The sequence below is a fragment of the Micromonospora sp. NPDC005553 genome, from assembly GCF_042871765.1.
Classification (GTDB): domain Bacteria; phylum Actinomycetota; class Actinomycetes; order Mycobacteriales; family Micromonosporaceae; genus Micromonospora.
The window spans coordinates 434681-549647 of sequence record NZ_JBIAJD010000005.1; the positions used below are offsets into that span (position 1 = coordinate 434681).

Consider the following 114967-nt stretch of genomic DNA (forward strand, 5'->3'; position numbering starts at 1 on the left):
GGGCTCGCGCCTGATCGGCCAGGCCGCGGGCGGCACGGACGTCACCGCACCGGAGGACGGTGCCTGCCTGATCCAGGAGCGCGCGCGCCTCGACCGCGTCGACGGTGATCTCGTCGGCGGGCAGCCGGTAGCCGCCCGGCACCGCGACCACGGGCAGCCCGAGGCGGCGCACCCGGGACACGAGCGCCTGGACGGCGCCGGTCGCGTCGTCGGGCGGTACGCCGTCCCAGACGGCGTCAACGAGCAGGCTCACGGAGACCGCTCGCCCCCGCGCGTCGACGAGCGCGCGGAGCACCGCCGCGAGCCGTTCACCTCGAACGGGCTTGCCGTCGACGGCGAGTGGGCCGAGGGTCGCGATGTGCACGGACCCAGCATCCCCCACGCGCGCACGGGCCCGACGAGCACCGGTCCGTCCGGCCGGTCACGGCTCCGCGACCAGCTTGACAGGCCGTCATGAGGTTAGGTTAGCCTAACCTCATGCAGAACGAGTTGGCGTCGGTCAACGGGGAGCGCAGCCTGTCCGGCGTCGACCTCCGTCTGGGCTACCACGGTGTGCCGGTGGTACACGGTGCCGCGATCAGCCTTCGTGCGGGCGCCGTCACCGCACTGGTGGGGCCCAACGGCAGCGGCAAGTCCACACTGCTGCGGGCTCTGGCCCGGCTGCACCCGATCGAGGCCGGAATCGTGCACCTCGCCGACGGCGTCACGGCCGCCAGCCTCGCGGCCCGGGAGTTCGCCCGGCGGGTCACGCTGCTCGCCCAGAGCCGGCCGGTGCCCAGCGGGGTCACCGTCCGCGACGTCGTCGGCTACGGCCGCCACCCCTACCGGGGGCGCTGGCGCACCGAGGACCCGGACGGTCCCGCCGCCATCGCACGCGCCATGGACGTCACCGGCCTGGCCGCGATGGCCGATCGACCCGTCGACGAGCTGTCCGGAGGCGAGTTGCAGCGGGTCTGGTTGGCCACCTGCCTCGCCCAGGACACCCCGGTCCTGCTCCTCGACGAACCCACCACGTTCCTCGACCTGCGCTACCAGGTGGAGATCCTCGACCTGGTACGTGACCTCGCGGACGACCACGGCGTCGCCGTCGGCGTCGTACTGCACGACCTCAACCAGGCAGCCGCCGTGGCCGACGAGGTGGTCCTGCTGCAACAGGGCCGGGTGCGTGCCACCGGCACCCCCGCGGCGGTCTTCACCGAGGACGCCCTCACCGAGACCTACGGGATCCGCATCGAGGTGACCACCGATCCGATCAGCGGACTGGTCACCACCCGCCCGGTCGGACGGCACGCGATCCGCGCCCTGGCCTGAACACCCCTCATCCCCAGCAGAGAAAGACAGTCATGACCCGTACCCGTTTCACCGCCCTCATCGCCGTCGTGGCCGCGCTGACGCTCGGCGCCTGCGGCACGACCGAGAAGACCGCCACCCCCGAGACCTCCGCCTCGGCTGCCGGCGGGCCGGTCACCCTCACCGACAGCCGGGGCAAGGAGATCACCCTCAAGGCCCCGGCGACCAAGGTCGTCGGTCTCGAGTGGGGTGAGGTCGAGATGCTGGTCAGCCTTGGCGTCATGCCGGTCGGCGTGGCCGACCCGAAGGGCTACGGCACCTGGGTCACCTCGGCGAAGCTCGACCCCGGCGTCAAGGACGTCGGCACCCGTGGCGAGCCCAGCGTCGACTCGATCGTCGCCCTCCAGCCCGACCTCATCGTGATGGAGGACGACCGGGGCGCCAACATGATCAGTCAGCTGGAGAAGTACGCCCCCGTCGTGGTCGCCAAGGGCAGTGACGCCACCGACAACCTGGGCCGGATGCGCACCGACCTCACCATGATCGCGAAGGCGGTCGGCAGGACCGCGCAGGCGGAGAAGCTGCTCGCCGACTTCGACGCGGCCATCGCCGACGGCAAGAAGAAGATCGCCGACGCGGGTGCCGCCGGCCGGCCGTTCGCCATCGCCGACGGCTGGAAGGAGGGCAGCACCGTCAGCATCCGGATGTTCGGCAAGGGCTCTCTCGTCTCCGACATCGGCACCCAGCTCGGCCTCACCAACGCCTGGACCGGCAAGGTCGACGAGGCGTGGGGCCTCGGCCAGACCGACGTCGAAGGCATGACGGTCCTCAAGGACCCGGACATGCACCTCTTCTACAACGCCTCCGACGGCGACGACGTGTTCGCCGATGGCCTCGCCGGCAACGCCATCTGGAAGTCGCTGCCCTTCGTGCAGAAGGGCAACCTGCACAAGATGCCCAACGGCATCTGGACCTTCGGCGGTCCGCTCTCCGGCAAGCAGTACATCGACGAACTCGTCAAGACGTACGCGGTGTGAGCGTGCTGAACGCGCCCCCACGCCCGGAGCCGGCCACCCGGCCGGCTCCGGGCGGGAGCCTGGCCATGCCCCGCATCGCCGTCGTCTTCGTCGCCGCGATCCTGCTGCTGCTCGTGGTCGGCGCGGTGCACCTCACCCAGGGCACCTCGAACGTCGGCGCCCTCGACCTGCTGCGGCTCGCGACCGGCGCCGACGATGAGGCGGCCCGCGTCCTGATCGCGTCCCGCCTGCCCCGGCTGCTCGCCGGGCTCGCCATCGGCGTGGCGCTCGGGTTCGCCGGGGCGGCATTGCAGTCGATCGCCCGCAACCCGCTCGCGTCCCCCGACACCCTCGCTGTCAACGCGGGCGCCCACCTGGCGATCGTCGCCGTCGCCGCGTTCGGCGTCTCACTGCCCGCGCTGCCCGCCGGCGGCCTCGCCTTCGGCGGCGGGCTGGCCGCCGCCGGCCTGGTGATGGCGATGTCCTCCGGTGGGCAGGCCGGCACCACCCGGCTGATCCTCGCCGGCTCGGCGACCGCGCTGGCGCTCGGGTCGGTGACCACCCTGCTGCTGCTTCTGTTCGAGCAGGCCACCATCGGGCTGTTCGCCTGGGGGAACGGCTCGCTGGTGCAGAGCGACCTGACCGCGCTGACCCAACTCGCCCCGGTGATCGTCGGCGCCGCCATCGTGCTCGTGCTGCTCGGGCACCGCCTCGACATCCTCGCCCTCGGCGACGACACCGCCACAGTGCTCGGCCTCGACGTGCGGCGCACCCGGCTCACCGTGATGGTGCTGGCCGTGCTGCTCTCCGCCGCGGCCGTCACCCTCACCGGCCCGGTCGGCTTCGTCGGCCTGTGCGCCCCGGTGATCGTCAGGCTGCTCGCCCCCGTGGTGCCGGGCGTGCACCGGCACCGCGTCCTGCTGCCGTTGTCCGGCATCGTCGGGGTCATCATCGTGCTCGGCTCGGACGTGCTGCTGCGGGCCGTGATGGGCGGGCAGGCCGGGGTCGACATCCCCACCGGCGTGGTCACCACACTGTTCGGCGCGGTGATCCTCATCTGGCTGGCCCGCCGGCACCGCGACGCCGGCCCCACCCGTCGTCCGCCCGGCGGGCACGCGGCCGTCCGCTCCGCCGCCTTCCACCGCGGCGTCGTCGCCGTCACCGCCGTCCTGACCGTCTGCGCAGTGGCGGTCGGCATGCTCGCCGGTGACACCTGGGTGCTGCTCGGTGACGTCGTCAACTGGGTCAACGGCAGCACCGGGCCCGCGTACACCTTCGTGCTGGACCAGCGGTGGCCGCGCGTCGCCGCGGCGGTCCTGGCCGGCGCGGCGCTCGCGGTAGCCGGCACCACAGTGCAGGCGGTCTGCCGCAATCCGCTGGCCGAACCCGGCATCCTCGGCATCACCGCCGGCGCCGGGCTCGGCGCGGTCTCCCTGCTCACCTTCGTGCCGCTGGCCGGGGTCTGGGCGGTCTCCGGCGTCGCCGGGCTCGGCGCGATGCTGGCGTTCGCCCTGGTCTACGGCCTGGCCTGGCGCGGCGGGCTGAGCTCCGACCGACTCGTGCTGATCGGCTTCGGCGCCTGGCAGGGCGGCATGGCGGTCATCACCTACCTGGTCGTGGCCTTCGACCCGTGGAACACCGGGAAGGCGTTGACCTGGCTGTCCGGCTCCACCTACGGTCGGATGCCCACCCAGGTGCTGCCGGTGGCGATCGCCCTGCTGGTGCTCACCCCGGCCGTTGTCGCCGCCCGCCGGGAGCTCGACCTGATGGCGCTGGACGACGACACCCCCCGCGTGCTGGGCGTCCGGTTGGAACGCACCCGGTTGATCGCGCTCGGCGCGGCGGCGCTGCTCACCTCCACCGCCGTCTCGGCCGTCGGGGTCATCGGCTTCGTCGGTCTGGTCGCCCCGCACGCCGCGCGGGCGCTCGTCGGCGGTCGGCACTCCCGGGTGCTCCCGGTGGCCGCCCTGCTCGGCGCGGCGTTGGTCAGCATCGCCGACACCTTCGGTCGGACGGTCATCGCGCCGGCCCAGATCCCCGCCGGCCTGGTCACCGCCATGATCGGCACCCCGTACTTCGTCTGGCTGCTGTGGCGCTCCCGCGCCGTGGCGAGCACCACCCGGTAGAGCCGCCCGAGTCGAGAGAGGCACCATGACCGAGACCCTGCCCATCGCCCCGTGGCGCGTGTTCGCCGTCACCGTCCGCGCGGTACGCCGCCTGAGCCCGTCCTTCACCCGGGTGACCTTCACCGGGGCGAACCTGGACCGCTTCGCCGACAACGGTTACGACCAGCGGATCAAGCTGGCGCTGCCGCTGCCCGGTCAGGACCGGGCGACCCTGCCGGAGGGCGCGGACTGGTACGCGACGTGGCGGGCCCTGCCCGAGCACCTGCGCAACCCGATCCGCACCTACACCGTCCGGGCGGTCCGCCCGCACCTGGCCGAGGTCGACGTCGACCTGGTGCTGCACGGCGACAGTGGCCCGGCGACGCGCTGGGCGCGGCGGGCCAGCGTCGGCGACGAGATCGCCCTGGTCGGGCCGGATGCCGGCTTCGACGGCAACCACGGCGGGGTCGAGTTTCGCCAGTCCACCGGCGGCACCGTGCTGCTGGCCGGGGACGAGACCGCCGTGCCGGCGATCAGCAGCATCTGCGAGCGGCTCCCCCTCGACGCCCGGGGCACCGTCGTGCTGGAGGTGCCCGACGCCGCCGACGTGTTGCCGCTGCTCGCACCGCCCGGCGTCGAGGTCCGCTGGCTGGCCCGGGGCGCCGACGGGTACGGCAGCCGGCTGCTGCCCGCCGTCGTCGCCGCGGCCGGGGAGCTGCTGGCCCCCGGCGCGTCGACGGCCGCCCAGCCCGTGCCGGACGTCGACGTGGACACCGAGATCCTGTGGGAGGTGCCCGAGCAGGTGGCCCCGGCACCGCTCTACGCGTGGCTGGCCGGGGAGGCCGGCGTCATCCGTAACCTGCGCCGGCACCTGGTCGCCGAGCGGGGTCTGGACCGGCGGGCGGTAGCCTTCATGGGCTACTGGCGTCTCGGACACTCCGACGCCGCCTAGCGCCGCGCCGGGCGGCCGCGAGGTGCGTCGGAGGCCGTGAGGCGCGTACCGTTTCGGGTCGGACTTGGGGCGGGCCGGCTGGAGCCGGTCCGGGATACGGGACGAGACAACGACGCATGACGGTGGACAACATTACCGAAAACGGTCAAGAGGGTATTGACCGAAGCCGGCTGGAGGCCTGCCTCAGCGTCTTCGAGGCATTGGAGGCGCTGCCCTCCGACCACCCCGACGTGGTGCAGGTGCAGCGGGCCACCGCCCGGCTCTACAAGGTGATCAAGCAGCGGCGGCGGGAGGAGCGGCGGGACGCCATCCTCGCCGCCGACCGCGCGGTGACGGAGGCCACGGCCACCGGCGCTCCGGGGCGGATCGACGACGAGACGCAGGGCATTCCGCTGGCGTCCTCCGCCGCGGGCGAGACGGCCGGCTTCCTGCACAATGCGCGCGGCTGTTACGTCTGCAAGCAGCGCTACCGCGAGGTGGACGCCTTCTACCACCAGCTCTGCCCGTCCTGCGCCGCGCTGAACCGGGAGCGCCGCGACGCCCGCACCGACCTGACCGGCCGGCGTGCGCTGCTCACCGGCGGCCGGGCCAAGATCGGCATGTACATCGCGCTGCGGCTGCTGCGGGACGGCGCGCACACGACGCTGACGACCCGGTTCCCGCACGACGCGGTCCGTCGCTTCGCCGCGATGCCCGACAGCGCGGACTGGCTGCACCGGCTGCGGATCGTCGGGATCGACCTGCGCGACCCCGCCCAGGTGATCGCCCTCGCTGACGACGTCAGCAGCCAGGGCCCTCTCGACATCCTGATCAACAACGCGGCGCAGACCGTCCGCCGGTCCCCCGGGGCGTACGCGCAGCTCATCGCCGCCGAGGCCGCGGCCCTGCCGGACGGCCCGCTGCCGGAGCTGATCACGTTCGCCAAGCCGGACGGGCAGGGCGGCCCTGTGGGCACCCTGACCGCCGGCCCACAGTCGACGGCGCTCACTCCGCACGCGCTCACCGCGCTGGCACTGACCAGCGGTTCGGCCTCGCCGGAACGGATCGCGGCGTCCACCGCCATCGACGCCGGCGGGCTCGTGCCTGACCTCGACTCGGTCAACAGCTGGGTCCAGCGGGTCCAGGAGGTGGACCCGGTCGAGCTGCTCGAAGTGCAGCTGTGCAACGTCACCGCGCCGTTCGTGCTGGTCAGCCGGTTGCGCCCAGCGATGGCCGCCGCGTCGGCCCGCCGCAAGTACGTGGTGAACGTGTCGGCGATGGAGGGTCAGTTCGGCCGCGGTTACAAGGGGCCGGGGCACCCGCACACCAACATGGCCAAGGCGGCGCTGAACATGCTGACCCGCACCAGCGCCGAGGAGATGTTGACCGACGGCATCCTGATGACCAGCGTCGACACCGGCTGGATCACCGACGAACGCCCCCACCCCACGAAGATGCGGCTGGCCGACGAGGGCTTCCACGCCCCACTGGACCTGGTCGACGGCGCGGCCCGGGTGTACGACCCGATCGTCCGCGGCGAGCAGGGCGAGGACCTGTACGGCTGTTTCCTGAAGGACTACGCGCCCTGCGCCTGGTGATCGCCGAGCGACGAGGATGATCGCCCGCACCAACAAGGAGAAGAACATGTCAGCTGACCGTGAATCGTGGCCGACGCTCGACGAGCTGCTGCGCGAGGAGAACGAGCTGGAGCTCGCGGGCCTGTCCGAGACCGACGCGTACGAGCTGGGGATGCTCGCCGTCGCCGCCGCGACCGAGCAGCGGCTGCCGGTCTCGGTGGGCGTGTGGCGGGCCGGGCGGCAGCTGTTCCACTGTGGCCTGCCGGGGTCGACGGCGGACAACGACGCGTGGCTGCGCCGCAAGGGGCGGGTGGTGATGCGCTTCGAGCACTCCTCGCTCTACATGGCCCGGCTGTGCCAGGACAAGCAGGTGACGCTGGCCGAGCGGTTCGGTCTGCCGGCCTCGCGGTACGCGGCGGCCGGGGGCGCGGTACCCCTGCGCGTGCGCGGCACCGGTGTGGTGGGCTGGGTCGGTGTCTCCGGGCTGCCGCAGTTGGACGACCACCGTTTCGTGGTCGACATCCTCCGCAAGCTCCCCCGATAGGGCGTTGCCGGCGGCCTCGCAGGCGAGGCCGCCGGGTCACTCGCTCCAGGGCCTGTTTCATAAGAACTGGCCGGCCTGCGGCAGGCCCGGACGACGACCGGCGGCGTTGCGGTTTCGTCCGGATACAACACCGGTATCCGGACGAAACCGCGCCTTGCCGGATCGCCGCCCGGACTCCGCCTCGGCTCGACCGCCCTTATGAAACAGGCCCTAGTGTGCGCGCCGGTTGGCGCGCAGGGCGCCCAGGAGCACGCCGGGGCGGGCCAGGGAGTGCGGGTGTTCGCGCATGGAGACGACGTCGTTGAACCGCCGCGCGGTCGCCACGTCGGTGACGGTCGCGGCGATGACCTGGCTGCTGGCCCAGCGGGAGAACCGGTAGCCGCGCGGGTAGGGCCCGTCGACGTGGGGCAACGCCAGGTCAGCCGAGGTGGAGAGCGACCAGGCGGCGTCCACCACGACCTTCTGGAGCGCGAGGTAGTGGCGCGCGGGCGCCCGCAGATCCGGGCCGGACCGAAGGTACGTCGACAGGCAGGCCGCGTGCAGGGCCGCCGCCGTCATGCCCTGCCCGTACACCGGGTTGAACGACGCGACGGCGTCGCCGACGCTGATCAGGCCGGCCGGGAACCGCTTGAGCGCGTGGAAGTCCCGTCGTCGACTGTCGGCATGGTGGTAGGTCTGGACGTCGCCGATCATCTCCTGGTCGGCGACCTCGCCGAACTCCGGTGGGAACTGCTCGCGCAGGCGGCGGACGAAGTCATCCGCGGTACGCCCCGGGCGGTCGTTGCCGTAACCGGCCATCATGGCCATCCACCGGCCGTCCTCGATGGCGAAGAACGCGGCCCCGGCCACGTCCGTCCCCATTCTCGGCGTGTTCAAAGCCAGGACGACAGTCGAGGCCGGGGTGACCTCCGGGCGGCGGAGCAGGGCGGTCGCGTAGTTGAGGTGCACTGTCATCCGCCGGGTGACCGGCCGGTCCCAGTCGGCCTGCTCCAGCCAGTCCGAGAGTCGGCTGGACCGCCCCATGGCGTCGACCACGAGGTCGGCGCGTTCGACACCGGGCACCCCATCGACCTCGGAGCGGACCCCGGTGACCGCGGTGCCGTCGAACACGAGGCCGGTGGCGCGGGCGGTGATCGTCTTGACGTTGGGCAACCGGAGCACCTGCTGGCGGATCAGGCCCTCCAGCAGCGGTCGACTGCCCGCCAGACTGTCGGCGTCGTCGGGGACGACTACCTTCAGACGCCCATCGAGGTAGTTGCGCCGGGCCTCGGGCGGCGCCTCGACTGCTCCGCGCGCCAGTGCGTCGTCGCGGAATCCAGGGAACAGGCGCTCCAGTTGGAAGAGGCCGCCGGGCAGCAGCGCGTGCAGCTGTGTCCCCTGGGGTACGCCGGGCCGCGCGCCGGTCACCTGCGGGTCGTCCCGGTCGATGATGACGACGGTGTCGGCGTGGTCGGACAGCACCCGGGCGGCCAGTAGACCGGCGACACTGCCGCCGACCACAACGGCCGTGCCCATCGTCGGGGTCAGCTGGTCAGGGGGTCGCGGCGCGTTCAGTTCCGCGAAGACCCGGGACGGGGAGAGGGACATGGTGCTCTCCAAGGGGGGTAACGGGGGGCGTGCCCTCCCCGGTTGCTGTCAGCGACCGTGCGCGGACAGACCGGTGGACGGTCGTTCGACGTATTGCCCGCCGATCGTCGCACAACCACCTGAACGGCAACCGGCTGTGTCCGCCAGATGACCGCCTGTTGACCGATGGGCCGGACGGGTCCGACGTTCGGACGGGTCCGGTGGCGCGTCCTCCGGCCGGCTGTCACGATCTCCGGCATGTCCGTCGCACGTCGAACTCTGCTCGGAGCCGGCCTTGCCGCCGCGACCTCCGCCCTCACCGGTTGCGGTGCCACCGGCGCGCCGGACACCGGCTCGGCCGGCCCTGGCAACGCGGCGACCGCGAAGGGCGCCACCGGCAGCCGGGTCGGATTCGGAGCAGCGGGTGACGCCGGGCCGCCGCTCAGGGCACCGGACGCACCGGTCGGCGGCAACCCGCCGGTGCGTCAGGCCCCCTACACCCAGGACGTGACCGCCCTGCTCCGGCGACACCTGCCCGCGACCCCACAGACAGTGCAACACAAGGGTTTTCCCGGTGCCGTCGCTCTCGTCGTGTTGGGCGGGAAGGTGACTGTGCACACCGCGGTCGGTGAGGCACTGCGGTACTCGGCGGGCCCGAAGCTGCTGGCGGCGAACCAGCGCGTCGCGATGCGCCGGGACTCCATCTTCGACCTCGCCTCGGTCACCAAGGTGTACACGGCCATCCTGCTGTTGCAGCAGGTCGACAAGGGCCGCGTCGACCTCGGCGCTCCGGTGCGTGACTACCTGCCCGCCTTCACCGGCGCGGGCAAGGAGCAGATCACCGTCGAGATGCTGCTCACCCACACCAGCGGTCTTCCCGTCGGCGCCACGGTCACCGGCCTGCCCGACAACGCGGCCCGCTGGAACGCCGTGCTCGGCACGCCGCTGGTGTCCGGCGCGGTGCCGGGGAAGACGTTCCGCTATTCCAGCGTCGGGCTCATGGTCGCCGGCAAGATCGTCGAGAAGGTCACCGGCCAGCGGCTCGACCAGGCGCTCAAGACCAACCTGACCGGCCCGCTCGGTCTGCGCGACACCGGCTTCAACCCGAACAGCTGGCTGTCGGCCGCCGCGAAGGCCAGCCGACTGGTCGCGACCGATGCCCGCTCGTCCCGGGGGCTGCTCCGTGGCGTCGTCCACGACGACGTCGCCAACCACCTGGGTGGCATCGCCGGTCACGCCGGCATCTTCGCCTCCGCGACCGATCTCGCGGCCATCGGTCAGTTGCTCCTCAACGAGGGCGCCCACCAGGGCAAACGGATCCTCGCCGCGGCGACGGTGCGCCGGATGCTCACCAACCACAACGCCGGCAAACCCGCCATCGACCCCGAGCGCCCCAACCGGACCTCGGCGCACGGCCTCGGCGTCGTGCTCAACCAGAGCTGGTTCATGGGCGGGCTCGCCTCGGCCCGGACCTTCGGCCACACCGGATTCGCCGGCCCCTCGCTCCTGGTCGCGCCCGACCGTAAACTCGTCCTGGCGCTGCTCACCAACCGCGCGCACCCCAACTGGAGCTGGTCGAACCCGGACCCGGTCCGCGCCGCTGTCGGCGACCTGCTCGCCACGAAGGTCAACTGACCGGAAGGTGTGGACCATCGCGCCCCACCCTGACACGATACTTGCGCTAGTAGTGCAAATACTTCGTCCGTCCTGGTGGAGGATCGATGCACACATCTCGCCGGAGCCTGCTCTCCGTGGTGGCCGGGGTCGCCCTCGCGGCCAGTCTGTCCGCCGTCGCCGTGCCACGCGCCGCCGAAGCCGCCGCCACACCGACACACCGTCCAGTGATCTTCGTGCACGGCAGCGCGGGATCAGCGGCGCAGTTCGAGACCCAGGCCAAACGGCTGGCCAGCAACGGGTACCCGATCGACGTCATCGAAGCCCACGAGTACGACTCCCCGAACATCGCGACGATCCTCCCCCAGGTTTACGCGGGACTCGACGCACGGATCTCCCGCCTGCTGGCGGCCACCGGCGCGGACCGGGTCGACCTCGTCGCGCACTCACTGGGCACCTTCGTCTCGCAGGGCTACCTCAACAGCTCGCCGGAGCGCGCCGTCCGGGTCGCGCACTACGTCAACCTGGACGGGCGCACCGCGACCTCCCCGCCGGGCGGTGTGCCCACGCTCGCCATCTGGGGCGAGGGTGACCCGGCCCGCGCCGTCGTCGGCGCGACGAACGTGCACCTGCCGGACCAGTCGCACACGCAGACCGTGTCGTCGGCGGAGTCGTTCACCGAGATCTTCGGCTTCCTCCGGGGCCACGCGCCCCACACGACGCGGATCGTGCCGCAACTCTTCGGCGCTGCCCGGGTCTCCGGCCGCGCCGTGCTCTTCCCGAGCAACGTCGGTGTCACCGGTGCGACAGTCGAGGTCTACCCGGTCAGCCCACTGACCGGCGGCCGACTGTCACACCGGCCCGCGCATCGGCTGTCGCTCGGCGTCGACGGCTCGTTCGGCCCTCTCCCGGTGCTCGCCACGGCACGCTACGAGTTCGCCATCGTGCGCCCGGGCGCCGCGACGCACCACTTCTACTTCCAGCCGTTCCTCCGCTCGGACTCGTTCCTGCGCCTGGCGACCAGCGAGCCGGGCGAGGGCCTCAGCGGCCTGGTCGAGACCAGCGACCGGCACACGGCGCTCACGATCCAACGGCAGAAGGAGTGGTGGGGCGACCAGGGCGACGCCGGCGACCACCTCTGGATCAACGGCAGGGACGTCCTGAACGCGGCGAACACACCACGCGCCAAGCGGACGATCGGCATCTTCGCCTTCGACGACGGCAGCGACGGCGTCACCGACCTGTCGGCCCCGCTGCCGGAGTTCTTCAGCCAGACCTTCATCACCGGCATGGACGTCTTCATCCCGGCGACGCCGGCACACCTCGGCCTGGTACGCATCACCGTGGGCCAACGCGGCGGCGGCCACGAGGTGATCAACGTGCCCAACTGGAGATCGAGCACCGACCGGGTGACGGTCAGCGTGGACGACTTCTGAGCGCACCTCGCGGACGGCCCGGCCACCTCAGGTCGAAACGGTGGCCGGGACCCGCACTCGTCAGACGGTCGCCGGGACCCGCTCGCGCACTCGTCGCCCGACGGCGAAGCCGACCAGCCCCAGGATCAACCCGACGACCGCCAGAACGACACCCACCCGGGCCGGCGCGAGGTAGCCGAATCCGGCGGCGATGGCGACGCTGCCCAGTGCGGCGCCCAGGCTGTTCGCGATGTTCATGGCCGACTGGTTGACCGCCGCGCCCATCAGTTGCGCTCCCGGGGCGACGGTGATCAGAAGTGCCTGCAGGACCGGACCGAGATACAGGCTGGTCGCACCGACCAGGAACGCGCCCACGAACAGGCCCACGCTCGTCGACGCCACGAGGCTGAACACGGCGATGCTCACGATCATCGCCACGAAACCGATGACCATGCTCCGCTGGAGGTCGCGGTCCGCCAACCAGCCGCCCAGGGCGTTGCCGACGGTCATCCCCAGACCCACCGCGACCAACGTCCACGGCACCGTCGCGGCGGAGAGACCGGCGACGTCGGTGGTGACCGGTGCGATGTAGGTGTTCACCGCGAAGAAGCCGGCGAATCCGACAGCGCCGGTCGCGGCGACCAACCAGACCTGCGAGGTCCGCAGCGCCCGCAGCTCGGCGGCCGGCGAGCCGTCGACCGCCGCGGCGACCTCCGGAACGACCGCCAGCACCGCCAGCAGGGTGAGCAGAAAGAAACCGGCGATGACCAGGTACGCGACCCGCCAGTCGACCGTCTGCCCGAGCCGCGTGATGAGGGGTACGCCGACCAGGTTGCTCACTGTCAGACCGCCGAGCACTGTGGCGAAACCACGGGCCTCGTTACCGGGGCCCATCAGGGTCGCCGCGAGCAGACCGGCCGCACCGAAGTACGCGCCGTGCGGCAGCGCCGCCACGAACCGGGCCACCAGCACCAGGTCGAAGGTGGGGGCGAGCGCGGACGCGACAGTGCCGACGGCGAACATCACGAGCAGCCCGAGGACGAGCTTCTTGCGGGGCAGGCGCGCGCTCAACGCGGCGATCGTCGGCGCGCCGACGACCACACCGAGCGCGTACGCGGTGATCATCCAGCCCGCCTGGGCGACGGCGTCCGACGACGACCGCGCGTACTCGTGCGGGAGCAGACCGCGGGCGATGTCGGGCAGCAGCCCCATCGCCACGAACTCGGTCAGGCCGACCGCGACGCCGCCCAGTGCCAGAGCGGCAAGCGCCGCCAGCCGTCGACCTCTACTCAACTCGATCACCGAAAAAATTTAGCAACAGCGTTGCGTAATAGGGTGGTGAGATGACTCGCGTCACTGCCGACGTCACGTTCCTCCGCGGCTACAACCAGGCTCTCGTGATGGCGGTGGGGCGCACGGCTCGCACGTTCGAGCGCGCGACGGTGGTCGAGGCCACCGGCCTGACACCGCAGGCGGTCTCCAAGGTCATCGCCCGGCTGACCGCTGACGGCCTGATCCGCCCCGCCGGCGTCCGACGTCCAGGCATCGGCAAGCCCGCTGTCGTCTACGAACTCGTCCCGGACAGCCGGTACGCGATCGGCGCCCACGTGGCCCGACGCACGCTGCGGCTCGTCCTGGTCGACCTGGCCGGCACCGTGCACCACTCGGCGGTCAGCCCGCTGCCCCGCGACTTCACCCCGGAGCAACTCCTCGACGCCCTGAGCGCCGGCATCGACACGATGGCCGGCACCGGCGACCTGCGGGGCCGGCTCACCGGGCTGGGCATCGGCATGATCGGCCCACTCGACCACGCCAACGGCCTGGTCCGGGACGCCCACGGCCTGCGGCACTGGCACGACGTACCGCTGCGCGAGATCGCCGAGAAACACCTCGGTCTCCCCGTCCACCTGGACAAGGACGTCACCGCGGGGATCACGGCGGAGGCCTGGCGGCACGGCGCGACGTTCGGCGACGCGGCCCTCATCATGGTCGAGTCGGGCATCGGCGGAGGCTTCTGGCTGGGCGGCGCGGCCCACCGGGGAGCACACACCAACGCGGGCGAGTTCGGCCACACTGTCGTCGACCTGACCGGGCCCCTCTGCGTTTGTGGCCGGCACGGGTGCCTGGAGATCGTGCACCACCGCGCCGTCGAGGCCGGCGACATCGCACACGCCGCCCGCGTGCTGGCCGTCGGCGTCGTCAACCTGCTCCAGACCCTCGACCTCGCCCACGTGGTGCTGACCGGCGCGGACCTCCTGCGGCATCCGCAGACCTATCTCGCGGCGGTCACCGAGGCCGTCGGGGTGGACGCCCGGCGCGCGGACTGGCTCAGCACCAGGGTGGCCCTGTCCAGTCTCGGCGCGGACGTGATCGCCGCGGGCGCCGCCATGCAGGTCCTCGACCGGCACTACGGCATCCCGGAGCTGGCCCATTCCGTGATCGTCGGCGGCTGAGCAGCTCGACACGCCAAGCGACGCCCTGCTGAGCTGCCACCGATCGCCCTGAGGTCAGATCGCGGCGGGTGGTGACGACCGGGCCTCGCCGTGTCGCTACGCCACCACGGCGTCGGTGCCCGTATGAGTGCATCCGCTGGCTGGGCTCTCGCTGTCCGCGATGACCTCGTCGAGCCGCTTGCGCGCCTGCCGGAGTTGGGTGATCTGCCGATCGATGCGGTCGCGTTCGGCACGGAGCAGGGCCCGCGACTGCGGTGTGTTGACCTTCGCCTCGACGCAGGGCAACAGGTCCAGGATGGTTCGGCTGGACAGGCCGGCGGCGTACAGCATCTGGATCAGATACACCCGGTCCATCGCGTCGTCGAGGTAGTGGCGCTGACCGCCACTGCTCCGTGCGGCAGTCAGGAGGCCCTGCTCCTCGTAGTAGCGCAGGGCTCGTACCGACACCCCGGTCTTCGTGGCGAGTTCCCCGATCCGCATCGACCCCTCCCTCCGAGCCGGTGGCGTCAGCCACACAGCCTTCTTCCTCACGTGAGCGTCAGGTTCACCGTAGCTCGCGCACCGATTTCTGCGCGGCGACGGTGCGGTGTCTCACTGGCAGACGCGCCACTCGCCGTCCTCCTTGACCAGCGCCACCCCCTGCGTGAACCTCGCGCCGGTGGCCGCCTGGACCGCCTCGACCTGAACGGTCCCGGTGACCCGCCCGTTGTAGTTGTTGACGTTCACGCCGGTGATCTCGTAACTGCTGATCGTCAACTGCGCGCTCTGGATCCGGGCGAAGTCCTCCTGCGGCATGGTGTCGCGCACCCGGTCGCACAGCCGCCCGTACGCGCCCGCGTAGTTGCCGGCCTGCACGTCGTCGAGGTACGCCGTCGCGGCCCCCCGGACCGGTTCGACGGTGTCCTTGACCGAGCGGTAGAGCCAGAGGGCGACGCAGGTGCCGATGACGCAGCACACCGCCAGTAGGGCGCCGACGACGATCAGGACCGTACGAAGCGTCCGGTTGGGCCTCGGGCCGGGCACCATTGTCGGCTCGTACGTCATGGCCCGGAGGGTAGGGCTGCCGCGCCAGCGGCGAGAGCCCGCCGGGCGCCCGGTGGTTCAGCCTGCGGAGGCGGACGGCCCCGGCGTCGGCACGCCACCGGCGACCGCACGGGCGGGCGGCGTCGACGCCGGGGCCGGTCGCAGATCCGCGGGTACGGGCAGCGCGCTGCCCTTGACGAACTGGCCCCAACTGGTGTTCCAGGCCGTCCAGCCGTTGCCCGACTGGAGCCGGACCTCGGTGCCGGTGAAGGTGACCAGGTCACCGACCCGGGTGACGCCCATCAACCAGTCGGCGTTGGCCGCCGAGATGTTCGTGCAGCCGTGCGAGACGTTGCGGTGTCCCTGATCCGACACCGACCAGGGTGCCCCGTGGATGAACTCGCCGCCCCAGGTGAGCCGTTGCGCGTCCTCGACGTTCACCACGTAGCCGCCGTTCGGCTCGCCGCGCGTGTCGAACGTGGTGTACTGGTGCTTCTCCATGATCACCATCTTGCCGCTGGACGTGGGGGTGCTGCGCTTGCCCAGGCTGACCGGGATCCTGCGGATCAGCTTGCCGTCCCGTAGCACGCGCATCTGCTTGGTGGCGTTGTCGACTTCGAGCGACACCTGCCGTCCGATCCGGGACGTCGCGGTGCGGTCGGCGTCACCAACGTGGCTCTTCCCGATCGGCAGACCCGTCAGGCCCGCCCGGACACTGATGGTCGTGCCGGGTCGCCAGAAGTCGGGAGCGCGGTAGTAGACCTGGCTGCCGTCGTCCACCCAGGACCAGGTGCCCGGCTGCGGCGGGCTCGTGGTGACGAACAAACGACGTTGCACGTCGGCGCGGGCGGACCTGGCGATGGGCGGATCGAAACCGATGGTCACCGGCATCGCGGTGCCGTACGTCTGCTTGTCGGCGAAGTACAGCGTGCTGCTCACCTGCGGCTTCGTCGACGCCGCCGCGGTGGTGAAGCTGCTGGTGCGGGTGGTGGTCCGCCCGGAGTCGCCGGTGGCGGTCACCGACGCGGTGTACGTGTGCTGCGGGCGCAACGGGGCGGTCGGCACCCAGGCCGAGCCGTCCTCGCGCGGCTGCGCCCCGACCGCCGTGCCCGCCTCGTCGACGATGCGCACGGCGGTGATCTTTCCACCCGTGACGAGCGGAACCACCTCGGCGCTGAGCGGCACGTTCCGGGAGAGATCGGCCGGCGTGACGGTCAGTTCGGGCGAGGGCACCACCTGCTCGGCGGGACGTACGGCGGCCTTTCGCTCGGTGGTGCACCCACCGAGGACCAGCGGTGTCGCCGCGACGGCCACCGCGACGAGCGCCATGCGCCTCCGTAAAACCATCGAACGTCCCCCGGCTTCCGTGTACTCCGTGGCGGCAATTCTCTCCGCGTGGAGGGCGCCCCGCGCTGTTTCCGGAAATCACCCAACGAAGGTGGAGAGGTTCGGCACCGCGCACGGCCCGGGTCCGTCGGTCACTCCCCCTTTCGTGATCCTCGGGGCATCGAAGCGTGATGCTGTGCTGGAAGGCTGGCGACATGCGCGGAAGACGACGTCCATGGATTCTGTTCCCGCTCCCCCTCCTCCTCCTGACCGCCTGCTCACCGGCGGAGGAACCGATTGTTGCTCTCGCCGTTCAGGACGGCCAACCGATCGGCGTACTGGTCACCTGCGACGGCCTTGACGCCAATATGCGTGCGTTCGAGAACGACCATCAGGGTGATCCGGGCAAACGGACCCTGATCAGATGGAGCATCGGCGGCCCGCCCGCCAGCGAGGTCGTGGAGGTGGCGCTGTTGGGTCAGCCGCCGGAGGGCTGGGAGGTCGCCGACGCTGTCGACCGCCCTGATTCCGACGTGGACGTCGAGTTGCTCACCGAATTTCGGGCCGGTGTCACCTACACCCTCGACGGGTCAAGCCGCCGCGAGGCCCGCTCGGTGGACTTCACCCTCGCGGACCTGCCACGGATCGGCCCGGACCAGGTGTTGGTGTCGCACGGAAGCAGGTCAACGAAGGTCGTGTCGCGGGAGACCTTCCTGCGCAAGGCACGCGACAAGTGTTGAGCGGGACGGCGGCCGGGAAAGCCGGCAGGTAAGCAGAGTGCCGCCGCTGCCGCCGATTACGGTTTTTGGAGAGAATCAGAGAATTGAGATCGAGCCGACATCACGGCGACTCCACAAAGCTGACCAGGCAATCGCTGAGCGCTATTTAAGGGAGAATTAATCGTTCCAACTGGAAGCGGGCAGGGGGTCCACTCGTATTCTTCCCTCTCGGAAGAAAGGTGCGCCCCCGTTGATAAATCTCCGTTCCACCCCTCGACACCGTCGTTCCGTCACCGCCCTGCTGCTGGTGAGCCTGGCGCTGGCCGGCGGATGCAAGGAGGCACCGGGAACCCCCGGCGCATCCGGCCCGTCCAGCGACACCGGCATCGGCTCGTCCGGCCCGGACGCGCCTATGGCCACCGCCCCGGGCGACCCGTCGGCCACGCCGAGCGCCCCGGGCACCTCGGCCACCCCGTCCGCGCCGGGCAAGCCCGGAACGCCGGCGACCAGCGCCGCCCCGCCCACCGCATCCGGCGGCTGGATCACCATCGACGCTGGCGCGCAGGCCGCCGCGACGAAGGCGTTCTTCGCGCGCAAACCCAAGCCGGTGACCGGCAACCCGGTCAAGGTGCCCGAATTCAACGTCGGCTGTACGACCAGCCACCACAACAGCGACGACCCGATCGTGCTGCCGAAGCTGGTGGGTGGCTCGCACAACCACACCTTCTGGGGCAACAAGTCGACCGACGCCAACTCGACGGCCGAATCGCTGCGGGCGTCCAAGGCGACCACCTGCAACTCGCCGGACGACCAGTCCGCCTACTGGGTGCCGACCATGTACCAGAACGGCAAGGTCGTGGACCCGAAGGAGGTGACCGTCTACTACGGTTCCCGCCTGAAGGACCCGAGCAGGACCCAGCCCTTCCCGTTCGGCCTGCGAATGATCACCGGTAACGCCAAGACCCAGGTCGACACCCCGGACAAGCAGGGCAACCACTTCTGGTGCGCCGGCATCGGCGGCGAGATCGGCCGCAGCGCCGACAAGACGTTCCCGGTCTGCGCCAAGACCGCGAACATCGTCCGGCAGATCACCTTCCCGGACTGCTGGGACGGCAAGCACCTGGACAGCCCCGACCACAAGGCGCACATGGCCAACGGGGACCACACCGGGGCGTGCCCGAAGAGCCACCCGGTGCCCGTCCCGTCGGTGTCCTTCGTGATCTCGTACCCGTTGAGCGCGAACACCGACGGCATCACCCTCGCGTCCGGCACGTCGTTCTCCATGCACGCGGACTTCTTCAACGCGTGGAAGGACGAGGCGCTCGCCGCTCGGGTGCGCAACTGCCTCGACCAGGGCGTCAAGTGCAACTCGGCCGGTAACTTCTAGAGCGATCGTTCGACCTGAGCTGGCCCACGGATCGTCGTGGGCCAGCTCAGGTCGAGACGTAACGAGGTCTCCGGTGGACGGCTCAGCCACCGGGCGGTATCGAAGACCGGATTCCTCGCCTGGTCGGAGGCCCGGCATCAGACGAGGCGCTGGATGCGGACCTTCTCGTCGCCAGACCGCAGGAGACTCATCGAAGCCAGCCGAGGAAACGTCTGTGCAGCGCACCCGCCGGCGCCCAGGTCAGGTCCTCGGACGCCCGCACCAGCTGGGCACCCAGGTAGATGGCTAGGGAGATCGGAGCGTCGTCGAATTCGGCGCGTAGCTCGCGCTGCCGCGTGCGGCAGGGCCAGGGCGCATCGCAGCCGCCGCAGCTCCAGATCGGCAGCACCGGGCCGTGCGTGGTCATGCGCGGCCTCCGAGCAGCGCCGCGGTCATCGACCGGGCCTGCCGGCTGGTCGCCCAGCCCACCTGGCAGCAGGGGTACGGCGTGGGCGGTGCCCACCACGCCCGGCAGCCGTCGCACAGACCGTCCTTTGCCGCCAGTTGCACGCTTCGTTGCTCACTGCTCCTCCTCGGCTGGCCAGTGCCCCCGGTTCATTGGAATCCGGTGTCGGCTACGACAGGGCAGTGACGCCCCACAGCGGCAGATCCAGCTCCACCTCCGCCACGACCACGCCGGGCGGTGTCGCCGTGCCAGGGTCATCGCGGCGGCGATCAGGTACTGGTCGTAGGTCACTCGTCGCCATGGTGGTGTCCTGTCCCGCATCGCTGGCTCCCTCCACCGGGCAGCACTGCACGGCCGATCCCGGAACGACGGGACCGGATCTGGAACGTTCGGTAACTGCGACGCTACGATCACGACGACGATGGTTGGACTCACCCGCAGTACGCGTGAGCAGGCCAGATGGGCTGCCGCAGCTTTGGTTTCACGGCGGAACGTCGACCACGGGTCAACGTAGGGGTGACGGATGACAGGTCGCGGACGATCAGCACCGCATCGTGGCGCGGTGACCGGCTACCTGTTCAAGCTGATCCGGGAGTCCATCCCGCTCACGCAGGAGCAGCTCGCCGTCGACCTGGACGTCGATCGCGTGACCGTGCAGAGCTGGGAATCCGGACGCCGGCCGTTCCCCGCGGTACCGCTCGGGCAGGCGATCGCCGTCCGACGCCGGCTCGGACGGCTCGGCGCGAACACACTCCTGCTCGCGGCACTCGACGACGCCGCCGAGGCGGATCTCATCCTCGCCGCCGTCCTCAACGAACCGGTGGACCGCTGCGACCTCGCCGAACATCCGCTGGGCTGGTCCGTCTTCACCCACCGTCTGACCGACTTGATCCTCTGGGCCGTCCTCGGGCAGACACCGACCTTCGCCAGAGGGCTACCCATCACCCCTCCCCGGCGGGGTCCAGTCGCGTCGGGGCCGACCCTGCCCGTCGACGAGCAACGTGCGTTCTTCGCTCACCTTCACGTGCTCGCCGATCGCGCCGCAGCCGGACGGCACCGAAACGTGCTGCTACACCGGCAAGCGTGCTTCCTTGCTGGGATGGACCCCACCAAGGCAGCAGCAGGTTGGCTCACCCAGACCACCGCCCGAACACACCGCACGGCCACCTTCCGCACCTGGTCACCGCTGTGGCCTGATGCCCGCTCCGTCGTCACGTCCCTCGCCAACCAGGGCGACCCGGAGCCGTTACGGGACTTCATCGCTCGCGCGCATCCCGACGACGCCTGCGAGCGGGCGGCCCTCAACTACTCGGCCTACTGGGTGGGCGAGATCCCGTACCGCCACCGCGACGACTCCTTCATGCCCGAAGCGCTCGACGACTGGCATGGCTCAATCCTTCTTCGGCACCTGGTGCACCGTCTCGAGCCGGGGCATCCCTTCGTCGACCTCAACATCCACAACGTCTGGGCGTTGCTGGCCGCACGACGCGGTCTCGCTCTCGACAACCCCGCCGCTACTCGGGCGCTCCTCGACCGCAGTGGCCCGCTGCTGGACAGTGACCGAATCTCCGCGCAGTCACGGAAGGAACTAACCTCTATCGTCTACAGCCTGCGGGCGGACGGACTAACCGGCACAGGGACGGGCAGATGACCGACGACCACGACGCCGCCGGCGCGATGAACTTCATCTTCGAAGCCGGCGTCCTCAAACGCGCCGCCCGCACCGGCTGGTGGTTCGCCGGCGTCAAGCACCCCGAATCCATCGCCGAACACTCCTTCCGAACAGCGCTCATCGGAATGATGCTCGCCGCCATGGAGGGCGCCGACCCAGCCCGAGTGTCGATGCTCTGCACCCTGCACGACACCCAGGAAACCCGAATCACTGACATCCCACACATCGCCAAGCGCTACCTGACCGCCGTACCCAACACCGCCGTCACCGCCGACCAGGTCGCCGCCTGTCCCCCAGCCGTCGCCGACGTCATCACCGCCGCCGTCGCCGAATACGAAGCCGGCGAGACGCTGGAAGCTGTCGTCGCCCGCGACGCCGACAAACTGGAATGCCTGGTCCAAGCCGTCGAGTACCGCCATCAGGGCATCGACAACGTCCAGCGCTGGATCGACAGCTCACGAGCCGCCCTGAAGACCGCCAGCGCCCACCGCCTTGCCGACGCCGCCCTCACCGGGCAACTCCTCGCCTGGCTCACACCCCCGCCGCAGCATTAAGCGTTCAACACTTGGCGTTCCAATGTAGAAGGCGCTCGGCAGACGAACGCCATCCGGACCGAACGGCCGCTGACCTGCGTCGGGCTTTGCCGTCGATCGTTGTCGTTGGTCGCTGACCGACCTGGCCGAGGCGGTCAACGACGTGCACCGGACGCCGACACTCGACAACTGAGCCTTCTCCAAGCTGATTTTGCAGTTCGGAGGGGGTGCGGCAGGCCCCGGAGATCGATGAGGGCGAGGCGCCAGGTAAGACAGCAGTCGACCCGGTCAACCGGGCACACGCGCTGTTCCGTGCTCGTGGCGAACGCGCCATCGCCGCAGTGAAGAGATGAGCCAGTGCGAGTAGGGCCTGCCGGCCGGGGCTGAGTCGACGCCAGTGGGACCGCTGCTGGTAGCGGTGGGCGCGGATCAGGTCCGCGAGGTGGTTCAACGATCGGTTGGACAACGGAATCGAGGTGGGGTGAGACAGCGACGCGGCTCCCGGTGGGGGCACCTTCCGTGGTCGATCGCTGTCCTACCGGGAGCCTCACCTCAACCCGCTGTCGGGGCACCCGAACCCGTCCCCACCAGCACAAGTCAGTCGAAGAACGCTCAATGGCTTCGGATCAGGTGCGCTTGCGGCGCGCGATCTCGTCAGCGAGTTGCTGCACATGGGCGGGGTCCGCGTCCCGGGCAAGGGCGACGTAGTGGTCCATGACGGCCGGCCGGTAGCGCACGGGCAACGTCTGCCCTCGGGCGAGTCGGGTGAGCTCGGTGATCGTGAGGCCCTCGTCTGCGATACCGCGGAACGAGATGCCGTCGGCGGTCTCCACGTCGAACATCAGGGCCACGCGAGGGTTGCTGTTCAACTCCCGCCAGTCGACGAGAACGCCGAGCGCAAGCGCCCCCGTGCGCAGTTCCGCATTGCGATTCCGCGCATCACTGCTCATCAGCGGGTTCGGGGCGATCCCGGGGAAGTCGGGCCCGACGCCGAGCGATTCCCGACTCAGGTCGGGCCTGAGCTGGTCCATCAGCTCGCTGTGCTTGTTCGTCGAACCGATGATCCTGCCGATCATCGCGTCAAACATCCTGCCGAACATCCTGACCCCTCCCTCACAACGGTGCCGGAGTCTCGGCCTGGCGCTCCGCCTTACCGCGATTGTATGGCGGCCATTCCCGAGCGCCGTCGCATCGCCCCGTCTCGATGGGGTCGCCGTCCAAGCCTTGGAGTACCGCCATCAAGGCGTCGACAACGTGCAGCGCTGGATCGTCAGCTCACGAGCAGCGTGGCGTGTATTCACCGACGGCAGGAGGCAGTTACTCGTCCGCGGCACGCAAATGCCGCCGCGATGGGTCGGACCCGGTACGACGGCGGCGGCCGGTCACCCGCTGGGTGGCCGGCCGCCGTGGCGTCGATCAGTTAGAGCCGGGCCACGCCCGCCTCGGTGGCCTCCTGCACCGCCGAGGTACGGCGGACCTCGGCTCGCTGGTCGCCGGCGTCCTCCCGGTCCGGGCCGGCCACCCGGGCCGACCGGTTGGTGGTCGCGGCCGCCTGGTCACCGGTCACGCCACCGCGGATCCGGTTGTTGGCGGCCACCTGGGCGACCGGGTCATTGCCGGTGACGGTCAACTGCCCGTTGATGATGTTGTCGTCCACGGTGACACCGCCGGTGGTGCTGGTGATGCTGACGTCAGCACCCCAGTAGCCACCGGAGGCGCAGCTGTCGAGCCCACCGTTCGGGCCGAGCTGCACCCCACCCAGGTTCCCCGCGAAGGTGGCCCGGCCCTGGACGGCGCTGCCACACACCACGCTGCCGGTGGCGCTGTTGAGCACCGACAGCGTGCCGTCGACGAACGAGTCGTGCAGGTCGGTGTAGTAGGTGCCGGTGCTGCTGAGGTTGCGCTGCACCTGGGTGCCCTGGTCGAGCCGGACCTCGCCGGCGCCGACGGTGACGTGCCCGGCGACCGTCGACCCCTCGGCGAACAGGAAGCTGTCGATGGTCGTGGAGCCCTTCGGCCGCACTGTCACGGTGCCGGTGCGGGCGTCCTTCAGGAAGACGCCGTACCCACCGGCGGCGAGCACCACCTGGCCGTCGACTGTCGTCTCGGTCGCGTCGAGGTACCCGTCGGCGGCGACGCGTACCTCACCGCTGACCCGGCCACCGGTCACCACCAGGTTGCCGCCGGCCGCGACGGTGACGTTGCCGGTGATCGTGGTGCCGGTGAGCGCGCAGGACTCGCCGGCGGGCACGAGCAGGTCGTTGGGCACTGTCACCGCGCCGCCGGTGCCGATGCAGTGGGTGACCAGGTCGGCGTGTGCGGTGGGCGCCACGGCCAGCACCGAGGCCGCGATGACGGCGCTCACGGTGGCCAGCTTGGCGACGGTACGTCCGGGCATCGTGGTACTCCCTGTCGGTGAGGTTCGAGGACTCATGCGCCGACGTCCGATCGGGCCGCGGCCCGGACGATGGCGCCCTGCTGCCGCCGGTCGAGCGTGCCGCCGGTCACGAGCGCGGCGGTGACCGCTTCGACGTGTCGGACGAATTCGGCGTGGCCGGGGTAGTCGGCGTGTTCGTCGATCAGATCGTTGATGGTGCAGCCGTCGCCGGTGTCCACGTTGGGCACGCCGGTGTCGCCACCGTCGATGACGACAGTGGCCCGGGTGTCCGAGTCGGGGCAGCTGTCGGTGCTGTCGGCCACCACGGTGAACGACGTCGACTGCTCGGTGGAGGAGTTCCCCGCCACGTCGGTCGCCCGGTAGCGGACTGTGTGCGCGCCGGGTGCGCGGACGGCGACCGGAGCGGCGTACGCCGTCCAGCCCCCGGTGTCGAGCGCGTACTCGATCTTCGCCACGCCCGACTCGGTGTCGGTGGCCGTGACGGTGACGGTCGCGCCGCCCACGTACCCGCCGTCGTCGTTCCGGTCACCGGCCACCGTGGCGGCGACGGTGGGTGGAGTCGTGTCCTCGGCCTGCGGCTCGACGACGGTGAAGTGGGACATCTGCTCCGCCGAGGTGTTCCCGGCGACGTCGGTGGCCCGGTAGTGCAGCATGTGCATCCCGGCCGTGTTCACCACGATCGGGTTCGCGTACGCGGTGAAGGCCGCCCCGTCCAGGGCGTACTCGATGGTGGCGACACCGGATCCGCTGTCGGTGGCGGTCAGCGTGGCGGTGGCCGTACCGATGTAGTTGCCGTCGCCGTCGCGGTCGCCGGCCAGCGCGGCCGTGACCACCGGTGCTGTGGTGTCCTCCTCCCCCGGCTCGACGATCCGGAACGCCACCGAGCCGACGGCGCTGGTGTTGCCGGCCTGGTCGGTGGCGCGGAACTGCACCGCGTGGTCGCCGATCGCGGTCACCCGCACCGGGTCGGTGTACGGCAGGAAGCTGGTGTCGTCGACCTGGTACTCGACGGTCTGGACCCCCGAGTCGGCGTCGGTGGCCGTCACTGTCACAGTGGCAGCGCCGAGGTAGTTGCCGTCCTGGTCCTGGTCGCCGGAGACCGCGGCGGTCACTGTCGGCGCGGTGGTGTCGCCACCGCCACCGCCGTCGGTGACCACCAGTTCACCGACCATCGAGCTGTGGCCGGGGATCGAGCAGAAGTACCGGTACCGGCCGGGGGTCAGCGTCACTGTCGCCTGGTGGCGGCCGTCGTTGGCGTCGAACGGGCTGGCCAGGATGTTGACTGTGACGTCGTGGTTGTAGCCCTCGGTGCTGGTGTCGAAGGTCAGGGTGTGCGGCATCCCGGTGGTGTTGCCGGTGGCCGCGCTGTTCTCCCAGATGATCGTGGTCGCTCCGGCCACCGCCGTGGTGGGCGCGGACTTGTATCGGGTGATGCTGTCGTCGGCGGTCCAGGTCAACACCTGGTCGGCGGCGACGCGCGGGGCGGCGGAGGCGGGCGTCACTGCCAACGGGATCACCGTGAGCAGGAACGCCGCCAGCGCGGCCGTCAGTCGTCGGGTCATCGTCACTCCTAGAGTTCTCGCGCACGGATGTTGCGGAACTCGGTCAGGTCGTTGTCACCGTGGTTCTGCAGCCCGATGAAGCCGCGCAGGAACTGCCGCAGGTCGGTCGGCGGGTCGCCGGCTCGCGACGACTGCTTGCCCGGCGTGTTGTCGAATTCGTTGATCACCACGCCGTTGCGGATCATCGTGTAGTGCTGCCCGACGGCGCGGATCTCGTAGTCGTTCCACTCGTTCTTCGGCGTGACGCCGGCCTGGGCCAGCGGCACCGGGTCGAAGTTGTAGACCGAGCCGGTCTTCTGCGGCTCACCGGTGTCACCGTCGTAGATCTGGATCTCGTGTCCGCAGTAGATCGCCATCCAGGCCGGCGAGGTCCGCGCCGATCCGACAGTGCCGCAGCTGTCCGGTGGCCGCTGGTCCAGGGGCGTTCGCAGGTCCGGGAACCGGATGAAGACTCCGGTGTTGGCCCGGCCGGTGCCTGGGGCGATGTCCCGGAACTGCAACTTCAGCGAGAAGTCGCCCAACTCCTTGGTGTGCCAGAGCATGCCCAGGCCACCGCTGGAGCGCAGCGACCCGTCCGGCTGGATGTCGAACTGGCCCGACGGCGCCTGCTGCCAACCGCGCAGCGACTCGGTGGTGCCGTCGAAGAGCGGCTCGTACCCGGTGTGCCCCTCCCTGCCGATCTCCGACGCGGCGGCCAGGCGGGTGAGGGTGCCCGCTTCACGGGTGCTGAGCAGGTCGTCGTTCTGCAACGCGCGGGCGACCGCTGTGACGTGCCGGACGAAACCGTTGTGGTCGGTCCAGGTGCTCTCGTCGTCGATCAGGTCGTTGGCCGTGCAGCCCTGCCCGACCGTGCGACTGGGCACCCCGGTGTCGGTGTCGCCGAGCCATACCGTCGACCGGTCGTCGGGCACCGCGCAGCCCACCGTCACAGTGGTCTGCACCGTCGCCGTCTGACCGTCGGCGTACGTGACGGTGAGCTTCGCGGTGTAGGTGCCGACAGTGGCGTACGTGTGCCGAGGGTCCGCCTCGGTGGACGTGGCGCCGTCGCCGAACTCCCAGCGGTGGCTCACGCCGCCGGAGCGGGAACCGGTGAAGGCGATGGTCAGCGGCTTGTTCTGCACGGCGACCGAGGTCGCCGCCGGTGCCGGGGTGGGCGCCCCGCCGGTGTAGGTGACCCGGATCAGCTTCTGGTTCGCGTGCAGGCTGAAGAAGCCGCCGCCGTAGTCGAGGAGGTAGAGCGCGCCGTCCGGGCCGAACTTCGCGTCCATCCAGCTCTGCAACCGGGTGTCGCCGTTGCCACCGGGGATGATGGCCCGCAGCGACTCGGCGTACACCGGTGGGGCGGCCTGCGGCACGCCGGCCGGGTCGACGGTGACCGCGACCCGGTTGGCGGCGTTCGACTGGTCGCCGATGAACCACTTGCCGTCCCAGTGCTCCGGCCACGCCACGCCGCTGGCGGTGTCGACGAGGCTCCGGTGGTACGTCGGGCCGGACATGATGGCCTGCCCGCCGCCGCGCAGGTACGGCTGTGTGTAGGTGGCGTCGGCCGCCACGTAGGTCGGCAGGCCGCTGCCGTCGGTCCGCTTCGGGAACACCGGGCCGCCACCGTCCGGCGAATACCAGATCATGTTGTCCCGGGCCGCCGGGATGTCCTCCAGTCCGGTGTTGCGCGGCGAGGTGTTCTTCAGGTTGTCGCAGTCGTACCAGCCGGTGAGCACTGTCGCGTCGGTGTTGCTGCGGTCGCGGTACGGCTGCCGGTTGCCCATGCAGTACGGCCAGCCCTGGTTACCGGCGGAGGTGATGATGGTGGCCGTCTCGTACTTCGCCGGGCCCAGGGTCGGGCTGGGCGACGAGGCGTCCGGGCCGACCCAGCCGGCGGTCAGCCACTGGTGCACCGGGTCGATCTGGAGGCGGGCGATGTTGCGTACGCCCATCACGTAGATCTCCGGCCGGGTCTTCTCGGTGCCCGGTGGGAACAGGTTGCCCTCCGGGATGGTGTACGTGCCGTCCGGCTCCGGGTGAATCCGGATGATCTTGCCGGCGAGGTCGTTGGTGTTACCCGACGTGCGACGGGCGTCCTGGAACGAGATGCCCTGGTACTCCTCGGTCCAGTTGTTGCCGGCGTAACCCTGCGACCCCTCCGAGGAGTTGTTGTCGCCGGAGCCGACGTAGAGGTTGCCCTTGGCGTCGAACGCCATGCCGCCGCCGGCGTGGCAGCAGCTGTGGATCTGCACCGGGAACTGCAACAGGTCCTTGCGGGTGGCCTGGTCGATGGTCTGCGCCTGCCGGTCGTAGGTGAACCGGGAGACGGTCCGCTGACCGACCCGCTTCACAGGGTCGACGGAGTCGTGCGGCATCCAGTAGACGTAGAGCCAGCCGTTCTCGGCGAAGGCGGGGTCGGGCACGATGCCGAGCAGACCCTCCTCGTTCTTGACCAACTCGGATCCGCTGCCCCGGTTGCCCATCACCTCCAGGGTGGTGAGCAGTTTGACCTGCTTGGTTCGCGGGTCCCAGGAGTGGATGGTGCCGCAGCCCAGGCCGACCTTCGGGTTGTTCCAGTCCGCGATGGGGCCGCTCGGGCAGGCCGCCTTGCCGACGTAGAAGACAGTGCCGTCCGGCGCGATGGTGAGCCCGTGCGGCTCGCCGATCTGGTCCAACTGCCCGGTCTGGTTGGCCGCGGTGAGTCGCTCCACCTTGTAGTTCGCGGCGATGGTGGCCTGGCAGTCACCGCGTACCCGACCGGTGGTCCAGTTGAGGGCGCCGGTGAGGTGCGTGCGGAACGCCTCCTCGCCGTAGCTGCCCTCGGTGTGGCCCATGCCGGTGTAGAACGACCGGCCGCCGTCGTAGTCCCGGCACCAGGACACCGGGTGGAAGGCGCCGTTGGCGGCCGCCCCCGGGTTGTAGTGCCGCTCCTCGACCTGGGCGAGGGTGTGCACCGTGCCGATCGGGTTCGGGTCCCAGTTCTCCCAGCGGTCGGACCGGGTGATGGTCAGCGGCAGCGACGCGGTCGCCGGGTGCTTGCGGTCCAGGATGTTCACCACCGCGCGGTTCACCGCGGGCGGCTCCGGAGCGGTGGTGCTGCCGGTGAACAGGCGCAGGTCGGCGAGCTGGACCAGCGGTTCACCGCTGTTCGCGGTGACGTTGAGCCGGTAGCGCGTGAACTCCTGCGGCGTGGCAATGTCGAACCGGCGGGTCTGGAAGCGGTCCGGGAAGGTCTGCCCGGTGCGGCGGTCCAGGTCGGTCCAGCTCTGACCGTCGGTGGAGCCCTGCAGGGTCCAGTCCTTCGGGTCCCGGCCGGCGGAGTCGTTTGCCGACGTGAGCGCGTACCCGGTGATCTTCTTCGGTGCGCTCAACTCGTACGCCACCCAGGCGGTCGGGGTGCGGACCAGCCACTTCGTGTTGGCGTCGCCGTCGGTCAGCTTCTCCTTGGTCTCGTTGGGCGGGTTCTCGCCGCTGGCGGTCACCCGGGTCACCGGCTCGGCTACCGGGATGGCGCCGGCCGGGCGGGTGCCGATCAGCCCGGTGAACCAGGCGGAGTCGACCTGGGCGCGGGCGGCGTCGGCGATACCGACGAAACCGCCGCCGGCCTTGACGTAGCTCTGGAGCGCCGACTCCTGGTCGCGGTTCAGCGCGGCGCCCGCCGCGGAGAGAAAGACCACGCTGCGGTACGCGGACAGCCCGGCCGCGGTGAAGGTGCCCGGATCCGTGGTGGCCGTGACATCGATGTCATGACCGGCACCAAGCTGTTTGATGGTGTCCACAGCGCGCGACACCGGGTCCTGTTGCTCGGCCACCGGGCCGTGGAACACCAGGACGGCGGTCCTCTGCGGCGTGGCCGCCTGCGGGGCGGCCGCCGTTCGTGGTGCGGCCGCGGCCGCCGTCGTCGTCGCCGGGAGCAGTGTCGCCAAGGCCGCTACCGCGGCAAGGGTTCGTCGTAGTTTTCTCGTCATGCCCGTCCCCACTTTCGGTTCGGTCAGCTTCCGTGCGTGTGGGTGTGGCCCTGGAACCGGTGGATCGCCTCCTCGGCGCCCGGCGGCATGCTGCCGTCGGCGTTGCGCACCAGGAAGATCCCGGCCATGCCGCCGTCGGAGTGCGTCTGCACGTGGCAGTGGTACATCCACGCGCCGGGTCCGACGCCCTCCCCGGCCAGCACCTGGAAACCGAACGAGCTGCCGGGGTTGAGGTCCTTGTTGTCGACCACCAGGCTCGGGTCGCTCGGCCCCTCCAACATCCCGGTGCGGTTGTCCGCCCAGCGGTGCGCGTGCAGGTGGAAGGTGTGGAACAGGTTGCCGTGGCCGATGGCGATCCACTCGACGCGCTCGCCCAGGTTCGCCTCGAACATCGGCGTCGCCGGAGCCATCTTGTTGTTGATCATCATGTCGTGGAACACCGCAGTGAACTGCTTCGACGGCAGGATGTCGCCACGCCGTCGGACGATCAGCGCGCCGTACAGTCCCTTCGCGACACCGCCGGTGCCGTGGTCGGTGCCCATCGCGTGATCGTGGTAGTGCCAGTAGCCGGCGCTGCCCGGCATGTACCGCCGACCCGCCGCGGCCACCATCTCGTGCGAGCGCCAGACGTACGTCCGCGTCTCACCCGGGTTGTTGAACGAGGCGTTGAACGGGCTGCCGTCGGACTCGGTGCTGTAGTCCACCCCGTGCGGATGGATGGACAGCCGCTGGTTGGTGGTGTTGACCAGGGTGATCTCCAGCGTGTCACCCTCGTACATCTCCAGGATCGGCCCCGGAACGGTGGCCTGACCAGGCGCCAGGCCGTACCCGAACAGGTTGCCGGGCAACTGCTCGGCGTAGATGGTGATCTTCTTGGTGACACCGGCGGCGGCCCGGGCGGGGCTGCCGCCGAACGCGGTGCCGATCGTTGGGGCGGACGCGCCCAACGCCCCGGCGGCGAGCGCGCCGGTGGCGATCAGCGATCTGCGGGACAGGTGGCGGTGAGGGCCACCAACGTGATCGTCCATGGGTCTCCGTTCCCGACCGGGCGAAGACGCGACGAGGGCAGCGTGCATCGACCGCCGAGCACAGGGGCGGTGGCACGACTGAGGTGAGGCTCGTCGCGGACTTTGCTCGGAAGACTCAGAACTTTCGATGGATGACAGCAACTTATGTAATCCATCGACGAAAGTACAGGTCTGATTGCAAAAAGATTACCTTGACATCACGACGTCCGTCGATTGACATGAAGCTGACACACGCGCTGCCACAGCCCCGGACGAACGAGTCACCGCGGGCAACGGGCCGACACCTCGGGCCCGAACTGCCCCGCCGCTACTGCTCGGGTCGCGCCCCACGGCCGTCGCGCCACCGCCGCTGCAGACGGGTGATCCGCTGCAGCGCGGCCTTGAATTCGGCGAAGCCCTCTGCGCCGAACGTCTGCTCGTGGCGTCGCTCGATCGCCGCGAGGATCGCGCGGGCCCGGGAGATCTCGTCAAGGCCGTGCGCGGTGGGCACGACGAGTTTGGCCCGACGGTCACGCGGGTCGGGTTCGCGTGAGACGTAGCCGAGGTTGACGAGTTCGTCCACAATCGTGCCGACGATCTGCTTGTGCTGGCCCGACCGCTGGGCCACCTCCGTCGCGCGGGTCCCGTCGCGGTCCAGGAAGGCCAGCACCGAACCATGGCGCGGCCGCACATCCGGGTGCCCCTGCTCGGCCAGGGTTTCGAACAGCTCGTCCTGAACGGCACGCATGAACGCGGCCGTCAACATGCCCACGTCCGGCTCCGGCTGGTCGTCACTCACCGCGCCTCCAAATTAGTCACGACTCTTGACGGTCAAGAATAATGACTATACGGTTCTGGTCAGCTGATCGCCACTTCTCACCAACGGGAAGAAGATCATCGCTTCGACGTACGCCACCCTCCAGCACTTCTGAGCAGCGACGACCCAGAGGAGAAGACCGTGACCGACGATGTCACCCAGTACATCAACAAGACGCAGCCGTGGCAGATCGACGTTTGCGAGAAGCTACGTGCGATGGTCAGCCAGACCATTCCCGATGTCGAGGAGCGGCTCCAGTACGGCAAGCCGCACTACCTCAAGAACGGGCACTTCGCGGCCGTCATCGCGGTGGCCAAGGACAAGGTGTCGTTCATGGTGTTCAACGCGACGGACGTTCCGGTGGTCAAGGGATTCCTGCGGGCACTGGGCAACGGTGAGCGCAAGGCCGTCGACATCAAGGAAGGGCAGGACGTCGACTACGGCGCACTTGCCAGCATTCTGGAGAAGACCACGACCGCCCGGTAGCCGCCCGCAGGCGGCTACCGAATCACCCGCTCAGAGGGTGGTGGCGGTCGTCAGCCGGCAGGGTGGTGGCGGTCGTCAGCCGGCAGGCTGGGGGCCGCCGGTGGCGCGGGCGACTGGGCTGGCGCACCGAGCTGCGCGACGTGGGTCGGGTCGAGGACCCGGGAGAGGAACGCGCGGGTCCGTTCGTGCTTCGGAGCGCCCAGCACCTCCTGCGGCGGCCCCTGCTCGACCACCACGCCACCGTCCATGAAGACGACCCGGTCGGCGACGTCGCGGGCGAACGCCATCTCGTGGGTGACCACCATCATCGTCATACCGTCCTCGGCCAGCTTGCGCATGACGGTGAGCACGTCGCCGACGAGTTCCGGGTCGAGCGCGGAGGTCGGCTCGTCGAAGAGCATCAGCTTCGGCTCCATCGACAGCGACCGGGCGATCGCCGCCCGCTGCTGCTGCCCACCGGAGAGCTGCGCCGGGAAGGCGTCGGCCTTGTCGGTCAGCCCGACGCGCTCCAGGTTGGCCCGTGCGATCCGCTCGGCCTCGGCCCGACCTCGCCGGAGCACCCGGCGCTGGGCGATGGTGAGGTTGTTCAGGACGGTCAGGTGCGGAAACAGGTTGAACGACTGGAACACCATGCCGATGCCGCGGCGGACCGCGTCGATCTCGACGTCCGGGTCGGTCATCTCGACCCCGTTCACCCAGATCTTGCCGGCGGTCGGCTCCTCCAGCAGATCGACGCAGCGCAGCAGGGTCGACTTGCCGGAACCGGACGGACCGATGACGCAGACCACCTCGCCCTGGCCGACCTCGAAGTCGATGCCCTTGAGCACCTTGAGCGGCCCGAAGGACTTGTGCAGGTCGCGGATCTCCACGGCGGGGCGGGATGGGGTGGTCGTCATCGGGGTCACCGAGCCTTGGCGTAGCGGAGTTCGAGGCGTCGTACCACCTGCGACAGCGGCAGGGTGATCACCAGGTAGGCGAGGCCGGCCACCAGCAGCGGCGTCGCGTTAACCCGGTCGTTGAGCATGTCCCGACCGAACTTGGTGATCTCGATCGTCTGCGCCGTCACCCCGAGCACGTACGCCAGCGACGAGTCCTTGGTGAGCAGGATGAGCTCGTTCGTCAGCGGCGGGATCACGATCCGGAACGCCTGCGGGATGACGATCGTGCGCATGGCGGTGAAGTGCGACATGCCGAGGGTCCGCGCCGCCTCCATCTGCCCCTTCGGCACGGCCTGGATGCCGGCCCGGATCGTCTCCGCCATGTACGCCGCGGCGGTCAACCCGAGGCCGATCGCTATCGAACCGAACACCCCGCCCGGAATCTCGCGCTCCGGGAAGGCGATCGGGATGCCGTACCCGACGAGGAAGAGCACCAACAGCGCGGGCAGACCCCGGAACAGCTCGATGTACGCCGTCGCCGCCCAGCGGTACGGCGCCACCCGGGACAGGCGCATCAGCGCCAGGATCGTCCCGAACACGAGGCCGAAGGCGAACGCGCCCAGCGTGTAGAGGATGGTGTTGCGCAGCGCGACGGTGATGATCGTCGGGAACATCGACTTGATGATGTCGACGCGGAAGAACGCGTCGGCCAACCTGTCCCAGTCCGCGGCGACGAGCACCGTGGCGATGATGGCGATGAAGACCAGGTACTGGAGCCCGAGGGACAGCCGCTCCCGCTGGCGGCGTCGCAGCTTCACGTTCGCTCGTTGCCTTCCCGGAGGTTACCGACGTCGGAGGGCGCGCGGGACGCGCGCCCTCCGGTACTGCGTGGCGCTCAGGCGCTCGGCTGCTTGCCGATCCACTTCTCGTAGATCGTGTTGTACGTGCCGTCCTGCCTGGCCTTGGCCAGCACCTCGTTGATCTTCTTGAGCAACTCCGGGTTGGCGTCCTTCTTCACGGGGAAGCCGTACTGCTCGCCGGTGTCGAACTCGGCGGCCACCTCGAACCCAGCCGGGTTCTTCTTCAGGTACTCGGTCCAGACCGGCAGGTCGTTGATGGCGGCCTCGACCTGGCCGTTGGCGACGGCCTGCTGGAGGGCGGCGAGGTCCTCGAACTCGACGAGCTTCAGGCCCTTCTCCGCCTCGAGCTTCTTGGCGTAGTCACGACCCGTGGTGGCCGCCTGGACGCCGAGCTTCTTGCCCTTGAGGTCGTCGAGGGACTTGTACGTCTTGCCGGTCTTCACCAGCATCGCCTGGGTGGCGTCGAAGTACGGGTCGGAGAAGTCGATGACCTTCTTCCGCTCCTCGGTGATGGTCATGCCGGCGGCAGCCGCGTCGCACTTGCCGGTGTTGAGGTCCTGACCGGACTTGATCCCCTCGAACGGGGTGTCGACGATCGTCTGCTCGACGCCGAGTTCCTTGGCGACCAGGTCCATGATCTCGACGTCGAAGCCGGTCACCTTGCCGCTGGCGTCCTTGGACTGGAACGGCGGGTAGGGCAGGTGGGTGCAGACAGTCAGTTTGCCGGCCGTGACCAGCTTGACCCCGCTCGCCTGGACCTCGCTGTCGTCCTTCTTCGCGCAACCCGCGGTCAGCGCGAGGGCGGTGACGGCCACGACGAGGCCGGCCTGACGGACGACGCTTGGGAACCTCACGGCTGTGCCCCTCCGATTCGGCTTCCAATTCACAGAAAGCCAATCTGGTTCATAGACTTTGCGATTAGCGACCGTACCCGATCCGGCGCGTCGCCCCCAGATCACGCCGTGACCGCTCGGCGGACCCGGCGGGGTGCCCTCAGTCGACAAACCCGACACTTGCCCCGCAAAGGGCCTCAGCCACCGGTTCCCTCGGCCGCTCCGTCCGGGGTGAGGGCCCCTTCGTGGGGGTCTGTGTCCAGGAACACATGCTGGTGGCCCTGGCCGGAATCGACGCTGATCTGATCGAGCTGGGTCGCCGCGACCGACCAGATCGTCGCGGCTTCGGCCGCCTGCCGCGCGGTGACGTCCAGCAGGGCCGCCCGTTGCGCCGCTGGAACGCCGGCCGCCAGCGCGTAGGCGTCGACGGCCAGCGACGCCTGCTCGACCGCTCCGCGCAGGCCTCCGCGCGCCACGTTGGTGGCGGTGGTCCCCGACGGCGGCTCGGCGAACGGCTCCGCCGCCTGGCGCATGACCCCCTGCCACTGGCGCGCCTGCGCCGGGTCCGGCGCACGTCCGGCCGTCGTCTCCGTCTTGATGGCGGCCAGCACCGGGGCGACCTGGTCGCGGACGCGCCGGGCCGTCTCGATCAGCTCCACGATCTGCTGAGCGTCCCGCTTCGCCTCGTCCTGCTTGATGTTCGCGATGGTCGCCTCAGTCGCGTCCGGACGGCCCAACTGGTAGCCGATCAACCCACCGAGCAACGCGGTGACCAGTGCGATCACGCCCGCGACGGCCACGAAGCGCACTGTGCGGCGGTGCCGCACATCGGCCTTGTCCAGCTGGTAGGAGGGTCGGCCGGTACGGCGCGCCATCGCATCTCCTCACATCGATGGGGTGGGGCCAAAGATTAACTGCCCCGTGACGTCCGTCGATAGTGCCGATTGGTGCGCTCCCTGCCTGTCTGCACCTCCCGTGGCTACTTAACCGCTTGGGCGTTTTACCCTTTTTTGGGTGCTTATCGTGATCCTTGCGCAGTGGACAAACCGAACAGTCGAGGCCGCTCTCGCAAGCTGAAGCCATCTTGGCCGGAGGGATCGTCCTCGGCCTCGGTGCGACGATCACCCTCGCCGCCTGGAACGACTCGGAGTACGCGACGGGCACGTTCACGGCGGGCAGCTTCAGCACGGAGGGCAGCACCGCTGTCGGGCGGCTTCACCGGCGGCGGGACTCTCGGCGCCAGCGCCACCTCGGTCACTGTCCCGGGCGGGTTGCTGGGCATCGGAACCGGCACCTTCAACCTGGTCGCGAACGGCCCCGGCGGCTGGACGTCGACACCGGTCACCGGAACGGTCGGCATGCTGACGGCTGTCCTCTACTCCTGCAGCGTTCCGTAGACCGGGTAGCCCCACTCGGCCAGGGACTTCTCCAGCACCCGTTCGATCGCGGCGAGCTGCGCCGGGCTGAGTTCGTCCCGGTACGCCTCCGCCCGGCCCACTGTGAAGTCGTACCGGGAGAAGCCCTTCTCGAAGGCCGTCGACCAGCCCAGACCGAGGAAGTCGAGCATCCGGCTCACCTGCTCGCGCGGTTGCTCGACCAGGTCCTCGTAGCGCACGTCCAGCCACTGGTCGGCCGGGTGACGCAGTCGGGCCTGCGCGAAGGCGTCCATCAGCATCTTCCAGCCCAGCGCGGCGAGTACCTGGAAGGAGCGACCGGATTCGGCCCACTCCTCCCGAAGGTCGGACGGGAGCGGGCCGTAGATCCAGTTGTCCGGCCCGCGCCAGCCGTCCCACCAGCCCATCTGGAGCCACGAGTTGGCCACCGCCCGGCCGTCGCGCACCACGTTGACCACCCGCAGCTCCGGGTACGCGGCGTGCAGCAGGCCGGTCCGCGGCCATCCGGTGACGTGCTGCACCAACTGCTGACAGCCCTGCCGCGCGATCCGCTCGTCGAAGAAGGCCCGCAGCCGCCGTGCCACGAACGGGGTCAGGTCCTCGGCGACCAGGTCCCGACACGGTCGGGAGAAGCCGGCCAGGACCTGCCGGTCGAGCAGGTGGTACGCCTCCGACGGCGCGACCCGGAGCCGGCCCCGCTCCAGCAACCGTCGACTGTGACGCAGCGAGGTCATCCCCGCCGGGCGCGGCGCCGAACGCCGGTAGAGCGGTCCGTTGAACCTGCCCTTCGGGTTGAGCCGGGCCAGTTTGTCGTCCAGGCCGGAGACGAAGCCGACCGCTGGATGCCGGGAGAGCAACTCCTGGACCAGTGTCGAACCGCAGCGACCGGTGCCCACCACCAGTGAGAGCATCGTTCAGCCTTTCTGCCGGGTGGCGGGTGACGGGGAGACGGCCGGGTCCGCGGCGAAGCGGGCCTTGGGTGAGGTGGCCGCCGGGCGGCGCAACGGGTAGCCGAAGCGGGTCAGCGCCACGGCGGTCAGCCCGGTCACCACCGCGTACGCGCGGGTGGGCAGCCCGGTCAGCCACTCGCTGTCGGCGACCACGTCGACCAGTCCGGTGCGGTGCCGCGACGGGTTGCCGGCCACCGAGTGGGTGGGCGCGAGCCGTACCGTGGCCGGTGTCGGAAACGGAAGCTCGTCGGGGATCGCGCCGACGAAGCCGGCGATCCGGGCGGTGGCACCGGCCGGGTCGGCGACGAAGTCCTCGTACCGCACCCGCAGGTAGCGGGCCGGCGCACGGCGACGGTCGCCCCACAGCCGTACGGTCGCGGTGTTCCAGACCAGCCAGAGCAGCGCGGCCTTGCCGACCGGTGGGCGGCTCATCAGCTGGTCGTCGGCACGCCCGTCCAGCGGGCGTCGGCGACGCCACGAGTACGCGGTGGCGCGCGGGTCGCGCACCACGTGCAGGACGTACAGGTCGATGCCGGGCAGGCCGCCGAGCAGGGCCCCGTACGGCGGCAGCTTGGAGGAGTCGACGATGACGCCGTCCGACCGGCCGGCCAGGGCGTGCTCGGCGATCGAGGCGTAGAGCCGGGCCAGGTGCGTGTCGTCGGGGTGGCCCGCGACCGGCGGCTGCCCCCGACGCTGGCGGCGCAGCAGTGCGGGCAGTCCGCGCAGCCGCAGCCGCTGGGCCAACCGGGCGGCGATCCCGGCCGGGTCGGCGTCGGTCAGGTCGGCGCGCACCCGGGCCCAGAGCGGGCAGTCGGCGACCGGGGCGCCGCAGCCGCACTGTCGGTTCTCCAGGATGCCGCGCCGCCACAGGTACCGCAGCTCGCCGGCCGCGAAGAAGCCCGGCAACTGTCCCAGGACCGTGGTCACCAGCGTGCTGCCACTGCGACCGCTACCGGCGAGGTAGAGCACCCGTACCGGGCTCACCGGGCCGCTCCCCCACCGGCGGCGGCCCGGCGCGACGGCAGCGCCTCGGCGGCCTCCGCGTACAGCCCACGGATCCGGTCCAGGTGCCGGTCCGGGGCGAACTGGGCGGCGATCTTCGCCCGACCCGCCCGGCCCATCCGGTATGCCCGGTCCGGGGCGGCCAGGAGGTCGTTGAGCGCGTCGCCGAGGGCCGTCGGCGCGTCGGCCGCGACAATGCGGCCGTCCACCTCGGGCTCGACCAGCTCGGGAAGCCCGCCCAGGTCGGTGGCGACCACCGGAACACCGCAGGCGAACGCCTCCAGCACCGCCATCGGTTGGTTCTCGTGCCATCGCGACGGTACGGCGACCACTGCCGCCGACCGGATCAGCTCGTGCAGGCGCGGCTTGTCGAGACGGCCGTGGAACCGGACCCGGCCGGGCACCCGCCGCGCGGCGAGCGCCTCCAACTCCGGCCGGGCCGGGCCGTCGCCGGCGATGTCCACGATGACCCCGTCCGGCAGCGCGGCGGCCGCCTCGATCAGCACGTCGACCCCTTTCTCCGGCGCCAGCCGCCCGGCGAAGACGACACCGCCGCCGGGGGTCTGCTTGGCCGCGACGCCGGTCAGGTCGACGAAGTGGTTGACCACCCGCAGCCGGTCCGGGTAGACGCCCGCGCGGCGCATCACGTCGGCCAGGAACCCGCTCGGGCTCACGAAGAGCTGCACCGGGTCGTACGCGTCGAACTGCCGGTGCAACCAGGACTCGACTGCGAGCAGGCCACTGCGCGACAGCGACCCGTCCTTGCAGCGGCGACGGGCCGCCTGCAACGGGCCACCGGTGACGCACGCCTGGCAGGGACGGCCCCGGTCCAGCAGCTGGTAGCTCGGGCAGGCGAGCTTGTAGTCGTGCATGGTCAGGACGCATGGCACACCGGCGGCGCGGGCGGCGGCGAGCACCGACGGGGAGAGCTGGTGGTAGATGTTGTGCAGGTGCAGCACGTCCGGCCGAAAGTCGTCGATCACCCGGGCCAGCCCGCGGCGGCTCGTCGGTGACCACAGCATCCGGCCGACGGCCACCGCGCGGGGCCGCACCCCGCTCGGCGCCGGCTCCAACTCCACTTCGGACGGGAACCGCGCGGCGTACGGCAGCGGCGACTCGTTCTCCGGGTGGCTCATGCCGAAGTAGGCGACAGTGTCGCCCGCGACCCGTTGCAGGTCGGCGAGATCGAGCAGATACCCCTCCGCGCCGCCACGGCGGTAGAGGAACTTGTTCACGTGCAGCACGCGCATCGACTCGCCCTGCTCACATCGATCGGGCGATCCGGGCCCGGAGGTGATGACGGGGTCTGCCCGCCCCGACCAGGGCCCACGGTATGCAGGGCGGGTCGGCGAGTCCAGCTCACGTTTGGCATGTGGCTGAACGGGTGATCTTCGTCTGCCCGTGCGGTCCGCGGCCTGGCCTCCCGCCATGATCTCCAGATAGCCTGGCTGCCGCCGGTCACACCCGCCCTGGTACAGGGCCGGGGCCGATGTCCGACGAGGAGGACCGTGGCAGCCGACGACGAGATCTCCGCGCTCGCGTACACCGCGCGCCGGGTCCGGCGGCATCTGCGCTGGGCTCGTACCGAGGGGATCGGACGGCTGATCGAGGAGGACCGCCTCAACCCGGTCGACCGGATCGGCACCGCACTGGCGAAGCGACGCTGGCGGCGGCGGGCCGGCCGGACGCCCGGCTCGGCGATGCCGGTCTACCTGGTCGGCCTGCAACGCTCCGGCACGAACATGCTGGTCCGGGGCCTGGACGCCGCCGGAGAGGTCGAGGTCCGCAACGAGAACGACGGCAGTCTCTTCCACCGCTTCCAACTGCGCCCCGACCCGGTGCTGACCGCCACTCTCCAGCGCAGCCGGCACGCGTACGTCCTGGTCAAGCCGCTCTGTGAGAGCCACCGCGTGGATGAGTTGCTGGCCCTGCCGGGGCTGACCCCCGGGCGGGCGCTCTGGGTCTACCGCGACGTCGACGACCGGGCCCGCTCCGAGGTCGCCAAGTTCGGTGACGCCAACCTGCGGGCCCTGCGGGCGATCGCCGACGGCAGCATCGGCAGCCGGTGGCAGGGGCAACGCCTCGACGCCGACACCGTCGAGCTGATCCGGGCCCACGACCCGCAGGGGTTGGATCCGCATAGCGGCGCCGCGCTGTTCTGGTACGTCCGCAACTCGCTGTTCTTCCAGCTCGGCCTGGACCAGCGGGCCGACGTGCTGCTCTGCCGCTACGACAGCCTGGTCGCGAAGCCCGCCGCGCAGCTCCGGCGGCTCTGCGCCTTCCTCGACTTCCCCTACCATCCCCGGCTGCACGCGCACATCGCCCCACGCGCGTCGCACGGCCCGACGAACCACCGACGGCTACCGATCGACAGGGGCGTCCGGGCCCGCTGCGACGAGCTGACCGACCGGCTCGATCGCGCCGCGGCCGACGCCCGATCCGAGACGACGAAGGCGGTCGACAGTGGCTGAGACCGGAACCCGTACCGCACCGATCTTCCTGGTCGGCTGCCAGCGGTCGGGCACCACGATGGTGCGTCTCGTCCTGGACTCGCACTCGCGGATCAGTTGCGGTCCGGAGACCCGGTTCCTGCCGGACCTGCGACGGATCGTCGGCCGGGACTGGGAGCGGCTGGCCCGCTTCGGTTTTCCGCGCGAGGACTGGTTGCGCCGGATCCGGGACTTCTTCGGCGGGGTGCACGCCGACTACGCAGCCACGCGGGGCAAGGCCCGGTGGGCCGACAAGACCCCGCTGTACGCCATGTCGCTCGACTTCGTCACCGAGGTCTTCCCGGACGCCCAGATCGTGCACCTCATCCGGGACGGCCGCGACGTGGTGGTCTCGCACCGCAAACGGTTCGGCTACTGGTCCGCTGTGAAGTGCGTGGTGAAGTGGCCGCGCTACATCCGCGCCGCGCGGGCCGTCGGCGCAACTCTGCCGGCGGACCGCTACTACGAGCTGCGGTACGAGGAGGCGGTCAGCGAGCCGGAGAAGACGATGCGCGGCCTCTTCGAATTCCTCGGCGAGCCCTGGGAGGACGGCATCCTCGACTACGACAGCAAGCAGCACGACGTGGCGCAGAAGTACACCACCGAGGCGGAGCGGCGACGGGCGGCGGTGGGCGACGCCGCGCCCATCTACGGCTCCCGGGTGGGCAGCTACCGCCGCGAACTCGACCCGTTCCTGCGCCTGCTGGTCTGGGTCTTCTCCGGTCCGACCCTGCGCGCGCTGGGCTACCGGTGACCCGCCCCGGCCGGCTGCGCGCGGCCGCGACCGCCGTCGCCGTCACGCTCCTGCTCACCGCCGGCTGCACCGCCGGCGACGACGATCCGCCACCGGCCGCCACCCCCTCCGCGAAGGTGACACCCGGAGCCGCCCCGCCGGCGCGCGTCGGCGACCCGGTGAGCAACCCGTTCGGCGCGCACTGGGACTGGTCGCGGTACCAGCAGTTCGAGCCGTACCTGCGCCGGCTCGCCGGTTCGGCGACGTACGAGGAGATCTCCTGGTGCGAGATCGAACGGACCTCGGGGCAGGTCGACTGGGCTGGGCTGGACGAAATCGCCTCGCGCAGCCGGGACCTGGGCGTCACGCTGCACCTGAAGATCCGCACCGGCGTGTGCTGGGCGACCGGTGGCAAGGCCCGCTACACCCGGGGCGCGGCGAACAAGACCGAGTCGGCGATGCCCACCGACCTCGGCGCGTACCAGCGCTTCGTCCGCTCGGTGGTGCAGCGCTACGGCCCGTACGGGGTACGGGAGTACGCCATCGAGAACGAGGTCAACGCGCCGAGCTACTGGGCCGGCAGCCCCGAGGAGTACGCGCGGCTGGTCCGGGCCGCCGCCGAGACGATCCGCGCGACCGACCCGAAGGCGCTGGTGGTCGACTCCGGCATCAGCAGCGTCGCGTACGGCATGGGTGTCGCCGACCGGCTGGTGCGCGCCGGTCGGATGCCCGAGGCCGTCGCCGCCTACCAGGCGTACTTCCAACGTCGGGTCGGCACCCGGGGGCAGCAGATCCCGGCGGTGAACGGGGAGGCGCAACTGCGCCGGGCGCTCGGCACCGAGACCAACAGCCGCAGCCTGCGCTTCCTGGCGGTGACCGAGTCGCTGCTGACCGACCGCACCGTCGACGTCCGCCAGGTGCACTTCTACGAGCACTTCAGCGGGGTGGCCCCGCTGCTGGACTACCTGCGCGCCACCACACCACCGGGTACGCCGATCCAGGCGTGGGAGGTCGGGCAGTTCTGGCGCGACGGCGACGGTGACCCGACCAGCCGGGCGGCGGAGATGGTCAAGACGGTCACCCTGCTGGTCGCCGGCGGGATCGGTGAGATCAGCTGGCTGCCGTTGGCGTACAACCCGAACAACGCCGCCGGCAGCGAGGTCCGCTACGGCCTGCTCGACCCGGACGGCGCTGAGCGGGACGCCGGCCGGATGCTGGCCGCCCTGGCCGACGCGGCGCGGGACGCCACAGTCACCCCGCTGCCCGCCCCGGTGGCCGGCAGGCTGCACGGGGTCGCGTTCGTCCGGGGCGGGTCGAGCACGCTGGTGCTCTGGTCGGCGTCGAACACGCCGGTGACCGTGCCGGCGACACCGGGCGGACGGACCGGGGCGGTGGGTTCCCCGCTGGGCGCGGCCGGCGGCGGCACCACAGTGACCGACGTCCCCGTCCTGCTCCGCGCCGACCAGCCGGTGGACCGGATCCTCGCCGCCGTCCGCTAGACCGTCGTGCCGCGCGTAGCGGCCACCTCTTTCACCCGGCCGGTCTTGCCCGAACGCTTGAGGAGGAACGCGCCACCGCCAACGAGGACGACGCCGAGCGCCAGCCCAATGAGGTCCCCCCGGGACAGCGCACTGAACAGCATCAAGATGCCGAAGATGACTGCCACGCCACCGATGAGTCGCATGAGGTAGTTGCCGACCAACGTGCCTCGTCTATTCGCCATGGCGTGTCTTGTGCCCGCCCCAGGCAGTCCACAAACGACGGTGACACTGCCTAGGGCGTGTTCCGCCGATCATGGATCGTCAGTCCTGGTCATGACATGCTTCGGCTGTGTACCGGACCGAGGATCAACGGTGCTTCCAGCGTCTGGTCGAGGCGCTATCGGGACGGGCGGATCCCCAGGCTGAGGCCGAGATGGGCGCACCCCTGGATCCCCGACTCGCGGACTCGCTGGTTGAAGTGATGGCGGGTGAGGAGCAACTCGGGCTGGACACGCTCTGTGCCAACGTCTTCGACTACCGGGTGCGGCTGACAGGTGAGGAGTACGCAACGATCACCGATCTCGCCGATCGTTGGGATCTCGGCGCTCGGGTGATCGATGGATTGAACGAGCTTGTGATCCCGGATGAGCCATCCGAGTGCTCATGAGAGCCAAACGATGGCGGCGATGAGGACGAGGATGGCGCGGTAAAGGGATGCGCGTTTGGGTCCGACGGGTCCCGCGCGCTGGCCGCCCGTACCGATGACGCTGATGTCTGTGAGTCATCGTGATGACTCACAGACATCACGCTCATGCGTAGCGGGTGGCCAGGTCACGCCACTGCTTGAGGCGGTTGAAGCAGCGTTCCACCACGTGCGCGTAACCCTTGTCGGCGATCAACACGTCGGGACGTTTACGGGGCCGTCCGGGTCCAGGTTCGTTGACCCGGATCGCGTCCAGTAGCGCCAGCAACTGCGGGTTGTCGCCGGCCTGGCCAGGGGTGAGCAGGATCGACAGCGGCCGGCCGTGTCCGTCGACGGCGAGGCGGATCTTCGTACTCAGTCCGCCTCGAGACCGGCCGATAGCCTCGCCATCTTGCGCAGCAGGCGTCGCCGGACTTGATAGGGAGCCCTCTTTTGCGGGCGCCAGCGGAATGCTGATGCGCCCGCACGACCGACGAGTCGATGCTGATCGTCCACTGAACCGGTGTGCCGTCGTCATGGACCTGCGCTGCGGCGAGGATCCGATCCCAGGTGCCATCCGCGGTCCACCGCCGCAGCCGTTCGTGGCAGGTCTTCCACGGCCCGAAGCGTTCCGGCAGGTGACGCCACGGCGCCCCCGTGCGCAGCTTCCACAGAATCCCGTTGATGACCTGTCGGTGATCCCGCCACCGCCCCCGCGCACCGCCCGGCTCCGGCAGCAGCGGCACGATCACCGCCCACGCCTCGTCAGTCAGTTCACCACGACGCACCACCGGCACATCGTCAACGATCAACCGCTACAAGATCGGCAGGACACGCCCTAGCCGGGCCAGGGGTCGGGCCAGCCCAACAGCGCGGCCAGGCGCGCGTTGTGCGGCGCGAAGTGCTCACCCAGGCGCTCTCGCAGCTCCGGCGTGAGCTCGGAGACTCCCGGGTCGACGCGACGGGTGTGCCGGGTGAACGCCTCGGGGGTGAAGGCCGGCAGGCCGACGAAGCGCAGCATGTCGGCGTACGTGCCGGCCGGGTCGGTGTGCAGGTCCTCGGTTCGGGCGACGTGGATCCGCTCCCGCGGGACCTGCGCGAACCAGCGGTCCAACTGCTCGGCGTAGCGACCCCGGGCGGCATACGAATAGTTACGCAACGCGCGGTGCGCGGCGGCGCTGTCCGGGCCACCGCGCGTCGCCCGGGCCAGCCGCTCCTCCTCCGCGTCGAGGGCGTCGGCGAAGGACAGCGGCTCGACGCCGTATGAGCGGGTGTGCAGGTAGTGCGAGTAGGCCCGCTGCACCGGATCGCGCAGCAGGACGACGAAGCGGGCCTGCGGCAGGGTCGCCGCGACCCGGGCCGGCACGCTCGGATGGAACAGGTAGTAGGGGCTCGCCTCGAACGTCCGCTCACCGGGACCGAGGTGCGGAAAGTGCCCCCGGTACCACCGCATCCCCCGACCACTGTGGACGCTGAAGTACTGCAACTCCTTACCGCTGGCCACCCGGACCAGCGGATGCGCGGCAAGGTGGTGGTACAGCGACGTGGTGCCGCAGCGCTGCCCACCGATCACCAGGAAGTCCGGCAGCGGACCGGGCTCTCCCGGCTTCGCCGCGCGCCCCCACGCCCGCGCCGCGCGTACCCCCCGACGCAGCCGATCGGTGACCTGACGCCGCACGACGCCGGTCACGAGCGGGCCACGGGGCGGCCGGCACCCACACCGGCACCGTCGGCGGGGCCGGCGGGGTCGGCCGGGGCGCGTCGACCATTTCGGCGGGTCACCGAGCGCAACACCATGACGTCCTCCCGACTGAGCCCGAGGGCGAGCACCACGGCGAGGTACACCGCCACGATCGCGGCCAGACCGACCGCGAGCTGCACGGTCCCGTCCCCGAGCAGCCACCGCACACCGAACCCGGCACCCATCGCGACCAGCGCGGCGACCAGGCCCTTGACCATGCCCGCCGTCACCGGCACGGTGTGCACCTGCGCGCGCACCTGCCAGACCCGTGCGACGTTCACCGCTGCCAACGACACCGCCCAGGCCACCGCCGCGCCGAGAATGCCGTACGCCGGGATGAGCCAGAGGTTGAGCAGGACGTTGAGCAGCAGGGCCGCGAGGTTGTCCACCATGTTGACCGAGACCCGGCCGGACATGTTCAGCAACGTCCCGCAGGGCCCGGTGGCGGCGTTCACCAGTTGGCCGAGCGCCAGCACCACTGTCACCGCCGCACCGCCGGCCAGACCCGGCCCGCCGACCACGCGCAGCAACTGCTCCGGAAAGACCAGCAACGCCACGAAGGCCGGCAGCGACAGCCGGAGCACCCAACCGGTGGCGACCCGGTAGATCCGGCGTACCTCGTCCAGTCGACCCTGGTGGTAGAGGTGCGCCAGGTGCGGACCGAACGAGGCGTTCACCGGTGCCAGCACGAACACCGCGATCGTGACCAGCCGGGTCGCCACGTGATAGACGCCGATCGCGTCGGGACCGTAGTCGAAGAAGCCGAGCAGCAGCGCGTCCACCCAGATCAGCCCGGTGGACGACAGCGAGGAGACCCAGCTGACGGTGGAGAATCGGAACAGCTCACCCGGCCGGTACGCGGGCCGGGCGGCGGGCACCCGACGCACCATCCGGGCGAGTGCCACGAGGGCGAGCCCGGCCGCGCTCCAGCTCGCCGCCACCAGCGCCCAGAACGCGCCGGTCAGGCCGGCCCCGAGGGCGAGCGCCAGAGCGGTGAGCACCAGCCGGGCGGCCGGCTCGTAGACCTGGCCGATGAGCGCGTACGCCCGTTGTGTGCGCCACCCGCGGGTGGCCGCGAGGGCGGCCTCGCAGACGGTGGCGGCGGGCAGGCAGAGCGCCGCCAACCGCAGCCCGGTGGTGAGCTGCGGGTCGTGCAGGGCGTCGGCGAGCCACGGCGCGCCGACCACCAGACCGAGGGCGATCACTGTGGACGCCACGGCCGAGATGCCGATCCCGAGCCGGATCGCGCCCCGCAGGGCGGCCGGCTCGTCGTCGGCGAGGTGCACCGCCACGAACCGGGTCAGCCCGGCCCGGAAGCCGGAGAGCGAGAGCAGCCCCAGCAGCGACAGCACGGCGTAGACCTGGGCGTACCGGCCGAGTTCGCGTACACCCAGCACCCGGGCCAGCAACAACATGACCAGGAAGAGCGCCACCTGGCTGAGCACGGCGCTGCCCAGGTTCAGCACACCGCCGCGGGCCATGCCGCGTACCTGCTGGTCGCCGGTCTCCGGCGCGGCCGGCGACCGGCCGGTCACCTCGCGCACCCGGCGGCCGGTTCTCCGGCGGTCACGGCCGTGCCGCGGTCACGGTCTCCGCCGGCGCCGAGGGGGCCGCTGTGGTCGCCGCCGGGGCCACCGGCCGGGCGGCGGCGCGACCCCGGGAGAGCATTTCGAGTACGCCCACCAGCAGCACCCCGAGCAGCAGACCCGCTCCGCCCACCGGCAGGGCGGTGCGCACCAGCTCGGTCATCCGGCTCACCTCGTGCGCCTCGCCGATGCTGGTCACCTGCTTGGGATCGGCGGCCTGGGCCTGCGCCCGCGCCGCCTGCAACCCCTCCCGCGCCTGGGACAGGGCGTTGGTCGCCGCGTCCCGCTGGGCGATCAGGGCCTGGTAGTCGGGGAGCTTCGGCCCCAGCTCGTCGAGCTTCTTCTGGGCGGCGGTGATCGCGGCGGTCGCCGCGTCGACACCTCGACCGTTGCCGACCGCCTGCATGGAGAGCTGCTGCTGGCGCAGGCTGGTCAGCTCGCCCAACGTGGCCTGGTAGATCCGGTCCGGCTGGGAGACCTTGTTCGTCTTCTCCCACTCACCGATCGCCTTGGTCGCCGCGGTGACGTCGGCGTTGGCCGCCTCGACCTCACCGGTGGCGATGCCGACCTGGGAGGAGAAGAGGAAGGCCAGCGCCCGGGTGGTGGTCGCGGTCAGCACCGGCGCGACAGTCGCCCGGTCGCCGGCGGTGTAGGTCACCTCCAACTGGCTGCTCGCGCCGACCTGGGTGATGGCGAGCCCGTCGCGCAACCGCTCCGGCGGCACCCCGGTGTCGGCGGCCACGTCGGCGAGGACGCGGGGCGAGGTGACCGCCGCGCCGAACGCCGCTACGAACTGGTTCGCCGCCTGCGTACCGGTGTACTGCGTCCCGGCCACGCCGCCCACCAGGGCCGGCGCCGCCACGTACGCGGTCCCGCTGAACTGCTGTGGCGCTGACAGGACGATGGCGGCCGCAGCGCCGGTGGCGAGCACCGGCACCCCCACGAGTACCCAGAGGCGCCGCCGGGCGACCCGCAGGTAGTCGACGATCTCCACTTTTTCCCCAATGCTGTCGTTCAGTCAAACCGGGACGGACGTGCCTCGTGGCTGCTCGCCGGTCAGGTTCGGAGCCGGCTGGCGGGCGATCACGCTGGCCGCCGCGGCGAACGCGACGAAGTACCAGAGGGTGACCACGTTGGAAATGACGTTGGAGGCGGCGCTGACCGCCACGAACGCGGCGGCGCAGCCGGTGAACCCGACCGCGACGCCGCGCTCGAAGCTGCCCGGAGGCGCGCGCCGCAGCGCGGTCCGGGCGGTGCGCACAAGGGCGAACAGCATCAGCAGGTACGCCCCGAGACCGAGCAGCCCGGTCTCCACGTACGCCCGCAGGAAGTCGTTGTGCGGCTTCTTCGCCTCGTCGGTCTCCCGCTGGGTCATGTTCGGCCCGATGCCGGTCACCGGGTTCCGGTCGGCGAGTGTGACGATCTCGGTCCAGTAGCCGATCCGCCAGGCCAGGGTGTTTCCGGTCGGGTCTCCGCCGACAGCCCGGGACGTGCCGAGTTGGGCGAAGCGTTCGCCGACGGCGGGCACCAGTGCCACCCCGGCGACCGCCACCACGCAGAGGGTGACCAGCATCCGCTTGCTGCGATGCAGCGCGGCGACCACCACCAGGCCGATCGCCGCACCGAGCAGGGCGCTGCGGGTGTTGGTGAGCAGCAGGAACAGCAGCGAGAGCGCGAGCAGCACCCCGAGGGACGCCCGCAGGCGACGATCGAGGAAGCGGTACACCGCGAACCCGAAGATCACCATGAACATCAGGTAGCGGCCGAACGTGGTCGACTGGCTGAACGTGCCGCTGATGCGGGTGAAGTCGCCCTTCACCTCGGCCGGCGGGTTGCCGAGCAGCGACAGCACGACTGTGTAGCCCAGCGCCAGCACCAGCGAGGCGTAGCAGGCGAGTAGGACCCGACGGATCGCCGCGGTGTCCGGCATGAGCTGTTCCAGCACCACGAACATCACCACCACGGTGAGGATCCGCAGCGCCTCCAGCAGGCTGTTCGCCGGCTGGCTGGCACCGAGGGCGCTGACCAGGCTGCTGGCACCGACGAGCAGCATGGCCCAGCTGAGCGGGGAGCCGCGTAGCCGCCCGTGCCGGCTGAGCTGCGCGGCCAGCCAGAGCCCGGCGGCGAGGAGGAACAGCACGGCGAGCAGGGTGGAGGGGTCCACCGCCCGGGCCGTTCCGCCGGATTCGGCCTGGCCGGCGCTCGGGCCGGTCAGCTTGAACAGGTCGACGCAGGAGCGCACCGCGAGCATCAGCAGCACGTACCCGGCGAACCGGGTCAGCGCGAGGACTGCCAGCGCGATCCCCACGACCGCCGCGAGCGGCAGCACCATCCCCCTGCGGTCACCGGCCGCCATGGAGACACCCGCGACCACCGCCACGACCGCGGCGGCCAGCGCCGCCGCGCCGGTGAGCAGGCGGGTCGGGTCGAGCCGCCTGGTCATGAGCGGAGTGACCTGCTGAGTGTGTTGTTCCACTGATCCCACTGAACTGAATCGACGCTGCTGGGCCGCTGCCGGGCGCGGCCAACCGATGTCCTCCCGGCACAAGATCGGTTCAATCTAGTCCTGTCACCTCGACGGCAGAAGGGGCCATTGCACCGACTGCCCCGTCCCCCGGGGGGCTGATCCGACACTGCCCCGGCTGACACCGTCCGGTCAGTCGACGGTCGCCGCCTGTCGTGCCCTGGCCCGGCGGCCCGGCTCCGGGGCCAGCCGGAGATAGAGCTCCTCCAACTCGCGGGCGGCGGTGTCCCAGCTGTACCTGCTGGTGATCTGCTCGCCCAGCGCCACCGCGCCGGCCCGTTCAGCCGGCAGGTTGGCGAGCAGCGACGTCAACACCCGGACCAGGTCGTCCTCGTCGCCGTCGCGGAACAACCGCCCGCCGGCGGTGTCGGCCTTGAGCACCTCGACGTGCGGCGCGATGTCGCTGGCGACCACTGGCAGCCCGTACGCGGCCGCCTCCAGCAACGTCAACGGCAGTCCCTCCAACCGGGACGGTTGAACGAAGCCGGCGGCTCCGGCGTACAGCTCGGCGAGCAGGTCGTCGTAGGCGAACCCGGTGAAGACGATCCGGTCGTCCGCCCCGGCTTCCCGGCGCAGCCGGTCCACGAAGTCGTCGGTGAACGACGACCCGCCGACGATCGCCAGGCGCATCGGGGTCTCGGTCCGGCGGAAGGCCCGGATCAGCAGGTCGGCCGCCTTCTCCGGCACCAGCCGACCGACCAGCAGCAGGTAGCCGCCGGGGGTCAGCCCGAACCGGTTCTGGATCTGACGGGTACGCGCCGGTCGGGCCGAGTTCACGCCGTTCGGGATGTAGGTCGTCGGGCGGCCGAACCGGGCGCCGTAGTGGGCGGCGAGCCCCTGGGAGACCGCTACCCGCTGGTGCGGGACGTACCCGCTGAACCAGTGGGCGCTGCCCAGCACGGCCCGCGCGGCGAGCCCCCACTTGCCCCGCTGGTTGTCCAGCCCGTGCACCGTCAACACCACGCGCGCCCGGGACAGGGCACGCGGAAGTGGGGCGACCAGGGCCGGCCCGAGCCCGTGGTAGTGCACGATGTCGGGCCGCGCGGCCATCGCCGCCATGGTCGAGGTCGCCGCGTGCACGATGGCGTCGAGGTGCTTGCTCGCGATCGTGTGGGTCTGGCGCAGCCGTACGCCCCGGTAGCCGTCGGCGGGCGTCTCGCCGTAGCTCCGGCGGCAGTAGACGGTGACCTCGTGGCCGTAGCTGGCGATCCGGCTGGCCATCTCCTCCACGTGCCGTTCGATCCCGCCGTAGGTCGCCGGTATCCCCTTCTGACCGATCATCGCGATCCGCAGCGGACGCCAGGCGACTGCTGTGTCGGCGACGCCCGCTCGGGACCGCCCGGCGGAGACCATCCGTTGCCGGGGTATCGCAGGGCTTCCGGCGTGCTGGTCCACGTCCTCGGCCTGCAGGTCGGGATGGGCCACGTTGACTCCCTGCGTGACTAGGTCCGCGCCCGCCGCCCGGGGCAGGGTCAACACCTTGCCATGGATGGGCCCGTCCGCCACCTGATCAATGAGACAGGAAAATCATCCATGGGATTCGCCGCAAAGGGAATGGCATCGGGGATGACATCGAGGTGACCGGCGCTGGTGCCGCGTCGAACGGCACGCGAACGGCGACGAGCCCCGGTCGATCACGTGCGATCGGCCGGGGCTCGTCGGTGGTACCTGTCAGGCGAGATCGAACCGGTCGAGCTCCATGACCTTGGTCCAGGCGGCCACGAAGTCGGCGACGAACTTGTCGCGGGCGTCCTGGCTGGCGTAGACCTCGGCCAGGGCGCGCAGCTGCGAGTTGGACCCGAAGATGAGGTCGACCGCGCTGGCGGTCCACTTCACCTCATCGGTGGCCAGGTCGCGGATCTCGTACACGTGCTCGTCGGACTTCGACGCGCTCCACCGGGTGCCCGGGGAGAGCAGGTTGGCGAAGAAGTCGTTGGTGAGCACGCCCGGCCGGTCGGTGAGCACACCGTGCTGGCTGCCGCCGACGTTGGCGCCGAGGGAGCGCAGACCGCCGATGAGGACGGTCATCTCGGGCGCGGTCAGGTTGAGCATGTAGGCCCGGTCGATGAGCAGCACCTCCGGCTGGGTCTTCTCGCCGGGACGCAGGTAGTTGCGGAACCCGTCGGCGCGCGGCTCCATGACCCGGAACGACTCAGTGTCGGTCTGCTCCTGGGTCGCGTCGGTGCGGCCCGCCCGGAACGGAACGGTCACCTCGACGCCGGCGTCCCGCGCCGCCTTCTCGACGGCTGCCGAACCGGCCAGCACGATCAGGTCGGCGATGGAGATCTTCGCGCCGCCGGCCTCGTTGAACTCCCGCTGGATGCCCTCGAGGGTGGTCAGGACGGTCGCGAGCTGCTCCGGCTGGTTGACCTCCCAGTTGCGCTGCGGCTCGAGACGGATCCGCGCGCCGTTGGCGCCACCGCGCTTGTCGGTGTGCCGGAAGCTCGCGGCGGACGCCCAGGCGGTGGAGACCAGCTGGTCGATCGTGAGACCCGACTCCAGGACCTTCGCCTTGAGTGCGGCGATGTCGGCGTCGCCCACCAGCTCGTGGTCGACGGCCGGCACCGGGTCCTGCCAGAGCTGCGGCTCGGCCACCCACGGCCCGAGGAAGCGCTCGATCGGGCCCATGTCGCGGTGCAGCAGCTTGTACCACGCCTTGGCGAAGGCCAGCGCGAACTGGTCGGGGTTCTCCAGGAAGCGGCGGGAGATCTTCTCGTACGCCGGGTCGACGCGCAGCGACAGGTCGGTCGTGAGCATCGTCGGCCGGTGCTTCTTCGCCGGGTCGAAGGGGTCCGGAATGATCGCCTCGGCGTCCTTGGCGACCCACTGCTTCGCACCGCCGGGGCTGGTGGTGAGCTCCCACTCGTAGCCGAAGAGGATCTCGAAGAAGCGGTTGCTCCACTGCGTCGGCACGTCGGTCCACGTCACCTCGAGACCACTGGTGATCGTGTCCGCGCCCTTGCCGCTGCCGTGGGTGCTCAGCCAACCCAGGCCCTGCGCCTCCAGCGGCGCGCCCTCGGGCTCCGGACCCACGTGGTTGTCGGCGACGCCGGCACCGTGGGTCTTACCGAAGGTGTGACCACCGGCGATGAGGGCGACGGTCTCCTCGTCGTTCATCGCCATCCGGCCGAAGGTCTCGCGGATGAAGTGCGCCGCCGCAAGCGGGTCCGCGTTGCCGCGGGGGCCCTCCGGGTTGACGTAGATGAGACCCATCTCGGTCGAGCCGACGCCAGCCGCCATCTCCTTCTCGGAGGCGTAGCGCTCGTCTCCCAGCCAGGTGTCCTCGGGGCCCCAGAAGATCTCCTCGGGCTCCCACACATCCTCGCGACCGAAACCGAAGCCGAAGGTCTTGAAGCCCATCGACTCCAGGGCGACATTGCCGGCGAGCACGATCAGGTCGGCCCAGGAGATCTTCTGGCCGTACTTCTGCTTGACCGGCCAGAGCAGCCGGCGGGCCTTGTCCAGGTTGGCGTTGTCCGGCCAGCTGTTGAGCGGAGCGAAACGCTGACCACCGTCGCCGGCGCCACCGCGACCGTCCTCGATACGGTACGTGCCGGCGGAGTGCCAGCTCATCCGGATCATCAGGCCGCCGTAGTGGCCGAAGTCGGCCGGCCACCAGTCCTGCGAGGTGGTGAGAACCTCGACGATGTCGCGCTTGAGGGCCTCGACGTCGAGCTTGGCGAACTCCCTGGCGTAGCTGAAGTTCTCGCCCAGCGGGTTGCCCTTGTTCGAGTGGGCGTGCAGCACCGAGAGGTCGAGCTGGTTGGGCCACCAGTCCCGGTTGGTGCGCGGACGACCACCGGTCTTCGGGGTCGGCGAGTCGATCGCCGGGTTCTCACTCTCGCTGCCGTGCGCGGTCACCGAGTCGTGCGCGACCGGGCAGCCGGCCGCTGCCTTCTGGTCCACGCCCTGCGCACTGGTGGGGCCGTTGTCCTGGGTGTCGCTCATGTACTTCCTTCCGAGCTTGCGGATCTCTGGGGCGTGCGTTCGGTCGCGCAGTCGGGACAGGTGCCCCAGTAGACGACCTCCGCCTCGTCGACCACGAAACCGTGGTCCCCTGAGGCGGTGAGACAGGGAGCGTGGCCGACGGCACAGTCGACGTCGGCGATGGCGCCGCAGGAGCGGCACACGACATGGTGGTGATTGTCCGAGATCCGGGACTCGTATCGGGCGGTCGCCCCGGCCGGCTGGATGCGCCGCACCAACCCGGCGTCGGTGAGCACCCGCAGCACGTCGTACACCGCCTGGTGGGAGACCGTGGGGTGGTCCGCGCGGACCAGCGCGATCACCGCGTCGGTGCCGACGTGTGGGTGGTCACGCAGCGCCGCGAGCACCGCCAACCGGGGCCGGGTCACGCGCAACGAGACAGCCCGTAGCTGCGCCTCGAAGTCGGACATCACGGGTACGAACACTAGCTCACTTTTTTGGAACGAATCAAGTTTTGCACTGCCCGAGGTGCCTCAAGGGCGGACGATTCACCCGAGGTTAACCTGCGGGAGGAAGAAATTCGGACAGCCATGTCGAGAAGTGCCTAGCGGCTCCGTCCCCGGAGTGAAGTGACCACTACGGGTCGCAGCCAACACCAAGGAGCACCACGATGGCCAAGTACCTGCTGCTCAAGCACTACCGGGGCGGCCCGGCCGGGGTGAACGACGTGCCCATGGACCAGTGGACCCCGGCGGAGATCTCGGCCCACATGCAGTACATGCGCGACTTCGCGGCCCGACTCGAGGGAACCGGCGAGTTCGTCGACGGTCAGGCACTCGCGCCGGAGGGAGCGTGGGTCCGGTACGACGGCGAGGGCCGCCCGCCGGTCACCGACGGCCCGTTCGCCGAGACCAAGGATCTCATCGCCGGCTGGATGGTGATCGACGTCGACAGCTACGACCGGGCTGTCGAGCTGGCCGGGGAGTTGTCGGCCGCGCCCGGGGCGGGCGGAAAGCCGATCCACGAGTGGCTGGAGCTGCGCCCGTTCCTGAGCGAGCCGCCCACCATCACGGAGTGACGACTCCGATGGACGAGACGCTGCTGCGCAACCTCACGCCGAGCGTCCTCGGGATCCTCGTCCGCCGCGGAATCGACTTCGCGGCGGCCGAGGACGCCGTGCAGGACGCCCTGGTCGAAGCGGTCCGGGTCTGGCCGGTCGACCCGCCGCGTGACCCGTTGGGCTGGCTGACCACCGTGGCGTGGCGACGGTTCCTCGACGCGGCCCGAGCCGACACCGCTCGCCGTCGACGCGAGGATCTCGTCGAGGAGGAGCCGGCGCCGGGGCCCACCCCCACCGCGGACGACACGCTCCAGCTCTACTTCCTGTGCGCCCATCCGTCGCTGACGCCGTCGTCCGCTGTCGCGCTCACGCTGCGCGCTGTCGGCGGGCTGACCACCCGGCAGATCGCCCACGCCTACCTGGTGCCCGAGGCGACCATGGCGCAACGCATCAGCAGGGCCAAGCGCACCGTCTCCGGGCTGCGGTTCGACCGACCCGGTGACGTCGCCACCGTCCTGCGCGTCCTCTACCTGGTCTTCAACGAGGGCTACTCCGGTGACGTGGACCTCGCCGCCGAGGCCATCCGGCTCACCCGGCAGCTCGCGACCGCGATCGACCACCCCGAGGTGGCGGGGCTGCTCGCCCTCATGCTGTTGCACCACGCCCGGCGCGCCGCCCGGACCGCCCCCGACGGCAGCCTGGTGCCGCTCGCCGAGCAGGACCGCAGCCGTTGGGACACCCGGTCGATCGCCGAGGGCGTCGCGATTCTCCAGGCGGCCCTGGCTCGCGACCACCTGGGTGAGTTCCAGGCCCAGGCCGCCGTCGCGGCGCTGCACGCGGACGCGCGCACCGCCGCGGAGACCGACTGGGTGCAGATCGTGCAGTGGTACGACGAACTGGTGCGCCTGACCGGGAACCCGGTCGTCAGACTCAACCGCGCGGTGGCGGTCGGTGAGGCCGACGGTCCCAGGGCCGGCCTGGCGGCGCTCGCGGCGCTGGACGACGCGCTGCCCCGGTACACGGCGGTGGCGGCGTACCTGAACGAGCGTGACGGCGACCTGGCAACGGCGGCGCGGCTGTACGCCGAGGCTGCCCAGCAGGCCCCCAACCTCGCCGAACGCGACCATCTGACCCGCCAGGCCGCCCGGCTCAACGACCTACGGCGTCGCTGACCCCTCGGGCAACGGGAGCGTCCGCCCTTGTCGTTGGCCAAGGCCGGGGCACCTGGTCCGGAAAGTCTCCGGAACTTTCGGCGGCCCCATCCCGGCCGATGTTCGGCTGTTGGGACGCCGCGACGACCGCCCTGACCTCTGATCCACTACTGACCTGGATGGATGCTGCTCCGGTGCTGGCGGCGGTGTTGCTGCTCTGTTTCCGGAAGTTGTTGACAAGTCGACGGCCGGGTTAATACGGTCGCCATCGACGGCGTTCGATTGTCGTCAGCACCAGCCACCACGCCCCACTTCTCCGATCGTCGTGCAGGACGACCGGCCCCACCACCACCGAGCGGTACGACGCCGTGGCCGTCACCCGGCCACCGGCAGCCTGCCGAGGCGTACCGCGCCGCTGGCCCCCGCCAGCCGTCAGAGGAGGCAACAGTTCCATGACCGACACCAGCCACACCAAACCGAGAGGCCGCGCCCGTATGCGGCTGCTCCTGGGCGCCGCGTGCGCCGCCGTCGTGGCCGTCGCCGGCACGATGACGGCCACCAACGCGTACGCCGAGGCCGACCGGACCCTCACGTCGAACCTCACCGGCACGCACAACGGGTACTACTTCTCGTTCTGGAAGGACAGCGGCAACGCCAGCATGACGCTGCGCGCCGATGGCCGATACACCAGCAGTTGGGACAGGAGCACCAACAACTGGGTCGGCGGCAAGGGTTGGGCCACCGGCAGCCGGCGGACGGTCACCTACTCGGGCAGCTACAACCCGGGCAACAACAACACCTACCTCGCCCTGTACGGATGGACGCGCAACCCGCTGATCGAGTACTACGTGGTGGAGAACTTCGGCAGCTACAACCCGAGCAGCGGCGCACAGCGGATGGGCACTGTCACCACTGACGGCGGCACCTACGACATCCTCCGCAGCCAGCGGGTCAACGCCCCGTCGATCGACGGCAACCAGACGTTCTACCAGTTCTGGAGCGTCCGCCAGCAGAAGCGCTCGAGTGGCACCATCACCACCGCCAACCACTTCGACGCCTGGGCCCGGGCCGGCCTGAACCTCGGCACCAACCACAGCTACCAGGTCATGGCCACCGAGGGCTACCAGAGCCAGGGAAGCTCCGACATCACCGTGCGGGAGGGCAGCGGCGGCAACCCGACCACTCCGCCCACCACCGGCAACCCGGGGACCGGCAACTGCAACGCGACGATCTCCGCCGGCCAGCAGTGGGGTGACCGGTTCAACCTCAATGTCGCCGTCAGCGGCACCAACAACTGGGTGGTCAGCCTCGGCCTCGGTGGCGGCCAGAGCATCCAGAACAGTTGGAACGCCTCCGTCAGCGGCAGCAGCGGCACCGTAACCGCGAGGCCGAACGGCAACGGCAACAACTTCGGCATCACGGTCATGGCCAACGGCAACTGGAACTGGCCGACGATCACCTGCAGCACCGGCTGAGCCGATCGACTCCTGACCCACAGTGCTGGCGTGGCGGCCTCGGCCGTCACGCCAGCACTGTGTCACTAGACCTCCGGCGCCGCGTTCTCGTCCGCTGCCGGCGCCCCCGGGGACGGCTTCTTCGTCGGCTCTGTGGCCGGCTCCTCCTCGCTCTCCTCGGACGCTGTCGCGGTCGGCGCCGCCGTCGTTCCACCCGTCGGGGCTGCCGTCGGCTCCGCTGGTGGGTTCTCGGACGAGGTGGGCTCGGGCGCGCCCCCGGTGCTCTCGCCGGAGGGCGTTGGCTGGCCGACCGGCCCGGCACCCGCCGAAACGCCTGCCGTCGGGGTCGGGGAGCCCGGCGCGCGGACCGGCAGGCCCCCGGAACCGCGGGTAGCCGGCTCTCCGCCACCCACGCCCAGGTCGGGCTCGCGCTGCGAAGGGCCCGTCGGCGACACCGCTGGCGGCGTCGACGGCCCGTCGGTCGGGCCCGTCATCATCCCGATGGGATCGGCGAACACCAGGACGGCGGCTGCGGCGGCCATCGATCCGAGAACCACAGCGAGCACCTTGGGCCCACTGCCGCCCGACCGCTTCGCCGCACCGCCGACGACCGACCGCTGAATCTCGGTGCGTTCGACCGGCGCTCCGACGGCCGTCCGCAGCTGATCGGACGGATCCGCGAGCATCTGTGCCGCCGCGGCCATTGTCGCCGCCGTCGGGAAGCGACGGCTGGGCTCCTTGGCCATCGCGGTGGCGACCAACCGCTGGACCGCCTCCGGAACGTCCTCGGGCAGTGGCGACGGCTCCTCTTCGAGATGGCGCAACACCACCGCTATCGCGTTCTCGCCCTCGTGCGGGGGCCTGCCGGCAAGACAGTGGTAGACGACCGCCCCCAGCGCGTAGATGTCGATCGCCGACGTCGTCTCGCTCCTGGTGACCTGCTCGGGTGCCATGTAGAGGGCGGTGCCGACGACCTGGTTCGTCCCGGTGAGGCTCGCCGCCTCCTGGGTCACCGCGACGCCGAAGTCGACGAGTACGACGTGCCCGTCCGGCTCGATGATCAAGTTGCTGGGCTTGACGTCCCGGTGCACGACGCCGGCGTCGTGGGCGGCCTGGAGCGCGCGGGCGGTCTGTGCGGCGACCGACATCGTCTCGGCCACACCCAGCCGGCCCATCTCGGCGATCCGCTCCGACAGGGGCTGCCCCTGCACGTACTCCATGACGATGTACGCGAGCACCGGCGCGTCGGGCTGGGACACCTCACCGTAGTCGTAGACCTGCGCGACACCCGGGTGACGCAGGGCCGCCATCGCCCGGGCCTCGCGACGGAACCGTTCGCCGAAGCCGGGATCGGTGACCAGCCGAGGTCGCAGCATCTTGATCGCGACGCGGCGGTCCAGGGTTTCGTCGACCGCTCGCCAGACGTCGCCCATTCCACCGCTGGCGATGCTCTCGAGCAGGCGGTAACGGTCCCCGACGACTTCCCCCACAATCGGCATGACATCGTCGGTACCCCGGACTGCCAAATCCCAAGCACCGCGACGTCCGCCGAGCCCGGTGTCCCCATGAAGAGGCCCCGCCGCTTCCGACGGGGCCGCTTCGACCGTTCGGGAGCCTGATCAGCTGTTCAGCCGGGCGATCAGGGCGGTGGCCATGCCCTGCTCACCTCGGGCGTTGGGGTGGAACGGCGCGGCCGAGTTCTGCGGCACCAGACCCTCGACCCACCGGGTGCCGCTGCTCTTGCACGCGTCACGGCCGATCGACGGGGTGTAGACGTCGGCGTAGGTGGCGCCGTTGGCGCTCGCGACGCTGGCCAGCATCGCGTTGAGCGACTTCTCCACGCCACGCAGGTACGGCACGTCCTGGTAGGCGATCGGAACGACCGGCCAGCAGCCGTAACCGCTGTCCGGCAGGATCGCCGGATAGCCGAGCACCACGACCCGCGCGCCCGGCGCGGCCTGCCGGACCGCCCGGAGCACGGCGGTGATCTTCGGGGTGGCGGCGACGATCCTCGCCTGCAACTGGTCGACGCCTCCGGCGGTGTACCGGTTCTTGCACGGAGATCCGAGCGGGCTGCTGACACTCGCCTCCGCGCAGTCGCCAATGATGCCGGCGAAACCGATGTCGTTTCCGCCGATCTGCACCGTCACCAGCGAGGTGTTCGAGGTGACCGCGTTGAGCTGCGGTGGCGTCGTGATGCCCAGTTGGCCGCTACCGCCGTAGAGGATGTCGTCAGTGGTGGCGCCGGAGCAGCTCACGTCGGCGAACGACGACGAACCGGCGGACGCCGCCACCAGCGACGGGTAGTTGCGGTTGGACCGTAGGCAGTTGAGGTCGACCTGGGTGGGGATCAGCGGGCCTGCGGTGTACGAGTCGCCCAGCGCTACGTAGCGGCCGGTGGGCACGGCGGCGCTGGCGGGGGTGGCGACGGTGAGCAGCACGCCGGTGGTGGCGAGGGCGAGTGCGGCCAACCGGGTGGCTGCCCGCAGGAGGGGCAGGCGGGGACGGGTCATGGCGCCTCCCAGGAGGGAATCAGGGGTGGTGGTGCCCGAGATCCTGTCGCCGCCGAGGCCGCGCGTCAATATCGATGAACCTCACTAAACATCTGCCCGAAGTGTGGGATGGAACGATGGTGGTCAATTCAGTGGCGCATACCACCGGGCACCGGTGACCTTGATCCGCCGGGACTGCTTGCGGTTCCACTCCACCTGCATGCCGTGCTTGCGCAGCACCGGGAACGCGACCTCGTCCAGCAGTCGTTCCAGGTCGGCCTGGTAGCTGGCCTGCTGCTCGGCCTCCGACAGGCCTGCGTAGGAGGCCTCGTCGAAGTCGGCCGGCGGATAGACGCCGTAGCCGAGATAGACCTCGCCGTCCTCGCTCGCCAGCAGCGACTCGGTGTCCTGCTGGTGGTACCAGAGAAACCCGCGCCAGTGCCGTGAGTCGTCCCGCTCGTCGTCGATCTCGGCGCTCGCGCAGGTGCCACAACAGCTGAAGTTCTCCCGGGCCAACACCCCCAGCGCGTTGAGCTCGACGAAGGCACGGGTGAGGTTGCCGCGCACCTCACCCCACTCGCGCTGCTGCTCCCGCCGAACCCCCAACGCCGTCTCGTGTGCCGCCCTGAGCTCATCGTCAGTCGCGCCGCAGCGCTCGTCGTCGTCGTCGAAGAAGTCGACGAACTCGTCCGCGTCGCTCTCACCACGCACCACCCAGGCCCACAGCTCGTCCTCGATGGCGGTGCGGCCCGGCTCGGGGATCCGATCGCTGAGGAACCTGACGCCGGCAGGGCGATCGTTGTACGTCCACTGAGTCACGCCGAGATCTTCACATGGGCCTGTGACGGCCCCGGTCGGAGAACGGCCGACGTAGCGGCAGGTCCCCGGGAGCGCCCTAGTTTCCGGCCGGCGCCTGGTCCTTCACCTCGTCGTAGCCGACCGGCTTCGGCGCCGGGACCGGCGCGTAGATCACGCGAAGGACACCCGTCGGGAACGCTTCCGTTGCCAGCAGTCGCAGGTGGTACGCCGCGTCACCCTCGTCGAACAGCCTGCGGCCCTTGCGCGCGGCCACCGGATGAACCAGCAGACGCAGCTCGTCGACCAGGCCGGCGGCGAGCAGTTGCTGCACGACGGAGATCGACCCGGGGATGAGAACCCCCCGCACCCCGGCGTCGGCCTTGAGCGCGGTGACGGCATCGAGGAGATCCCCGTCGATCAGCTCGGAGTTGCGCCAGGAGAACTCCAGCGGCTGACGCGAGGCGACGAGCTTGCGCATGTCGCCGAGTTGCTTGGCGAACGGTGCGTCCTCGCCACCGGCGGCCTCACGGTCCGGCCAGGCCCCGGCGAAGCTGTCGTACGTCTCGCGGCCGATGAGCAGCACGTCGGCGGCGTCGTAGTCCTCGGTGACGGCGCGGCCCATGTTCTCGTCGAAGTACGGGAAGTGCCAGTCAGGGTCGATCTCGGCCACACCGTCGGCCGAGATGAACAGCGTGGAGATGACCTTTGCCATTGCGGAGGTCCCTTCGAGTCGGGTGATGTCGGTAGGTCGACCGGCGCATCGTCCCAAACTCGTCAGCCACAGCCCGCCCCGCTGGCGCGTGTCGTGTCCCGCCTTTGTCAGCCCGACGTCACGGGAGCGATCCAGTGCCAGGTTTCCGGAGACCGGGGACGCCGAAGGATCAATCGCGCTCGGCGTGGTGCGGGGCGGGCTCGGTGTGACGCCGAGCCCGCCCCGTTCCAGGTCGGTCGAGCGCGATCGAAGCGGGTCAGCGCTGCAGGGTCAGCAGACCCGGCCGGTACGGCAGGAGGCCGTAGTCGCCGCCGGAGCTGGGGGAACGACCCTGGTAGAGCAGTTGCAGGTTGCAGGGGTTGACGGTCATGGTCTGGTCGGCGTTGGTGCGCAGCAGCTCACCGTGGCTGATGTCGTTGGTCCAGGTGGCGCCGCTGTTGGCCTTGCCGGCGAACGGGTTGCTCTCGCTGGTGGCCTGCGGGGTCCACGACCCGCCCAGGCTGGTCGCGGTGAACGAGCGGAAGTAGCGACCCTGCGAACCGATCGCCTCGACGATCATGAGGTAACGGTTCTGGCCCTGGAGCTTGTAGACCTGGACGGCCTCGAAGAGGTTGTTCGTGGTGTCGCTCATGATGGTGGTGTAGTTCGAGCCGAAGCTGCCCGGGAAGTTGCCGATCGGCATGCTGGCTCGGTAGATCTTGCCGTTGTCACCGGCGAAGAACAGGTACATGTTCTGGTCGTCACCGATGACCGCCTGGTCGATCGGGCCGGTGCCGGAGCCGGTGATGCTTCCGCTGAACAGCGTCTGCGCCGCTGACCAACCGTTCGGGTTGGTCGGGTTGGTCGAGGTCCGGTAGGAGAACGCCGGCCCGCCCCACTGGTAGGCGAGCACCCAGATGTTCTTCGGCGCGAAGTAGAACAGCGATGGCGCCACTGTCGCGTTGTTCATCGCGTTCTGGCTGGCCGAGGCCATCTGCGAGTAGTTCGAGAAGAGGCCGAAGTTCATCGAGCCCCACCGGGTGCCGGTGTCGTGCGTGGTGGCGTAGACCAGTTGCTGGCCGTTGTAGGGGGCGACGGTGAAGTCCTTGAGCGACACCCAGCCCGACCTCGGGGTCGCCAACACCCCGGTGGAGGACCACCGGTACGTCGAGGGCAGGTTGCAGGTGTCCGTCGGCGGCGGCGTGGTCGGCGGCGGGTCGGTCGGCGGATCGGTCGGCGGATCGGTCGGCGGCGTCGTCGTGCCACCGGTGCAGGTGACACCGTTGAGGGCGAAGCTCGTCGGGGCGGGGTTGCTGCCCGTCCAGGACCCGTTGAACCCGAACGACACAGTGCCGTTGGCCGGGATCGCACCGTTGTAACTCACGTTCTTCGCGGTCACCGCCGACCCGCTCTGCGTCAGCGACGTGTTCCAGGCCTGCGTCACCGTCTGCCCGGCACCGTACGACCAGGTCAGCGTCCAGCTGCTCAGCGGGTCGCCCAGGTTCGTGATCGCCACGTTGGCGCCGAAGCCGCCCTGCCACTGCGACGACACGGCGTAGTTCACCGAACAACCCTCAGCCGCGGCACCGGCCGGCAGCGCCGCGACAACTGTCGACGACAGCAGTAGGCCGACGCCGGCCGCAACCAGACCGACATTGGTGGCTCTGGATCTGACCATGTAGCACCCTCCTCGCGGGACGGCGGCCCATGCATTGGTGGTGGTCATTGCGTGGTGACCGGTTGTGAACGTTAACAGGCCGCGTCAGGTATGCTACGGGAGCGCTCCCATACGCTCAACAGCATCTATCTTTCGTTCTCGCCGATGTCGGGATTGCCGATGCTGCCGGCCGGGCGGTGACCTTCTTCAGACGACGGTGAGGGTCACGACACCGAACTGGTTGCTCCGCTGTACGTAGTGCGGCAGATAGAGCTTCCACGTCATGGTCAGCTCGCGCCCGGCCCGCATCGAGGCCGGCACCTCGGCGACCATTTCGAACACGGCAGTCCCGCCAGCGGGGATCTGCGGTAGGGCGCGGCAGTTCAGCCGGTAGAGCTGGGCCGAGTTCACGGCGTCGTTCGTCGCGTCGCCGAGAGAGAACCGTTCCATCAGGTAGGCCGGGCAAGGGTCCAACGCGAGGGGGCCGTCGGTCGGGTTGCCCAGCGTCACCCGGAAGGTGAGCCGCGACCCGGCGACGGCGGTCGTCGGCCCCTGCACGGCTACGGTGAGCTTTTCGAGCGGCGAGGACGGGGGCTTCGACACCGCCACCGGCTCGGTGAACCCGCTCGCGGACAGCGTCCCTCGCGCGCGGGGGTTGACCCCCTCCCCCTGCGGACAGCCCGGACGCTCGTCGGCGGTGACCGGTGCGCGCAGCCTGCCACCGTCGTGCGGCAGCTCGATCGCGAGCTCCAACGCCCCCTTCACCGGCTGGCAGAACGGTCCAGACCAGTCCAGACGCAGGCTGGCGTTACCGCCGGCCGGCACGACGACCACCCGGGTGCGGCCCTCCTCGTCGATGCCGTGGGTGTAGAGCATCGGGATCTCGCGACCGCCGGCGCGCATGGTCGTGGGCACCTCGCCCTGCAGGGTGCACTCGACCGTCGACGAGTTCCGCACGTCCACTTCGCCGATGAGCTTGCCGATGGCGGCGTCGAAGCCCCGAGGCGTCTCACCGCCGTTGCTGGGCCGCGTCCAGGTGGTGAGCCGACCGGTCAGCTGCTCCGCCCGGCACGGTTCGCTGCCGGTGGCCGGCGTTCTCGGCGCGGCTGGGCGACCGTTGAAGTCCTCGTCGGTGATCTTCAGGTCGGCCCAGGGCACGCTGCCGTCGGCGAGCAACTCGGTGGGCACCGGCAGCGCGACCGTCGGGTCCGAGCGACCCGGCTGGGTGTTCGGGTCGGCACACGCCACCACCACGGTGAGGACGATCAGCAGTGGCACCAGTAGTCGACGCATCCCGCCACCCTCACACGAACGAACCGCACGGGCCTGAGTAGCCGTGCTCAGCGCCGATCAGTCTCCGATGGGCCCCGGGCCCTCGGCGATCGCGACGGGAGTGCCGAGCTCGACGGTACGGGAGACCGTGCACAACCGATCGTGCGACTGCTGCAACGACCGGGGCAGCGCCGCACGGGCCGCGTCGCCCTCCGCGCCCTCCGGGAACGTCACCGTGAAATCGACCCGAAGGTTGCGCATCCGGTTTCCGCCGGCCTCGTCCCGGATCTTGTCACCGGTCACGGCGACGGCGAACTCGGTCGGCTCGGCACGACGACTGGTGATGTGGTCCACGTCCACCGCGGCGCAACCGCCGATGGCGGCCAGCAGCAACTCCACCGGCGTGAAACTGCCGTCCTCGCCCGTGCCCAGCGACACCGACCCACCACGGGAGTTCCGCACGACGTAGTTGCCCAGGCTGGTGCGCTCGATCGCCACCGAACGGAAGGTGTCCTCAGTCATGACAGAAAACTACAGGCCTCGGCGATCACGAGTACGTGAGATGCAACGTCATCCCGGCATCGGCGTGCGCCAGGTTGTGGCAGTGGTTGGCCCACATCCCCGGGTTGTCGGCCCGGAACGCCACTTCCCACACCTCGCCCGGACGGACGTCGAACGAGTCCAGCCACAGCGGGCTTCCGGTCGCCGGTCGACCATCGCGGGCCAGCACCAGGACGTGGTGGCCGTGCAGGTGCCACGGGTGCACGATCTGCGACCGGTTGACGATCGTGAACCGTACGACGTCACCCAGGCGTACGACCTGCGGTGGGATGTCCGGATCGGCCGCGCCGTTGACGGTGTGGGCGTACCGCGGTAGCAGTCTGCGCAGGTCGAGGCCGCGATCGAGGACGAGGGTGAACGTCTTGTCGAACCGGGACCACTGCGCCGGGGCGGTCGCGCCGTAGCCGAGCGGATCCAGCACCGGCCAGGCGCCGGTCGCCGTCGACACCGGTCCGGTCGAGTAGACGGTCCGTCCGTCGACGACCAGTGCCACCGGGGTCGCCGGCGCGTCGAAGACCAGGTCGTAGCGGCCCCCGGCCGGGATCAGCACGGCGGTGTCCACCAGCGGCGTCGGGCCGCGCAGGTCGACGCCGTCGACCGCGGCCACCCGGAACGCGGTCCCGGCCAGGGCGTACCGGTGCGTCGTGCTGTCGGTGTTGATCAGCCGCAACCGCACCGGCACGCCGGCCTCGACCTTCTCCACTCTCGGCGCGGGCAACGGACGGCCCGCCAGGGTGTGCACCGGCACTGTGACGTCGAGGCCGGTCACCGGGCCCGGTCGCACCACCAGCACCCCGTAGAGACCCATCCGCACGCCGACATCGGAGGCCGAGTGCGTGTGGTACCAGTACGTTCCGGCCTGGTCGGCGCGGAACCGGTAGACGAACTCCTGCCCGGGCCTCACCGCCGCCTGGGTCACACCGGGTACCCCGTCCTGATCGTTCGGCACGTCGTACCCGTGCCAGTGCACTGTGACGCCGCGCTCGATGTTCCGGTTGCGCAGCGTCACCTCCAGGACGTCGCCGACGGTGGCTGTCAACTCCGGTCCGGGGACCTGCCCGTTGAAGGCCCACGCCGCGACGTTCCGCCCGGCCGCGTCCACGGTGGCGGTTGCGGCGGTCAGTGTGAACCGCCGGGTGGGTTCGTCGGCGATGCGGGCCGTCGGAGAAACATGCTCATGCGGTACGGCGGGCGCGGTGCCCGGGGTGACCGTCAGCCCGGTTCCGGTCAGCAGGGCCGCGACCGCCACCACGAGGGCCGCCCGGGACACCGTCCGGGACGGGCGCGCACCGAGCGCACGCGCCGAGATCACCGTGGCCGCCACGACCCCGGCGACCGCCAGCAGCCCCGCCCCGGCCGACGCCGGATAGCCGTGCAGGACCGTCACGAGCAGGGCGCTGCTCGTGGCGTACCCGGCGAAGAGGAGCGGGACCGCGACGGCCCGGATGTCGCCCGGGGCCCGCAGCAACCGCGGACCGGCGACGCCCACCGCCGCGAGCGACAGCGGGCCCGCGATGAGGACCTTCTCCGCCGCGAACCACCAGCCGGCCCGGGCGAGGGCGGTGACCGTGAGCGCGCGGGCGAGCGTGGCGAGCAGCGCGACGGCCGCCAGTCCCAGTGCGAGCGGGCGACGACGGGCGGCGGACGCGGCGCCAGCCCCCAGCCAGGCCGCGACCGCGAGGACCGCGATCACGAGGTCGGCCACGAGCAGCGACCCGGTGGTCACGCCGGCTCTCCTTCCCGGGCGACCAGCCGAGCCGCGCCGGCGGGGACCGGGACGGCGAGCTGTCGCGCCGCCCGATGGACGCCGACCACGACGTGCACCGCGATGATCCCGTTGAGCGCGTGCAACCCACCGATGGTCAGGCCGAGCGGGGTGCTGACACCCGACGCGTCGGTGGACGCCTCCGCCAACATGGCGATGAGTGGCTGGAGGGCGACGAGGCCGATCGGGAGGACCGCCAGTCCGATGATCTTTCCGGGTGCCTTCGCCAGCGCGGCGAACAGGGCGGTGAGCAGCGTGAGAATCGGGATCACCGCCATGCCGTTGACGCTGTGCAGCGCGTACGCGTCGTCGCTGGCGGGTCTGGTGAACCCACCCACGGCGGCGAGGACGAACTGCACGGCGAACGCGACGAGCAGCAGTGCGCTGATGATGACGAGTGCCTTGCGCATTGGTTGCCTCCTAGAGGTGCGCCGAGGCGAGGGCCTGGGCGACGTGATCGGTGGCAGTGATCGCCCCGTAGGCGACCAACCGCACGAGGTCGGCGTCGGCGGGGTGGGAGAGCCGCCAGAGAGCGACGTCACCCGGGCTGATCGCGCCGGGCGCGAACGCCGCCAGCAACGCGATACGCGTCCCGATGCGGTCCGCGCCCGGCACGTCCCGGACCAGGTCGACGGCCCAGTCCGCTGGCCGCGCCGGGAACTGCCCGTCCTCCCAGCGCACCGTGGCCGTGACGGTCTGGCGCGCCACAGCGCCCAGCAGGTCCCCACCCCGGGTGGCGGCGTTCCGCAGCGACGCGTAGGCGACACCCACCGGGCTGTCCCCCGCCCAGGCAGGAGGTGATGCCGTCGGGTCGACGTCGAGCAGCGAAAGGCTTCGGCCGGGCTCCTTCGACTCCCGGGCCGCCCTGGCGTAGAGCCGGCCCCCGACCGAGCGCACCAGCGGGGAGCGTTGCAGGCCGCCGGGGAGCAGATCGGGATCGAGCAACGCGGAGACGACCCGGTTGATGAAGTGGAAGGCGAGCAGGGTGCCGGTGATCTCCGGGCCGTGGGTGCTGGTCCAGTCGGCGGATCTGGGGCTGCGGCTCGCCTGCGCCCAGCCGACGAGCGCGGCGTACCTCGGCTCGGCGGGCGTCTCGCCTCGGGCGACGGTCTCCGCCAGCTTCGGTGCGCCCAGCGCGTGCAGCAGCAGCACGTGGGCGTCGACGCAGAACTGACAGCGGTTGGCCCGGGAGACCGAAGCCGCGACGAGTTCGCGGTCGACCCGGGGCGCGTCCCCGGCGAGCAGCGCCTCCCGCATCAGCGCCCAGGTCGCGGCCAGCACCTCCGGCACGGCCGAGAGCGCCTGAAAGGTCGGCAACGGCCCGAGAAAGTCGTCGCGCATCTGTTGGTAGACGGCTGCGGTGCGGCCGGTGGCCGCCCTCGTCGGTGTGGGGGCGAAGAAGCGGTATGTCATGGGCTCGATGCTTGTTCCGGCGGGCCGGGAAAGCGTCGTGCCGTCGCAGACACTTGCCGCGCCGCTCATACCGGGTCCGTGGTACGCCGCAGCTACCACGCGCGCGGGATGCTCCACCGACGACTGCCGTTCTACAGTGCGACCATGCGCCGCGACCTCCCGTACGCCCTCGGCGGTCTCGCCCTCGGCGTCCTCCTGCTCGGCAACGCCGTGCTCACCCCGGACGCCGCGCCGGTCGAGGTGCTCGACGTCGCCCTGGTCCTCGCCACCGTGGTGGCCCTGGCGGCGTGCCGGCGATACCCGGTGGTGGCGCTGGGCGTGGTCACCGTCGCCATGCTGGCCGTTCACGTCCGGGTGCATCCTGGTGTGTCCGCCGCGTTCCCCGCCCTCTGCGCGGTCTACGTCAGCGCCTGGCAGGGCCACCGGTCGGCCGCCGCCGTGGCCAGCCTCGTCTTCCTCGGTAGCTTCCTGGCCAGCGACATCTCGATGGCGCCGGCCGGCCGACCAGGCCAACTGGTCGCCGAACGGACGGCCCTGCTGCTCGGCTGGTTCGTGGCGGCCAACGTCGCCGGCCTCGTCGCGCGGCAGCGCCGGGCGTACCTGGAGCAGGTCGAGCAGCGGGCCGTCGAGGCCGAACGCACCCGCGAGGAGATGGCGTTGCGCCGCGCCGGGGAGGAGCGCCTGCGCATCGCCCGCGACCTGCACGACTCCCTGACCCACAGCATCTCCGTGATCAAGGTGCAGGCGGGGATCGCCGTGCACCTGGCCCGCAAACACGGCGAGGAGCCGTCGGCCACGCTGCTGGCGATCCAGGAGGCCAGCGGTGCCGCGATGCGGGAACTCCGCACGACCCTCGACGTCCTCCGCGCACCGACCGACGGCGATCGGGTCGGGCTGGCCCGGGTGGACGAGCTGGCCGAGCGGACCCGGGCGGTCGGCGTACCGGTGCAGGTGACCGTCACCGGCCAGCGCGGAGACCTGCCCGACGAGGTCGACCAGGCCGGGTACCGGGTCATCCAGGAGGCGCTCACCAACGTGGCCCGCCACGCCGGGCCCGCGACCGCGCACATCCAGGTGGAGTACGCCCCGGCGGGGCTGACCGTCGCGGTCAGCGACGACGGCCGGGCGTCGCCGACCGAGCCGCTGACCCCGGGCGTGGGCCTGCGCGGCATGCGGGAGCGGGTCAGCGCCCTGGGCGGCACACTACGGACCGCCGCGCACGACGACCACGGGTTCACCGTACGGGCCACCTTCCCGCTGGACGGCCCACGATGACTGCCCGCCTCCGGCAGGAGCCGGGATGATCCGGGTGCTGCTCGCCGACGACCAGGCGCTGATGCGGGCCGGCTTCCGGGCACTGCTCGACGCCGAGGACCACCTGGAGGTCGTCGGCGAGGCGACCGACGGCACCTCGGCCGTCCACCTGTCCCGGAGTCTGCGCCCGGACGTCGTCCTGATGGACGTGCAGATGCCGGGCCTCGACGGCATCGAGGCCACCCGGCGCATCGCCGCCGATCCCGACCTGGCCGCGATCCGCGTTCTCATCCTCACCAACTACGGGCTCGACTCCTATGTGTTCGCCGCGCTCCGCGCGGGTGCCAGCGGTTTCCTCCTCAAGGACGCCGACCCCGCCGACCTGCTGCACGCCGTCACCGTCGTGGCGCGCGGTGACGCGCTGCTCGCACCGACGGTCACCCGCACACTGATCAGTGAGTTCGTGGCCGGACCACCGCCGGCCGTGCCGACCGCCGGACGCGACGTGCTGACCGCCCGCGAGCAGGAGATCGTCGAACTGGTCGCCCGTGGGCTGACCAACGACGAGATCGCCGCGCGCATGGTGATCAGTCCGCTGACCGCCAAGACACACGTCAACCGGGCGATGACGAAGCTGCACTGCCGCGACCGGGCCCAGTTGGTCGTGTGGGCGTACGAGTCGGGGCTGATCACGCCGCGTCGGCGGTGATCGCCGTCTCCGAGAGCCGAGTCGATCAACCCCCCTTGGGAACATGAGGGAGGGTCGACGCACTAGCATTGCCGCCGTCCGCGACGGCTCTGCTGAATCGAGGCGACATGCGTTGGCTCCGTCGATTGCTGGGCGGTAGGCGAGTCCAGCTCGACCCGGGACGCCAGCAGGCGCTGCTGCACGACGTCCAGTCCCGGTACGGCCCCCACGCGCGGGTCCGGTTCAACGAGCAGGTCGACGCGCTCACCGGCTCGCTCGACAGCGACGACGGCCTGGTGGTGGCGACCCGGATCGTGAGTCAGGTCGCCGACGAGGCCCACGTGGACCTTCAGGCCCAGGCGCAGGAGATCCACCGGCGGACGGGCCGACGGCTGCTGGTGCACCGCCGTAACTACCGGCCGCTGTGGAAGGAGGCGGGCCCGGCCCTGCGCTGGCCGCTGTTCGCGTTGCCGTGTGGCTTCCACCCGTACGCGCAGGTGGCCGCCGCCGTCACCGTGGTCGGCAAGCGGGCGCCCCGGCTCGACCGGGTGACCGACCCGAACCCGGTGGTGACCCGCGTGTTCGAGGTGCTCGACCTGACCACCTCCGGCTGGGAGTACGGCCGGGTGCGGGTGGACACCGACGCCGCCACCCTGGCCGATCGGCTGATCGTCAGCGCCGGGCAGGTCCTCGCGGCCATGGACGACCCGCCGCGACTGCCACCCGCGGTCCGGGAGCTGATGCGTCGCAACAATACCGTCGCCGTGCACGATCCGGCCGGTCCTCGGGCGGTCGGCGGGATCAACCTGGGCGCGCGGATGCGGGAGGAGTTCCTGGTCTGAGCGCCCTCAGGCGCTACTGCTCGAAGCCCCGACGGGCGAGATGCACGACGACGTCGGCGGAAAGCTCCACCGTCTCGGGCAGGATCCGCTCGATCTGGCTGAAGACCTGCTCCTGCTTCGAGGTCGGCAGCTCGAGGTACGCCGAGATCGTCGACAGATGCCCGACGTAGTCACGCGCACTCATCGTCAGCCGACGCGCGATCACGGTCTGCTGCACATCGGTGAACCACTCGGACCGTTGGAGCTCGGTGCCCGGCCACTGCATGGCCTGCTCCGGGGGCGTGCCGTCGGGCGAGGGAATCTCGTCGCTCTCCAGGAAGGGCGCCCGGGCGGCGCGGACAGCGTCCGCCACCGCCGGGTCGACCAGCTGGGTGGGTCCACCGAACGAGGCGAACACGCCGCCGGGTTCCAGCAGCGCGGCCATCCGCGGCCACCGCCCCTGCGGTGTCGTCCAGTGCAGGGCCGCCGCCGCGTAGACCAGGTGGTACGTCTCGCCGGGCCGCAAGTCCTCGAACGCGGCCCGCACGGTGTGGACGCCTGCTGGCACGTGCTTGTGCAGCTCGGCGAGCATGGCCCCGTCCGGCTCCGTCGCGGTGACAGTGACGCCCGCTGCGGCGAACAGCCGGGTCGCCTTGCCCGTGCCGGCGCCGATCTCCAGCGCCGTTCGAACGGGCCGGCCCGCGTACGTCAGCACCAGGTCGACAAGCTCGCCGGGGTACCCCGGTCGGTACCGTTCGTATTGTCTGGCCACCATTCCGAAGCTCAGTGCGCGAGCAGGCATGCTGCCAATCCTGTCACCGCTCGCGTCGGTGACGCCCGATCTTCCGCGCGAACGGGTCGGCTGCGTGCGGCGTGACGACAACTGCGCGCAACCGCTTGCCGGTCCGCCGAACACCGCTCGACCATGGGCGGATGGGGCCGGAGCGTCGGGTGATCGTCGGAGTCGACGTGGGCACCAGTGCCGTGCGGGCTGTCGCGTTCGCACTGGACGGCACCGCCAGACACGTCGCGACGCGGGAGTACCCACTGCTTGAGCCGATACCCGGCTGGCAGGTACAGGACCCGGACGTGCTGATGGCGGCCACACTGGCGGCGATGTCCGCGTGTGTGGCCGGCACCGCCGGGGCGGAGGTGGTCGCCGTCGCGCTCAGCTCCGCCAGGTACGGCCTGATCGGGCTGGACGCGGCCATGACGCCGGTGACGCCGCTGCTGACCCGGCGCGACAGGCGGTCGTCGGAGGCGGCCCGCGAGTTGCGGTTGTCCGGCCAGAGCCGGGAACTGCACCGGTTGACGGGCACACCCGTGCACCCGATGAACCCGCTCTGCAAGCTGCTGTGGTTCGCCCGCCACGAGCCGCGGCTCTGCACGGCGACGCGGTGGTGGATCGGCCTCAAGGACTACGTGGTCCATCGGCTGACGGGGATGTTGGTGACCGACTTGTCCTCGGCATCGGGCACGGGGATGTTCGACGTGCACCGTCGGCTGTGGAGTTCCGCCGTACTCGATCTCGCCGGGGTGTCCGAGAGTCAGCTGCCCCCGGTGCTGCCCACGACGGCGGTGTTGCGGTTGTCGGCGATGGCCGGGCGCGTGGTCGGCCTGCCCTCCGGCACCCCGGTCGTCGTCGGTGCGGGTGACGGTCCGTTGCGGAGTCTGGGCGCGGCGGCGACCGACCCCACCGTCGGTGGCCTGACGCTCGGGGCCACCGGGGCCCTGCGAACGGTCGTCGAGGCTCCCCTCACCGACCCGGCGGAACCCTTCTCCTGCGGTGCGTTGACCGACGATGCGTGGGTTGTCGGCGGCGCGCTCAGCAACGGCGGCAACGTCGTACGGTGGGCGGGACGTGTCCTCGGTGACGACGGGGCCGCGCCCGCGCTCCTGGATCTCGCCGAGCGGATCGCACCGGGCAGCGACGGTCTCGTGATGTTGCCCTATCTGCGGGCCGACGAGGTCCCGCCGCAGGGGTGCGGCCCGCCGGGCGCGTTCCTGGGACTGCGCAGCGAGCACTCGCGCGGTCACCTGGTCCGGGCCGCCGTGGAGGGCGTCTGCCTGCAACTCGGTGGTGTCCGGGACCGGCTGGCCGAGCTGACGCCGATCGGCAGCGTCCGCCTGACCGGTGGCGCCTTCCGGTCTCCGCTGTGGCGCGCGGTGATGGCGGCGGTCCTGGACTGCCCGGTCCGCGTCGCGGGGGCTGCGGACCACGTCACCCTCGGCGCGGCGGCGCTCGGGCTCTTCGCGATCGGCCACACCTCCGACCTCAAGGAGGCGGTCACCCAGCTCGATCCCGGAGTCGCCAGCGGCGAGCCCGTCGCGGTCGACCCGGCTCTCGTCGCGGCCTATCGCGGTCTGCGGACGAGCTTGCCCGCGCTCCTCACGGTCGCGGGTCGCCTGGGCGAGATCCTCGACGAGGCGGCCACCACCGGCCTCAGTGCTCGGGCTCGTCCTTGACCCGCGCCACCAGCTGGGTCGGGTTGACGTAGCGCAGCGCGACGACGAGCAGGACCAGCATCATCGAGGTGTAGATGACCGCCATGGCGTCGACCGACTGCTGAGCCCTGATCCCGGACGCGGACATCGAGTAGTAGAGCGCCACCACCAGGGTCTGCGAGTCCGGCCCCGCGGTCAGGAAGGTGAGCTCGAACATGCCCACGGTGCGGACCAGCACGAGGATCGCGGAGGCGAGGATGCCCGGCACGAGCAGCGGCGTGAGGATCCGGAGGAACACCGTCCGCAGGCCCGCGCCGCACATACGTGCGGCGCTCTCAATCCTCGGGTCGATCTGCTCGATGAACGGGGTCATGGTCAGGATGACGAAGGGCACCGACGGCACCAGGTTGGCGAGCACCACCCCGGACATGTGCCCGGCCAGGCCGAACTTGTAGAGGACTGTCGCCAGCGGGATGCCGTACGTGATCGGGGGCATCAGGATGGGCAGCAGGAACACCAGGAAGATCAGCCGTTTACCGGGGAACGAGCGCCGCGCGAGGGCGTAGGCGGCCGGCACGCCGATCACCAGCGAGAGACCCACGACGAGTACGGAGACCTCCAGCGTCACGACGATGACCTGGAGCAGCGCGAATTCGTCCCAGGCTCGGGCGTACCAGTCGGTGGTGTAGCCGTCCGGGAGCCAGGTGTCGAACCAGCGCCGGCCGAACGAGCTGACCAGCACGGACGCCACGACGCCCAGCAGGTTGAGGAAGAAGAAGATGACGACGCCCCACACGATCCAGGCGGCCGGGCGGGCGGCGATGCGCCGCCGTCGGTCGGTGCTGGTGGCGGGGGGTCGCGCTGGTGGGGCCTGGGTGCTCGTTGCCATCAGCCCTTGCCTCCGGTGGAGCCGGTGTAGAAGCGGCTACGGGCGGCCAGCACCACAGCGATGATGACCAGCTCGACGAAGCCCATGATCATGGCGATCGCCGACGCGTACGGGTAGTCGTACTGCTCGTAGGCCGCCTGGTAGGCGGCGAGGGAGATGACCCGGGTCTCCCCGGCCGGGTTGCCGACCAGAACGGCCGACGGGAACACGCTGAACGCCAGGACGAACGTCAGGCAGAAGGTCGTGGCGAGACCGGGCATCAGCAGCGGCAGGGTGATCCGGGTGAACCGTCGACGCCAGTCCGCGCCCAGCGTCGCGGCCGCCCGTTCCAGGGTCGGGTCGATGCCGGACAGGTACGACAGCACCAGCAGGAACGCGAACGGAAAGCCGGTGATCACCAGCGAGAAGAACACCCCCCAGTAGTTGTGGGTCAGCCGCACCGGCTCGTCGACGAGGTTGCTGGCCAGCAGGATCCGGTTGAACCAGCCGGTCGGGCCGAGGAAGTTCAGCAACCCCTGTGCGGTGAGGACCGTGCCGAGCGTGATCGGCACGACCAGCAGCGTGGTGACCAGCCGCTTGCCCCGGAACCGGCCACGCATCCGGTAGGCGATCGGCACCGCGGCAAGGACGTTCAGGAGCGCGGCGGGCAACGCGATCCGCAGCGTGATCCAGATCGTGCCGCGTTCGTAGGAGTCGGAAAAGAACCGGGCGTAGTCGCTGAACGGCCCGCCTCTGGTCGGCTGGAACGAGAGCGTCAGCCCGTAGAAGAACGGGTAGAGGAACAGGGCGATGACGAAGACCAGGGCCGGGACCAGCAACCAGAGCTGACGATCGACGCCCCGCTCGGCGAAGCGGTGCTGCCAGTGCGCCAGCGGTCTCCCGGGCCCGGCGCCACTCACCGCGTCGCCCCCGAGGCGTCCGCGAGGCGGTCGGGCTGCGCCGACGCGTCGGCGGGATAGACGAGCAGCCGCTGCGGGTCGACGGCGAGCTTGACCTGGTCGCCCGGCGCGATCCGCTGCTCGGTCCGCAGGTGCAGCAGCAGCCCGGCGTCGGTGCGCGCCTCGGCCGCCAACTCGCGGCCCTGGTACTCCACCACCTCGACAGTCGCCGACATGGCGTTGCGGGTCTCGCCGGGCCCGTCGACGCGGATGTCCTCGGGGCGTACCGCGACCACGACGTCCGCGCCGGGCTGGATGCCCCCCACCACCTCGCCGAGCAGGCGATGGCCGGACGACTCGACGGTGGCCCGGCCGCCGTCGGACTGCTCCACCCGCCCCCTCCACAGGTTGCGGTAGCCCATGAAGTCGGCGACGTGCCAGTTCGCCGGTCGGGTGTGCAGCTCACGCGGCGAGCCGATCTGCTGCACCCGCCCCTCCCGCAGCACCACCAGCCGGTCGGCCAGGGACAGCGCCTCCTCCTGGTCGTGGGTCACGTAGACGGTGGTGAGCCCCAACGACTGGTGCAGCCGGCGGATCTCGGTCCGCATCTCCAGGCGCAGTTTGGCGTCGAGGTTGCTCAGCGGCTCGTCCATCAACACCAGGGACGGCTCGAACACGACGGCGCGGGCGATCGCGACGCGTTGCTGCTGGCCACCCGAGAGCTGACCGGGCAGCTTGTCGACGTGGTCCTCCAACCGCACCAGCCGCACCGCCTCCGCCGTACGCCGGCGCGTCTCCTCCTTGGGTAGCCGCCGCATCCGCAGCCCGAAGGCGATGTTCGCCCGGACCGTCAGGTGCGGAAAGAGGGCGTAGCTCTGGAACACCATGCCGAAGCCGCGCCGCTCCGGCGGGAGCGTGTCGATGCGGCGCTCGTCCTGCCAGATGCTCCCCGCCGTCAACGGCAGCAGCCCGGCCAGGCAGTTCAACGCCGTCGACTTGCCGCAGCCGGACGGGCCGAGCAGGGCGATGAACTCCCCCGCCTCGATCGTCAGGTCCAGCTCGGTGAGCGCGGCCTGACCACCGAAGCGGCGGGACACGCCGTCCAGGCGAAGCCGGGTGAAGGCGCTCATCCCTGCTTGACCTTGCCGCCGCCGATCTCGCGGTCCCAGCGGCTGAACGCCGCCACCAGGCTCTTCGCGTCGAGCGGGACCTCGGTCGGGTTTCCGGCGATCAGCGCGTCGTACTCGGGGCGACCGAACTCCCGGATCGCGTCCTGGCTCTTCTGCGGCGCCGACGAGAGCTGAACCTCCTTGATCGCCGGGCCCGGGTAGAAGTAACCCTCGTCGTACGCCTTCGCCTGCTGCTCAGGGGTGAGCATGAACGCCAGCAGGGCCAGCACCGCGGCCTGGGTGTCGGTCGACACGCCCTTGGGCAGGACGGCGTAGTGCGCGTCGGTGACCCAGTGGAAGCCGTCGATCGGGGTGATCCTGGCCTCCTTGGGCACCGTGCCGAGCACCCGCGGGTTGATGTCCCAACCGGTTGTGCTGACGATCAGATGCGCGGTGCCGTTGGCGAGGTTCTTCATCGTCTCGGTGGTGCCGGACGGGTAGTAGTCGACGTACTGGCCCAACTCCTTGAGGAAGGCCCACGTCTTGTCCCAGCCCGCGGTGGGGTCCTTGGGGTTCGTGTCCCCCAGGATGTAGGGCAGACCCATCAGGAACGTCCGCCCCGGCCCGGAGTTGGCCGGCCGGGCGTACTGGAATTTCCGGGGGTTGGCTCTGGCCCAGGCGAGCAGCGCGTCCGCGCTGGTGGGTGGCGTCGCCAGGCGGGACGGCAGATATTCGAGCAGCGGACCTGACGGGTAGTAGGTGACGGTGACGCCCGCGTTGCCGGCGAGCTTCTGCATAGCGGCGGCCGGTGCCAGATAGTTGCTCATGGCGCCGAGGCGGTCCTGGAAGGTTGGCAACACGTCGATCCAGAGCCCCTGCTCGATCCCGGCGGCCAGGCCGTCGACGCCGGTCAGCACGAGGCCGATGTCCACCCGGTCCGCCCCCTGCTGGGCCTTGATCTTCCCGGCCAGCTCGGGCGCCGGCGCCTTCGAATAGGTCACCCGGGAGATCACGTCGGGGTTCTTCGAGACGAACTCGTCGATCATTGCCTGGGTCAGCTGGAGGTTGCCCGCCACGTCGAGGACGTTGAGCGTGACGGCCCTACCGGGCCGCTGCGGCACCTCACCGGTGCTGTCGCCCTTGTTGTCGCCGGGGGCCTCGGGTGCCCCACACCCGACCGCGCCCACCAGGAGCGACGATGCCGTGACCAGGAGAGCGCCGCGCCGTGAGATACCCATGAGCCGTTCCCTCCGCCAGGTGTCATCAGTGCTGATTGAGGCAGCCGGCGCACCGCGGCGGCAACGGGTTGCCATGTATTGCCTCGCGCGAATGTGTTGGGCCGCTGGATTGTTGCGGGGGCATTGCCGAGTATTCACGGCCGTCATACCATGATCACGGCGCGTAGCCGGGAGGAGCATGCAGATGCCCGACCACACCAGGCCGCCGGAAAAGCGAGTCACGATCTACGACGTCGCCCTTGAGGCGGACGTCTCACCGTCCACGGTGTCCCGCGCCTTCTCCCGACCGAGTCGCGTCAACTCCGAGACCGCCGAACGGATCCGGCAGGTCGCCGAGCGGCTGGGCTACCGGACCAACCCGCTTCCTCGCGCCCTCACGACGTCGCGCACGCAGATGATCGCGCTGGTCATCGCCGACATCACGAACCCGGTGTACGCCGGGATCGTGCGCGGGGCGCAGGAGACGGCGATGCACAACGAGTACACCATGGTGCTCATCGACGCCCAGGAGTCCGACCGGGTGGAGCGGGCGGCGATCGAACGCACGATGTCGACAGTCGACGGCATCGTGCTCGCCAGCAGCCGGATGTCGGACTCGGCAATCCGGATGTTCGCCAAGCAGCGGCCGGTGGTGGTCCTCAACCGCTCCGTCGCCGACGTGCCCTGCGTCGTGACGGACAACCCCCGTGGGGTCCGGCGGGCCGCCGAGCACCTCGGGGAACTGGGGCACGACCACATCACCTACGTCGCGGGGCCGCAGGCGTCCTGGCCGAACGGCATCCGCTGGCGGTCGTTGCTCGAAGCCGGCATGGAACTCGAAATCAAGGTGCGCCAGATCGGCCCGTTCAGCCCGACCATCGAGGGTGGCGAACGGGCCGCCGAGGAGCTGCGCGCTCGTCCCGCGACCGCCATCCTCGCCTTCAACGACCAGATGGCGATCGGGCTCATCCGGGGCCTCACCCGGATGGGCGTCGACGTTCCGGGCGACGTCAGCATCGTGGGTTTCGACAACACTCTCGCCGCCGACATCGTCACACCCGGGCTCACCACGGTCGCGGCACCGTTCTACGCGGAGGGTTCCGCGGCGACCCGGCACCTGCTCACGATGATCGAGGGCGCCCCCGGGCACACCGGACGGCCGATGGTCCTGCCGGTACGCCTCGTTGTCCGCCACTCGACGGCCGCCCGCGACCGGAAAGCGGGTCGCCCCCGACCGTGGGTACGGCAGCGGCCGGCGCTCGCCGCGAGCCTGCCACCTCCCTCGGAGCAGTGAACACGTCCTCGAGAGCGACCCGTTCGAGGGCGAAGGCAGCTATCGAGGGCCGAGCCCTGTCTTTCCGTCAATCAGCTCACGCACGACGTCGAGGTGACCCGCATGGCGTGCGGTCTCCTCGATCATGTGCAGAACGATGCGCCGCAGGTCGGTGACCTCGTCTCCGAGCCATCCTGGATGACGCACGCGCACAGGCGCAGACAGTGGCGTAGAGGCGAGGACAGCGTTGGATCGCTCGCACTGCGCGCGGTAGAACGCGAAGACCACCGATGGTGGTCGTGGGGTGGTCAGGGGGGTGTGGTCGTCGTCCGGCCAGGCCAGCGGCTGGGTGGAGCCGGTGGCGATCTCCTGGAACCAGTGCCGCTCGGCGTAGCCGAGGTGTTCCACGAGGCCCAACGGCGTCCATCCCGAGGGCAGGACGGCGGTGGTCAAGGCTTCGAGGTCAAGGCCGTCAACAATCGCGAGGACGCTGGCACGTTGCGCCTCCAGGAACATCAACAGTGCGTTCTTCTCGCCGTCTTCCACCCCGACCCACGCCCTTCCTGGTAAGAACAATGATTTCTGTCGGGACACCTCGCCCGGAGCTCCGATGGCTGAACCGCCGCTCAGTCGAGCCAGCAGATCACCGCGGCAGCCTACGTACCGGCTACGACAATTCGCGGACAGCACCGAGATTCCCGCAGCCATGTTCCACCATGTCGAGGTCGGCTCTCGCGGAACGTGTCGGGGAGATTGGGGCCGCACGGGCCGCGACAAGAAACGACAACTCGTTGCCGAGGCACGGCCCCACCGAGCACCATCGACGCGCACCCATCTGTCGACGTCGTCGTGCTCCCGCGCCGGGCGCACGACGACGAGTGGACGAACGAGGAGACGGCGATGATCCGAGGCTCGACGCCCAGGCTACGACGGACCCTCATCGTGCTGGGCACGGCACTGGCCACCGTCGCGGCCACCCTCACGGTCGCCACCACCACGCCGGTCGCCGCGGCCCCGTCGCCGGACGACTACAACGGCTCCGACCTGTGGCTGCGCTACGTACCGGTCGACGACGCGAAGCTGCGCAGTGACTACCTCCGCGCGGCCACGGCGATCGTGGTCGAGAATGCCGACGCCACGAAGGTCCACCGGCACACGACGGACCTCGCCATGGCCCCCGATTCGAGCGAGAAGCTCGCCGAGACCACGCTGGGCGCCGCCCGGGACGAACTGGTCCGCGGTCTGGGCGGGCTGCTCGGTCAGCCGACGCCCGTCGCGACGGTCGACGGCGGCACGGTCCCGGACGGCGCGGTCGTGGTGGGCACGCCCATGAGTTCGCCGCTGGTGGGCCGCACCATCGCGACCCGCGACCTGGCCAAGGTGGGCGACGAGGGCTACCTCGTCCGGTCGGTGTCGAGGGGCGGCGCACACTTCACCGTCATCGCCGGCAACACCGACCTCGGTGCGCTGTACGGCACCTTCGCCTTCCTCCGGTTGCTACAGACCCGGAAACCCATCGACCACCTCCGCGTCGCGGAGTCACCCAAGATCAAGCATCGGTTGCTGAACAACTGGGAGACCGAGCGTCTCTACGCGGGCAACAACGCCTCCGGGCTGGGCGGGCTGAACGGGGAGAGCGGGGCGATCTTCAACTTCGCCGCGACCGGTGCCAGCGCCGGCCGGAACCTGCCCGTCATTCTCGACCGCTACCTCGTCATGGCCCGCGCGTTGGCGTCCCTGGGCATCAACGGCATCACCATCAACAACGTCAACGCCGACAACGCGTACCTGACGAGTACCCGCATCGCGCAGGAGGCGGCCCTCGCCGACGCGCTGCGTCCGTACGGCATCAGGTTGGGCCTGTCGATCCGCTACACCGCACCGACCGACAGCCGGTTCGCGCCGGACACCCTGACCAACAGTCAACTCGATCCGTACGGCGCGGACTTCCGGGGATGGTGGCACCGCCGGGCCCAGCAGATCCAGGCCGCGATCCCGGACTTCATGGGCCTCACCGTCAAGGCCAACTCCGAGGGCCAGCCGGGGCCACAGGACTTCGGGTACGACCACGGTGACGGCGCCAATGCCATCGCCGCCGCGGTCGCGCCGCTCGGCATGACAGTGCACTGGCGGACGTTCGTCTACAACGCCGAGGTCGACAACGACCGGCTCAAGCGGGCCTACCTGGAGTTCGGGCCGATCGACGACGAGGTCCAGCCGGACGGCAGCCGGGGACGCTTCGCCGACAACGTGTTCCTCCAGACCAAGAACGGACCACTGGACTTCCAGGCCCGGGAGCCCGTCCACCCGATGTTCGGCCGGATGGAGAACACCAACCAGGCCCTCGAACTCCAGATCACGCAGGAGTACACCGGCCAGAACTGGATGCTGGCCTACCTCGGCCCGATGTACGAGGAGATCCTCAAGACCGACACGTACGCGACCGACGCGAACGGGAAGCTGCTCAAGAAGCGCCTGGTCGGCAACATCGTCGACGGGACCGCCCAGCACCACCCGGACACCGCCATCGTGGGTGTCGCCAACCTCGGCAACGCGGACAACCTGACCGGGCACCACTTCGCCCAGGCGAACCTCTTCGCCTTCGGACGTCAGGCATGGGACTGGACGCTCGACTCGGCGGACATCGCGACCGACTGGACGCGGATGACCTGGAGCAACGACCGGCGTGTCCTCGACACCATCCATCGCATGATGATGGGCTCGTGGGAGTCGCTGGTCAGCTACCAGACCCCGCTGGGCATCGGCCACCAGTTCGCCGAGGGCGCCCACTACCGCCCCGACCCCGCCGACTGGGCGGGCCGCGACGACTGGAGCCCGATCTACTACAACAAGGCCGACAGCGTCGGTCTGGGCTTCGACCGCTCCCCCACCGGCAGTAACCTGGCCGCCCAGTACTTCCCCCGGTTGCAGCAGCGCTACGGGAACATCAACTCGGTCCCGGAGAACCTGCTGATGTGGTTCCACCACGTGCCGTGGGGCCATCGGATGGACAGCGGCCGGACGTTCTGGGACGAGTTGGTCTACCGCTACCAGATGGGTGTGCAGTACGTGACCTGGATGCGGGAGACCTGGGACGCGCTGCAACCCGACATCGACGCACGCCGGTTCGCCGAGGTACGCGCCAAGCTGGCGGTGCACGAGGCGGACGCCGCCGACTGGCGCGACACCTCGGTGAACTACTGGAAGGAGTTCACCGGACGGGACATCCCGGTCGACGACGCGCCACTGTCGGCGACGATCGTCGTCAACGGAAAGAGGTTCGGCGGCTTCAACCTGTCGGACACCTCGTACACCATCCCGCTGCCGGCCGGTGCGTCGCCGACCATCACGAAGGTGCGGACGGCCGACCGGAAGGCCCGCTACGAGGTCATCTCCCAGGCGGCCGACGTACCCGGTCAGGCGGTCGTCAAGGTCACGACGGAGAGCTTCTTCGGCCCCCTGGTGAAGAACTACGTCTTCAACCTGGTGCCCGACACGACGCTGAAGGCCCTGCGCGTCGACGGCAGGCGTCTGGCGTCCCTCGCGCCGACGGTGCTGCGCTACAACGCCCTCACGCCGGCCGGCAGCACCACCGCGCCGACGGTCACCGCCAGCGCCGCCGACCCCGCCGCCACGGTCGCTGTCGAGCAGGCGACCAGCCCCACCGGGCAGGCCCGGGTCACCGTCACCAACGGCGGAGCCTCGTCGGTCTACACGGTGGACCTGAACACCACGATCGCCGGCAGCGACGAGTTCGACTCGGCCCAGCTCGGCCCGCAGTGGCAGTGGGTCCGGCCGGACGAGCGCAGCAGGCGTGTCGCCGACGGGTCCCTGGTCATCACCGCGCAACAGGGCGACCTCCAGGGCACTGTGAACACCGCGAGGAACCTGGCCCTCCAGAACGTCGACGGTGACTGGACCGCCGAGTCCAGGGTCGTCTTCTCCCGCCCACTCGCCGCCAACAACGAGCAGGGCGGTGTTCTCGGGTACGCCGACGACAACAACTACGTGAAGCTCGCCTGGGAGATGGGGAACGCGACAGCCGCCGTCAACAAGACCCGGATCGTCTTCCTGCGCGAACAGAACGGCACGGCGTCCACCCTGGAGATCACCGGAGCCGATGCCCAGCGCATCGTCGGGGCCGACGGCGCCGTCTGGCTGCGACTGACCAAGGTCGGGGCCAGCTACCGCGCCTACTACTCCACCGACGGAAGCGTCTACCGCTACATCGGCACCCAGACGCTGAACGCCGAGGTGACGAGGGCCGGGCTGTCGGCCTTCAACCGGGCCGGCACCTCCACCGACCTCGACGTCGCCTTCGACTACTTCCGGATCGGGAGCCGCGGGGAGCGCATCCGCTAGACGAGGGGGTAACCGACGGTCAGCGCCGACCGCCGACCGCCGATCGCGACCGGGCCCGTCCCCAGGTGGGACGGGCCCGGTCGTGCTCCCCCGAGCAGGATTCGTTGCCGTCAGCCCCCGATCGCGATGGCGAAGATGTGCATGGTCGGCACGTTCGTCGCGGGACGGGCGCTGATGTTCGGCAACACGACCGAGGCCACTGCCTTGCTCTGCAACGCCACACCGACGTAGTAGACGCACGCGGCGGTGTTCTGACGGCCGTTGTTGGGCCGGTTCTGGTACGCGGACACGATGGCCGCGGTGCCCCCGGAGTGCGGCCCGCCGTACCAGTCCGGCGAGCTCAACGTGAACGTCTGGCGGGTGCCGTCGGCGTAGACCACAGTGCCGGTCCCCGACACCGCTCCGTAGGTGCCGGTCAGCAGGAAGCCGAGCGTGCTGCCGGTGCCGGTCACGCCGATGGTCTGACCCGAGGCGATGGCGTTGTCGGCGGCCCCGGAGCTGACGTTGGGCCAGCGGAAGTTGACCCCGTTGCGGCTCACCGTGCCGCCCGCGCTCGCACCAGCCTGCGCGAGGGCCTGCGCGGAGAGCGAGGCCCCACCGCCGTCGAAGTTCCCGACGTTGGTGTTGCTGTCGCTGGTGATGCCGACGTTGCTGAAGCTCTGCTCCAACGTCGGAGAGGTGGTGCCACCGGAACTGGTGACCCGGTAGGTACGCCCGGCCTGCACGGTGACCTCGATCAGGTCGGACTCGATCCGGGTGGTCCGCGCCGCCGTACCGTCGGCGGTGTCGACCACGGTGACGGTGCCGGTCAGGATCCGGGAGCGCAGGCGGACGGTGCCGGCCCGGTCCGGTCGGACGAGGATCTCGGTGGCCAGGCCGCTCGCCCAGGTGATGCCGACCGTGTGCCCACCCCGACCGCGCAGGCCGGTCACCCGCCCGCTCGGCCAGGCCGGCGGCAGCGCGGGCAGGACGTGCAGCTCGCCGGTGTGGCTCTGCAACAGCATCTCGGCGATGCCGGCGGTGGCGCCGAAGTTGCCGTCGATCTGGAACGGCGGGTGCAGGTCGAACATGTTGGGCGCGAGTCGCGCGGTGGTGGCGAGGTAGCGGATCAGGTCGTGGGCCCGCTTGCCCTCCTCCATCCGCGCCCAGAAGTTGATTTTCCAGGCCAGGGACCAACCGGTGCCGTCGTCACCGCGCAGCGCCAGGGTCCGCCGGGCCGCCTCGAACAGCTGTGGGGTGCCGCGCTTGGTGATCTGGTTGCTGGGGGCCAGCCCGTACAGGTGCGAGATGTGCCGATGGTTGGGCTCGGTCTCCACCCAGTCGTAGAGCCACTCCATGATGTTGCCGCGCGAGCCGACCTTCATCGGGGGGAGCCGGTCCCGGGTGGCACGCACCTGGGCCCGGAAGGTGCTGTCCACGTCGAGGATCTCGCTCGCCCGGGCGACGCCGTCGAACAGGTCCCGCAGGATCTGGTTGTCCATGGTGGGGCCGGCGCAGACGCTGGCGTTCGAGTGGTGACTCAGCTCTGGTGAGTTCGAGGGGTTCGTCACCAGGTAACCGAGGGTCGGCTCGGTCACCAGGGTGTTGAGGAAGAACTGCGCGGCGCCCTTCATGGCCGGGTAGTTCGTCCGCAGGAACTCGATGTCGCCGTTGAACAGGTAGTGGTCCCAGATCAACGTGGACAGCCAGGCGCCGCCGGTCTGCCACATGCCCCAGAACGCGCCGTCGACCACCGCGGTGGCCCGCCACGCGTCCGTGTTGTGGTGGGTGACCCAGCCGCCGGCCCCGTACTGCACCTGGGCGGTCCGTGCTCCGGCGACGGCGAGATCTCTGACCATGTCGAAGACCGGGTTGTGGCACTCGGCCAGGTTCGTGGTGTTGGCCGGCCAGTAGTTCATCGGCAGGTTGGCGTTGATCGTGTACTTCGAGTCCCAGGATGGGGTCAGCGAGTCGTTCCAGATGCCCTGGAGGTTTGCCGGTTGGGTGCCGGGCCGCGAGGACGAGATCAGCAGGTACCTGCCGAACTGGAACAGCAGCGCCGAGAACTGCGGGTCGTTGACGCTGTTGTGCTGGGCGATCCGGACGTCCGTCGTCTGGTCGGCCGCGGACGTGCGGCCCAGATCCAGGCTGACCCGGTTGAACAGAGCCTGGTAGTCGGCCACGTGCCGGCTGCGCAACTGGTCGTAGCTGCTGGCCCGCGCGCTGGTGAGCCGCTGCCGGGCGATGCCCTGGTAGTCGCCGCCGACGTTGCGGTAGTTGACGTAGCTGGAGCCGATGGAGATCAGCAGGACCACGCTGTTGGCGTTCGTCACCCGCAGGGTGCCACCGGAACTGGACACACTGCCGCCGCTGATCGTCGCGTTGGCGAGGGCGAGGAAGCGGACCTGGCCGGTGACGCCCTCCATGTTTCCGGAGACGCCGTCGAGGCCGATGGTGGTGCCGTCGGGGCTGGACACCGACGTCCGCTGCGGGCTGTCGAAGGTGGCGGTGAAGCTGATCGAGCCGGTCCGGTCGGCGGTCAGTCGCATGGCGATGACCTGATCCGGCGCGCTCGCGAACACCTCCCGTTGGTGGCGAACGCCGTTGAGCACGTACGACGTCGTCACGGTGGCGGTGGTGAGGTCGAGCGTCCGGTCGTACTGTGACGCTCCGCTGGCGGAACCGAACGCGAGCCGGAGGTTGCCGACGGTCTGGTAGGCGAGCTGACCACCGGGGTTGCCCATCATGGTCTGGTTGATCAGATCCTGGGCCTGGGTCCACTGGTTCGCGTTGACCAGCCGCCGGATCTCCGGCAGCGCCGCCGCGCCTCGGGTGTTGCTGGGATCGTGCGGCCCACCGGCCCAGACGGTGTCCTCGTTGAGCTGAAGCCGCTCGGTGTCGACGTTGCCGAAGACCATCGCGCCGAGCCGGCCGTTGCCGATCGGCAGCGCCCGCAGCCAGTCGGTGCCGGCCCCTTCGTCATACCAGAGGGCGAGGTCCCCGGCGGCCAACACCTGCGGCGGGGCCGCCGCGTCGGCCTTGGCCACCGCGGTCCAGGGCACGGGCAGGAGAGCACCGCCCGCGCCGGCTGCGCCGACCTTGAGGGCCTGCCGTCGGGTCAGGTCTGACATCGATCCTCCAAACGGTGGCCAGTCCGGCCACCCCGAAGCGTGACAACTATGGGACTCGACATGGGGATCCGCTTGGTGGGGCCAACCGGGACCCTGCCTGAGCAGGCCGACGCCGGGCCTTGGCGCGCCAGACATCTGATGTGTTTCGGGAAGGTTACTCCGGGGGCACAGAATAGGCAACGGTCGATCGATCGATCGATACGGTGACCATCTGGCCGGTCAGCAAGATGCACGGGCAGATGGGCAGCGTCACGCAGACTCGGCACCGCGCAGCGATCCGCCAGAATCACGCCGACGAGCACTCACCCCGATGGACATACATCGGATGTACGCAGGCGGGCAGTCGAGCCAGCCGTTACACAAGATCCGACGTGCGCCTTCAAGTGGCAGCGCAACCCCGGTGGGTCCGAGAGCACGGATCGCGGACTGAGGCTCCCGTACGCAATCGGGTTGTTCTCTGCCGGCGCACGGGTGACCATGGGCGGCATGGCGGGAGCTCGGGGGTGAGATCGCCTCTTCAAGGTGGACTACCGCCCGGCAGCGCGGTGGTGGTCGGGGCCGTCGTGGAGATCGCCTGCGACGAGTCGGGATTCTCGGGTACGAACCTGCTGCACTCGACCGCCCCGGTGATCACGCACGCGAGCGTCGACCTGGCCGTCGACGAGGCGGTCGCGCTCATCACCGCCCTGCGGTCCGGGTTCCGGTTCTCGCCGCACGAGCTCAAGTCCGGTCGGTTCCTGCGCGGTTCGGGTGCGCAGGAGGCACTGGAGTGGTTTCTGGCGGCGCTCGCCGGCCGCGCGCACGTCCACCTCATCGACAAGGAGTTCTTCCTCGTCACCCGAATTGTGGACTTCCTGCTGACCGAGCCGTCGTACGCGGCGGGCACCCACCTGGCTCGCGAGCACCATCCGGCGGCTCTCGCCCTGCACGAGGCCGGACGCGCGACCGGAGGTGACTGGGGCACCTTCCTGTCGGCGTTCGTCGATCTGGTCCGGATGAAGCGGCGACTCCCGGTCGACCAGACCATGCAGCGGTTCTTCCAGGCCCGGGACGCGCTGCGGCGACACGGCCTCGGCACGGTGGCCGACGCCGTCCTCGACGGACTCAGCCCGAACCACGTGCGGGCCGTGGTGGCCAGGCTCGACGTCGACGACCGCACGGTCCCTCCCCCACTGGAACCGCTGCTTCCGGCGCTGGCGGAGACGGTCCTGTCCTGGAGCGGCGGCCAGCGGCAGGTGCTGGTGACCCACGACGAGCAGAGCGCCCTGACGGCCGACCGCCTGACCCGCCTCCAGCGGGTGTTGGCCAACGGCTACGCGTCGGCCCCCGGCGCCGACCGGGCCGGGGCGTTGCCGAACGGGGTGTCGCCCCTGGCGGGGCTGGTGATGGTCGACTCCCGCGACGATCCACGCGTGCAGGTAGCGGATCTCCTCGCCGGAGTGGCCCGGCGGATGCCCGGCATCATCGACGACGCGCTCCGTCAGCCGCCGCCGGCTCCCGCAGGGGGACGGGCAGCCGAGTCATGATCAGCACGGGCCCGGAGGGTCTGCGTGGTCGCCGAGTCAGCGGGAAAGAACGCCTCGACGGCCAACCCGGCGACTGTGACCTCCCGCGGCGTACCGAAGAGGGTCGTGGTGCTGACGAAGGACAACTCCTGGTCACCGTGCCGGTAGCGCAGCGGGACGAGAACACGTGAGAGGGCATCGCCTGGCGGTGTCGTCTCGACGTCGCCACCGGGATAGCCGCGAAGCTCCTCGTGCAGGTCGTACAGGATCGGGTCGTTGGTTGTCGCCGCCTGCTGGTGCAGCCGTTTCAGCAGGTGGGCACGCCACTCGGGCAGGTTGACGATGCGCGGTGCCAGACCGTCGGGGTGCAGGCTGAGGCGCAGCACGTTGATCGGTGGAGTGAGCAGGTGGGGCTGCGCGTCCATGGTGAACAGGGCGACGGCGGGGTTGGCGTCGACGAGGTGCCAGTGCTGGTCGACGAGCAGCGCAGGGTACGGGCTGTGACCATCGAGGATCCGCCGTATGGCAGCCCGGACCGGTGTCAGCTCGGGGTCGCCCAGTTCGTGGCGCGGGAAGGCAGGCGCGTAGCCGCCGGCCAGCAGCATCGTGTTGCGCTCGGCCAGCGGCATCTCCAGGTGTTCGGCCAGCCGCAGGATGAGGTCGGGACTCGGCCGGGACCGCCCGGTCTCGACGAAGCTCAGGTGCCGGGCCGACACTCCCGCCTCGATCGACAGGTCGAGCTGGCTCATTCCGCGAGTCCGGCGCCAGTCGCGCAGCAGCTCCCCCACTGGTCGCCCGTGCCGGGTCGAGATCGTCACTCACCGACAGTAATTCCGCACCGACGGCCGTGCCATTACCCGCGAGGTAATCGACAGCCCACCACGACACCGGGAAAAATCACTTCCCACCTCAGGAAACACAACGCGAAGGACGGACAACCATGACCGCGTACGCGCTCGCACACCTCCGTAAGGCACCCGTCCACGCCGAGGTGCTGACGTACCTTGAGCGGATCGACGCCACCCTCGCGCCTTTCGCGGGCCGGTTCATCGTCCACGGCGGCACCGTCGACGTCCTGGAGGGCGACTGGCCCGGCGACGTGGTCGTCATCGAGTTTCCCGACCTGAGCCAGGCCCGCTCCTGGTACCGGTCCAGCGCCTATCAGGAGATCAAGCCCCTGCGGACGAGGCACCTCACCGGCGAGGTGATTCTCGTCGACGGAGTCGAGCCGGGCCACGACTCCTCGCGGATGGCCGCGGCCATCCGCCGCGCCAGCGATCGGTAGCACCCGACCATCGCGCCGCCGGCGCGCGAGCGCCGTCCCGAAGAACCCGACGGCTCGCCGCCCGCGAGGCACCCCGACACAGGTCAGCCGTCCGTAGTCTCATCGAATGCAGGACATCCAGACGCACACCCTGGCCATTCCCGGCGTCGACCTGGTCTACGACGTCCGCGGCCCCCTACCTCCCACCGGCGCCCATCGCGCGCTGCTCCTGATCGGCCAGCCGATGGCGGCCGAGGGCTTCACCGCGCTCGCCCCGCACTTCACGGACCGCACGGTCCTCACCTACGACCCGCGTGGTCTGGGCCGCAGCGTCCGCACGGACGGTCGCTCCGACCACACGCCGCAGCAGCAGGCCGCCGACCTGCACGCGCTCCTTCAGGAACTCGAGGTCGGTCCGGTCGACGTGTTCGCCAGCAGCGGCGGCGCGGTGACCGCACTCGAACTGGTCGCCACCCACCCCGACGACATCGCCACCCTGGTTGCGCACGAACCGCCGATCAACGCCGTGCTCCCCGACGTCACGGCCGCCGAGCGCGCCCGAGCCGACTTCTACGAGGCGTACCAGGCGAAGGGCCCGGGCGCGGGAATGGCCGCGTTCATCGCCATGACGTCCTGGCAGGGCGAGTTCACCGACGCCTACTTCGCCCAGCCCGCTCCCGACCCGGCGATGTTCGGCATGACCGACGACGACGACGGCCGCCGCGACGATCCGCTGCTGTCGCAGAACTCGTGGGCGATCACCGACTACCGTCCCGACGCGACTGTGCTCACCGCCGCGCCCACCCGGATCGTGGTCGCTGTCGGTGAGGAGTCGGCCGGAACGTACACCGCTCGCACCGCCCTGGGCCTCGCGGCGCTGCTCGGCCAGGAGGCCGTGGTGTTCCCGAGCCACCACGGCGGGTTCCTCGGCGGCGAGTTCGGCTACGCGGGCAAGCCGGAGGAGTTCGCCGAGCGTCTGCGAGAGGTGCTGGACGGCGGCTGACCTCTGCTCAACCGGTCGCCTCGGAGTAGACCTCGACGTCGTAGAGCAGCTGCACATCGCGGCGGCCGTTGGTGACCCCGACGAAGACCGGATCACCGCACGGGGTGCGGCCCTGACGCCACACCTGTTCCCGGGCCGCCTCCCGCGACTCGTGATGGGCTTTGCCCTGCTGGTGCAGTTGCAGCACCCGGCGGGCGGTCCCCCGGTCGGTGCCGAGGTGGATTCGCAGGAGAGGCACGCCGGGACCTCCTTGCTCGACGCTGAATCTCGTGCGGCTGGCCGACCAGCCGTATCGTGAGACGCGGGGGCGACGATCCGCCGTCTTCGATTAAACGCCACCCGCTGCAGTCGAGGAGGGCATTTATGACTGGTCTGGCGACCGTCGGCGCACTCGTGGGTGTCCTGCTCGTCGGTCTCGTGATCCTCATCCGTAAGCCGGCCAACACCCGCTCGGTGCTCAGATGGTCGGCCCTGGCGATCACTGTGCTGGTGGCCGCCGTGCTGGTGCCCTTCACCGTGGACGACTCGGGCGCGGCGGCCGGCTATCTGCTCGGCGTTCCCGTTGTCGCGGCGTTGCTGCCCGTCCTCGCGCAGCAGACCGGGCGGCTGACCATCGTCGCCGACCTGGTGGCCGCACTGGTGCTCACCGGATGGGGTCTGCTGCTCGGGCTGGGCATCGGTGTCGCGTTCCTACCAGCGGTGATACTCCTGATCGCCAGCGCCGCGGGCATCTGGGCGCCGCGACCGTCCACCACGTGACCCGGTGACCCGCTGTCAGCCGTCCGGGGTGAAGAGCCCCTGTACGCCGACGACGATCGCGATGAGGCCGAAGATCGCGAGCAACAGCCGGACGCCGGTGGCACCGTCCGACCGCTCGTCGCGCGGCGTCGACCGCCCGGTCAACCGGCCCCACAGCAGGGCGAGCCCCACACCGATCCCCACCACCTCGAAGTGGAACACCCGGGGCCCGGACACCAGGTGGACGATCAGGTAGTAACCGCCGGTCACCAACGCCACGAGGCCGACCACCCACGCGATCGGGGCGGCCCGACCGGCGAGGCGGCCCAGGTCGTCGCCGACCCGCGGCAGCAGCCGCAGCACCGCCACGGCGAGCAGGAAGCCACCGACGATGTTGGCGAGGTCGAGCAGCAGAGCCATAATCACGGGAAGTCTCCGTCGATCGGGTGATCAGCCGGTGGGAGCGTACCCACGGAACCGGTCGGTTGAAACGGTCCGGACGGCACGCCCCCAAGGCTGAGCCGCTCAACCCTCAGCGTGTGCACCGCCACACCAGCGGCCGATACGCCTCGTTCTCGTAGACGGCCCCGACCACCGTCAGACCGTCGCCGCTGATCCCCTCGGCCGTGTACGTGCCCGCCTCGGTCGCCCGGACCTCCGGTCGACCCGGCAACCGGCGGGAGGTGCCGTCCGGCGCCACGAGCAGCGGCGCACCGTCGGCGACCAGCACCTCACCGCTGCCGGCGATGCCACTCGCCCCTGGGAAGGGCAACAGGCTCACCGCCCCGGTGGCGAGGTTCCACCGCACCGGCAGCATCTGCACGGCGCCGCTGCGTTGGTCGCCGGGAACCATGCCGATCGCCCATTCGCCCTGCGCCGACTCGACCGACGCACGCGGATAACCGTCGGGCACCGCCAACGTCGCCCCGACGCCCTGCGGCGTCCACCGGTAGGGCCGATCGTCGACGGTGCCGACGATCGTGCCGTCCTCGGTGATCCCGGTCGCGGAGGACCCCGGCTGGCCGACCAGCCGGTGCTTCTGGGGGTGGTCCGTCGACCACAGCACAGCCTGGTACGAGTCGTCGGACCTGCGGGCGGTGCCGACGATGTCGCCCCGACCGTTGACGGCGTGCACGAGCACCGCGTCGTAGCCGGGCGGCGTGGCCAGGAAACGCAGCTTCCCGTCCCGGTACAGCCAGCCCGTGCCGTCTCCGTTGGTGCCCACCACATAGCCACGGGTGTTGACCGCGGCCGCGTGCCGCGCGGTCGCCGGCAGGACGACCGGACGGCCGTCGGTCCACAGCACGACCCGTCCGTCCTCCTGCCCGGTGCCGATGTCGCCGACGATGTGCCGTCCGGTGGGATCGACGCTGTTGGCCACCGCGACCGAACCCTTGACCGGCTGCGGCAACCACGACGCCTGGCAGGTGACCGGCGGGCGCGGGGCGTTCGACCCGGTGTTCTCCGGCGTCACCGCGAGCGCGGGCGGGGTCGGAGCCGGCGGGCCGGTGGTCGCACCGGCCTGGACGGCACCCACGACACCGACCCCGGCCAGCACCGTCAGCGCGGCGATCCCGCCGACTCGGCGACGCCGTCGGCGCCGCCGACCGTCGCGGACCGCCCGGCTCAGGTCGACCCGAGGCTCGGGCACCGGCGCCGCCCGCAGCAGCTCGGCGATCCGCTGCTCGTCCACGGTGGTCATCTCGGACTCCTCACTGACATCTCGGTCACGTCGAGCACCTGGCGGACGGCCGCCAACGCCCGAGCCGTCTGCGACTTCACGTTGCCTTCCGAGCAGCCCATCGCGGCGGCCGTGTCGGTCAATGACAGGTCGCACAGGAACCGCAGGACCAGCACGGTGCGCTGGCCGCGCGGGAGGCGGGCGAGCGCGGCGAGCAGGCTGTCCCGCTCGGCCAGGTCGTCGTGCGGGGTCACCGGCGAGCGCTCCGGCTCCGGAACCGACCCCAGCAGGCGAACCTTCGCCCAGCTCAACCGCTTCTCATCGACGAGCTTGTGCACCAGCATCCGGTGTACGTACGCGTCGACGTTGTCGGCCCGGCTGACCCGGCGCCAGTTCACATAGAGCGCCGTGACCGTCTGCTGCACCACGTCGTCGGCCAGATGGGCGTCGCCGCACATCAGGAACGCGGTCCGATGCAGGCTCGGCAGTCGCGCGGAGACGTACTCCACGAACTCACCCTCGGCTTCCACCATCGAGGCTCCCTCCTCCGCATGCTCGACGGGACCGGACGGTCATGAGGTTGCGTCCCCGTCGAAGAACGCTCGGAGGCTCTACCGCTCGGCCGGGCCGGGGACCCGGCCCGGCCACACCCGGACGGGTCAGCGAGCCAGCGCGGCTTCGAGCCTGCGCGCCTCGGTCGCCAACCGGTTCGTCTGGACGGCGTTCACGGGCACACCGTGGAACCACCGACCGACACCAGTGCCGGTCTCAGCCGATGGCGCTGGTCATCCGGTGTACCGCCTCGATGATGAGTTCCGGTGCGGTGGCCAGGTTCAGTCGGACATGCCCGGCACCGCCGGTGCCGAAGGCCAGTCCGGAGTTCAGCGCCACCCGGCCACGATCGAGGAACACGGCGGCCGGGTCGTCGCCGAGGCCCAGGGCGCGGCAGTCCAGCCAGGCCAGACAGGTGGCCTGACCGGGCTGGTAACGGACGGCCGGCAGGTGCTCGGCGAGCTGCGCGGCCAGGAGCCGGCGGTTGTCGTCCAGACCGGTCAACAGGGCGTCGAGCCACTCGCCACCGTCGCGGAAGGCAGCGGTGTGGGCGATCACGCCGAGGTGGCTGGTGCTGACGCTGACCCCGAACGGGACGCGAGCGAGGTCACCGGCCGCGGCCGGGCCGGCGACCAGGAGCCCGCCGCGCAGGCCGGCGAGGTTCCACCCCTTGGAGGCGGACACCAGCGACAGGCCGTTCTCCGCGCCCTGCACCGAGAGGTACGGCACGAATCGCGCTCCCCCGGCCACCACCGGAGCGTGGATCTCGTCGGCGACCACCCGCACCCCGTGCCGTTGGGCCAGTCCGGCGATGGCGGTCAACTCGGCCGCGCTGTGCACGACACCGGTCGGGTTGTGCGGGCTGCAGAGCAGGTACGCGGCCGGCCGTCCACCGGCGCGAGTCCGCCGGAACGCCTCCTCCAGGGCTGCGAGGTCGATCCGCAGGTCCTCGCCGAGCGGAGCCTCCACGATCCGGCGGCCGGCGTGCGCCACGGACTCGTAGAACGGCGGGTAGACCGGGCAGTTGACGATCACCGCGTCCCCCGGCTCGGTGACCAGTCGCAGCGCCTCGACGACGCCGTGCATGACGTCGGGCACCAGCGCGGTGCGCTCCACGGCCAGCCCGTCCCAACCCCACCGCCGCGCGGCGAACTCGGCCACCGCCTGCGGGTACGCCGTTCCGGCGGGGTAGCCGGTGTCGCCGCGCGCGACGGCGTCGGTGATTGCCCGTGCGACCGGCTCGGCCAGGGGCACGTCCATCTCGGCCACCCAGAGCGGCAGCACGTCGTCGGGGTACTCCCGCCACTTGAGGCTCGTCCGCTGCCGAAGCTGCTCGATCGTGAGCTGGCGGAGGGGATTGACCGAGGTTCGGGCACCACTGAGCAGACCACTCATGTCCCCACCCTATTCCTTGCCTCCGACCGACGCTCCGGGTCGCCGATGATGTGTCCACTGTGGTTGTTTCGGAAGGATTTCCGGAGACCGATTTGGCATTGACCAGCGTCTTTGTGTTTGCGATCCTCGTGCCGCTCGGAATCAACGCCGAAAGATTGCTGCGAGTTGCGAGTTCATCACCTAGGCTCCCGAATGCCCACACCGACGGCCCGCCCTCACGCCGTGCCAGCCACCGACCTTGCACGCCGGCCATCGCAACCCTCGACGCCGATTGGAGTGTTCGATGACCTGGCGTCCAACCATTGCCGCACTGGCCGGCCTGTGCCTGGCGGTCAGCGCCACCCCCCTGCCCGCCGGTGCTGCCGTCGCCGCTGCCCACGTCAGCGCTCACGCCGCGCTCGCCGGTCCGCCCGGCGCACCGCCCGGAGCCTGCCCGACGGGGGCCAGTTACGGCCCGCCGCTGCCCGCCAGCACCGTGACGGCCCCGCGAATCCAGGGCGGGTTCACGTTCCTCGAAGGGCCGGTCTGGGTCGCCGACGGCGGCTACCTGCTGTTCTCCGACATGACCGCCGGCACCGGGCCGTACAACGTCCAGCCGTCGACGATCCGCCGGTTCACCGCACCCGCCACCTTCGACACGTTCATCACCAACGCCGGCAGCAACGGCCTGGCGCTCAGCGCCGACGCCCAGCAGCTCGTCGCGGCCACCCACGACCAGCGGAGCGTGTCGGCGTACCGGCTGAGCGACCGGGCCCGCAGCACCGTCGCGCCCAACTACCAGGGCCGGGCGTTCAACTCGCCTAACGACGTCGCGGTCCGTTCCGACGGCGTCGTCTACTTCACCGACCCCAACTTCCAGCGCGGCAACCGCCCCGACCAGATGAGCGGGCGCACCAGCGTCTTCCGCGTCTCCAACGGGCAGGTGTCGCTGGTCGACGACCGGTTGCGCCAACCCAACGGCATTTCGCTCTCACCGGACGGGACGGCGTTGTACGTGGGCGCCTACTCGGAGAACAAGATCTACAAGTACGCGGTCCAGCCCGACGGCAGCATCGGGGCCCGCAGCGTCTTCGTGAACTACATCGGCGGCCCGGACGGCGGCACGATCGACTGCGCCGGCAACGTGTACTGGACCTCGGGCGGAGACTCCCTGGTCCACGTCTACTCCCCCGCGGGCACCGAGCTCGGCACGATCCGGTCCGGCAACTCCGGCACGACCAATGTGGCGTTCGGCGGCCCCGACCGGCAGACCCTCTTCGTCACGTCGGGCCGCTGGGGTGACTCCGGGCTGTACAGCGTGCGGCTCAACGTCCCCGGATATCCGTACTGACCAACGGTTGAGCGGCGCGCCGCTCTCGTCGTGGCCCGACGAGGCGGCGCGCTATCCGGCGGTCGCGGCGATGAACACCACCGCCCCGACCACCACGAGCGCGGCGGCCAGGAACGTCTGCCGACGGGCCCGGCGCAACGCCTCCCTGACCTGCCAGGCGTGCGCCGTGGCGAGCAGCCAGCGCAGGTACGGGTCGGTCCGGGCGATGTTGCGGCGAGCGGTGGCGAGCCCCGCCCGGAGGGCGGCCCGCTCCTGCGGGGCAGCCGTCGACAGGCGGCGGGTTATCTCCGCGGCGATCCGGCGATGACGCAGCAGACCGTCGACGTCGTCCGCGTACCCGCCGAAGTGGTACCAGGGCTCGGCCTCCAGCCGCTCGCGCAGGCCGCGCAGCTCGGGCCCGGTGAGCGTCGTCGGCGTGGTCATCGGCGGGACGAGCACCTCGCTGGTCCGCCAGATCGCCCAGGCCACGCCGAGCAGCGTCACCAGCAGGCCGCCGCCCGCCCACGCCGCGTGAGCCCAGTCGGTGACCTTGCCGGCGGCGATCAGCGGGCCGCCACCGAGCAGCAGCGCGCCCACCGCGCCAGCCGAGGAGATGATCCACCGCGCCGCCGCCCGACTGTCCGCGACCGAGTCCAACGGGGACGGCAGCACGTCCAACCCCGCGCCGCTCGTCGGCGACTCCCCGGTCATCGACTGTCGTCGCGGAAGACGACACCCAACGGGCCGTTCTCGTCGTCGGGCAGATCGGTGTACGGCACCCAGCGCTGCCCGTCGAAGAACTCCAGCTCGCCGCTGTCGTTGATCCGCACGGCGTTGACTTGCGCGAGCTCCTCAGGATCGTCAGCCATGGATACAGTATCGGTCAGCCCGGCAATCCATCCCGGCATCGGGTCGTCCGCCGGGCGACCGCAGGGGGGCCGTTCGTGATCCGGTTGACAGTCAGCGGGACCGACGTGGTCATGGGCGTTCAGGGCGACCGACGCCGGTACCCGGTGGGCCCAGGCGATCAACGTACGGCCGACCTGCTCTGGCGGCTGCGCGGCGGCCCCTCGGTGGAGCTGTCGTACGAGGTCGGCGCCGCGCTCGGCCGCCGTTTCCTCGACGCCCCCGGCCCGGCCCTGCGCGCTGAACTGGCCCGCCCCGGCCGGCACCGGCTCGGCATCGAGGTCGTCGACCCGGCCCTGGCCGACCTGCCCTGGGAGACGCTGGTGCTGCCCGGCGAGGAACTGCCGTTGGCGCTGCGACCCGACGTCGACGTCTGCCGGACCGGCGAGGACACACCGGCACCCACGGTCCGGGTGGACGGCCCACTGCGGATGCTCGCGGCGATCGCGAGCCCGGACGACTCGACCCAGCCGCTGCTGGACCACGAGCGGGAACTCGGGCGGATCCTCGGCGCTGTGGAACCCGGGCATCGGCACGGGGTGCGGGTCCGCGTCCTGGAGTGGGGCAGCGCCGCCGCGATCCGGGCCGCCCTCGCCGAGGAACCGTTCCACGTCCTGCACGTCTCCAGCCACGCGCGTCCCGGCGCGCTGCTGCTGGAGACCCCCACCGGCGCGGAGGACCGTGTGGACGCCGCGCGGTTCCTGGCCGAGGTGCTGCCGCCCGGCCGGACCGTGCCGTTGATCGTGCTGGCCGGCTGCTCGACAGCCCGTCAGGATCAACGGGAACTGCCCGGGCTGGCCGGCGCGCTGCTGACCCACGGCGCGCCGGCGGTGTTGGCGATGAACGGGACGGTCAGCGACGGGTACACCATCGACTTCTGCGCTCGGCTCTACGAGCGGTTTGCCGCCCGCAGCGAGCCGGAGCTGCTGGCAGAGGTCTCCGCCGTACGCCGCGAGCTGGCCCCGACCGCCGCCGAGTGGTGGATGCCGACGCTGTTCCTGGCCGACCCCGGGCTGCGGCTGGCCGGCGGACGGGACGGCGCTGCCATTGCCGCGCCGCCCGTTCAGTCGATCGTCGGGGACGGCGTGGTGCGTGCGCCCACTGACTTCGTGGGCCGCCGGGAGATCCTGCGTCGGCTGTCCCGGGGAAAGCTTCGGGTGCTCGTCCACGGCATCGGTGGGATCGGCAAGACGAGTCTCGCCGCGGAACTCGCGCGGCGGTTCCGCGACGCGGGTGGCATCGTCGTGGCGACCCACGGCGACGCCACCGTCGACGCGATCCTCGACGAGCTGCGCCGCCAGGTGGAGAGCCGCTGCGCCGAAGCGGCCCCTGACGACCCGCTGCGGCGATGGCTCGTCGCCCTCGCCCAGCCGGGCCAGGACTGGCGGCGACGGTTGGACGCGATCGGCGCCGGCGGCCCGCCGCTGCTGCTCGTCCTCGACAACGCCGAGGACGCCCTGGACGCCGAGCACCGGTTGGCCGACGCGGACCTGGCCGCGTTCCTCGCCGCCTGGGCGTCCCACCACGAGCTGGTCGTGACCAGCCGGCACCCGTTCGCGGTCGCCGGTCTGGAAGCCTGTCACCTCGGTCCGCTCTCCTGGCAGGAGACCCGCAAGCTGCTCTGGCGGCTGCCGGGCGTGGGCCAGCTGGCGTCGGCGGAACAGCAACGGATGTGGCACCGGCTGGGTGGCCACCCGCGCGCGCTGGAATACCTCGACAGCCTGCTGCGCGGCGGCAACGCCCGATCCGACGAGGTCGCCGGCCGACTGGCCGCGGACGGCGGTGGCCGGGACGCCGCGCCGGCCGAGGTCGGCACGCCGCTGGCGGAGGCCGGGGCGCTGGCCGCCGAGGATGTGCTGCTGCCCCGGCTGCTCGCCCGCCTGGAGGCCGTCCCGGCGGCCCGTCGGTTGCTGCTCGGCGCGGCGGTGTACCGCACTCCGGCGGACCGGACCGGGCTCGCCTGGCAGCTCGCCGACCCTGCCGACGGCGACGACCCACCACCGGAACCGGCGGGGCTGGACGAGGCGGTCGAGACGCTGTCGCAGCTGGGGCTGCTCGCCCCGGTCACCGGGGGCCACCTGGTGCACCGGTGGACGGCGGCGAGCCTGCAGCGGATCGCCGGCCGCGACGCGGTGGTCGACGCGCACCGCCGTGCGGGCCGTTACTGGGGCTGGCGGGCCCGGTCCAGCACCGACCAGCACGACTTCATCCGCCGGGCCGTCGAGGCGCGGTACCACCACCTGGCGGCGGGTGACACCGACGAGGTCGTCACCTACTCCGAGCTGGCCTGCCAGGAGTTGCACGCGGCCGGGCACTGGGCCTGGGAGGAGAAGATCTGGCGGGAGCTGCTGCCGCTGGCATCCCCGGGCTCGGCGCGTTTCGCGAGCTTCCTCAAGGGACTCGGCGACGTGCACCTCAGCCGGGGTGAGTACGCGCAGGCGACGCAGCGTTACGAGGCGGCGCTTGCCGTCTACCGGGATCTCGGCGACGACAGCGGGGTCGGCAAGCTCCTGCACCAGTTGGGCCTGGTCGCCGACAACCGGGGCGACTGGGCGAGCGCGGACCGGCTGTTCCAGGAGGCGTTGACGATCCTGAGCGGGCTCGGCGACCGCTCGGCGGTCTCCCGGACCCTGCACCAGCTCGCCGGGATCGCCCGCGGCAACGGCGACGCCGAACTGGCCATGTCGCGTTACCTGGAGGAGCTGGCGATCGCCCGGGACCTCGACGACCTGGAGGGGATCGCGGCGAGCCACCACCAGATCGGCGTACTCGCCTTCGAGGCCCGGGACTTCGTGAAGGCGGAGCGGTGCGTCCAGGTGGCGATCACCAGCTACGGACGGTTGGGCGTCCGGGTCCAGCAGGGCAGCGGGCTGGTGATGCTCGGACGCATCGCACTCGCCCAGTTCGCGTACGAGACCGCCGAGGAGCGGGTCCGCGCCGCCTTGGAGATCTTCGAGGAGGTCGGCAGCAACGGTCACATCGCGGAGTGCTCGCTGTTGCTCGGTCACCTCGCCCGCGACCTCGACGACCTCGAGTTCGCCGAGAGCTGCTACGCCCGCGCCCGGACGATCGTCGCGGCCCTCGGCGAGGACCCGCTGCTGCGCCGCTGCGACGAACTGCTCGGCGGCGTCCGAACCGTCCTCGGCCGGGCTGCCGAGGCGGTGCCGCACACAGTGAACGCGATCGGCGGGGACGACCAGCCGCCGCTCCAGGCGGCCCTGGAATGGCTGGCCGTGCAGCGCCTGGAACTGGGCGCGCACGCCTTCTCCGCCCTGCTGTCCCGGCACCTCGACCGGAGGCAGGCGGCGCAGCGGGCCGAGTGGGTCGAGGCGTACCTGCGGTTCCGGTTCGACGCTTCGCACCCGACGCCGCTGGGCAGTGGCTACGTCCTGCGCGCCATCGCCGCCGCCCAGGCCGGTGAGTTCGGTACCGCCCGGATGTGCCTGCTGCGGGCGTTGCCGATCTGCGCCGCCGCCGGCTACCAGGCGGGGGTCGCCAAGTGCCACGAGGACCTCGGTCGGGCAGCCCTGGAGACCCGCCGGCTGACCGAGGCGCGGTCCCGCTACGAGCAGGCGTTGCAGGTCTACCGCGTGCTGCGCCACGAGCCCAACCAGGCCATCGTCCTGCACCAGCTCGGCCGGGTCTGCGAGGAGCAGGAGGATCTCGCCGGCGCGGACGGGTTCTACCGTCGCTCCATCGCGATCAAGAAACGGCTCGGGAACCTGTCGGGCGTCTCCAACAGCACCTTCCACCTCGGCAGGGTGGCCGGCCTGCGCGGCGACCGGGCCCTGGCCGAGCGGTGCTACCGGACCTGCCTGCGGATCGACCGCGAGCAGGGCAACTGGGAGGCGGTGGCACTGGACCAGGTGGCGCTCGGGCAGTTGCGCGTCGAGCAGGGCCACCCGGCGGAGGGCGTCCCGCTGATCGTCGAGGCGCTGAGCATCGACCGGCAGATCGGGTCGGCGAACGCGGCGCTCGACCTCAACGCGCTGCGCGAACTGCGGGCCAGGCTCGGCGACGAGGTGTTCGCGGCCATCCTCACCGACGCCTTCGGCGCGGCCAGCGCCGCCGAGGTGCTCGACCTGATCGCGGTGCTACCGACCGCGGACGAGCCAACCTGACCCACCGGGCCACCCGTACACTCGGCTGATGGCGAACCGCCCGCTGCACCGAGGTCGATAGACCGATGGGGGCGTCGACCGCAGGCACCGTGATCTTCGATTTCGACGGTGTGCTGCTGCGCGGGGACGCATTCGGGCTGTTCCTGCGACGCACTGCTTTCGCGGGTGCCCGGCTGCCGCTCGCCGTCGCCGCGCTCGTCGTCCTCGCGCCCGTCGCCGCTCTTCCCGCCCTCCGTCCGTGGGCGGCGCGGTGGGTCAGCCGGATCGGCCTGGTGGGCCGGAACGCGGACGAGTTGCGGGCAGAGCTGGAACGCTTCGGTACGAACCTCGGTGCGGAACCCGGGCGGATGATCGAGCCCGGCCTGCGGATGATCCGTAGCCACCTCGCCGACGGCGACCGGGTCATCGTGGTGACCGCGTGCGAGCACACCCTGGCGCGCGCCGTGCTCGACGCGATCGGCCTCACCGAGGTCGAGCTCGTGGCCTCGCGCATTCGCGGGCCGAAACTGATAGTGCACAACCACGGGGCGACCAAGATGGCGCAGCTCGCCGGCCAGGGGGTGACGCCACCGTGGCGGGTGGCCTACAGCGACTCCCTGTCGGATCTGCCCATCCTCGACGCCGCCGAGCAGCCAGTGCTGGTCAACGCGACAACGCGTGAGGTCGCCCGGGCGCGGCGGCTCCTCGGCGCCCGGCTGACGACTGTCACCTGGTTGGGTGGCCGGGGCCCAGGGCACCCACCTCACACCGCTGGAGACGCCCGCCGATGAGAGGCCGCTACGACAACCTGACCCGCATCCGTGCTCTCGACCCGGAGCGCGACCACCTGGCCATCTACCAGACGATGCTGCGCTACGAGTTTCCGTGGGACATGAAGCTCGGGCTCAACCTCGCCTTCAACCGGTCGTTCTCCATCCCCGCCATCGCGGCCGTGCACACCGCCACCGGGGAGCTGACCGAACGCACCCAGAAGCGCATCGACGACACCGGTCTGCTGATGTACGAGATGGTGCTCAACGGCTTCGACCAGCCTCGGGGCCGCGAGGCGTTGCGGCGCGTCAACCAGATCCACCGCCCGTACGACATCAGCAACGACGACTTCCGCTACGTCCTCGGCTGCCTGGTCGTGATCCCCACCCGGTGGTTGCAGGAGTACGGCTGGCGCCCACCCTGCTGCCACGAACGTCACGCCACGTACCTGTTCTACCGGGAACTCGGTCGACGGATGGGCATCACCGACATCCCGGGGTCGTACGGCGAGTTCGAGACCTGGTTCGACGCGTACGACGCAGCTCACCTGCAACCGAACGACGACGCGGCGGCCATCGAACGCGCCACCCGCATGCTGATGCTCAACCGGATCCCCCGGACGCTCGCCCCACTGGGAAACGCGCTGGTCAGCGCCCTTTATGACGCGCCGCTGCGGCGCGCGACACGGGTCGACACGCCGACCTGGCCGGTCCGGGCGGGTGTGCACCTCGCCCTGCGGACGCGCTCGCTGTCGCAGCGGTGGTTCGGGGCACCACCGGCGACCGCGTTGTTCGCCGACGGGATCAGAACCAAGAGCTACCCCGACGGGTACGAGATCAGCCGGCTCGGCCCCCACCAGGACCGCGTGCGCGAGTAGCACGTCGTAGTGCCGGCGTCGGTGGCCGAGCAGCACTCCAGCCTCATCCCGCGACCGTATTCGGGTCAGCGGTAGGCGACTCCGCAGGCCGAGAGTTGTCCGACGTTGTTTGTCCGACCCCCAATGACCTTCCGGCCAACCAGCCGGCACCCCACGGTGGTCGTGGCACGAACCCAGTGCCCTCGCCCTACGAAAAACCGAGGGAGTTCTCATGAAGCGACGGTTCGCACGAGCATGTCTGGCGGTGGTGGCAGCGACGACGCTGTCAGTCACCGCCGGCGCCACGGCCGCGTACGCGGACCAGGGCTGGATCGGCAAGTGCTACCCGCACGCCTACGGCGGCTGGTGTGACGGCAACGGCCCGGACTGGACGTACGAGGGGTACGTCCGGTGCGCCGCCCAGTCCAGCGGCAGCAAGGACGAGGTCGGCGTGCGCCGCTGGGCCGGCGACCGTCGGGGCTCGACCGCCAAGTGCCAGCTGGGCACCTCGTACAAGTCCGGTGGCGTCAAGATCTTTCTCCGCGGCGAATTCAAGGACGCATACCCGGGCTAAACCCTGCAACGGAAGGAGTCCCTATGGGGACCCGAAAGAGAATGCTTCGTGGCCTGCTCGCCGTGGCTGTCGCGGCGATGTTCGGCTTCGCCGCGCAACCGGCGGCACCTGCTGCGGCGGCTGCCCCGAGGGCCAACTGCTACCTGACTGGCGACCAGCAGTTCGCGCAGTTCAGGGCACAGGTCAAGGCCTTCGAGAAGGAGGGCAGGCTGAGCCGCGACGTGGCCGCCGCAGTGACGTGCGACCCGCGCACCGCCCCGCAGTACTACACCTACGAGGTCAAGGTCGATCAGGTCGTGGCGCCAATGTGGCTGTCGGGCTGCAAGCAGAGCTCCAAGTGGACCATCACCTGGAGCCTGGGCGGCGAACTCGGCGGGCACAGCCAGAACCTGAACTTCTGCTGGAGCCAGGCCACCCACAAGGTGTCCGACTGGAACGGCATCTGCAGCGGCTACACCACCGGATGGGGCACGACGAACGGGTGGCGGTGGGAGGGCTGTAGCCGCGACACCTTCAACCCCTACACGATGGACGGCTACTACCCGGCCGGCATCCACCATTCGACACAGGGTCACTGGTCGAACCTGGTGCCGTGGACCACCGACATGTACCTCAACCTTGATATCTGGGGTCACTGGGACGGGACCTGCGACACCAAGTACAACTCCACCATCCGAAACTACTGCTGAGGCGTGGGTGGTGCCCCGGTGTCGGGGCACCACCCACGCGGTGCAGCGTGCGACGACGGGTCACATGACGGCCGACAGGGCGACGACGGCCGGTCGGCAGGAGTGCTCCCGGTCCGCCGACCGCCCGTTGAGGACAGTCGGCGGACCGGCTCTCAGCGGACGTCTGTGGTGGTCCAGCGTGGGGAGGCGTTGGTGACCGGGACGGTGTCGCCGACCAGCGTGGTCAGCGCCTGGGCGTCCCGCCGCGCACTCGTGCCGACCCACAGCTCGACGTCGCCCGGCTCCACCACCCGGGTGAACGTGCGGTCGGAGAAGGCCAGACGGGTGGTGGGCACCGTCAGCTCGACAGTGACGGACTGGCCCGGTTCCAGATGGACCCGCCGGTAGCCGAGCAGCTGCGCCACCGGCCGGGTCACCGAGGCGACCACATCGCGACCGTAGAGCTGGACCACGTCGTCGCCAGCGACCGCGCCGGTGTTCGTCACCCGCACGGTCACCTCCACCGCCCCGCTGGTGGGCGTCGTGCTGGGCACGGTGAGCTCGCTGTACGCGAATGTCGTGTAGGACAGGCCGTGGCCGAACGGCGCCACGGGCGTCGCCGGCAGGTTGGTCACCTCGTTGCCCGTACCGAGGGTGGGGTGCAGGTAGGAGTACGGCTGCGCGCCGGCCGACCGGGGCAGGCTGACCGGCAGCCGGCCCGACGGGTTGACCCGCCCGGAGAGCACCCCCGCGATCGCCCCGGCGCCCTCCTCGCCCGGGAAGAACGCCTGCACCACCGCCGCGCAGCGCGCGAGCGCCCAGCCGACCGCGTACGGCCGGCCGGTGACCAGCACGAGGACGACCGGTGTGCCGGTTGCCAACACCGCCTCGACCAGTTGGCGCTGGACGCCGGGCAGCTCCAGGTCCTCCCGGTCGCAGCCCTCGCCGACCGTGCCGCGTCCGAAGAGGCCGGCGTGGTCGCCGACGACCAGGACGGCCACGTCAGCGCCGGAGGCTGTGGCGACGGCCTCGTCGAAGCCGGACCGGTCGTCGTCGTCCACGTCGCAGCCACGTGCCCAGGTGACGAGATCGCCGCCGAACTCGGTCCGCACGGCGTCGAGCACGGTCGGCACGTCGATGCCGGTCTCCACGCCGGGGTGCTGGACGAGGACGTGGTTGAGGAATGAGTAGCACCCGAAGAGCGCGCTCTGCCGGTCGGCGTTCGGGCCGATGAGGGCCACCCGTCGCCCCGCGGGCAGCGGCAGCGCGTCCCGGTTGGCTACCAGCACGATCGATTCCTCGGCGAGCCGACGGGCGATCGACCGGTGCTCGGGCGAGTCGAGATCGATCGTCTGGGGCGGCTCGTCGTCGAAGGTCGCGTCGAGCAGACCCAGGTCCCGCTTCTGGCGCAGCACCCGCAGCACCGCGCGGTCGATCAGCGCCTCGTCGAGCTTGCCCGCCCGCACCGACTCCCCCAGCGTCAGGTAGGCGTCGCCGGTGGGCAGTTCGACGTCGAGACCGGCGGTCAACGCCTGCCCGGCCGCGTCGGCGTGATCGCTCGCCACGTGGTGCAGCAGGTTCAGGAACGCGACCCCGTAGTAGTCGGCCACCACAGTGCCGTCGAAGCCCCACTGGTCGCGCAGGATGCCGGTCAGCATCGTCGGGTCGGCGGCGACCGGCACCCCGTCGATCTCGGTGTACGAGTGCATGACGCTGCGCGCGTCGCCGTCGAGGATCGCCATCTCGAACGGGGGCAGCAGCACGTCGGCCAGTTCCCGGCGGCCGATGTGCACCGGGGCGAAGTTGCGCCCGGCGCGCGAGGCGGAGTAGCCGGCGAAGTGCTTGAGGGTGGCGTGCACCCCCTGCGACTGCAGGCCGCGCACGTACGAGGTGCCGATGGTGCCGACCAGGTACGGGTCTTCGGCGACGCACTCGTCGACCCGACCCCAGCGGGGGTCACGGATCACGTCGAGCACCGGAGAGAGCCCCTGGTGCACGCCCAGGGCCCGCATCGAGGCGCCGATCGCCGCGGCCATCTCGGTGACCAGTTCGGGGTTGAACGCGGCACCCCAGGCCAGCGGGGTGGGGAACGTGGCCGCCTTCCACGCGGACAGTCCGGTGAGGCACTCCTCGTGCACGATCGCCGGGATGCCGAGCCGGGTGCCGGTGACCAGGTCCCGTTGGAACTTCCACAACCAGGACGCGCGTTGCGCCGCGTCCAGTGGGCGGGTCCCGTAGGCGCGGGTGAGGTGGCCGAGCCCGTGCCGGGAGAAGTCCTCGAGCTTGGAGGAGTCGCCGAACTCGCCCTGCAACGGTGCGACCGCCTCGCCGTCCTCCTTCTCCCAGAAGCCGACGAGCTGGGCGATCTTCTCCTCGATCGTCATCCGGCCGAGGAGTTCGCGTACGCGGGCCTCGCCGTCGTGCCCGTCCGGTCGTCCGTGCTCCGGACCGGCCTGGGCCGGCACCGGCCCGTCCACCACCGCGTGGACCTCAGTCATGCTGTGCCTTCCTGTGGTTGTGCTCGTACCGCTGCCGCTCAGCCCTTGACCGCACCCTGCAGGCCACCGACGATCTGCTTCTCCGCGAGCGTGAAGAAGAGCAGCGCCGGCAGCATTGCCAGCGAGGTGAAGGCGAGTACGCCTGCCGTGTCGGTCGTGTACTGGCTGGAGAAGTTCTGCACACCCAGCGGCAGGGTGTGCAGGTTGACGTCGCTGAGGACGAGCAGCGGCAGCAGGAACGAGTTCCAGCTCGCCACGAACGCCAGGACGCCAACGGTGACGAGCGCGGGCCGCGACAGCGGCATCGCGACGCGCCAGAGGAAACCGAGCCGACTCGCACCATCGATGGCGGCGGCGTCCTCCAACTCTCGCGGAATGGCGGAGAGGAAGGGACGCAGGATCACGATCGTCAGCGGCAGTGAGAAGGCGACCTGCGGCAGGATCACCGCGTAGTAGGAGTTGATCAGGTTCAGGTCGCGCAGCATGAGGTAGAGCGGCAGGATCGCCGCCCCGGCCGGAAACAGCAGGCCGAGGGTGAAGAAGGTGTAGAGCCCTTCTCGCCCGCGGAACCGGTAGCGGGCCAGCACGAACGCGGCGGCCAGGCCGAGCACGACGACGGCGAGCGTGGTGCCGAGGGCGATGACCGCGCTGTTGAACGCCTGTTGCCAGAAGTTGCTCTGGGTCAGCACCCGGGAGTAGTTGTCCCAGACGAACGGGTCTGGCAGGCCGGCCGGGTCGGCGACGATCTGCGGGGTGGTGCGGAAACCGCCGATGACCACGTAGATGACCGGGGCGATCGACACCGCCGCGATCGCGAGGGCGAGCGCGTAGGTGAGTGGCGTGCCCCAGGAGACCTGGCGGCGTCCGGTGGACGGGGGGAGAACCGAGTTCACGGCCATCGTCACTTCGCCCTTCCGGTGATGGCGCCCTCGATGTCGCGGCGGAGCAGGAACCGCTGGAACAGCAGCGCCGCCACGAAGGAGATGACGAAGAGGATTACCGCCACGGCGTTGCCGTAGCCCCAGAGCCGGGCGAAGAACCCGTTGTCCACCATGTATGTCGCCATCGTGGCCGACGCGCCGAGGGACCGCACCGCGGGCACCGAGGTCACCCAGATCATGTCGAAGATCTGCAGTGAGCCGATCATGGACAGGAACATCCAGATCCGGATCGTCGGGCCGAGCAGCGGGATCGTGACGTGCCGTTGGATCTGCCACCAGCTCGCGCCGTCGATGGCGGCGGCCTCGGTCAGCTCGTCGGGCACATTGGACAGCCCGGCGAGGAGCAGGATGATGGCGAAGCCGACGTATTTCCAGGTGAGAACGGCCAACAGGGTCCAGATGACCACGTCCAGGTCCGCCAGCCAGGCCTGCACCAGGCCGCCCATTCCCAGGGACCGCAGCAGCGCGTCGACAGTGCCGTCGCCGGTGAGGAGCAACTTCCACATGATGCCGACCGTGACCTCGGCCAGCACGTACGGCACGAACACCAGGAGGCGGAACACGGCCCGCCCACGGAAGCGACGGTTGAGCAGCAGGGCGACGCCCAGGGCGATCGGCCCCTGGATCAGCAGCGACCCGAACACGATGATGGCGTTGTTGCGCAACGCGTCGAGGAAGATCGGATCCTGGAAGGCGAGGGTGTAGTTCCGCAGACCGACGAACTCGGTGGGCGGCCCGACCCCGCGCCACCGGAACAGGCTGTAGTAGACGGCGAAGCCCATCGGCACCAGCACGAACATCACGTAGATGGCGACGGCCGGCGCGGTCAGCCCGATGATCTCGTACCACTTGCGGCGGTTGTCGGCTCGGCGGGCGGAATCGCGCTCGGCCCGGCGGGGGCCCGCCGGCGACGCGGAAGCGCCGCCGGCGGGCATTTGGATCTGGTTGGCGGAGGTCACTTGCTTGCGGCCGCCTTCATTGCCGAGACGACCTTCTCAGGCGTCCCGCTGCCGGCGAAGATGGTGACGATCCCGTCGTTCATCGCGTTACCGATGGTGCTGCCGTAAGCCGTGTCCAGCCAGAGCTGGACGTAGCTCGCCCCGGAGGTGGCCTCCAGGATGGACTTCAGCGCGGGGTCCTTGACGGCGTCCGCTGCACCCTTGGCCACAGGCAGGCCGGTGCCGGTCTCGGCGTAGCCCTTCTGCACCTCGGGGCTCACGATGTACTTGAGGAACTCGACGCACTCGGACGGGGCGTTCTTGGAGCAGGAGAACCCGTCACCACCGCCGAGGGCCGCCTTCGGGTCACCCGGGGAACCGCTGATCGCCGGCACCGGGAACCAGCCGAGGAACGACGCGAGCTTCGTCTTGTCCGTGGCGACGGTGTCCAGCGTGCCGCGGTTCCAGTCACCCATGAGCTCCATCGCGGCCTTGCCGTTGGCGAGCATGCCGTTGGCGCTGGTCGGATCGTTCTGGCCCGGCGTGGCGATGAAGTTGGGCTGGAACGGCTTGGTGTCGATGAACGCCTTCAGGTCCTGACCGGCCTTCACGAAGCACGGATCGTCGAAGGTCTTCTCCGCGGACGCCTTCTTGAGGGTCTCGACCGAGCAGGCGCGCAGCGCCATGTTGTACCACCAGTGCGCGGCCGGCCACTTGTCACCGGCACCCACGGCGATCGGAATGACGTTGATCGCCTTGAGCTTGGTGACCGCGGCGTTGAGCTCCTCGAAGGTGGTCGGCGGAGCCGCGATGCCCGCTTGCGCGAACATCTCCTTGTTGTACCAGATGCCCTCGATACCCATCCGGAACGGCAGGCCGTACTGCTTGCCCTTCACCTGCCAGATCTCCGCGGCACTGCCGATGTCGCCGACCTCGGTCTTGGTCTGGTCGGTGATCTCCTTGAGGTAGTCGGCCTCCACCTGCTCGGCCATCTCGCCGCCGCCCCAGGCCTGGAAGATGTCCGGCGGGTCGCTGCTCAGCAGCGCGGCGGGGAGCCGGGTGCGCTGGAGCTGGTTCGTCTCGATCGCCTCGATCTCGATCTTGACAGTGGGGTGGAGGGCGGAGAAGTCCTTGGCGACCTTCTCCCAGTAGGTCTTGCCGGGCCCGTCCTGTGAGGCGTTGTGCCACCAGGTCAGGGTCACCGGGTCCTTGTACAGCTCGTTCTGAGGGGCCGCCTCTTCGCCGCCACCGCCACAGCCGGCGGTAACGAGAACACTTGTCATCAACAGTGCCAGGACGGCACTTGCACGCCGCTTCGTTGCCATAGATGTCTCCTCGACTGCTCAGTCGCGGTACTCGGCCTGCGGCGAAGTTTTACAGTCATGTAACTTGATGTCAATCGGTATCGATAACGTTTTCGAGTCGGTGACACCGCACCGGCGGCAGGGCCCTATCATCATCGACGTGGTGTTTCAGCAGCGCGTCAAGATGTCGGATGTGGCACGTACTGCCGGCGTCTCGGTCGCGACCGTGTCTAAGGTCGTCAACGGCCGCTACGGCGTGGCCCAGGCAACCGTGGAGCGAGTCCAGCAGGTCATCCACGAGCTCGGCTACGAGGCGAGCCTGGGGGCGCAGAGCCTGCGCAGCCACCGCACCAACGTGCTCGGCATCCTGGTCGCCGAGTTCGAGCCGTTCTCGACCGAGCTGCTCAAGGGGGCGTCGCAGGAGGTCGCCGGGAGCGGATACCAGCTGCTGGCCTACTCCAGTGGTGACGGCGAGGGCGCCGCCGTGGGGTGGGAGCGTCGCTCGCTCGCCCGACTCTCCGGCACACTCATCGACGGCGCTGTGATCGTCACGCCGACAGTGGTCGAGACCGAACACAGCTTCCACGTCGTGGCCGTCGACCCCCACACCGGCCCGTCCGACCTGCCCACCGTCGACTCGGACAACTTCGCCGGCGCCGTACTGGCGACCAACTACCTGCTGTCCCTCGGCCACACGCGCATCGGGCACATCAGTGGACGCACCGACCTGAAGTCCGCCCAGCTGCGTGAGGCCGGCTTCCGTAGTGCGATGGCCGAAGCTGGCGTGCCGGTGGACGAGCGGCTCGTCCGCGTCGGCGGGTTCCGGATCGAGAGCGCCGCCGGCACGGCCGCGGAGCTGCTCGCCCTCAGCGACCGACCGAGCGCGATCTTCGCGGGTAACGACCTCTCCGCGATCTCCACGATGACCGTGGCCCGCGACATGGGTCTGTCGGTGCCCGACGACCTGTCGGTGATCGGCTTCGACAACGTCCCGGAGTCGGCGCTGGTCAACCCGCCGCTGACGACCATCATGCAGCCCCTGCAACGAATGGGCGCCGAGGCGTTGCGCCTCCTCGTCGACCTGATCGCCGGCGTCGACCGCGACACCCACATCCGGCTCCCCACCGAGCTGGTCATCCGCTCCTCCTGTCGGCCGCTGCGCTGACCGTGAGGCTGGCGGGGTCGGCGCAGGCTCCCGACCCTCGCCGCGTCACGTGGGGGAACGCGACAGGGTGGCGGAACGTGAATCTCACCTAAGCCGACAATTTCTCCCCTAAGTTCGGTGCGCAGGACGCCGCCGAACCGGGGAGAGATGTGGACAGCTATCCGGCGATCGAGGATCACGGGCTCATCGGCGACCTGCAGACCGCCGCGCTGGTGACGTGCGACGGGACCGTCGACTGGTTCTGCGCGCCGCGGTTCGACTCACCGAGTATCTTCGCCGCCCTGCTCGACAAGGAAAAGGGCGGCTACTTCCAGATCGCGCCGCACGACGTGCGGTACGTGACCAAACAGCTCTACCTTCCCGGCACGCCCATCCTGATCACCCGGTTCATCAGCGCCGACGGGGTGGCCGAGGTCATGGACTTCATGCCGGTCACCGGCGAGCGGGCCACCGACGCGCATCGGCTGGTCCGGACCGTCACCATGGTCCGCGGCAGCATGCGCTTCCGGGTGGAGTGCCGCCCACGGTTCGACTACGCCCGGGAAGAGCATCAGCTTGAGCGCCACCACAACGGTTACGTCTTCCGAAGCCGGTCGGCGGCGTTGACGTTCCACCCGGTCGACCCGGTTCGGCGGTTGATCTCCGAACAGGGTGACGTCCACCTTGAGGGTGGCGACCTGGTCGCGTACGGCACGCTGAACGAGGGCGACACCGGCGGGGTGGTCCTGGAGACGGGTGGGGCCGAACCGCGCATCTTCGCGCCGGAAGAGATCCAGGGCATGTTCGAGTGGACCCGGGACTACTGGCGGCGCTGGCTCGAACGTTCCCGCTACACCGGCCGCTGGCGGGAGATGGTCGAGCGCTCGGCCATCACGCTCAAACTCATGACGTACGCGCCGACCGGCGCGATGATCGCCGCGCCCACCACCGCGCTGCCCGAGCTGGTCGGCGGCACCCGCAACTGGGACTACCGCTACACCTGGGTACGCGACACGTCGTTCTCCGTGCACGCGCTGCTCGGCCTCGGCTTCACCGAGGAGGTCAGCCGGTACATGAACTGGCTGGACGAGCGGATCCGCGAGGCCGGCGACCACCAGGACCCGTTGAAGATCATGTACCGGGTGGACGGCTCCTCCGACCTGCACGAGGAGGTGCTGGACCATCTGGAGGGCTACCGAGGCTCCCGGCCGGTACGGATCGGCAACGGCGCTGCCGACCAGCTCCAGCTCGACATCCACGGCGAGGCCCTCTACGCCATGCACCTCGCCGACGAGCAGGGCATCCGCGTCTCGCACCAGGTGTGGAAGAGCACCGTCCGACTGGTCGACTGGCTCTGCCACAACTGGGACCAACCCGACGCCGGCATCTGGGAGAGCCGCCACCACCCCCGCAACTACACCTTCGGTCGGGTGATGTCCTGGGTCGCGCTGGACCGGGCCATCCGGCTGGCCACCCGCACCGGTCGCCCCGGGGACATGGCCTGCTGGACCGACCAGCGCAACCGCATCTACAACCAGGTCATGGAGCGCGGATACGACCGGGCCCGCGGCACCTTCGTGCAGGCGTACGACGAGAACGTCCTGGACGCGGCACTGCTCGCCATGCCGGCGGTGGGTTTCGTCACGCCGAGCGACCCGCTGTGGCAGTCCACCCTGCTGGCGATCGAGCGTGAACTGGTCTCCGACAGCCTGGTCCACCGGTACGACCCGGTCCACTCCCCCGACGGCCTCCCGGGCCACGAGGGCACCTTCAACATGTGCACCTTCTGGTACGTCGAGGCGCTGGCCCGTTCCGGCCGCCTCGACGACGCCCGACTCACGTTCGAGAAGATGTTCACCTTCAGCAACCACCTCGGCCTCTACGCCGAGGAGATCGCCGCGACCGGGGAGCAGATCGGCAACTATCCCCAGGCGTTCAGCCACCTCTCACTGATCAACTCAGCGCTGACACTCAACGACCTGCTCGACAACGAGGCCGACGCCCGCCGCAGGCGGTAGCGCAGCATGTTCCGCCACCCCAGCGGAGCCAGCCGCGGGAAGGACTTGACGCACCCGAGTCCATCGCGCATCGTCGATATACATCGACCATCTCGAATGTATAGACGCGGGGAGAACCGATGAAGGCCTTCGTCACCACCGTCTCGGTTGCGGCACTGCTGCTCCTGGCCACCGGCGGCGCATCCCACGGCCAGCCAGCTGCCGACCCGCCCTGCACCGGGCAGATCCACCCGAACCCGGGGTTCGAGCGCGGCACCACCGGCTGGACGGCCGGCCCCCGCATCGTCGTGTTCGGCGACGCGACCCGACCGGCACACACCGGCAGCGCCTACGCCGCCTTCGCCGGGCTGGACGTGACGCGTACCGACCTGCTGCGCACCACCGTCACAGTGCCGGCCAACTGCAACTTGACGGTCAGCTTCTGGGTGCGGACCACCACCACGGAGACCAGCCGCGGCGACTACCTGAACGTCGGACTGGCGGTCACCGGGATACCCCCGAAGACGAGGTTCTCGCTAGCCTTCGACGGCGGAGCGCAGTGGCGGCAGTACGTGATGTCGAGCGGAACCGCCACGACCGAACGCACCGCGACGGCCAGCTTCCTCGCCAGCGAGACGGCCGGCAACGGGGCCACCGCCTTCGCCGTCGACGACGTGTCCTTCAGCTTGAGCTGACCTGCACGGGACAACCCTCGGCGCCGCGGTGACCGTCCTCGCGCCGCGGCAACCTCCGCCGACGTCTGCCGCAGGTCGGCTCAGTGGGGTTGAGCGGGCCATGTCACCACTCGGAATGCATCCGCAGAACAGATGGAGACCCGACTGTCAATACGATAAATGGAATTGGTGAGGCCACGAACGGCCCCGGAACTGCAAGGCATTGAGATTCCGATCTCTGCTGGCGGATTGCCTGGTCGGTGAGGGAAACAAACTCTATGCTTGCCGCCGAATGCGCTGCGGCTCATCCGGGCCGAGGGTTACCCCGATCCAAGGATTTGTGAATGCACCGGAAGTCTGCCCTGAGCATCGGCACCGCTGGCGTCGCCGAATCAGCACCTGGCGGCCAACTGCCGGCCTCCACCGCGGAGGGTGCCGCGCGACGATCCGCGGTCGCCGAGGAACAGGCATTTCTGGATTTGGCCACGGCCCGGCGCGACAGGCTGGTCGATCACCTACAGGTCGAGCTTTCGGCAGAGGCCCTGGACGCGTTGGAGCTGGCCCGGCAGCGCATGCTGCGCAAGCAGTACGACGAGCTACGGCGAGCAGAGGAAGGGCTGGTCTTCGGCCGCCTCGACGGCCTTGACGGCACTGTGCGCCACGTGGGCCGCGTAGGTCTTCGCGACGACGACGAAGGCACTGAGCCACTGCTGGTGGACTGGCGCGCTCCCGCAGCTCGGCCGTTCTACACCGCGACGGCTGTCGACCCACAGGGTCAGGCACGGCGCCGGCACATCCGTACGACAGGATCGGCCGTCGTCGGCGTGGACGACGAACCCCTCGACGGAAGTACGACTGCGGAACTCGTCGGCGAAGGCGCCCTACTGGCCGCTCTCGACCAGCGGCGCACCGGCCGCATGTCGACGGCGATCTCCACCCTGCAACGCGAACAGGACGACATCATCCGGGCTGAGGCGACCGGCCCACTGATCGTCCAGGGCGGTCCCGGCACGGGCAAGACCGTGGTTGCCCTGCACCGCGTCGCGTACCTGCTGTTCACCCACCGAAAGATGGCCGACCAGGCGGTCCTGGTCCTGGGTCCCTCGCCGCGGTTCCTCCAGTACATCGCCCAGGTGCTGCCCGCGCTCGGTGAGACCGCCATCGTCTCGGCGACCTGCGACACCCTGCTGGCCGACATCCACGTGGGCCGCGACGAGAGCCGGCATCTCGCCGAGATCAAGGGCCGCGCCCTCTGGCAGCCAACGCTCGAAAGCTACGTCGCGTCGCTGCTCCCCCGTCCACGCGAGCTGAAGCTGCGCTGGGAGGGCGAGTTCTACGTCATTCCGGCCGCGACCGTGGCGCAGGCGCTCGCCTCGGCGGTGCAGGGGCGTCCGTACCACCGGGCCCGCGCGGCGTTCGCCGAGCAGTTGCACCACCGTCTGGCCGATGTCGTCGCCGAACAGCGCGAGACGCTGATGGCGGAGATGGAGGAAGGCTTCGAGGACATCCTCGCCCGCGTCGACAAGGGCATGGCGCATGACCACTCCTTCACCGAGGCGTCCACCGGCAGCGACATCAACGGGTTGCTCTCCGAGGAGGAGGTCGAGGAGCTTCGCTGTCGTATCGCCGAGAACACCACCATCGCCCGGTTCATCGAGGCATGGTGGCCCACCCTCGATCCCGGAACCCTGCTGGGTGGCCTCCTGACCGACCGCACCCTGCTGGCCCGGTTCGCCCCGCAGCTGTCCCCCGAGGAGATCACGGCCGTCGCGGCCGAGCCCACCCCCTGGGCATCAAGCGACATCCCTCTTCTCGACGCCCTCGCCGACCTGCTCGGCGACGTCGACACCCCGCAACCACAGGGCGAGTTCCTCGCCGAACGTGCTCGCCGCCAGCGCGGCTGGGTGTACGGCCATGTCGTCATCGACGAGGCGCAGGAACTGTCCGAGATGCAGTGGCAGATGGTTCTCCGCCGTTGTCCCAGTCGCTCCATCACCGCCGTCGGCGACATCGACCAGGCCGAGGCAGCCCACCGGCACACCAGTTGGGCACAAGCGGTACGGGCTGCCTTCGGAGACCGCTGGACCGCCGCGGAACTGAGCATCTGCTACCGGACCCCGCGCGAGGTCATGGACCTCACCGAACCAGTCTTGAAGAAGGCTGGCAGCCACAACACTCCGCCACGAGCGGTGCGCTCCTCCGGCATCGCCCCCTGGGAGCGGACGATCACACCGGCTGAGCTCGCCGGCTCCGCAGCGGACGCAGTGCGACAGTTGCAGCAACGGTGGCACGGCGGCACGGTCGGCGTCATCGCTCCCGCGGAGCGCATCGCCACACTCCAAGCCGTGCTGAGTGATGTGCCAGTGCTCACCGCGACCCAGTCCAAGGGACTGGAATGGGACGCGACACTCCTCATCGACCCTCAGGGCATCGCCGCCGAACCGCGCGGTTGGAACGGCCTCTACGTCGCGCTCACCCGATGCACCCAGGAACTCGGACAGCTGACCCTCACTCAGCAGTCGCCGCGTCGTTCCGCTACGGAGGGCGTTTTCCCGATCCACTGCTGAGGCGCTGCCCGGTCGTGCGGGTCAGCCGCGTAGGCAGAAAGGATGGCCGGCCGGGTCGCGTAGGACGCGAAAGCGTTCCGGTGCGGGTTGTTGCTCTTCTTTGACGGCTCCGAGTTCGATCGCGCGCGCCTCGGCGTCATCGAGGTCATCGGGCTCGTCGACGGCCAGGTCGAAGTGGATCTGCTGTGATCGTTCGCCCGAGGGCCAGGTCGGTGGCCGATAGCCGTCGACGCGAACGGCACCGAGGTGCAGCGGACCCGCCTTGACCGCACAGAAGTCCGGGGTCTGGACCGCGACCTCACCATC

The 114967-nt window shown here is 70.4% G+C and carries 99 protein-coding genes and 2 pseudogenes (2 of these 101 cut by a window edge); 42 read left to right on the forward strand and 59 right to left on the reverse strand.

What is annotated here, in order from left to right:
* Positions 1–364 carry the 5' portion of a BTAD domain-containing putative transcriptional regulator gene (locus ACFYPG_RS22845; protein ID WP_355010269.1) on the reverse strand. The gene continues 2816 nt to the left of window position 1, outside the view, so only the first 364 of its 3180 coding nucleotides appear in the window; its start codon is at positions 362–364; its stop codon lies off the left edge, out of view.
* 113 nt (positions 365–477) lie between these two features.
* On the opposite strand from ACFYPG_RS22845, the gene ACFYPG_RS22850 reads away from it, so the two are divergent.
* From ACFYPG_RS22850 to ACFYPG_RS22875, 6 genes are all read left to right on the forward strand, one after another.
* Positions 478–1311 (forward strand): ABC transporter ATP-binding protein, encoded by an 834-nt coding sequence (locus tag ACFYPG_RS22850; protein ID WP_355010268.1) that lies wholly within the window; start codon positions 478–480, stop codon positions 1309–1311.
* A 32-nt stretch (positions 1312–1343) separates the two neighbouring features.
* Entirely contained in the window at positions 1344–2327 is a 984-nt protein-coding gene (locus ACFYPG_RS22855) for an iron-siderophore ABC transporter substrate-binding protein (protein ID WP_355010267.1), read from the forward strand.
* A gap of 5 nt (positions 2328–2332) precedes the next feature.
* The gene (locus tag ACFYPG_RS22860) at positions 2333–4432 is read left to right on the forward strand and encodes an iron ABC transporter permease (RefSeq protein WP_355010273.1); all 2100 of its coding nucleotides are present in this window, start codon (positions 2333–2335) and stop codon (positions 4430–4432) included.
* A 25-nt stretch (positions 4433–4457) separates the two neighbouring features.
* Positions 4458–5363, forward strand: a complete 906-nt coding sequence (locus ACFYPG_RS22865; protein ID WP_355010266.1) for a siderophore-interacting protein — start codon at positions 4458–4460, stop codon at positions 5361–5363.
* 116 nt (positions 5364–5479) lie between these two features.
* Entirely contained in the window at positions 5480–6940 is a 1461-nt protein-coding gene (locus tag ACFYPG_RS22870; RefSeq protein ID WP_355010265.1) for an SDR family NAD(P)-dependent oxidoreductase, read from the forward strand.
* Positions 6941–6986: 46 nt separating this feature from the next.
* Entirely contained in the window at positions 6987–7463 is a 477-nt protein-coding gene (locus ACFYPG_RS22875; RefSeq protein WP_355010264.1) for a heme-degrading domain-containing protein, read from the forward strand.
* Positions 7464–7673: 210 nt separating this feature from the next.
* On the opposite strand, the gene ACFYPG_RS22880 is transcribed toward ACFYPG_RS22875, so the two are convergent.
* A complete protein-coding gene (locus tag ACFYPG_RS22880; RefSeq protein WP_387353794.1) occupies positions 7674–9050 on the reverse strand; it encodes an FAD-dependent oxidoreductase in 1377 nt (458 codons plus the stop codon).
* 237 nt (positions 9051–9287) lie between these two features.
* Here ACFYPG_RS22880 and ACFYPG_RS22885 point away from each other — a divergent pair, with 237 nt between their 5' ends.
* Together ACFYPG_RS22885 and ACFYPG_RS22890 are read left to right on the forward strand one after the other, a co-directional pair.
* Complete coding sequence (locus ACFYPG_RS22885) at positions 9288–10664, forward strand: serine hydrolase domain-containing protein (protein WP_387353795.1); 1377 nt, start codon at positions 9288–9290, stop codon at positions 10662–10664.
* A gap of 86 nt (positions 10665–10750) precedes the next feature.
* The gene (locus tag ACFYPG_RS22890; RefSeq protein WP_387353796.1) at positions 10751–12079 is read left to right on the forward strand and encodes an alpha/beta hydrolase; all 1329 of its coding nucleotides are present in this window, start codon (positions 10751–10753) and stop codon (positions 12077–12079) included.
* Between the two features lie 60 nt (positions 12080–12139).
* Here ACFYPG_RS22890 and ACFYPG_RS22895 read toward each other — a convergent pair whose 3' ends face one another.
* Positions 12140–13360 (reverse strand): MFS transporter, encoded by a 1221-nt coding sequence (locus ACFYPG_RS22895; RefSeq protein ID WP_387353797.1) that lies wholly within the window; start codon positions 13358–13360, stop codon positions 12140–12142.
* Positions 13361–13401: 41 nt separating this feature from the next.
* On the opposite strand from ACFYPG_RS22895, the gene ACFYPG_RS22900 reads away from it, so the two are divergent.
* The gene (locus ACFYPG_RS22900) at positions 13402–14511 is read left to right on the forward strand and encodes an ROK family protein (protein ID WP_387353798.1); all 1110 of its coding nucleotides are present in this window, start codon (positions 13402–13404) and stop codon (positions 14509–14511) included.
* Positions 14512–14607: 96 nt separating this feature from the next.
* Here ACFYPG_RS22900 and ACFYPG_RS22905 read toward each other — a convergent pair whose 3' ends face one another.
* The 3 genes from ACFYPG_RS22905 to ACFYPG_RS22915 form a co-directional block, all read right to left on the reverse strand.
* A complete protein-coding gene (locus tag ACFYPG_RS22905) occupies positions 14608–14991 on the reverse strand; it encodes a MerR family transcriptional regulator (protein WP_355008628.1) in 384 nt (127 codons plus the stop codon).
* A 111-nt stretch (positions 14992–15102) separates the two neighbouring features.
* Positions 15103–15555, reverse strand: a complete 453-nt coding sequence (locus tag ACFYPG_RS22910; RefSeq protein WP_387353799.1) for a hypothetical protein — start codon at positions 15553–15555, stop codon at positions 15103–15105.
* A 57-nt stretch (positions 15556–15612) separates the two neighbouring features.
* Positions 15613–16863, reverse strand: a complete 1251-nt coding sequence (locus ACFYPG_RS22915) for an Ig-like domain-containing protein (protein ID WP_387353800.1) — start codon at positions 16861–16863, stop codon at positions 15613–15615.
* A 365-nt stretch (positions 16864–17228) separates the two neighbouring features.
* On the opposite strand from ACFYPG_RS22915, the gene ACFYPG_RS22920 reads away from it, so the two are divergent.
* Together ACFYPG_RS22920 and ACFYPG_RS22925 are read left to right on the forward strand one after the other, a co-directional pair.
* On the forward strand, positions 17229–17600 hold the full coding sequence (locus ACFYPG_RS22920; RefSeq protein WP_387353801.1) for a hypothetical protein: 372 nt from the start codon (positions 17229–17231) through the stop codon (positions 17598–17600).
* 229 nt (positions 17601–17829) lie between these two features.
* A complete protein-coding gene (locus tag ACFYPG_RS22925) occupies positions 17830–18966 on the forward strand; it encodes a DUF1996 domain-containing protein (protein WP_387353802.1) in 1137 nt (378 codons plus the stop codon).
* A gap of 187 nt (positions 18967–19153) precedes the next feature.
* Here the strand turns inward: ACFYPG_RS22925 and ACFYPG_RS22930 are convergent, their stop codons facing one another.
* A complete protein-coding gene (locus tag ACFYPG_RS22930; protein WP_387353803.1) occupies positions 19154–19489 on the reverse strand; it encodes a hypothetical protein in 336 nt (111 codons plus the stop codon).
* Positions 19490–19934: 445 nt separating this feature from the next.
* On the opposite strand from ACFYPG_RS22930, the gene ACFYPG_RS22935 reads away from it, so the two are divergent.
* The gene (locus ACFYPG_RS22935; RefSeq protein ID WP_387353804.1) at positions 19935–21062 is read left to right on the forward strand and encodes a helix-turn-helix domain-containing protein; all 1128 of its coding nucleotides are present in this window, start codon (positions 19935–19937) and stop codon (positions 21060–21062) included.
* Positions 21059–21637 carry an HD family hydrolase gene (locus ACFYPG_RS22940; RefSeq protein ID WP_387353805.1) on the forward strand — a complete coding sequence of 193 codons (579 nt, stop codon included), beginning with the start codon at positions 21059–21061 and terminating at the stop codon, positions 21635–21637. Before ACFYPG_RS22935 ends, ACFYPG_RS22940 begins: the two co-directional genes overlap by 4 nt.
* Before the next feature lie 605 nt (positions 21638–22242).
* Here the strand turns inward: ACFYPG_RS22940 and ACFYPG_RS22945 are convergent.
* The 6 genes from ACFYPG_RS22945 to ACFYPG_RS22970 all read right to left on the reverse strand — a co-directional run bounded on the left by ACFYPG_RS22945 (position 22243) and on the right by ACFYPG_RS22970 (position 31332).
* Entirely contained in the window at positions 22243–22716 is a 474-nt protein-coding gene (locus tag ACFYPG_RS22945; protein ID WP_387353806.1) for a hypothetical protein, read from the reverse strand.
* Positions 22717–23036: 320 nt separating this feature from the next.
* Complete coding sequence (locus tag ACFYPG_RS22950) at positions 23037–24014, reverse strand: hypothetical protein (RefSeq protein ID WP_387353807.1); 978 nt, start codon at positions 24012–24014, stop codon at positions 23037–23039.
* 32 nt (positions 24015–24046) lie between these two features.
* On the reverse strand, positions 24047–25576 hold the full coding sequence (locus ACFYPG_RS22955; RefSeq protein ID WP_387353808.1) for an OmpL47-type beta-barrel domain-containing protein: 1530 nt from the start codon (positions 25574–25576) through the stop codon (positions 24047–24049).
* Positions 25577–25584: 8 nt separating this feature from the next.
* A complete protein-coding gene (locus tag ACFYPG_RS22960) occupies positions 25585–29526 on the reverse strand; it encodes a ThuA domain-containing protein (RefSeq protein WP_387353809.1) in 3942 nt (1313 codons plus the stop codon).
* 23 nt (positions 29527–29549) lie between these two features.
* Positions 29550–30554 (reverse strand): multicopper oxidase domain-containing protein, encoded by a 1005-nt coding sequence (locus ACFYPG_RS22965; RefSeq protein ID WP_355008615.1) that lies wholly within the window; start codon positions 30552–30554, stop codon positions 29550–29552.
* A 307-nt stretch (positions 30555–30861) separates the two neighbouring features.
* Positions 30862–31332 (reverse strand): MarR family winged helix-turn-helix transcriptional regulator, encoded by a 471-nt coding sequence (locus tag ACFYPG_RS22970; protein WP_355008614.1) that lies wholly within the window; start codon positions 31330–31332, stop codon positions 30862–30864.
* Positions 31333–31491: 159 nt separating this feature from the next.
* Here ACFYPG_RS22970 and ACFYPG_RS22975 point away from each other — a divergent pair, with 159 nt between their 5' ends.
* On the forward strand, positions 31492–31836 hold the full coding sequence (locus tag ACFYPG_RS22975) for a DUF1801 domain-containing protein (RefSeq protein WP_387353810.1): 345 nt from the start codon (positions 31492–31494) through the stop codon (positions 31834–31836).
* A gap of 50 nt (positions 31837–31886) precedes the next feature.
* On the opposite strand, the gene ACFYPG_RS22980 is transcribed toward ACFYPG_RS22975, so the two are convergent.
* The 4 genes from ACFYPG_RS22980 to ACFYPG_RS22995 all read right to left on the reverse strand — a co-directional run bounded on the left by ACFYPG_RS22980 (position 31887) and on the right by ACFYPG_RS22995 (position 35282).
* The gene (locus ACFYPG_RS22980; protein ID WP_355008612.1) at positions 31887–32732 is read right to left on the reverse strand and encodes an amino acid ABC transporter ATP-binding protein; all 846 of its coding nucleotides are present in this window, start codon (positions 32730–32732) and stop codon (positions 31887–31889) included.
* 5 nt (positions 32733–32737) lie between these two features.
* Positions 32738–33532, reverse strand: a complete 795-nt coding sequence (locus ACFYPG_RS22985) for an amino acid ABC transporter permease (protein ID WP_355008611.1) — start codon at positions 33530–33532, stop codon at positions 32738–32740.
* A 77-nt stretch (positions 33533–33609) separates the two neighbouring features.
* Complete coding sequence (locus ACFYPG_RS22990; protein WP_387353811.1) at positions 33610–34428, reverse strand: basic amino acid ABC transporter substrate-binding protein; 819 nt, start codon at positions 34426–34428, stop codon at positions 33610–33612.
* A 176-nt stretch (positions 34429–34604) separates the two neighbouring features.
* Positions 34605–35282: a hypothetical protein gene (locus ACFYPG_RS22995; protein WP_387353812.1), complete on the reverse strand. Its 678-nt coding sequence runs from the start codon at positions 35280–35282 to the stop codon at positions 34605–34607.
* Between the two features lie 209 nt (positions 35283–35491).
* Between ACFYPG_RS22995 and ACFYPG_RS23000 the strand changes: the two are divergent.
* A pseudogene (locus ACFYPG_RS23000) lies at positions 35492–35578 on the forward strand (SipW-dependent-type signal peptide-containing protein); the annotation flags it as partial.
* 204 nt (positions 35579–35782) lie between these two features.
* On the opposite strand, the gene ACFYPG_RS23005 reads toward ACFYPG_RS23000, so the two are convergent.
* Genes ACFYPG_RS23005 through ACFYPG_RS23015 form a run of 3 tightly spaced genes read right to left on the reverse strand, consistent with a single transcriptional unit; the run spans position 35783 to position 39003 of the window.
* Complete coding sequence (locus tag ACFYPG_RS23005) at positions 35783–36712, reverse strand: sulfotransferase (RefSeq protein WP_355008608.1); 930 nt, start codon at positions 36710–36712, stop codon at positions 35783–35785.
* 3 nt (positions 36713–36715) lie between these two features.
* Entirely contained in the window at positions 36716–37735 is a 1020-nt protein-coding gene (locus ACFYPG_RS23010; RefSeq protein WP_387353813.1) for a sulfotransferase, read from the reverse strand.
* Positions 37732–39003, reverse strand: coding sequence for a glycosyltransferase (locus ACFYPG_RS23015; protein WP_387353814.1), 1272 nt, complete (start codon positions 39001–39003; stop codon positions 37732–37734). Before ACFYPG_RS23015 ends, ACFYPG_RS23010 begins: the two co-directional genes overlap by 4 nt.
* Positions 39004–39261: 258 nt before the next feature.
* Between ACFYPG_RS23015 and ACFYPG_RS23020 the strand changes: the two genes are divergently transcribed.
* From ACFYPG_RS23020 to ACFYPG_RS23030, 3 genes are read left to right on the forward strand one after another with little or no spacing between them, the layout of a single operon-like run.
* Positions 39262–40224 (forward strand): hypothetical protein, encoded by a 963-nt coding sequence (locus ACFYPG_RS23020; protein ID WP_387353815.1) that lies wholly within the window; start codon positions 39262–39264, stop codon positions 40222–40224.
* On the forward strand, positions 40217–40996 hold the full coding sequence (locus ACFYPG_RS23025; protein WP_355008604.1) for a sulfotransferase: 780 nt from the start codon (positions 40217–40219) through the stop codon (positions 40994–40996). The genes ACFYPG_RS23020 and ACFYPG_RS23025 overlap by 8 nt, the downstream gene beginning before the upstream one ends.
* On the forward strand, positions 40993–42474 hold the full coding sequence (locus ACFYPG_RS23030) for a hypothetical protein (RefSeq protein ID WP_387353816.1): 1482 nt from the start codon (positions 40993–40995) through the stop codon (positions 42472–42474). The genes ACFYPG_RS23025 and ACFYPG_RS23030 overlap by 4 nt, the downstream gene beginning before the upstream one ends.
* On the opposite strand, the gene ACFYPG_RS23035 is transcribed toward ACFYPG_RS23030, so the two are convergent.
* The gene (locus ACFYPG_RS23035) at positions 42471–42698 is read right to left on the reverse strand and encodes a hypothetical protein (protein WP_355008602.1); all 228 of its coding nucleotides are present in this window, start codon (positions 42696–42698) and stop codon (positions 42471–42473) included. The genes ACFYPG_RS23030 and ACFYPG_RS23035 overlap by 4 nt on opposite strands.
* Before the next feature lie 107 nt (positions 42699–42805).
* On the opposite strand from ACFYPG_RS23035, the gene ACFYPG_RS23040 reads away from it, so the two are divergent.
* Entirely contained in the window at positions 42806–43123 is a 318-nt protein-coding gene (locus ACFYPG_RS23040; RefSeq protein WP_355008601.1) for a hypothetical protein, read from the forward strand.
* A gap of 142 nt (positions 43124–43265) precedes the next feature.
* Here the strand turns inward: ACFYPG_RS23040 and ACFYPG_RS23045 are convergent.
* The 8 genes and pseudogenes from ACFYPG_RS23045 to ACFYPG_RS23080 form a co-directional block, all read right to left on the reverse strand.
* Positions 43266–43926, reverse strand: a pseudogene (locus ACFYPG_RS23045) (IS5 family transposase).
* A gap of 50 nt (positions 43927–43976) precedes the next feature.
* Entirely contained in the window at positions 43977–44828 is an 852-nt protein-coding gene (locus ACFYPG_RS23050) for a sulfotransferase family protein (RefSeq protein WP_387353817.1), read from the reverse strand.
* Positions 44825–46423 carry an oligosaccharide flippase family protein gene (locus ACFYPG_RS23055; protein WP_387353818.1) on the reverse strand — a complete coding sequence of 533 codons (1599 nt, stop codon included), beginning with the start codon at positions 46421–46423 and terminating at the stop codon, positions 44825–44827. The genes ACFYPG_RS23050 and ACFYPG_RS23055 overlap by 4 nt, the downstream gene beginning before the upstream one ends.
* Positions 46424–46445: 22 nt before the next feature.
* On the reverse strand, positions 46446–47459 hold the full coding sequence (locus ACFYPG_RS23060; RefSeq protein WP_387353819.1) for a Wzz/FepE/Etk N-terminal domain-containing protein: 1014 nt from the start codon (positions 47457–47459) through the stop codon (positions 46446–46448).
* A gap of 24 nt (positions 47460–47483) precedes the next feature.
* On the reverse strand, positions 47484–48908 hold the full coding sequence (locus ACFYPG_RS23065; RefSeq protein WP_387353820.1) for an O-antigen ligase family protein: 1425 nt from the start codon (positions 48906–48908) through the stop codon (positions 47484–47486).
* A 213-nt stretch (positions 48909–49121) separates the two neighbouring features.
* Entirely contained in the window at positions 49122–50495 is a 1374-nt protein-coding gene (locus ACFYPG_RS23070; protein WP_387353821.1) for a glycosyltransferase family 4 protein, read from the reverse strand.
* 165 nt (positions 50496–50660) lie between these two features.
* Entirely contained in the window at positions 50661–52937 is a 2277-nt protein-coding gene (katG, locus tag ACFYPG_RS23075) for a catalase/peroxidase HPI (protein ID WP_387353822.1), read from the reverse strand.
* Complete coding sequence (locus ACFYPG_RS23080; protein ID WP_354969622.1) at positions 52934–53389, reverse strand: Fur family transcriptional regulator; 456 nt, start codon at positions 53387–53389, stop codon at positions 52934–52936. Before ACFYPG_RS23080 ends, katG begins: the two co-directional genes overlap by 4 nt.
* A gap of 197 nt (positions 53390–53586) precedes the next feature.
* Here ACFYPG_RS23080 and ACFYPG_RS23085 point away from each other — a divergent pair, with 197 nt between their 5' ends.
* The 3 genes from ACFYPG_RS23085 to ACFYPG_RS23095 all read left to right on the forward strand — a co-directional run bounded on the left by ACFYPG_RS23085 (position 53587) and on the right by ACFYPG_RS23095 (position 56602).
* Complete coding sequence (locus ACFYPG_RS23085; protein WP_355008594.1) at positions 53587–53994, forward strand: YciI family protein; 408 nt, start codon at positions 53587–53589, stop codon at positions 53992–53994.
* A gap of 8 nt (positions 53995–54002) precedes the next feature.
* Positions 54003–55148: an RNA polymerase sigma factor gene (locus ACFYPG_RS23090; RefSeq protein ID WP_387353943.1), complete on the forward strand. Its 1146-nt coding sequence runs from the start codon at positions 54003–54005 to the stop codon at positions 55146–55148.
* Between the two features lie 431 nt (positions 55149–55579).
* A complete protein-coding gene (locus ACFYPG_RS23095; protein ID WP_355008593.1) occupies positions 55580–56602 on the forward strand; it encodes a glycoside hydrolase family 11 protein in 1023 nt (340 codons plus the stop codon).
* Between the two features lie 65 nt (positions 56603–56667).
* Here ACFYPG_RS23095 and ACFYPG_RS23100 read toward each other — a convergent pair whose 3' ends face one another.
* The 10 genes from ACFYPG_RS23100 to ACFYPG_RS23145 form a co-directional block, all read right to left on the reverse strand.
* Positions 56668–58080, reverse strand: coding sequence for a serine/threonine-protein kinase (locus ACFYPG_RS23100; protein WP_387353823.1), 1413 nt, complete (start codon positions 58078–58080; stop codon positions 56668–56670).
* A 120-nt stretch (positions 58081–58200) separates the two neighbouring features.
* Complete coding sequence (locus tag ACFYPG_RS23105) at positions 58201–59094, reverse strand: SGNH/GDSL hydrolase family protein (protein WP_355008591.1); 894 nt, start codon at positions 59092–59094, stop codon at positions 58201–58203.
* A 123-nt stretch (positions 59095–59217) separates the two neighbouring features.
* On the reverse strand, positions 59218–59892 hold the full coding sequence (locus ACFYPG_RS23110) for a DUF6891 domain-containing protein (RefSeq protein ID WP_387353824.1): 675 nt from the start codon (positions 59890–59892) through the stop codon (positions 59218–59220).
* 76 nt (positions 59893–59968) lie between these two features.
* Positions 59969–60583, reverse strand: a complete 615-nt coding sequence (locus tag ACFYPG_RS23115) for a dihydrofolate reductase family protein (RefSeq protein WP_387353825.1) — start codon at positions 60581–60583, stop codon at positions 59969–59971.
* A 256-nt stretch (positions 60584–60839) separates the two neighbouring features.
* Positions 60840–62240 (reverse strand): non-reducing end alpha-L-arabinofuranosidase family hydrolase, encoded by a 1401-nt coding sequence (locus tag ACFYPG_RS23120; protein ID WP_387353826.1) that lies wholly within the window; start codon positions 62238–62240, stop codon positions 60840–60842.
* 186 nt (positions 62241–62426) lie between these two features.
* On the reverse strand, positions 62427–63512 hold the full coding sequence (locus ACFYPG_RS23125; RefSeq protein ID WP_355008587.1) for a hypothetical protein: 1086 nt from the start codon (positions 63510–63512) through the stop codon (positions 62427–62429).
* Positions 63513–63569: 57 nt separating this feature from the next.
* Positions 63570–64013 (reverse strand): OsmC family protein, encoded by a 444-nt coding sequence (locus tag ACFYPG_RS23130; RefSeq protein WP_355008586.1) that lies wholly within the window; start codon positions 64011–64013, stop codon positions 63570–63572.
* Positions 64014–64038: 25 nt separating this feature from the next.
* Positions 64039–65778 carry a multicopper oxidase family protein gene (locus ACFYPG_RS23135; RefSeq protein ID WP_355008585.1) on the reverse strand — a complete coding sequence of 580 codons (1740 nt, stop codon included), beginning with the start codon at positions 65776–65778 and terminating at the stop codon, positions 64039–64041.
* A complete protein-coding gene (locus tag ACFYPG_RS23140; protein ID WP_355008584.1) occupies positions 65775–66227 on the reverse strand; it encodes a DUF6220 domain-containing protein in 453 nt (150 codons plus the stop codon). The genes ACFYPG_RS23135 and ACFYPG_RS23140 overlap by 4 nt, the downstream gene beginning before the upstream one ends.
* 10 nt (positions 66228–66237) lie before the next feature.
* Entirely contained in the window at positions 66238–67230 is a 993-nt protein-coding gene (locus tag ACFYPG_RS23145; protein WP_355008583.1) for a carboxymuconolactone decarboxylase family protein, read from the reverse strand.
* Between the two features lie 144 nt (positions 67231–67374).
* On the opposite strand from ACFYPG_RS23145, the gene ACFYPG_RS23150 reads away from it, so the two are divergent.
* The 3 genes from ACFYPG_RS23150 to ACFYPG_RS23160 all read left to right on the forward strand — a co-directional run bounded on the left by ACFYPG_RS23150 (position 67375) and on the right by ACFYPG_RS23160 (position 70014).
* Positions 67375–68505, forward strand: a complete 1131-nt coding sequence (locus ACFYPG_RS23150; protein WP_387353827.1) for a sensor histidine kinase — start codon at positions 67375–67377, stop codon at positions 68503–68505.
* Positions 68506–68530: 25 nt separating this feature from the next.
* Entirely contained in the window at positions 68531–69193 is a 663-nt protein-coding gene (locus ACFYPG_RS23155; RefSeq protein ID WP_355008581.1) for a response regulator transcription factor, read from the forward strand.
* Between the two features lie 107 nt (positions 69194–69300).
* The gene (locus tag ACFYPG_RS23160; RefSeq protein ID WP_355008580.1) at positions 69301–70014 is read left to right on the forward strand and encodes a hypothetical protein; all 714 of its coding nucleotides are present in this window, start codon (positions 69301–69303) and stop codon (positions 70012–70014) included.
* Between the two features lie 13 nt (positions 70015–70027).
* Here the strand turns inward: ACFYPG_RS23160 and ACFYPG_RS23165 are convergent, their stop codons facing one another.
* A complete protein-coding gene (locus ACFYPG_RS23165) occupies positions 70028–70795 on the reverse strand; it encodes a class I SAM-dependent methyltransferase (protein WP_387353828.1) in 768 nt (255 codons plus the stop codon).
* Between the two features lie 131 nt (positions 70796–70926).
* Here ACFYPG_RS23165 and ACFYPG_RS23170 point away from each other — a divergent pair, with 131 nt between their 5' ends.
* A complete protein-coding gene (locus ACFYPG_RS23170; protein WP_387353829.1) occupies positions 70927–72459 on the forward strand; it encodes a gluconokinase in 1533 nt (510 codons plus the stop codon).
* Here ACFYPG_RS23170 and ACFYPG_RS23175 read toward each other — a convergent pair.
* From ACFYPG_RS23175 to ACFYPG_RS23190, 4 genes are read right to left on the reverse strand one after another with little or no spacing between them, the layout of a single operon-like run.
* Entirely contained in the window at positions 72437–73327 is an 891-nt protein-coding gene (locus ACFYPG_RS23175) for an ABC transporter permease (protein ID WP_387353830.1), read from the reverse strand. The genes ACFYPG_RS23170 and ACFYPG_RS23175 overlap by 23 nt on opposite strands.
* On the reverse strand, positions 73327–74226 hold the full coding sequence (locus tag ACFYPG_RS23180) for an ABC transporter permease (protein ID WP_387353831.1): 900 nt from the start codon (positions 74224–74226) through the stop codon (positions 73327–73329). The genes ACFYPG_RS23175 and ACFYPG_RS23180 overlap by 1 nt, the downstream gene beginning before the upstream one ends.
* Entirely contained in the window at positions 74223–75335 is a 1113-nt protein-coding gene (locus ACFYPG_RS23185; RefSeq protein WP_387353832.1) for an ABC transporter ATP-binding protein, read from the reverse strand. Before ACFYPG_RS23185 ends, ACFYPG_RS23180 begins: the two co-directional genes overlap by 4 nt.
* On the reverse strand, positions 75332–76552 hold the full coding sequence (locus ACFYPG_RS23190) for an ABC transporter substrate-binding protein (RefSeq protein WP_387353833.1): 1221 nt from the start codon (positions 76550–76552) through the stop codon (positions 75332–75334). The genes ACFYPG_RS23185 and ACFYPG_RS23190 overlap by 4 nt, the downstream gene beginning before the upstream one ends.
* A 184-nt stretch (positions 76553–76736) precedes the next feature.
* Here ACFYPG_RS23190 and ACFYPG_RS23195 point away from each other — a divergent pair, with 184 nt between their 5' ends.
* On the forward strand, positions 76737–77825 hold the full coding sequence (locus tag ACFYPG_RS23195; RefSeq protein ID WP_387353834.1) for a LacI family DNA-binding transcriptional regulator: 1089 nt from the start codon (positions 76737–76739) through the stop codon (positions 77823–77825).
* Positions 77826–77864: 39 nt separating this feature from the next.
* Here the strand turns inward: ACFYPG_RS23195 and ACFYPG_RS23200 are convergent, their stop codons facing one another.
* On the reverse strand, positions 77865–78350 hold the full coding sequence (locus tag ACFYPG_RS23200) for a DinB family protein (RefSeq protein ID WP_387353835.1): 486 nt from the start codon (positions 78348–78350) through the stop codon (positions 77865–77867).
* Between the two features lie 354 nt (positions 78351–78704).
* On the opposite strand from ACFYPG_RS23200, the gene ACFYPG_RS23205 reads away from it, so the two are divergent.
* Positions 78705–82166 (forward strand): alpha-glucuronidase family glycosyl hydrolase, encoded by a 3462-nt coding sequence (locus tag ACFYPG_RS23205; protein WP_387353836.1) that lies wholly within the window; start codon positions 78705–78707, stop codon positions 82164–82166.
* A 110-nt stretch (positions 82167–82276) separates the two neighbouring features.
* Here ACFYPG_RS23205 and ACFYPG_RS23210 read toward each other — a convergent pair whose 3' ends face one another.
* Positions 82277–85276 carry a glycoside hydrolase N-terminal domain-containing protein gene (locus tag ACFYPG_RS23210; RefSeq protein WP_387353837.1) on the reverse strand — a complete coding sequence of 1000 codons (3000 nt, stop codon included), beginning with the start codon at positions 85274–85276 and terminating at the stop codon, positions 82277–82279.
* A gap of 503 nt (positions 85277–85779) precedes the next feature.
* On the opposite strand from ACFYPG_RS23210, the gene ACFYPG_RS23215 reads away from it, so the two are divergent.
* Entirely contained in the window at positions 85780–86802 is a 1023-nt protein-coding gene (locus ACFYPG_RS23215; RefSeq protein ID WP_355008570.1) for a hypothetical protein, read from the forward strand.
* On the opposite strand, the gene ACFYPG_RS23220 is transcribed toward ACFYPG_RS23215, so the two are convergent.
* Entirely contained in the window at positions 86757–87599 is an 843-nt protein-coding gene (locus tag ACFYPG_RS23220; RefSeq protein ID WP_355008569.1) for a helix-turn-helix transcriptional regulator, read from the reverse strand. The two genes, ACFYPG_RS23215 and ACFYPG_RS23220, sit on opposite strands and share 46 nt — an antisense overlap.
* Positions 87600–87721: 122 nt before the next feature.
* Between ACFYPG_RS23220 and ACFYPG_RS23225 the strand changes: the two genes are divergently transcribed.
* Together ACFYPG_RS23225 and ACFYPG_RS23230 are read left to right on the forward strand one after the other, a co-directional pair.
* Positions 87722–88066: a DUF1330 domain-containing protein gene (locus ACFYPG_RS23225; protein ID WP_387353838.1), complete on the forward strand. Its 345-nt coding sequence runs from the start codon at positions 87722–87724 to the stop codon at positions 88064–88066.
* Positions 88067–88172: 106 nt separating this feature from the next.
* On the forward strand, positions 88173–89048 hold the full coding sequence (locus ACFYPG_RS23230) for an alpha/beta fold hydrolase (RefSeq protein WP_387353839.1): 876 nt from the start codon (positions 88173–88175) through the stop codon (positions 89046–89048).
* A gap of 7 nt (positions 89049–89055) precedes the next feature.
* On the opposite strand, the gene ACFYPG_RS23235 is transcribed toward ACFYPG_RS23230, so the two are convergent.
* Positions 89056–89286, reverse strand: a complete 231-nt coding sequence (locus ACFYPG_RS23235; RefSeq protein WP_355008566.1) for a hypothetical protein — start codon at positions 89284–89286, stop codon at positions 89056–89058.
* 125 nt (positions 89287–89411) lie between these two features.
* Here ACFYPG_RS23235 and ACFYPG_RS23240 point away from each other — a divergent pair, with 125 nt between their 5' ends.
* The gene (locus ACFYPG_RS23240; RefSeq protein WP_355008565.1) at positions 89412–89807 is read left to right on the forward strand and encodes a hypothetical protein; all 396 of its coding nucleotides are present in this window, start codon (positions 89412–89414) and stop codon (positions 89805–89807) included.
* 15 nt (positions 89808–89822) lie between these two features.
* Here the strand turns inward: ACFYPG_RS23240 and ACFYPG_RS23245 are convergent, their stop codons facing one another.
* The 4 genes from ACFYPG_RS23245 to ACFYPG_RS23260 form a co-directional block, all read right to left on the reverse strand.
* The gene (locus ACFYPG_RS23245) at positions 89823–90206 is read right to left on the reverse strand and encodes a hypothetical protein (RefSeq protein ID WP_355008640.1); all 384 of its coding nucleotides are present in this window, start codon (positions 90204–90206) and stop codon (positions 89823–89825) included.
* A 112-nt stretch (positions 90207–90318) separates the two neighbouring features.
* Positions 90319–91488: a hypothetical protein gene (locus tag ACFYPG_RS23250; protein WP_387353840.1), complete on the reverse strand. Its 1170-nt coding sequence runs from the start codon at positions 91486–91488 to the stop codon at positions 90319–90321.
* Positions 91485–92000, reverse strand: coding sequence for a SigE family RNA polymerase sigma factor (locus tag ACFYPG_RS23255; RefSeq protein WP_355008563.1), 516 nt, complete (start codon positions 91998–92000; stop codon positions 91485–91487). The genes ACFYPG_RS23250 and ACFYPG_RS23255 overlap by 4 nt, the downstream gene beginning before the upstream one ends.
* Before the next feature lie 235 nt (positions 92001–92235).
* The gene (locus ACFYPG_RS23260; RefSeq protein WP_387353841.1) at positions 92236–93414 is read right to left on the reverse strand and encodes a MalY/PatB family protein; all 1179 of its coding nucleotides are present in this window, start codon (positions 93412–93414) and stop codon (positions 92236–92238) included.
* Between the two features lie 283 nt (positions 93415–93697).
* Between ACFYPG_RS23260 and ACFYPG_RS23265 the strand changes: the two genes are divergently transcribed.
* Positions 93698–94744 carry an SMP-30/gluconolactonase/LRE family protein gene (locus ACFYPG_RS23265; protein WP_355008561.1) on the forward strand — a complete coding sequence of 349 codons (1047 nt, stop codon included), beginning with the start codon at positions 93698–93700 and terminating at the stop codon, positions 94742–94744.
* 51 nt (positions 94745–94795) lie between these two features.
* On the opposite strand, the gene ACFYPG_RS23270 is transcribed toward ACFYPG_RS23265, so the two are convergent.
* Together ACFYPG_RS23270 and ACFYPG_RS23275 are read right to left on the reverse strand one after the other, a co-directional pair.
* Complete coding sequence (locus ACFYPG_RS23270; RefSeq protein ID WP_387353842.1) at positions 94796–95434, reverse strand: hypothetical protein; 639 nt, start codon at positions 95432–95434, stop codon at positions 94796–94798.
* The gene (locus ACFYPG_RS23275) at positions 95431–95592 is read right to left on the reverse strand and encodes a hypothetical protein (RefSeq protein ID WP_387353843.1); all 162 of its coding nucleotides are present in this window, start codon (positions 95590–95592) and stop codon (positions 95431–95433) included. Before ACFYPG_RS23275 ends, ACFYPG_RS23270 begins: the two co-directional genes overlap by 4 nt.
* 75 nt (positions 95593–95667) lie before the next feature.
* Between ACFYPG_RS23275 and ACFYPG_RS23280 the strand changes: the two genes are divergently transcribed.
* The 5 genes from ACFYPG_RS23280 to ACFYPG_RS23300 all read left to right on the forward strand — a co-directional run bounded on the left by ACFYPG_RS23280 (position 95668) and on the right by ACFYPG_RS23300 (position 102619).
* On the forward strand, positions 95668–99750 hold the full coding sequence (locus ACFYPG_RS23280) for a tetratricopeptide repeat protein (protein ID WP_387353844.1): 4083 nt from the start codon (positions 95668–95670) through the stop codon (positions 99748–99750).
* Positions 99751–99839: 89 nt separating this feature from the next.
* Complete coding sequence (locus ACFYPG_RS23285; protein WP_387353845.1) at positions 99840–100520, forward strand: haloacid dehalogenase-like hydrolase; 681 nt, start codon at positions 99840–99842, stop codon at positions 100518–100520.
* A complete protein-coding gene (locus tag ACFYPG_RS23290; RefSeq protein WP_387353846.1) occupies positions 100517–101377 on the forward strand; it encodes an oxygenase MpaB family protein in 861 nt (286 codons plus the stop codon). Before ACFYPG_RS23285 ends, ACFYPG_RS23290 begins: the two co-directional genes overlap by 4 nt.
* Before the next feature lie 211 nt (positions 101378–101588).
* Complete coding sequence (locus tag ACFYPG_RS23295) at positions 101589–101930, forward strand: hypothetical protein (protein WP_355008555.1); 342 nt, start codon at positions 101589–101591, stop codon at positions 101928–101930.
* A gap of 23 nt (positions 101931–101953) precedes the next feature.
* Entirely contained in the window at positions 101954–102619 is a 666-nt protein-coding gene (locus tag ACFYPG_RS23300; RefSeq protein WP_387353847.1) for a hypothetical protein, read from the forward strand.
* Between the two features lie 152 nt (positions 102620–102771).
* Here the strand turns inward: ACFYPG_RS23300 and ACFYPG_RS23305 are convergent, their stop codons facing one another.
* From ACFYPG_RS23305 to ACFYPG_RS23320, 4 genes are read right to left on the reverse strand one after another with little or no spacing between them, the layout of a single operon-like run.
* Positions 102772–105096, reverse strand: a complete 2325-nt coding sequence (locus tag ACFYPG_RS23305; RefSeq protein ID WP_387353848.1) for a glycoside hydrolase family 3 N-terminal domain-containing protein — start codon at positions 105094–105096, stop codon at positions 102772–102774.
* A 38-nt stretch (positions 105097–105134) separates the two neighbouring features.
* Positions 105135–105995 (reverse strand): carbohydrate ABC transporter permease, encoded by an 861-nt coding sequence (locus ACFYPG_RS23310; RefSeq protein WP_355008552.1) that lies wholly within the window; start codon positions 105993–105995, stop codon positions 105135–105137.
* A gap of 2 nt (positions 105996–105997) precedes the next feature.
* The gene (locus ACFYPG_RS23315) at positions 105998–106996 is read right to left on the reverse strand and encodes a sugar ABC transporter permease (RefSeq protein WP_355008551.1); all 999 of its coding nucleotides are present in this window, start codon (positions 106994–106996) and stop codon (positions 105998–106000) included.
* On the reverse strand, positions 106993–108258 hold the full coding sequence (locus tag ACFYPG_RS23320; RefSeq protein WP_387353849.1) for an extracellular solute-binding protein: 1266 nt from the start codon (positions 108256–108258) through the stop codon (positions 106993–106995). The genes ACFYPG_RS23315 and ACFYPG_RS23320 overlap by 4 nt, the downstream gene beginning before the upstream one ends.
* Before the next feature lie 181 nt (positions 108259–108439).
* On the opposite strand from ACFYPG_RS23320, the gene ACFYPG_RS23325 reads away from it, so the two are divergent.
* From ACFYPG_RS23325 to ACFYPG_RS23340, 4 genes are all read left to right on the forward strand, one after another.
* Positions 108440–109444, forward strand: coding sequence for a LacI family DNA-binding transcriptional regulator (locus ACFYPG_RS23325; protein WP_357227031.1), 1005 nt, complete (start codon positions 108440–108442; stop codon positions 109442–109444).
* 149 nt (positions 109445–109593) lie between these two features.
* A complete protein-coding gene (locus ACFYPG_RS23330) occupies positions 109594–111441 on the forward strand; it encodes a glycoside hydrolase family 15 protein (RefSeq protein WP_355008548.1) in 1848 nt (615 codons plus the stop codon).
* A 119-nt stretch (positions 111442–111560) separates the two neighbouring features.
* The gene (locus ACFYPG_RS23335) at positions 111561–112115 is read left to right on the forward strand and encodes a hypothetical protein (protein WP_387353850.1); all 555 of its coding nucleotides are present in this window, start codon (positions 111561–111563) and stop codon (positions 112113–112115) included.
* A gap of 323 nt (positions 112116–112438) precedes the next feature.
* On the forward strand, positions 112439–114661 hold the full coding sequence (locus ACFYPG_RS23340; RefSeq protein ID WP_387353851.1) for a HelD family protein: 2223 nt from the start codon (positions 112439–112441) through the stop codon (positions 114659–114661).
* A 21-nt stretch (positions 114662–114682) separates the two neighbouring features.
* Here ACFYPG_RS23340 and ACFYPG_RS23345 read toward each other — a convergent pair whose 3' ends face one another.
* Positions 114683–114967: the 3' portion of a VOC family protein gene (locus ACFYPG_RS23345; RefSeq protein ID WP_387353852.1), read on the reverse strand. Its footprint extends 81 nt past the window's final position; only the last 285 of its 366 coding nucleotides appear in the window; its start codon lies off the right edge, out of view — the gene reads right to left on this strand; the stop codon is at positions 114683–114685.

What these genes read in the sequence shown, in the direction of transcription:
- ACFYPG_RS22965 (WP_355008615.1), bottom strand. Translation starts at nt 30,554, where the DNA reads ATGGACGATCACGTTGGTGGCCCTCACCGCCACCTGTCCCGCAGATCG.
- ACFYPG_RS22865 (WP_355010266.1), top strand. Translation starts at nt 4,458, where the DNA reads ATGACCGAGACCCTGCCCATCGCCCCGTGGCGCGTGTTCGCCGTCACC.
- ACFYPG_RS23340 (WP_387353851.1), top strand. Translation starts at nt 112,439, where the DNA reads ATGCACCGGAAGTCTGCCCTGAGCATCGGCACCGCTGGCGTCGCCGAA.
- ACFYPG_RS23260 (WP_387353841.1), bottom strand. Translation starts at nt 93,414, where the DNA reads ATGAGTGGTCTGCTCAGTGGTGCCCGAACCTCGGTCAATCCCCTCCGC.
- ACFYPG_RS22885 (WP_387353795.1), top strand. Translation starts at nt 9,288, where the DNA reads ATGTCCGTCGCACGTCGAACTCTGCTCGGAGCCGGCCTTGCCGCCGCG.
- ACFYPG_RS23170 (WP_387353829.1), top strand. Translation starts at nt 70,927, where the DNA reads ATGGGGCCGGAGCGTCGGGTGATCGTCGGAGTCGACGTGGGCACCAGT.
- ACFYPG_RS22900 (WP_387353798.1), top strand. Translation starts at nt 13,402, where the DNA reads ATGACTCGCGTCACTGCCGACGTCACGTTCCTCCGCGGCTACAACCAG.
- ACFYPG_RS23240 (WP_355008565.1), top strand. Translation starts at nt 89,412, where the DNA reads ATGACTGGTCTGGCGACCGTCGGCGCACTCGTGGGTGTCCTGCTCGTC.
- ACFYPG_RS23115 (WP_387353825.1), bottom strand. Translation starts at nt 60,583, where the DNA reads ATGGCAAAGGTCATCTCCACGCTGTTCATCTCGGCCGACGGTGTGGCC.
- katG (WP_387353822.1), bottom strand. Translation starts at nt 52,937, where the DNA reads ATGAGCGACACCCAGGACAACGGCCCCACCAGTGCGCAGGGCGTGGAC.
- ACFYPG_RS23035 (WP_355008602.1), bottom strand. Translation starts at nt 42,698, where the DNA reads ATGGCGAATAGACGAGGCACGTTGGTCGGCAACTACCTCATGCGACTC.
- ACFYPG_RS23165 (WP_387353828.1), bottom strand. Translation starts at nt 70,795, where the DNA reads ATGCCTGCTCGCGCACTGAGCTTCGGAATGGTGGCCAGACAATACGAA.
- ACFYPG_RS23130 (WP_355008586.1), bottom strand. Translation starts at nt 64,013, where the DNA reads ATGACTGAGGACACCTTCCGTTCGGTGGCGATCGAGCGCACCAGCCTG.
- ACFYPG_RS23295 (WP_355008555.1), top strand. Translation starts at nt 101,589, where the DNA reads ATGAAGCGACGGTTCGCACGAGCATGTCTGGCGGTGGTGGCAGCGACG.
- ACFYPG_RS23250 (WP_387353840.1), bottom strand. Translation starts at nt 91,488, where the DNA reads ATGACCACCGTGGACGAGCAGCGGATCGCCGAGCTGCTGCGGGCGGCG.
- ACFYPG_RS22950 (WP_387353807.1), bottom strand. Translation starts at nt 24,014, where the DNA reads ATGCCCGGACGTACCGTCGCCAAGCTGGCCACCGTGAGCGCCGTCATC.
- ACFYPG_RS22880 (WP_387353794.1), bottom strand. Translation starts at nt 9,050, where the DNA reads ATGTCCCTCTCCCCGTCCCGGGTCTTCGCGGAACTGAACGCGCCGCGA.
- ACFYPG_RS23205 (WP_387353836.1), top strand. Translation starts at nt 78,705, where the DNA reads ATGATCCGAGGCTCGACGCCCAGGCTACGACGGACCCTCATCGTGCTG.
- ACFYPG_RS23305 (WP_387353848.1), bottom strand. Translation starts at nt 105,096, where the DNA reads ATGACTGAGGTCCACGCGGTGGTGGACGGGCCGGTGCCGGCCCAGGCC.
- ACFYPG_RS22870 (WP_355010265.1), top strand. Translation starts at nt 5,480, where the DNA reads ATGACGGTGGACAACATTACCGAAAACGGTCAAGAGGGTATTGACCGA.
- ACFYPG_RS22910 (WP_387353799.1), bottom strand. Translation starts at nt 15,555, where the DNA reads ATGACGTACGAGCCGACAATGGTGCCCGGCCCGAGGCCCAACCGGACG.
- ACFYPG_RS23310 (WP_355008552.1), bottom strand. Translation starts at nt 105,995, where the DNA reads ATGGCCGTGAACTCGGTTCTCCCCCCGTCCACCGGACGCCGCCAGGTC.
- ACFYPG_RS23195 (WP_387353834.1), top strand. Translation starts at nt 76,737, where the DNA reads ATGCCCGACCACACCAGGCCGCCGGAAAAGCGAGTCACGATCTACGAC.
- ACFYPG_RS22905 (WP_355008628.1), bottom strand. Translation starts at nt 14,991, where the DNA reads ATGCGGATCGGGGAACTCGCCACGAAGACCGGGGTGTCGGTACGAGCC.
- ACFYPG_RS23225 (WP_387353838.1), top strand. Translation starts at nt 87,722, where the DNA reads ATGACCGCGTACGCGCTCGCACACCTCCGTAAGGCACCCGTCCACGCC.
- ACFYPG_RS22960 (WP_387353809.1), bottom strand. Translation starts at nt 29,526, where the DNA reads ATGACGAGAAAACTACGACGAACCCTTGCCGCGGTAGCGGCCTTGGCG.
- ACFYPG_RS22920 (WP_387353801.1), top strand. Translation starts at nt 17,229, where the DNA reads ATGCGTGCGTTCGAGAACGACCATCAGGGTGATCCGGGCAAACGGACC.
- ACFYPG_RS23065 (WP_387353820.1), bottom strand. Translation starts at nt 48,908, where the DNA reads ATGACCAGGCGGCTCGACCCGACCCGCCTGCTCACCGGCGCGGCGGCG.
- ACFYPG_RS23320 (WP_387353849.1), bottom strand. Translation starts at nt 108,258, where the DNA reads ATGACAAGTGTTCTCGTTACCGCCGGCTGTGGCGGTGGCGGCGAAGAG.
- ACFYPG_RS22995 (WP_387353812.1), bottom strand. Translation starts at nt 35,282, where the DNA reads ATGGCGCGCCGTACCGGCCGACCCTCCTACCAGCTGGACAAGGCCGAT.
- ACFYPG_RS23090 (WP_387353943.1), top strand. Translation starts at nt 54,003, where the DNA reads ATGGACGAGACGCTGCTGCGCAACCTCACGCCGAGCGTCCTCGGGATC.
- ACFYPG_RS23085 (WP_355008594.1), top strand. Translation starts at nt 53,587, where the DNA reads ATGGCCAAGTACCTGCTGCTCAAGCACTACCGGGGCGGCCCGGCCGGG.
- ACFYPG_RS22915 (WP_387353800.1), bottom strand. Translation starts at nt 16,863, where the DNA reads ATGGCGCTCGTCGCGGTGGCCGTCGCGGCGACACCGCTGGTCCTCGGT.
- ACFYPG_RS22875 (WP_355010264.1), top strand. Translation starts at nt 6,987, where the DNA reads ATGTCAGCTGACCGTGAATCGTGGCCGACGCTCGACGAGCTGCTGCGC.
- ACFYPG_RS23100 (WP_387353823.1), bottom strand. Translation starts at nt 58,080, where the DNA reads ATGCCGATTGTGGGGGAAGTCGTCGGGGACCGTTACCGCCTGCTCGAG.
- ACFYPG_RS23150 (WP_387353827.1), top strand. Translation starts at nt 67,375, where the DNA reads ATGCGCCGCGACCTCCCGTACGCCCTCGGCGGTCTCGCCCTCGGCGTC.
- ACFYPG_RS23245 (WP_355008640.1), bottom strand. Translation starts at nt 90,206, where the DNA reads ATGGCTCTGCTGCTCGACCTCGCCAACATCGTCGGTGGCTTCCTGCTC.
- ACFYPG_RS22890 (WP_387353796.1), top strand. Translation starts at nt 10,751, where the DNA reads ATGCACACATCTCGCCGGAGCCTGCTCTCCGTGGTGGCCGGGGTCGCC.
- ACFYPG_RS23140 (WP_355008584.1), bottom strand. Translation starts at nt 66,227, where the DNA reads ATGCGCAAGGCACTCGTCATCATCAGCGCACTGCTGCTCGTCGCGTTC.
- ACFYPG_RS23270 (WP_387353842.1), bottom strand. Translation starts at nt 95,434, where the DNA reads ATGACCGGGGAGTCGCCGACGAGCGGCGCGGGGTTGGACGTGCTGCCG.
- ACFYPG_RS23175 (WP_387353830.1), bottom strand. Translation starts at nt 73,327, where the DNA reads ATGGCAACGAGCACCCAGGCCCCACCAGCGCGACCCCCCGCCACCAGC.
- ACFYPG_RS23255 (WP_355008563.1), bottom strand. Translation starts at nt 92,000, where the DNA reads ATGGTGGAAGCCGAGGGTGAGTTCGTGGAGTACGTCTCCGCGCGACTG.
- ACFYPG_RS22945 (WP_387353806.1), bottom strand. Translation starts at nt 22,716, where the DNA reads ATGTTCGGCAGGATGTTTGACGCGATGATCGGCAGGATCATCGGTTCG.
- ACFYPG_RS23120 (WP_387353826.1), bottom strand. Translation starts at nt 62,240, where the DNA reads ATGGTCAGATCCAGAGCCACCAATGTCGGTCTGGTTGCGGCCGGCGTC.
- ACFYPG_RS22935 (WP_387353804.1), top strand. Translation starts at nt 19,935, where the DNA reads ATGACAGGTCGCGGACGATCAGCACCGCATCGTGGCGCGGTGACCGGC.
- ACFYPG_RS23290 (WP_387353846.1), top strand. Translation starts at nt 100,517, where the DNA reads ATGAGAGGCCGCTACGACAACCTGACCCGCATCCGTGCTCTCGACCCG.
- ACFYPG_RS23105 (WP_355008591.1), bottom strand. Translation starts at nt 59,094, where the DNA reads ATGACCCGTCCCCGCCTGCCCCTCCTGCGGGCAGCCACCCGGTTGGCC.
- ACFYPG_RS23095 (WP_355008593.1), top strand. Translation starts at nt 55,580, where the DNA reads ATGACCGACACCAGCCACACCAAACCGAGAGGCCGCGCCCGTATGCGG.
- ACFYPG_RS23155 (WP_355008581.1), top strand. Translation starts at nt 68,531, where the DNA reads ATGATCCGGGTGCTGCTCGCCGACGACCAGGCGCTGATGCGGGCCGGC.
- ACFYPG_RS23125 (WP_355008587.1), bottom strand. Translation starts at nt 63,512, where the DNA reads ATGCGTCGACTACTGGTGCCACTGCTGATCGTCCTCACCGTGGTGGTG.
- ACFYPG_RS23210 (WP_387353837.1), bottom strand. Translation starts at nt 85,276, where the DNA reads ATGTCAGACCTGACCCGACGGCAGGCCCTCAAGGTCGGCGCAGCCGGC.
- ACFYPG_RS23145 (WP_355008583.1), bottom strand. Translation starts at nt 67,230, where the DNA reads ATGACATACCGCTTCTTCGCCCCCACACCGACGAGGGCGGCCACCGGC.
- ACFYPG_RS23185 (WP_387353832.1), bottom strand. Translation starts at nt 75,335, where the DNA reads ATGAGCGCCTTCACCCGGCTTCGCCTGGACGGCGTGTCCCGCCGCTTC.
- ACFYPG_RS23275 (WP_387353843.1), bottom strand. Translation starts at nt 95,592, where the DNA reads ATGGCTGACGATCCTGAGGAGCTCGCGCAAGTCAACGCCGTGCGGATC.
- ACFYPG_RS23335 (WP_387353850.1), top strand. Translation starts at nt 111,561, where the DNA reads ATGAAGGCCTTCGTCACCACCGTCTCGGTTGCGGCACTGCTGCTCCTG.
- ACFYPG_RS22940 (WP_387353805.1), top strand. Translation starts at nt 21,059, where the DNA reads ATGACCGACGACCACGACGCCGCCGGCGCGATGAACTTCATCTTCGAA.
- ACFYPG_RS23015 (WP_387353814.1), bottom strand. Translation starts at nt 39,003, where the DNA reads ATGCGCGTGCTGCACGTGAACAAGTTCCTCTACCGCCGTGGCGGCGCG.
- ACFYPG_RS23265 (WP_355008561.1), top strand. Translation starts at nt 93,698, where the DNA reads ATGACCTGGCGTCCAACCATTGCCGCACTGGCCGGCCTGTGCCTGGCG.
- ACFYPG_RS22980 (WP_355008612.1), bottom strand. Translation starts at nt 32,732, where the DNA reads ATGACGACCACCCCATCCCGCCCCGCCGTGGAGATCCGCGACCTGCAC.
- ACFYPG_RS23190 (WP_387353833.1), bottom strand. Translation starts at nt 76,552, where the DNA reads ATGGGTATCTCACGGCGCGGCGCTCTCCTGGTCACGGCATCGTCGCTC.
- ACFYPG_RS22855 (WP_355010267.1), top strand. Translation starts at nt 1,344, where the DNA reads ATGACCCGTACCCGTTTCACCGCCCTCATCGCCGTCGTGGCCGCGCTG.
- ACFYPG_RS22850 (WP_355010268.1), top strand. Translation starts at nt 478, where the DNA reads ATGCAGAACGAGTTGGCGTCGGTCAACGGGGAGCGCAGCCTGTCCGGC.
- ACFYPG_RS23230 (WP_387353839.1), top strand. Translation starts at nt 88,173, where the DNA reads ATGCAGGACATCCAGACGCACACCCTGGCCATTCCCGGCGTCGACCTG.
- ACFYPG_RS23160 (WP_355008580.1), top strand. Translation starts at nt 69,301, where the DNA reads ATGCGTTGGCTCCGTCGATTGCTGGGCGGTAGGCGAGTCCAGCTCGAC.
- ACFYPG_RS23300 (WP_387353847.1), top strand. Translation starts at nt 101,954, where the DNA reads ATGGGGACCCGAAAGAGAATGCTTCGTGGCCTGCTCGCCGTGGCTGTC.
- ACFYPG_RS23005 (WP_355008608.1), bottom strand. Translation starts at nt 36,712, where the DNA reads ATGCTCTCACTGGTGGTGGGCACCGGTCGCTGCGGTTCGACACTGGTC.
- ACFYPG_RS22955 (WP_387353808.1), bottom strand. Translation starts at nt 25,576, where the DNA reads ATGACCCGACGACTGACGGCCGCGCTGGCGGCGTTCCTGCTCACGGTG.